The organism is Nonomuraea rhodomycinica (assembly GCF_013363995.1).
In the GTDB taxonomy this organism is placed as follows: Bacteria; Actinomycetota; Actinomycetes; order Streptosporangiales; family Streptosporangiaceae; genus Nonomuraea; species Nonomuraea rhodomycinica.
In genome coordinates this window covers 912,282-1,027,100 of record NZ_JABWGO010000002.1, presented here as the reverse complement: position 1 = coordinate 1,027,100, position 114,819 = coordinate 912,282, and the positions used below count along the sequence as shown (strand labels likewise).

Sequence of the window (114,819 nt, the reverse complement as noted above, 5' to 3'; positions counted from 1 at the left end):
CACCCGCGACTACCACGTGGACCCGGGCGCGCACTTCTCGGCGAGCCCCGACTACGTGGACAGCTGGCCGCACCACTGCGTCGCGGGCACTCCGGGCGCCGACTTCCACCCGGCGCTGGACGTGGCGGCGGTCGAGGAGGTGTTCAGCAAGGGCGCCCGCACGGCCGCCTACAGCGGCTTCGAGGGCGCCTCGGGCGACGGGGTCGGCCTGGCCGCGTGGCTGGCCGAGCACGGGGTGCGGGAGGTGGAGGTGGCCGGCATCGCCACCGACCACTGCGTGCGCGCCACGGCCCTGGACGCGGTCGAGCACGGGCTGGCCGTACGGGTGCTGCTGGACCTGACGGCGGGGGTGGCCCGCGGCACGACGGACGCGGCGCTGGCGGAGATGGAGGCCGCGGGCGTCGTCCTCCTCGGCGCGCCGATCGTCCGCTGACGACGCGGACGATCCTGAGAACGCCGACCCTGAGCCGTACACGATCCGCCATGGATCGTTCAGGGGATCGTCAAGCCGGAGCGTCGGCGCCGGGGGCGAAGTAACACGGAGAGTCACGTGTCTCGTCCCCGGTGTGAGGTCGCTTCATGCTCGTCATCTCTCTCGGACTGGCCTGGCTGGTCCTGGGCCCGTTCAGCCTGTGGGTGCTCGTCTCCGGCCGGGTGTGGGCCCGGGCCGGCGCCGTCATGACGCTGACCATGCTGGAGGTGGCGACCATCGCCACGAACGCCGTCCGCGTCCCCGATCCGCACGGCGTGCCCGTGGCGGCGTCACCGGAGACGCGGGCGGAGTGCGCGGCGCGCGAGCCCGTGCCCCAGGCCGGCCGGGTGGACGGACGGCGCGGCGGGCTGGTCCTGTCGTGGCCGGCGGCGGCCGGGGAGTGCCCGGCCGCCGACGTGGTGCTGCGCGCCGACGGGCGCCGGCTCACGGTGTGGCTGCGCGAGAGGCCCGCGAACGGCTCCCCCACCGCCGCCGCGCTCCCTGGCGTTCCAGGAGGAGGCGCCGGGGATGACGGCGAGCCGGGCGGGGGCGCGACGACGGTGCCCGTGCGGGTCGAGCAGGGGCGGGCGTCGCTGCGGGTGCCGCTCGCGGGCGCGGCCGGCGGCCACGCCCGGTCCGCCGGAGCCGCACGCCGCCGGCACGCCGGCCGTTACGTGCTGATCGACGGCAGGACCGGCCACCGCATCCCGGCCCAGGCCGCCCCCGGCGCGGACCACCACCGCGCCACCTGACCGAGCCCCGCCGCGGCCGGTACGGCTAGCAGGCGGTGACCGGGTCGAGGCGGTCGGCTGTCGAGCGGAGCGCGACGGCCAGCCGCCGCCTGACCCGGGCCCCGCCCCGGGAAGCCTTGACCGGGGCGTCCGGCAGAGCCTCGTGGAGCGAGTCCCGGTAGCCCATCGCGGTCTGGTGCGCGAGGACCTGCATGGCATCCATCCTGCCTCCTTAATCAATTAAGACCTTAATTGATTAAGAACGGCGTCGCAAGGAGCTCCGCTACGGTGGGGGAATGGCCAAGGTCACGCTGCAGACGATCGCCGACAGGCTGGGCGTGTCACGGGCCACGGTCTCCTACGCGTTCTCACGGCCCGACCAGGTCAGCGCGGAGCTGCGGCGGCGCGTCATGGAGGTGGCCGACGAGCTCGGCTACGCGGGCCCCAATCCCACCGCGCGGTCCCTGCGGCTCGGCCGGGCCGGGGCGCTCGGGCTGCTCTTCAGCGAGACCCTGGCCTACGCCTTCGCCGACCCCTACGCCGTCGGCTTCTTCCAGGGGCTGGCCACCGCCGCCGAGGACGCGGGCGTCGGGCTGCTCATCCTGCCCCTCCCGCACGGCGACAAGCGGACCGAGCCGGTGCGCAACGCCGTGGTGGACGCGTTCTGCGTCGTCTCACTGCCCGACGGCCACCCCGCGCTGGACGAGGTGCTGGGCAGGAAGCTGCCCGTGGTGGTGGTGGACGAGCCGTACGTGCCCGGCCATCCCTTCCTCGGCATCGACGAGCCGGCCGCCGGGGCGCTGGCCGCCCGGCACGTCCTGGAGCTGGGGCACCGGCGCCTCGGCGTCGCCATGGTCGGGCTGCACGACGACGGCCACATCGGCTGGTCCGACGTGGCCCGGCAGCGGGCGGCGACCTTCGAGGCCATGCGCGGCCGGCGCGCGGGCTACCAGGCGGCGGCCGAGGAGGCGGGCGTCGACTGGGCCCGCGTGCCGTTCTACGAGCTGAGCCGCAACTCCCGCGAGGCGGGCCGGCAGGCGGGTCACGCCCTGCTCGCCAGGCACCCCAGGCCGACGGCCATCCTCACCAACACCGACGTCCTGGCCCTGGGCGTCCTCGACGCCGCCGCCGACCTCGGGCTCGACGTCCCGGGTGAGCTGTCGGTGGTGGGATTCTCCGACAGCGCCGCCCAGGACGCCGGGCTCACGACGATCAGGCAGGCCAAGCAGGAGATCGGCGCGGAGGCGGGCCGCCTGCTGCTCGCGGGGCCGCCCGCGCGGCCCGGACGCGTGCTGTTCCCGCACGAGCTGATCGTGCGCGCCTCGACCGCTCCCCCGCCCCCGGAGCAGCGCTGACGCCTTCGCTCCGCCATCACCCGGAGCAGCGCTGACGCCTTCGCTCCGCCATCACCCGGAGCAGCGCTGACGCCTTCCCGTCGGGGCGCCGGCCGGGCTCCCCGCGGCGGGGAGCCGGCCGTCGCCCGGTGGTCAGCGGCGCTGGGTGGCCCAGTGGCGGATCTTGTCGATGCGTTCCTGGATCTGCTCGGCCGTCGCCTGGGCGATCGGCGGGCCCCCGCAGGCGCGCCGCAGCTCCGAGTGGATGACGCCGTGAGGCTGGCCCGTGCGGTGGTTCCAGGCGCCCACGAGGCCGTTGAGCTCGCGTCGCAGCTCGGCGATCCGCTCGTGCGCCGAGAGCGCCGGCGCCTCCTCCTTCGGCTGCCGCCGCTTGGCCGCCTGCTGCTCGGACTGCCGCTTGCGCAGCAGCGTGGCGACCTGGTCGGGCTCCAGCAGCCCCGGCAGGCCGAGGAAGTCCTCCTCCTCGGCGGAGCCCACCGCCGCGCCCGTGCCGAACTCGCCGCCGTCGAACAGCACCCTGTCGAACGTCGCCGACGTCTCCATCGTCTCGAACGGCAGCTCGTCGCCGAGGACGTCGGGGTTGTCCTTCTTGCGGTTGGCCTGCTCCAGCAGGCTGTCGTCCAGGCCGTCCTCGGGTGGGCGGCGGTTGAGGACGTGGTCGCGCTCCACCTCCATCTCGTTGGCCAGCCCCATGAGGGTCGGCACCGAGGGGAGGAAGACCGAGGCGGTCTCGCCGCGCTTGCGGGCACGCACGAAACGCCCGACGGCCTGGGCGAAGAACAGCGGGGTCGAGGTCGAGGTGGCGTAGACGCCGACGCACAGGCGCGGGATGTCGACGCCCTCCGACACCATGCGGACCGCCACCAGCCAGCGGTCCTGCGAGGCGGCGAACGCCTTGATCTTCTTGGACGCGCCCGGGTCGTCGGAGAGCACGACCGTCGCGCCCTCGCCGGTGATGTTGCGCAGGTGGCGGGCGTAGGCGCGGGCCGTCTCGTGGTCGGTCGCGATGACCAGGCCGCCGGCGTCGGGCACGCCGCGGCGCACCTCGGTGAGCCGCCGGTCGGCGGCCTGCATGACCTGCCGGATCCAGTCGCCCTTGGGGTCGAGCGCGGCGCGCCACGCCTGGGAGAGCTGGTCCTTGGTGAGCGGGGTGCCGAGCGTGGCGGCGATCTCGTCGCCGGCCCGGGTGCGCCACTTCATCTCGCCGGAGTACGCGAGGAAGATCACGGGACGGACGACGCCGTCGTCGAGGGCCGGGCCGTAGCCGTAGGAGTAGTCGGCGACGCTGCGCTTGAGGCCCTCGGCGTCCTCCTCGTAGGAGACGAACGGGATGGGGTTGTCGTCGGAGCGGAACGGCGTGCCGGTGAGCTGGAGCCGCCGGGTGGCCGGCTCGAACGCCTCACGGATGCCGTCGCCCCACGACTTGGCGTCGCCGGCGTGGTGGACCTCGTCGAAGATGACCAGCGTCTTGCGCGCCTCGGTGCGCGCCCGGTGCAGGGCCGGGTGCATGGCGACCTGGGCGTAGGTGACCGCGACGCCGATGTAGTCGCGGGAGGTGGTGCCCTGGCTGTTCTTGAACTCGGGGTCGATGCCGATGCCGACCCGGGCCGCGGCGTCGGCCCACTGCCGCTTGAGGTGCTCGGTGGGGGTGACGATGGTGATCGCCCGGACCACTCCCCGCTCCAGCAGCTCGCTGGCGATCCGCAGGGCGTAGGTGGTCTTGCCCGCGCCCGGGGTCGCCACGGTGAGGAAGTCGCGTGGCTCACGCCTGTTGTAGAGGTCGAACGCCTGCTCCTGCCACGCGCGGAGCTTGGGGGCGGTGCCCCAGGCGGCCCGGTCGGGATAGGAGGGGGAAAGATGGGACGCGGCGAAGGTGCTCACCGCATCACCTCTGGGGTTCGTGTGCTTCGCTCTCTCACAGTGACCCAAGGGTAATCGGGGACACCGACAAGACGTGCCGTGCATCGCGGATCCTGGCCAAGGTCGTCCTTGCGTGCTATTGGGCGTCAGATGGCTTATCGCACGCTCGCCAGCAGCGCGTCCAGCGCCTGTCTGCGCGCGGGGTCCTCGGGCTGGAGCACCCCGAGGACGAGGACGGGGGCGCCGTCGCGGGTGAGCAGGATCACTCTCAGGTACGCGGGCCGGTTGACGACGTCCTGGTACTCGGCGCGCAGGGCCCGGGTGTGCCCGCCGGAGAGGCCCTTGTCCTCGACCACGCCGACCCTGTCGCCCTTGAGGAGCAGCCTGGAGTACAGCTCGGCGGCCTGCGCGGTGGCCTTCTTGGCGTCGCCCACGGGGGCGGTCAGCGGCCTGGCCATGACGACCGCGCCGGCGCCGTCGCGGGCGACCGAGGTGAACCCGGTCACGGGCGGCACCGTCCCCGCGTGCCAGCCGTCGGGCAGCGGGATGACCACCTTGGAGCGGGAGTCGGCCAGGCGGGCCGGGGACCCGGGGTCGTCCGACCGCCGCAGGACCGCGGCGCCGAGGAGGGCGACCGCGGCGACGGTGGCCAGCAGCGCGAGCGCCGTGCCGGCCCGCCGCCAGAGCTGGCTTCCCGCCCGGGCGGGGAGTCCGGGGGCGGTGGGGGCGCCGTACATGCGGGCGGAGGGCGGGAGGGAGTCCCACGAGGGGCGGGAGCCCCGCCGGCCGCCTCCCCGACCGCGGCCGGGGTCGTCGTCGGGGTCACCGCGCTCGTCCGGGTCGTCGAGGTCGCCGGGGTCGTCGCCTTGGCCGCCCCATCGGGACCGGTTGTCGCGATCGTCGAGGTCGTCCTCCGGGTCGCCCCAGCCGGGCCGGTCGTCCCGGGCGTCGAGGTCGTCGGGGGGCTCCGCGTCGTCCGGGTCGTCGGGGTCCTCGCGGCGGGGGCGGCCGGTGAGCCAGCGGGCCAGTCCGCTCCTGGCCGTGTCCTGGGGCGTGCCGGCCCCGGGGCGGGCGGCGCGCGGGCCCCAGGGGCGGGGGGCGTCGTCGTCCTCGCCGGGCGCCCGCTTGCGCCGGAAGACGGGGGCCCACGATCCGTGCTCCAGGTCCGGGTCGTCGTCCTCGGGACCCCAGAACTCCTCGTCCGGGTCCTCCTCCCAGCCTCCCCGCGCGGGGGCGGACCGGAAGGCCGTACCTGAGACGGGCCGAGGAGCCACGCCGGAGGCGGACCCGGACACCGCGCCGGAGGCGGACCCGGACACCGCACCGGAGGCGGGCCGGGACGCCGCGCCAGCGGCCGACCCGGGCGACGTGCCAGAGACCGACCGGGACGCCGCGCCAGAGGCCCACCTGGGCGCCGTGCCGGAGGCCGACCTGGGCGCCGTGTCCGGAGAAGGCCGGGGCGCGTCAGGAGCGGGCGGGGGCGGCGGGTCGGGAGGCGGGTCCGGGACGGCGGCCATGGGGCGGCGGGGCGCCTCAGGGCCGCGTCCGCGCCCCGCTCCCCCGGCACCCCCTCCGGTGCCGTGCGCGCCCCTCACCGGCGGGTAGGGCGGCTCCCCGGCGCGTCCCCGGGCCGGCGCGGCCCGCGATTCCTCGGAGTCCGGAGAGTCCCGGGGAGGGGTGCGGCGGTGCCTCGCCCCGGTGCTCGGGGGCCAGACCAGGTGGTCGTCCTCCATGACACCTCCTCGCCGCTGTCCTATCACTCCTCGCGCCCGCGGTCCGGCGAACCGTTGCCGCTGTGACAGGTGGGGTGGAATGTGCCTTCCACCGAGGCGGACTCCCCTCACTCCCGGGTGAGGAAGACGGCCGGGGGCGAAGGCGGGCAAGGGCGGGCGAGGGCGGTGGAGTGAAGCGGGAGGGCGGTGGAGTGGAGCGGGCCGGAGGCCGGGGTCGCGGGTGGACGGGTCAGCGGACGCGGGGCGCGAGGAGGGTGGTGCCGAGGGCGAGGGCGCCCATGACGCAGCAGATGACCACGTACCCGCGCGCGATCTCCGCCGGGCTGTGCCCGATCACGTTGATCAGCGCGCCGCCGATCCCGAGCGACAGCGCGGACCCGAGCATGTCCGTCACCGACAGGGCCGCGCTGTTGGCGCCCTGCTCGCTGACCGGCGACTGCTTGAGCGCCGTGACGCTGACCGTGGTCATCCCCAGGCCCATGCCGAATCCCGCGATCACCCACGCCGGCACCGCGATCCACCCGGTGACGCCCGGCAGGACCGCGAGCAGCGCCAGCAGCACCCCGGTCATGACGCAGCCCGCGCCGAGCCGCAGCCGCCGGTACGGCTCGGCGGTGCGGCGGCTCTGCAGGAACGACCCGGCCGACCAGCCGAGGGCGCCGGTGGTCAGCGCGATGCCCGCGGTCGTGGGGTCGAAGCCCTTGACGGACTGCAGGGCGAGCGGGATGAACGCGTTCACGCCGAAGAAGGGCGCCGAGAACATGCCCCGCATCATGATCGTCGTGGGCAGTCCGCGGCCGAAGCGCAGCGCCGCGGGCGGCAGCAGGCGGCTCAGCCCGTACCCGAGGAGGGCGAGGCCCGCGACGACCGCGACCGCGCTGGGCAGGGGCGTCACGTGCAGCCGGTCCACCCCGTACAGCAGCACGCCGGCCCCGCCCGCGGCGGAGGTGGCGGCGAGGGTCATCGGCAGCGGGCGCGAGCGCGGCCCCTCCGAGCGGACGGTCTCCTCCTCCGCGGGTCGCCGGCGCAGCGCGGGGACCAGCATGGCCAGGGCGGGCACGACGAGCGGGACGATGCCGTAGAACACCCACCGCCAGCCCCAGGTGCTCGCCACGAAGCCGGCCACGGCCGGGCCGACCATGGCGGGCACCACCCAGGCGGCCGACACCGCGGCGAAGACCTTGGGCCGCATCGCCGCCGGGTAGACGCGGGCGATCATCACGTACAGGGCGACGACCGTGGAGCCCGCGCCGAGCCCCTGCACGGCCCGCGCCACCAGGAACAGGACCTTGGTGCCGGCGGCCCCGGCCAGCGCCATGCCCGCCACGAACAGCACCAGGCCGAGCAGGAACGGCGCCGTGTAGCCGCGCCGGTCGGACCACAGGCCGGACACCACGTTGGCGAACAGGCTGGCGATGAGGAAGGCCGAGAAGCTCAGCCCGTACAGGTCGAGCGCCTGGAGCTGCCGGGAGACCTCCGGCATGACGACGCCGACCGACATCCCCTCGAAGGCGACGAGCGTGACCACGAGCAGGATGCCGATGCTCGGAGCCCGGTAGGCGGCCCCCAGCATGCCGGTGTTCTGAGCGGAGTCGTATGGAGTGTCGAGCGCCTTCGGTCCTGTCACCGGGACATCTTAAGTGTGGCGCCCCAGCGCGGCGAGCCGGCCTTCCTCCCCCGCCCTCGGCGCCGCCTGGGTGGCCGGCGGGTCCCGGTAGACGACCCACATCTCGCGCATCCGCGCCGCCTGACCGGCGGTGAACTCCCACATGCAGGCGTCCCTGCCGTAGTCCATGAAGTTGTGGACGGGGTCGGGCCGCCCGTCGGTGCCGCAGGTGTCCTTGGACTCGGGGCATCCCTCGGTCGGGCTGCCCTCGGGCGGCGTGTCGTCGATGCCGTCGCCGGGGTTCTGGCAGCCGTTCTCGAAGGTGTGGAACAGGCCGAGCCAGTGGCCGATCTCATGGACGGCGGTGTAGCCGCGGTCGTAGCCGGCGAAGGAGCCGCCGGGCAGCGTGCGCCAGTCGACGACCACGCCGTCGATCTGCGGGTTGTCCTTGTACCAGTACGGATAGGTGGAGAAGCCGAGCACCTGCCGGTCGAGCTGGGCGATGTAGAGGTTGAGCGTCTCGGGGCCGCCCTTGCGCAGCGCCTGCTTCATGGCCGACTCGTTGGTGGTGGGGTCGGCGAACCACTTGGCGTTGCGCACGAGCCGGGCCCCCGCCAGGCGGAAGGTGACCCCGGTGTCGACGCCGCCGAACTTGCCGGCGTAGGCGTCCCTGAGCGCGGCGAACTGCGCCTTGACGGCGGAGGTGGCGGCGCGGGTGACGCCGTCGGTGAGGACGTGGACCCACACGGGCACGACGACGCGCTCGGGCGCCCTGCCGCCGGCCAGGCCCTTGCCCAGTTCGGCGAGGACCCGGCCGACGTCCTGCGGCTGCGGTTGGCGCGGCTCGGGGCCGCGGTCACGGACCCGCGCGGCAGCCGCCACGGGAGCGCACGCGGATGTCGTGCCGGCGACGGCCGCGGCCCCCGGCCCCTCGGCGGGCCGGGACGCGGCTTCGCCGCGGGGCGGCGGCGCGAGCCCGGTCGTCAGCAGGCATGCCAAAGAGACGGCGGTCGCGCGCCGGGCCATGCAATCCCCCGTTACCGATCGAGTTGGTCAGATCACCGACCGTAACGCGACCGCGAGTGATCACATGGGAGCAACACTCACTGGTTCTTGTCGTCGCCCTGGCCGCCGCCCGGCGGGAGACCGTCGTAGATCTCCTTGCACTCGGGGCACACCGGGTACTTCTTCGGGTCGCGGCTGGGCACCCAGACCTTGCCGCACAGGGCGCGGATCGGCGTGCCGGTCACCATGCTCTCGGTGATCTTGTGCTTGTCCGCGTAGTGCGAGAACCGCTCGTGGTCACCGTCGCCGTGCGACGTCCTCGGCGTCGTTTCCTGCTCGGGGAGGATCTTCGTGCTCACCCCACCGAGTCTATGCCCCGTCGCCCCTGCCCCGGGCAGCCGTACGGCCCCCGCCCAGGGAGGGCGGGGGCCGTACGGACGGAACCGGGAGAGCGTCAGCCCATGTGGACCGGGGCGCTCTGGTCGGACTTGCGGCCCGCCTTGACGAGCAGCGTGAGGGCCGCCGTGAGCAGCATGACGCCGGTGCTCACGAGGAACGCCAGGTGCATGCCGTCCATGAACGCGTTGTGCACGGCCGGGCCGACCGCCTTCACGATCTGCTCGGGCGTGCCGGCCGGGAGCCCGCCGAACGCGGCGGCCTTCTCCAGCAGCGAGAGCTGCGCCGCCGGGATCTGCTGGGCCGCCGGGCCGAGGTAGCCGGGCAGCTTGTCGGCGATCTCGCCCGCCATGACCGCGCCCAGGATGGCGGTGCCGAGCGCGCCGCCGACCTGCATGGCCGACTGCTGCATGCCGCCCGCGACGCCGCTGAGCTCCACCGGGGCGTTGCCCACGATGATCTCCGTGGCGCCGACGAAGACCGGCGACAGGCCGAACGCGAGCAGCACGAACGGGACGGCGCTCTCGATGAACGAGGCGTCGATGCTGAGCTGCGACATGAGGAACATCGAGCCGGCGGTGATGACCAGGCCGATCGCCATGGTGAGCTTGGCGCCGAGCTTGCCGATCAGCATGCCGGCCAGCGGCGAGGCCACGATCATGCCGGCGCTCATCGGCAGCATGCGCAGGCCGGCCTCCAGCGGGGTGAGGCCGTGGACGCCCTGGAAGAAGAAGCCCAGGAAGAACATCGCGCCGAACATGGCGAACGCGACCATCATCATGAGCACGGTGCCGATCGAGACCGACAGGTTGCGGAACAGGGAGAGCGGGATCAGCGGCTGGCGGGCCCTGCTCTGCCAGAAGACGAACGCGGCGATCAGCACGGCGAAGCCGGCGAGGAAGCCGATGGTCTTGCCGTCGCCCCAGCCCCACTCGGGCGCCTTGATGACCGACCAGACCAGGGCGAACATCGCGCCGGACAGCAGCACCACGCCGAGCCAGTCGATGCGGGCCAGCGTCTGCGCGCGGTTCTCCTTGATGAGCAGCACGCCCATCACCAGCGCCACGATGCCGACCGGGGCGTTGATGAAGAACACCGACTCCCAGCTCACCTTCTCGACCAGCAGGCCGCCCACGATCGGGCCGGCGGCGCTGGACAGGCCGATAATGGCGCCCCAGGCGCCCATGGCCTGGTTGAGCTTCTCACCGGGGAAGGCGCCGCGCAGCAGCGCCAGCGCGTTCGGCTGGAGCAGCGCGCCGAACAGGCCCTGCAGCACGCGCAGGCCGATCAGGGCGCCCACGGGCGACAGGCCGGGGATGACGTCGGCCAGCTCCTGGCTGAGGCCGATGCCGATCGACGAGAGCGCGAACCCGGCCACGCCGATGAGGAACACCCGCTTGTGGCCGAACAGGTCACCCAGCTTGCCGGCGGTGATCAGGAAGACGGCCAGGGCCAGCAGGTAGCCGCTGGTGACCCACTGCAGGTCGGACAGCGAGGCGCCGAGCTCACGCCCGATGACCGGGTTGGCGATGCCGACCACGGTGCCGTCGAGCATCACCATGATGACGCCGAGGCTCACCGCGAGCAGCACGAGCCACGGATTGCCCCCCGCTCGCCCGGCCCCGGACTCCGAGGCCGGCGGCGCGTCTACCGCCTTCACATGCGCCATGAAACCCCCTCAACACATGCCTCACACCTGAGGCAAAGATCTCTCAAGACTCAGGTAATCTATGTCAGTCGCTGAAAGAGTTCAAACCATTTAGAAAAGTCAGAGAGCGACTTCTGTCACAGTGTGACACGATGATGTCGAGGGAGTGACGCCCATGGGTCTACGGGAACGCAAGAAGGAGAAGACGCGCCTGGCGATCCTTGACGCCGCGCTCGATCTGTTCCTCGAACAAGGGTACGACTCCACCACCGTGGAGCAGATAGCGGGGTCCGTCGACATCTCGCCGCGGACCTTCTTCCGCTACTTCACCAGCAAGGACAGTCTCGTCCTGTGGTTCCACGACCACGGTGAGGAGATCATCACGGAGACCCTGCGTTCCCGCCCGCCCGGCGAGCCCCCGTTCACCTCGATGGTCCACGGGCTGCGCGCCGTGCTGAGCGACATGCAGGACTCGACCCCGCAGGACGCGGAGCGGTTCCTCAAACTGCGCCGGCTGCTGGACGACCACCCCCACCTGGTGGGCCTGTCGGTGGCCAGGGGCGCCGAGACCGAGCGCCGCCTGGCCGCGGCGGTGGCCGAACGCCGGGGCGTCGATCCGGCCGACGACCGGATGTCGCACCTGGTCGTGGCCATCGCCATGTCGGCGCTGCGGGTCGGGTTCGAGTGCCCGAAGAGGGAACGGCCCGACCTGGGCGAGGTCCTGGGGCAGATGGAGGAGACGATCGTGCTCGTGGAGGGCATGCTGCGGCCCGGCTGGGACCTGCGGGGCACGCGGGAGCCGTCGGACCGGGGGGAGGCCCTGGACGCCTAGGGCGTCAGTTCATGGTCGGGTCCTCCGGGCAGTTGGCCACGAACGCCAGCTCGCCCCGCTGGCGCCGCAGCACGTGCCGCCACAGCGAGCGCGGGTCGGTGTGGAAGGTGTCGCCCGCCTCCGAGTCGACCACGTACCAGGCCCCCTCGGCGATCTCGCTCTCCAGCTGACCCGCCGTCCACCCGGCGTACCCGGCGAAGATCCGCATCTGCGAGATCTCGCCCTGGAGGATCTCGGGCGGCGCGTCCAGGTCGACGGTGCCGAGCCGGGAGACGGACGGCGTGCCCGCGTGGAGGCGGCGCCATCCCAGGGGCTCCTCGCCGCTGGGCACCGCGGCGAGCGCCAGCGCGCTGTCGGTCTGCACCGGGCCGCCCTCGAACAGCACCGGCGGGCCGGTCACCAGGGGGTCCCACACGGGCAGCACCTGGGTCACGGAGATCTCGCTGGGCCGGTTGAGCACCACGCCGAGGGTGCCCCCCTCGGAGTCGTGCTCGAGGATCAGCACGACGCTACGCCGGAAGTTCGGGTCATCGAGAAGCGGCGTCGCCACCAACAGACCGCCGACGTAGATCGCTTCCGCCATACCTCCATCATGAAGGGTCAGCCGCGCATCTCGCTCCCCTGGTCCGCCGTTGTTACGTTTTGCGCGCGTACGGACCTGGATCTTCCCTCTTCGCCCGAGGGAGCGACGGCCGGCGGGTCCGCCCGGACGAAGGCGCCGGCCCGCGCGGCGGCGAGCGCCTGGAGAGCGGACCTGGCGGCCACGTCGTCGTCCACCGGCTCCTTCGTGACGAGCAGCCGGTAGTACAGCGGGGCGGACACCGCCCGGACGACCTCGGCCGCGTCCGTGCCCTCGGGCAGCTCGCCGCGCTCGACCGCGCGCTCCACGGAGCGGGCCCACTCGGCGACGCGCCGGCCGTAGAAGGCGCGCAGGGCGGTGGCGGCCTCCTCGTCGCACGTGGCGGCGGCGATGACCGCCTGGAACGTCGCCCCGAGCCGCCGGTCGGTGACGGCCCCGAGGACCGAGGCCGCGTTCGCGCGCAGGTCGGCCTCCACCGAGCCCGTGTCGGCGTGCGGCGAGGACTGCTCGGCCAGCTCCGTCATGAGGTCGGCCACCAGGCCCGCCGGGCTCCCCCAGCGCCGGTAGACCGTGGTCTTGCCCACGCCGGCCCGGGCGGCCACCTGGTCCATGGCCAGCCCGTGGAAGCCCCGCTCCACCAGCTCGTCCTGGGTCGCCGCGAGCACGGCCTCGCGCACCCGCGCCGTCCGGCCGCCGGGCCGCTGCATCCCCGCCAAACGGGACTCCTGTTCCATTAACGCGCCTTCCTGTGTTACCGTCGCTTCCATCTTAACGGAACTATCGACCCATTAAGGGGGCGACATGACCGCGCTCACCGAACGCGCACCCGCCGCGGCGCGCATGACCGGACGCCAGCGCCTGATCCTCGTGCTGCTGCTGGGCTCGCAGTTCATGCTGGCCGTGGACTTCTCCATCCTGAACGTCGCGCTGCCCGTCATCGGCGCGGGCCTCGGGTTCGCGCTGGCCGACCTGCAGTGGGTGGCGACCGCGTTCGCGCTGGCCGCGGCCGGCTTCACGTTGCTGGCCGGCCGGATCGCCGACCTGTACGGCCGGCGCAGGCTGTTCCTGGCCGGGATGGCGCTGCTCGGACTGTCCTCGCTGGCCGGCGGGCTGGCGAGCTCGCCCGGCATGCTGCTGGCCGCCAGGGTCGCCCAAGGGCTGGCCACGGCCGTGGTCACCCCGGCCGGTCTGTCCCTGCTGACCACGTCCTTCCCTGAGGGGCCGCTGCGCTCGCGGGCCCTCGGCCTGAACGGCGCGCTCATGTCGGCCGGCTTCACCTCGGGCGCCGTGCTCGGCGGGCTGCTGACGGACCTGCTGAGCTGGCGCTGGGCCTTCCTGATCAACGTGCCGGTCGCGCTGGCCGTCCTCGTCACGGCGCCGGCGCTGCTGGCGGAGAGCCGGCCGGAGGGACGGCCCGCGATGGACGTGCCCGGGGCCGTCACCGTGACGGCCGGCCTGCTGGCCCTCGTGTTCGGGCTGACCCGCGCGGGCGAGCACGGCTTCGCCGACCCGCTGGCGCTCGGCTCGCTGGCCGCCGCCGCGGCGCTGCTCGTGGCCTTCTGGTTCGCCGAGCGGCGCGCCGCCTCCCCGCTGGTGCCGCCGGCCGTGCTGGCCCGGCCGAACGTCAGGTGGGGCAATCTGGCGGGCCTGGTGGCGTTCGCGACGGAGACGTCGCTGGTGTTCCTGCTGACGCTGTACCTGCAGAAGGTGCTGGGCTACTCGCCGCTGGCCACCGGGCTGGCCTTCGGGGTGCTCGGGCTCGGCACGGTGGCCGGCGGGCTCGTGGCGCCGCGCGTGCTGGCGCGCACGGGCACGCGCCGGGCGCTGGCGCTGGGCTTCGGCGTGCAGGCCGTGGCCACGGCGTCGCTGGCGCTGCTCGGGACCGGGCCTGGCTCGATCTGGCTGCTCCTGGCGGCCACCTTCGTCGGCGGCGTGGGCAACATGGTGGCCATCGTCGCCTTCATGGTCACGGCCACCTCGGGCCTGCCCGACGCCGAGCAGGGCCTGGCCACGGGCATCGCCACCATGACGCAGCAGGTGGGCATCACGATGGGCATCCCGGTGATGAGCGCCGTCGCCACGGCGGCGATGGGGGCGGGATCGGTGCTGCACGGCGTCGTGGTGGCCGTCGTGGTCAACGCCGCCCTGGCGCTCGTGGCGACCGCGATCCGCCCGAACCGCTGAAGCGCCCGCCCCGGTCGGCACGGCCGAGGCGACACGGAAGGCATGGTCGAGGGGGCGCCGTGACGGCGCCCCGCCGCCATCCGGTCAGCGGCCGTCTCCCTGGAGGCCCCCAGCCACGAACGGCGACTGGGGGCTGCCGGGCTTTGCCGTAACGGAAGACTTATGCCTCGGTGAAGCCGCGCGCACGGCCTCCGGCCGACTCGCGGACCGCCGCCGCCACCGCAGCCGCCACGTCCGGGTGGAAGACGCTCGGGATGATGTAGTTGGGACCCAGCTCCTCCGGCGTGACGACGGCCGCCAGCGCCCCGGCGGCGGCCAGCAGCATCTGCATCGACACCTCCGTGGCCTGCGCGTCGAGCAGGCCACGGAAGACGCCCGGGAACGCCAGCACGTTGTTGATCTGGTTGGGGTAGTCGGAGCGGCCCGTCGCCACCACGGCCGCGTGCTCGCGGGCGTCGTCGGGCGAGACCTCGGGCTCCGGGTTGGCCAGCGCGAAGACCACCGCGTCGCGGGCCATCGTGGCGATGTCGTCGCCCGTGAGGATGCCCGGCGCCGACACGCCCACGAACACGTCGGCGTCCTTGACCGCGCCGCGCAGGTCACCGGCGTAGCCCTCGGCGTTGGTGTGCTCGGCGATCCACCGCAGCGACTCGTCGAGGTCGTCGCGGCCCTGGTGGACGGCGCCGAGGTAGTCGCAGACCACGACGTTGCGGGCGCCCGCCGCGAGCAGCAGTCGCAGCACGGCGTTGCCGGCCGCCCCCGCGCCCGCCATCGTGATCTTGACGTCCTCGATGGACTTGCCCACCACGCGCAGCGCGTTGGTGAGCGCGGCGAGCACGCAGATGGCCGTGCCGTGCTGGTCGTCGTGGAAGACCGGGATGTCCAGCAGCTCGCGCAGCCGCCGCTCCACCTCGAAGCAGCGCGGCGCGGAGATGTCCTCCAGGTTGATGCCGCCGAAGCCGGGGGCGATGAGCTGCACCGCCCGGACGATCTCGTCGACGTCCTGCGTGTCGAGGCAGATCGGCCAGGCGTCGATGCCGGCGAAGCGTTTGAACAGCGCCGCCTTGCCCTCCATGACCGGCAGGGCCGCCTCCGGGCCGATGTTGCCGAGGCCCAGCACCGCCGAGCCGTCGGTGACGACCGCGACCGTGTTGCGCTTGATGGTCAGCCGGCGCGCGTCCTCCTTGTTGCGGGCGATCGCCAGCGAGACCCGGGCCACGCCCGGCGTGTACGCCATGGACAGCTCGTCGCGGTTGCGCAGCGGCACCTTCGACACCATCTCGATCTTGCCGCCGAGGTGCATGAGGAAGGTCCGGTCGGAGACCTTGTGGATGACGACGCCCTCGACCGCCTCGAGCTGGTCGACGATGGCCTGGGCGTGGTCGGTGTCGCGCGCCGCGCAGGTGACGTCAATGCGCAGCTTCTCGTGGCCCGCGTTGGTGACGTCGAGGGCGGTGACCACGCCGCCTGCCGACTCTACGGCGTGGGTGAGCTGGCTGACGGCCTTGCCGCCTGCCGGCACCTCCAGCCGCACGGTGATGGAGTACGACACACTCGGGACGGTCGCCACGTCAATCGCTCCTTCGGGCCTGACCAAGAAGTTCTCCTATGGTAGGGGGAACCCGGTCAGGCCAGTGCCTCGGCCGCCGTCACGATGAGGTCCACGCACGCCGGCACCGGGATGCTCGTGCTGTCGATCACCAGGTGGTACAGGCCCGGATCGGCCGGATCCGCGCGGTAGAAGTGCCGCACGTACGCGGTGCGGGCGCGGTCGTTGCGCTCGATGAGCTTCTGCGCCTCGCGCTCGGGCATCTCGCTCAGCGTGGCCGTCTGGAGCACCCGCCGGCGCAGCGGCGCGTCGAGCCGCACGTGCAGCGCGCCGGGGTGGTCGGCGAGCACGATCGCCCCGGCCCGGCCCAGGAACACGCCGCCCTGGGCGCGGGCCGTCTCCACGAGCACCCGCTCGGTGCGCCGGACGAACTCCTCCGGCGCCAGCGGCATCGCTCCCGGCACGTACATGTCGACGCCGCCGAAGGTGACCGTGGGCAGCCGCATCGCCCCGGCCAGCAGCCTGGCCAGGCCGTGCGCGGCCCGGTCGTCGTGGGCCAGCGCCTCCTCCAGGGTGCAGCCGAGCTCCTCGGCCACGGCGCCGGGGATCGCGCGGTCGACGAACGGCACGCCGAGGCATTCGGCCACGGCCGGGCCGATGTGGCCGCCGGCCGTGCCGTACGTCGCCGAGATGGTGACGACCCGCACACCCCCAGGTTAGAACAGCGCGCTGGCCAGGGCCCTACGTGCTTTGGCCAGGGAAGGGTCCTCGGCCGGGAGCGTCTCGAACAGGCTCAGCAGGTGGCGCCGCGCCTTGTCGCGCTCGTCGCCGGAGGTGCGCTTGACCACCGCGACGACCCGCGCGAACGCCTCGTCCACCGAGCCCGACAGCATCTCCAGGTCGGCGGCGAGCAGGTGGGCGTCGATGTCGGCCGGGTCGGCCAGGCGCCGCTGCACGTCGGCCGGGTCGGCGTCGGCGGTGCGCTTGATCAGCCGCACGCCCGCCAGGCCCATCTTGGCGTCCTCGTCGGCGGGCACGCGGGCCAGCAGCCGCTCGTAGGCCGCCTCGGCCGCGTCGAGGTCGCCCTGCTCGATGGCCTGCTCGGCCGCCGCCAGGTCGGGGTCGGCCGGCGGCGCCTCCGGCGCCTGCGCCTCGCCGGCCGCGGGCGGCCTGGCGTCGGGGTTGGCCTGGTAGAACTGCTCGACCGCGCCCATCAGCTCGTCGAGCCAGCGGCGCACCTCCTGCTCGGGCAGCACCTGCTGGAAGCCGGTGACCGCCTGCCCCTGGAAGATGGCGAGCACGGTCGGCACCGCCTGCACTCGCAGCGCCTGGGCGATCTGCGGGCTGGCGTCGACGTTGACCTTGGCCAGCACGACCCGGCCGCCCAGGGAGCCGACCACCTTCTCCAGCACGGGGCTGAGCTGGGCGCTGCCGGGAGCCCGCGGCGACCACAGGTCGAGCACGACGGGCACGGTCATCGAGCGGTCGATGACGTCGGTCGTGAAGGTCTCCTCGGTCACGTCGACGATCGAGGCCGAGGACGCCGCCTGCGGGCCCGCCGCCTCACGCCGGGCCTGCGCCTCCAGAGCCTGCTTGCGCGCGCCCAGGTCCACCGCTCCGTAGAGCGACCCGGGCCGAGAGAAGTCCGCCATGCTCCTCATCTTGCCGCATGCCACGGCGCGGGTACGCCAGCGAGGGCCGCGCTCCGCCGTGGGCCGAATCCCCGGGTCCCCCGGGTCACCCGCCGAAGTCGCCCGCCGCCACCCTGAGCGTGCGGAGCTGGTCGAACATCGCGTGCAGCTCCTCCTCCCCGTACATCGCCAGGCCGAAGTCGGCCGCCATCAGGTCGGCCGTGGCGCGGCGCACGACGTCGCGGCCCTCGTCGGTGATCTCCGCCAGCACGCCGCGGCCGTCCTTGGGATTGCGCATCCGGCTGACCAGCCCGGATCTCTCCAGCCGGTCCACGGTGTTGGTGACGCTGGTGGGGTGCACCATCAGCCGCTCGCCGATCTTCCACAGCGGGAGCGAGCCCGTCCTGCTGAAGGTCAGCAGCACCAGCGCCTCGTACCTCGCGAAGGTCAGGTCGTACGGCTTCAGCAGCGAGTCAAGTTGCGACAGGAGGATCTGATGCGCTCGCATGATCGAGGTGACGGCGGCCATGGCGGATGAGGGCCCGAAGTGAACACGCCAGGTCTGCGCGGCGCGTTCGATGGGATCGAACGGCAGGTTGAGGGGCTTCGGCTGCGACACAGCGCTACGGTAGCGCGCCGCTCGTCCGCTTTCGTCTGGCTACTCTGAGCTATCGGCTTCACTGCTTGGCCAAGAATCCGGACGTCAATCATCACGCTCCGTTATGGTTCTCGCATCAAACGGTGACGCGGACCCCAAGTCCAACGGCGGTGGGGACCTGCCGGACTGCTGACGTCCGCGTTCGCCGACGGGGCACGGGGGGTGCTTGATGAACGTCAAGGGGAGATCGCGTGCGTGAGCACGCGGGCGTCACGCGCGAGGAGTTGAAACAGAGCGCGGCGGTCACCGTGGCCGTGCTCATGGCGCTCGGCCTGGCCGCGGCCTGGAGCGTCCTGATTCCCGGCGTGGACGCGTGGGAGAACATCGTGGCCGCGGTCATCGGCTCGCTGCGGCTGACCGGGCCCGTGGCGGCCGGGTTCGCCGCGTGGGTGGCGCTGCGCAAGCGCAGGACGCTGCGCGGCCGCACGCTCGGCGCGTGGCGGGCGCTCAAGGCGCCGCTGGCCATCGTGGTGGTGGTGCTCGGGTCGTTCGCCGCGACCGTGCTGGTGCTGGCCGTCAAGACGGTCCTCACCGAGCAGGCCGGGCCGGTCAGCCTGCCCGGGCTGGGCGTGGGCATGGCCGGCCTGGCGCTGTACTCGGTGATCGGGTGGGTCGCGGGCTGGTTCGCGCCTTTCGCGATCACGCCGCCGCTGGCCGGGCTGGGCTGCTACCTGCTGTTCAGCCGGCTCGCCGACGGCGGAGGCTGGGCCGACCGGCTCGCGCCGGGCGCCGGGCGGCCGTACGACCTGTTCCAGGGGATGGGCGGCGCGGCGTTCCTCGACCAGACGATCTGGCTGCTCGGCATCACCACGGCGCTGCTGCTCGGCTGGGCCGCGCTGGTGACCCGGCAGGCGGTGGTGCTGGCGTGCGCGCTGCTGGCCGTGCTCGCGGCCGGCACGGGGGTGGCGCGGCTGCTGGCCGCGCCCAAGCCGGCCGCCGCGCAGGACATCGCCTACGCCTGCCAGGAGTGGCCCATCACCGTCTGCCTCCACCCGGCCATGCGGGCCGGTCTGACCGAGCTGGGGACGGCCTTCACCAAGATCGCCTCCCGGCTGGCGGGCACCCCGGCGGCGTTCACCCGGGTGGAGCAGCGGCCGCTGGAGGACGAGCTGCGGCCGACGCCCGGCCTCGCGCCCATCCACGTGCGCGACCTGTCGGCGGGGTTCGCGGACGAGGCGTCGTACGAGTACGTCGAGTCGCTGGCGGCCAAGTGCCCCGGCACCCCGGCCGACGGCTACCGGGAGATCGTGATGGCGTGGCTGCGGGGCGAGCCGCTGCCCGGCGGCCCGCTGCCGGAGCACGAGTACGCGGCGGCGTGGTTCTCCGGGCTGAGCGAGCACCAGCGGCGCGAGTGGCTGCGCATGTTCTTCAGCGACTTCCAGTCGTGCCGGCTGTCGAGCACCCACTTCGGCGGCGGGCCGGGTGAGAGCGGGCGGCGCCGCTCGGGCACGGCCCGGGTGACCGCGACCGCGGGCTCGCCCCAGCAGGTGTACCCGGTCTATCCGGACGCGGGCGACGCGACCGTGACCGACTGGAGACCATAGATGTCACCAAAGGGCTGGCAAGGGTGATCGACGGCCGGGTAGTCACCACGGTATGACGACATCCCGTACGGCGCCCGCCGACGCATCACCGGGGCGGCGCCGCAGGTGGCGATACGTGGCCGGGCTGCTGGTGCTCGTGGCCCTGCTCGTGGTCGGCGGCCGGCTGGCCTGGACGTGGCTGGACCCGACCGGCGAGCGGACCATCGACCGCAGCCAGCCCGTCCTCCTGCAGTCCATCAAGGACCTCAGCCGCTTCGAGGCGGCGACCGGGACCTTCCAGGTCGTCGTCGACCTGGAGAAGGACGCCAACTTCCTGCCCGACGCGGTCAAGGGCACCCGCACGCTGTTCGTCGGCGCGGGCGGCGTGGACGCGTACGTGGACTTCTCGGGCCTGGCGGCCGACGCCGTGACCGTGTCGCCGGACCGCACCCAGGTGACGGTCCGGCTGCCGCGCGCCCAGCTGGAGAAGCCCAACCTGGACAACAGCCGCTCGTACGTCTTCGCCCAGCAGCGCGGGCTGCTCGACCGGGTGCAGGACTTCCTGTCGTCCTCGCCGGGCGACCAGAGGGAGGTGTACGTGCTGGCCGAGAAGAAGATCGCCGAGGCGGCGGCCGCCAGCGACCTGCGGGCCCGGGCCGACACCAACACCAAGGCCATGATGGAGGGGCTGCTGAAGTCGCTCGGCTTCACGAAGGTCGTGGTGAAGTACGGCGACGAGCCGTGACCTAGGTACCCCTCAGAGGCGGACGTCCGTGCCTAGGTAGGGGTTGGGGTCCTGGTTTAGGGCATCCGCCCGATGTGGGCGGGCGGGCCTTAGGACGAGCCTTGAGAGTGCAGGAACCAAGCACCTCACCAACCGGGAGCGATTCGGATGCACGCCGAACTCGAGTACCTCGTCATGCGGAACCGCGCCGAGGAGCTGCGCCGCGCCGCCGCCCGCCACCGCCTCACCCGCGAGGCGGCCGGCCGCCGTCGGTCGTTCGTCGCCAAGCTCTTCTCATGACGTTTCGTCACGGCACGGCCGGTTTTTGTTCTTCTGTCACGGCACGGCCAAGCCGGCCCCAGCCCCCGCACGGGGCTGAGGGCCTCCAGGGGGACGGCCTCTGACCGGACGGTGGCCGGCCGCCGTCACGGCGCCCCCTTGGCCGTGCCTTCCGTCAAAGCGTGGGCCGGGGCGCCGACCACGAAGGCCCTGACCGGGCCTTCCGTCAGGGCGTGAGCCGGACTCTCACGCCTCGTCCTGGCGCGGGACCCTGATGATCAGGGCGTCGCCCTGGCCGCCTCCGCCGCACAGGCCCGCGGCGCCCAGGCCGCCGCCGCGGCGGCGCAGCTCGTGGGCGAGGGTGAGCACGATGCGCGCGCCCGAGGCGCCGATCGGGTGGCCGAGCGCGATGCCGCCCCCGTTGACGTTGACCTTGTCCAGCGGCAGGCCCAGCTCCTTGGCCGACTGGTGGACCACGCTGGCGAACGCCTCGTTGATCTCGACCAGGTCGAGGTCGTCGACCGTGAGGTCCTGCTTGCGCAGGGCCTGCTTGATGGCGTTGGCCGGCTGCGACTGGAGCGAGGCGTCGGGCCCGGCCACGTTGCCGTGGCGGCCGATCTCCGCCAGCCACGGCAGGCCCAGCTCCTCGGCCTTGGCGCGGGACATGACGACGACCGCGCACGCGCCGTCGGAGATCTGCGAGGACGAGCCGGCCGTGATCGTGCCGTCGGCCGCGAAGGCCGGGCGCAGCTTGGCCAGCGTCTCCGCCGTGGTGTCGCCGCGCACGCCCTCGTCGTCCTTGACCACCAGCGGCTCGCCGCGCCGCTGCGGCACCTCCACCGGCACGATCTCGTCCTCGAAGACGCCGTTCTTGACGGCGGCGGCGGCGAGCTGGTGGGAGCGGGCCGACAGGGCGTCCTGCTCCTCGCGGCCGATGCCGAGGCGGGCGTTGTGCCGCTCGGTGGACTCGCCCATCGCGCACTGGTCGAACGCGCAGAACAGGCCGTCGTGGGCCATCGAGTCGACGATCCCGGCGCCGCCGTACTTGACGCCCTTGCGCAGGTCCGGCAGCAGGTGCGGCGCGTTGCTCATCGACTCCATGCCGCCCGCCACCACGATGTCGAACTCGCCCGCGCGGATGAGCTGGTCGGCCAGCGCGATGGCGTCGAGGCCGGACAGGCAGACCTTGTTGATGGTGATCGACGGGACGGTCATCGGGATGCCGGCCTTGACGGCGGCCTGGCGGGAGGGGATCTGGCCCGCGCCCGCCTGGAGCACCTGGCCCATGATGACGTACTCGACGTCCTCGGGCGCCACGCCGGCCCGCTCCAGCGCCGCCTTGATGGCGATGCCGCCGAGCTCCACGGCGGGAAGCCCGGACAGCGCCCCCAGCAGCCTGCCGATCGGGGTGCGCGCTCCGGCGACGATGACGGAACCAGACATGGCGATGGCCTCCTGTGCGGGCGAGGGGTTCTTTGACACCATACCCACGGGTAGACGCTCGACGGCTATGGAGGCTGACCACACATGTTCATGCGGATCGACCACATCGGGATCGCCTGTCACGACCTGGAGGAGAAGATCGCCTTCTTCTCGGAGACGTTCGAGCTGACCGTGGTGGCGCGGGAGGTCAACGAGGAGCAGGGCGTCAAGGAGGCCATGCTGCACATCGCCGACGGCGAGGGCGGCGGCTCCTACATCCAGTTGCTCGAACCGCTGTCCCCGGACTCGCCGGTGGGCAAGTTCCTCGCCCGGCGGGGCGAGGGTGTCCACCATGTGGCTTTCGGGGTTGCTGATGTCGCTGAGGCGATCGATAGAATTGGTGGAAAAGGCGTACGTGTCCTGGACGAGCGCCCGAGGCACGGGTCGATGGGCTCGCAGATCGCGTTTCTGCATCCGAAGGACGTGGGAGGAATGCTGACGGAGCTGGTCCAGGCGACCAGGTCGTAACAAACGCAAGAATCGCTCATATGTAACTAGTCGCGCAGAAAATTGGACGGGGCTTCAGACTCGGCACCGGCGGAGTACTCTGGCCTTCCACCGGACACGGAGCCTGCCGTGAGGCACAGGTTCCCGGCTCGGCTGCCCCCGAACCCCCCGTCCGGCCCGTGTAGCCGTCTCGACAACCCAGGATCGAGCCTCCATGCAGTCCGACATCGACGCCCAGCTCAACAACTTCTTCGAGGACGCCCCCGCACGCGAGTTCGACGTGGTCCTCCGTGGCTATGACCGCCACCAGGTCCACGATCACCTGAAGCAGCTCGACGGCGAGCTGCGCCAGGCCCGCGAGCAGGTCGTCGCCCTTCAGCGCGATCTGTCCGACTCCCAGCGCCAGCTCCAGGAGCAGGAGCGCCCGACCTACTCGGGTCTCGGCGCCCGCATCGAGCAGTTGCTCCGGCTGGCCGAGGAGCAGGCCACCGAGCTGGTCCAGGCAGCGCGATCCGAGGCCAACGAGATCAAGGCCGCCGCCAAGGTCGAGGCGGCCGACCTGCGGGCCGCCGCCGAGGCCGAGGCCGCCGAGAAGCGCGCGCAGGCCACCCGCGAGAGCGACGAGATGCGCACCACCGCGGAGCGGGACGCCGAGGACATCCGCTCGACCGCGCGCCGCGAGGCCGACGAGCTGACCAGCACCACCGAGCGCGAGGTCGCCAAGCTGCGGGCCACCGCCGACCACGAGGTGGCCGAGAAGCGGGCCGACGCCGAGCGCGAGATCGCCAAGCTGCGCACCACCACCGAGCGCGAGGTGGCCCAGCTGCGGGCCTCCACCAAGCGCGAGCGCGACGAGGTGCTGACGACCGCCAAGCGGCAGGCCGACGAGATGCGGGCGCAGGCGCAGCGGGTCCTGGAGGAGTCCGAGGCCAAGCGGGCCCAGGACGAGGCGGAGTTCGAGATCCAGCTGGCGTCCCGGCGCGAGGAGGCGGAGCGCCAGGAGGCGGAGCGCCACGCCACCGCGCAGGCCGCGACGCAGAAGCTGGTCGCCGAGGCCGAGCAGCGCGCCGCGACGGCCGAGTCGCGCGCCACCAAGGCCACCCAGCAGGCCGAGCAGACCCGCCGCGAGGCCGACCTGCACGCCAAGCAGCTCGTCGCCAACTCGCGCAAGAACGCCGACCAGATCGTGGCCGAGGCCAAGGCGAGCGCCGAGACCATCGTCACCGAGGCGAAGACCGAGGCCGAGCGCACCCGCACCGCCATGCAGCGCCAGGTCGACGAGCTCACCCGCCAGCGCGACAGCATCACCAGCCACCTGGCTCAGCTGCGCCAGCTGCTGGGCGGCGCCGCCCTGCCGGGCATGGACCCCGAGCCCGCGGTCACGGCCGCCCCGCCGAAGCCGGCGATCCCGGCGCCGGCCGCCGAGAAGCCGCTGACCCCGGCCCCGGCCGCCAAGCCGGAGACCAAGTCCGAGGACGACGCGGAGTGGTGGCAGGAGTAACCGATCGCTCGCACGCGGGTTGACTGACGGCACGGAGAGCCTGGCGACCATGGGGTCGCTAGGCTCTCTTTCTGTTGCCGGGCCCCCTTCGCGGCGCCGGCGCCTGGTCCGCCCCCGATCTCCAGGAGCCCCGCTTGTCCGCCGACGTCACCCGCGACACCCCTCATCAGGACTCCCCCGACGCCTCTCATCCCGACGCCTCTCGTCCCGACGCCCCCGACGCCCCGCCGCCCTCTGACGCCCCGCCGGGCGCGACACCGGAGGAGGACGCCGCACCGCATGCGGCGGCGGGGGACGCCGCACCGCACGCGACCTCGGGGGACGGCGCACCGCACGCGGCGGCGGGAGGCGTTCGTCAGGGACGGGCCGGGACGGCGGCGCACGGGCTGCCGGGGCGGCCGTTCGGGCGCGGGCCGTTCCTGTTCGGGCTGGTCGGCGGGCTCGGCGTGCTGACGGCGATCGCCATCGCGCAGATGGTCGTCGCGTCCCTCAGCGTGATCATCCTGGTCGTGGTGGCGATGTTCCTGGCCGTGGGGCTGAACCCGGCGGTCGAGGCGTTGCAGCGGGCCGGGCTGGCCCGGCGCGGGGCGATCTCGATCGTGTTCGCCGGCGTCATCGTGGGTTTCGTGCTGTTCGGGCTGGCCGTCGTGCCGCCGGTCAGCAAGGAGCTGACCGAGTTCGTCGCGGCCGTGCCCGGCTACGTCAAGGAGCTGAGCAACCACCCCACCCTGCGCAGCCTCGACGCCGACTACCAGATCCTGCCGAAGCTGGCCGGGTTCGTCACCGACAGGCTCGCGCCGTCACTGGCCAGCGGTGTCCTCGGGGCCGGCCTCGTGGTGCTCGACGGGCTGTTCACGACGGTGACGCTGCTCGTGCTCATGCTGTACTTCCTCGGCTCGCTGCACACGATCAAGGCGTACCTGCTGCGGCTCGTGCCGGCCTCGCGGCGGGAGCGGACGGCGGCGCTGTCGGAGCAGATCCTGGACGGCATCGGCGGCTACGTCGCCGGCAACGTGCTCATCTCGGTCATCGCGGGCGTCGTGGCGTGGATCTTCCTGTCGGTGCTCGGCGTGCGGTACGCGCTGGCGCTGGCGCTGGTGGTGGCGCTGACGGACCTGATCCCGCTCGTCGGCGCGACGATCGGGGCCGTGCTGGTCACCGGGGTGGCGCTGCTGCAGTCGCTGCCCCTGGGCATCGCGTGCGCCGTGTTCTTCGTCGTGTACCAGCAGATCGAGAACTACCTCATCTATCCCAGGGTGATGAAGCGCTCGGTGGACGTGACACCCGCGGTGACGGTGATCGCCGCGCTGGTCGGCGGCGCGCTGCTCGGGATCGTCGGCGCGCTGCTGGCCATCCCGGTCGCCGCCGCCATCGCGCTGATCATCCGGGAGATCGTGCTGCCTCGCCAAGCTCAGTCCTGAGGAACTCCGCGACCGCGGCGTTGAAGGCCTCCGGCTGCTCGACCGCGCTCAGGTGACCGGCCTTCGGGATGACCTCCAGCCGTCCCCCCGGTACGGCCCGCGCCATGGCCTCGGCCTCGGCGGGCGGCGCGAGCTGGTCCTCCTCGCCCACGATGACGAGCAGCGGCACCTTGAGGGCGGCCAGGGTGCCGGCGGAGTCGGGGCGGGCCGCCATGGCGCGCTGCGCCCAGGCCACCGCGCCCGGCGGCGCCGACTGGACGAGCCCCTTGACCCGGCCCACGACCATGGCCCGGCGCTCCTTGGTGGTCTGCCCGACCAGACCGGGCAGCACGTCGGTGACGAGCACGCCGCTGTCGCCGGACAGCACCGCGCGGGCGATGCGCTCGCGGTTGTCGCGGGCCTGCTGCGCGTCGGGGGCCGCCTTGGTGTCGGCGAGGATGACGCCGAGGACGCGGTCGGGGTGACGGCGGCAGAAGGCCATCGTCACGTACCCGCCCATCGACAGGCCGCCGATCACCGCGCGCTCGATGCCCTCGTGGTCGAGCATGGCGGCCACGTCGTCGGCCATCACGTCGACGGACGGCTCGTCCTCGCCCAGCCGTGACCCGCCGAAGCCGCGCAGGTCGGGGGTGATGACCCGGCACGTGGCGGCCAGCCCCTCGCGTTGCGCCAGCCACATGGCCGAGGAGAGGGGGAAGGCGTGGAGCAGTACGACCGGCAGGCCGCTTCCCGCTGATCTCGTGTAGAGCTGCACGATCACACGGTAGACCGGTTCCCTGAGACAATCACTTCACGTCGTATACCGATATACCCGGATATAGGCGTCCGGTTTTCCCCGCCTCACCCTCCACCCGTCTCTCCGCCTGCGCCTTCCCGCCGCGCCGGGCGGGCGGGATCGCGCGGGGTCAGCTCATGCCGATGGCCGTGGCGCCGCCGTCCACGAAGAGGACCTGGCCGGTCACGTACGCCGACGCGTCGCCGGCCAGGAACACCGCCGGGTGCGCCATCTCCTCCGGCGTGCCCCAGCGGCGCATCGGGACGCCCGCGACCGTGGCGCGGCTCGCCGTCTCGTCCTCCCACAGGTTGCGGTTGAGCTCGGTGGCCGTCCAGCCGGGGCACAGGGCGTTGACGCGGACGCCCGACTGCGCCCACTCCACCGCGAGGGTCCTGGTGAGCGCCACCAGGCCGGCCTTCGCCGCCGCGTACCCGGCGAGGAAGGGCGCCCCCAGCGCCGCCACCGACGCGATGTTGATCACTGAGCCGCTGCCCCGTTCGAGCAGGTGCGGGGCGATCGCGTGGCACACGACCATGGCCGAGTCGAGGTTGAGCCGCATGAGCTTGTCCCACCCGGACAGCCGCAGGTCCTTGAACTCCACCATGAAGTTCGAGCCGCCCGCGTTGTTGACGACGATGTCGACGTGCCCGAGGCCCTCGACGGCCTGCCGGACGGCGTCGGCGGCGGCGTCGCGGTCCGTGAGGTCGGCCGGGATCACCAGGGCCCGGCGCCCGCGCGCCTCGACCTCCTTGGCGACCTCGCCCAGGGAGTCGGCCGAGCGGGACACGAGCGCCACGTCGGCCCCCGCCTCGGCGTAGGCGAGCGCGATGGCCCGCCCGATTCCCTTCGACGCCCCCGTGACCAGAGCGTTCTTACCGGTGAGAGCAAACGCGTCCACAGTGCCTCCTCGCTAGAAACCGAACATGATTCTACGGACTGCGCGACGCCGGTGCGAGGGCGGCACCCATGGCCGGACATGACATCGGCGCGGGGCCACGTGGGCCCCGCGCCGGTCATCGATCAGGCGCTAGCGGTGGATCAGCCGAAACCACCGCCAAGCCAGGCGTCGAAGAAGTCGGCGAAGTCGTCGGCGAGCTTCCCGCCACGGAAGCCCAGCTCCACGCTCGCCCCCCTTCGCGTGCTGTTCTCCAGTTCGATCTTCTCCGGCTTGAAGATCTGCTTCTCACCCTGGCCGGAGCCGCCGCGCGGGAGGCCCGACGGCGGCCTCCCCTCCGGATACAGCCGGCCGTTGCCGTAGACCGTGTAGGACTGGGTCGGCTGTACGGTGCCGTCGTTCCGGTAGACCTGGCTCGGCCGTGGCTGTGCCGGCTGCCGCGACGCCTTGGGCGGTGACTGCCGCTGCGTCGCCCTGTGGCTGGTCGGACGGTGCGCCGGGCGCGAGCGCGCGTGCTGGATGCCTCTGGGCACGTAGCCGCTGCGACGGTGGTACCGGGCCCTCGCCGCCGTCCTCCGCTGCTGCGCCCTCTTCTCCCGGGCCGCCTTCTGCGCCGCCCTGCGGGCCGCCACCGCGGCCCGGCGCCTGGCCGCGGCCTCCTTGGCCCGCCTGGCGGCTTCCGCTGCCTTCTTCCTGGCCGCCGCCGCGGCCTTCTTCCTGGCCGTGTCCGCGGCCCGCTTCCTGGCCTCCTCCCTGGCCCGCTTCCTCGCGGCCTCCAAGGCCCGCTTCCTGGCCTCCTCCCTGGCCTTCTTCCTGGCGGCCTCCAGCGCCTTCTTCCTGGCGATCTCCCTGGCACGACGCAGCGCCGCCTGCCTCGCGGCGCGCATGGCGGCCTTCTTGGCGAGGTAGCGGGCCCCGAACCGGACGCCGACCGCGACCACGATCCAGACCCACTGCCCGTCGGGGTCCGTCATGGTGACGGGGCTGTTGTTGGCGTAGGCGTAGGCGTTGAGCTGCTGCGGATCCACGTCGTCGATGACCGGGTCCACCGACAGGAACCGGCCGAGCTTGGGATCGTACTCGCGGGCGCCGAGGTGGACGAGCCCGGTCGTCGCGTCCTTCGTGCCGCCGACGAACCCGCGCTGGCCCGGCCACCATGGCGGTGGCGAGCCCCGGTCCTCGCCGAACGGCGTCGTCCTCCGTACGGCCAGCTCGCCGTTGGAGGCGTTCACCGCGGCCTGCGCGGTGCCCTGGTGGTCGCCGGCCAGGAAGTAGACCTGGTCGTCCGGCGTGCGCACCGCGATGGGCTCGTCGTTGACGGTGTAGTAGCGGGTCTGCTCGACGACGTCCTTGGCGTAGTCGAAGCGCAGCTCCATGTCGTCGATGTAGAGCGTGGCGTCGGTCGGGGTCTTGCGGATCAGCCGCTCGCCGTCCGCGTCGTAGATGAACGACGTGGTCTTGCCGGCCTCCGTCACCGACTCCAGGTTGCCCTCGGCGTCCCAGACCAGGCTCTGGTCGGAGTTGCCGACCTTGCGCCTGGTGGTGTTGCCCGCGGTGTCGTACTCGAACAGGTCCGGCCCGACGCTCTGCAGGGCGTGCGGCTGCTTGCCGCCCGGCTGCGGGTAGGTGTAGTCACGGACGGTCTCACCGGCGCCGCCCCAGGCGTGCTTCGTCTCCTTGGTCCGGTTGCCGGTGGAGTCGTAGGCGTAGCTGACCGCGTACGGGGCCACACCGCCGATCTTGTCGGACTGCGGGCCGCCGGCGGCGCAGTCGTCGGTGGCCGTCCAGGCCGAGGTCAGGCGGCGCAGATGGTCGTAGGTGAAGCACTGCGTGTCCTGGCCGCTCGCCTTGTCGGCGATCTTGGTGATGTTGCCGACCGCGTCGTAGGTGTAGTTGATGTCGAGGTCGGTCTTGGCCGCGCCCTCCCGGTCCAGCCGCATGCTGGTCAGCCTGCGGGTGGCCTCGTCGTGGGTGTAGGTGAGCCAGGTCTTCTTGCCCGCGGCGCCCAGCTCGTACTGCAGGGTCTCGCCCAGCTTGGAGTAGCGGGCCGCCCCGACGTACGTCGACAGGCCGGTGACCTTGGTCGTCTGGCCGAGCTCGTCGTAGGTGTAGACGACCTGCTCCTCGGCCAGCCCGCCGACGCCGGGGAAGCTGACCGACTGGACCTTGTCGTCCGCCGTGTAGCGGGTGTTGAGCACGTACGAGCCGGCGAGCTTGCCCTCCCGCTCGGGGACGGTCACCGTCTCCCGGAGCGGACGGTACTCGGCGTCGATGGCGTTGATCTCCGCCTTGTACACCTGCCCGCCGGTGTACCGGATGCTGGCGTTCAGATGGCCCTTGGCCAGGGCGTCGTACTTCCACTCGGCCAGCAGCGGGCCGGTCGCGGAGCCCTCACGCAGCTCCTTCTGGCGCCCCAGCTCGTCGTAGCCGTACCACAGCGTCTTGCCACGGGAGTCGGTGGTGGTGACCACCTCGTCCGCGTCGTTGTACGTCATCGTCGTGACGCCCTTGTCGGGGTCCTCGGTCTTGATCTCCCGGCCGCGCATGTCGTAGTGGTGGCGCCACACGTTGCCCGCCGAGTCGGTCACCGTGGACAGCCGGCCGGCGGCGTCATAGGTGTACTTGGTGGACTCGTACTCGCCCGTCGGGGTCGCGCCCTTGTACTGGCGCAGCTCGATCAGGCGGTCCTCGGCGTCACCGATGCGGGTGGTGGCCGTGCCGCCCGGCGGCGGCGTCATGTGGACCCTGTCGCCCTCTTCCTTGACCGTGACCCGGTACTTCTCCACGCCCTTCGCCTTGAGGATCTGGGCGTTGACCTCGCCCACGCCGTCGAAGACCGACACGATCTGGTTGGGCACGTCGGTGTCCGCGACCGCGAGCAGGTCGGTGGAGGGGGCGCCGGTGGCGAAGTAGCCGGCGTTCGACTTGTACTCCTCGCCCTGGGAGTTGTAGAAGGTGTCGGTGATCGTGCGGCCGTCACGCAGGTCGGGGTCCTGCGTCTGGTCGTCCCTCGGCGCGGGCTCCTGGGTCTGGCGCTCGCGCATCAGGCCGTCGTACAGGTCGTGGCTGACGGTGTAGCCGCCGTCGGCGCGCAGGGTCTTCGTGGTGACGTAACTCGGGCCGTCGTCCCGCATGGAGTAGGAGTACTCGGTGCTGGGCGACTGGTTCGCCGCCTTGCTGCGATCGGCCTGCCAGACCTTGGTCAGCCGGCCGAGCGCGTCGTAGTCCATGTCGATGCGCCGGTTGTTCGCGTCGATCTGCGTGACCGGCTCGCCCCAGGCCGGTTCGAGCACGGTGCGCTCGACGTAGCCGAGCTGGTTGGTCTCGGAGACCTCGGTCGGGAGGGCGCCGGTGGCCGGGGTGTAGGCGGTCACGGACTTGGTGCCGACGGGGTCGGTCTCGCTGGTCTCGCGGCCGTAGACGTCGTACGTGTGAGCCCGGTCGGTGATCGTCGTGCCGTCACCGGAGACGACCTGCTGGACCGAGGTCACGTCGCCCTTGCTCGGGGGCTGGCCGTTGGCCTTGTTGTCGTACTGGACCTTCTCGTCCGAGATCACCTCGTCGGCGGCCAGCGTGGAGACGGCGGTGCCGCAGCTCGCCGCGACCTTCTGGATGCGGCTGGCGTAGTCGAGCATCCAGCTCGTGTCGTTGCGGGCGTAGGTGTAGCGGGTGCACTGGTCGTCGTCGGGCGTGGCCAGGTCGCCCTTCTCCTCCACCTGGGTGAGCAGGCCCTTGGTGTCGTACGTGCGCTCCTCACCGGTGCGCCGCCAGGTGCCGCCGGGCATCGCCTTACGGGTGACCATGGACTTGGCCTCGACGACGTGCGCGGCCTTGGTGACGCCGCCCTGCGTGGACTCCGCGGTCTTCACCGACCACGGCTCCTCGGTGCTGGCGCTGACGACGGCCCCGCCGTCGCCGTCGTACAGGATCTCCTCGCGTTCGAAGCCGGAGTACTGGTCGAGGTCGTCCAGCTTGACGCCCTCGGAGTCCGCGACCTGCGCGCTCCGCTTGGAGCCGTCGGCCTGCTTGTCACCGTGCATGCCGCGGAAGAAGCGGAACTCGGTGAGCGTGCGCTTGGCGTCCTGCCCGTCGCCCTCGCGCACCCGCACCCGGCCGAACCCGCGGAAGTCCGACCACGTGCGGTGCTCGGGCTTGACGAGGATGTTGTCGGCGTAGTGCCAGGCGGCGCCGTCCAGGTACTCGTAGGTGGTGATCACGTTCGGGGAGGCCGCGATGCGGTCCACCTCGATCATCTGGGACACCACGTACTTGTGGAACCAGTCGGTGACCTCGGCCTCGTTCAGCGGGGCCCAGCGCTGCGGGAAGCAGAGCTTGGTGTTCTTGTCGGCCGCCGGCAGCTCGCCGGCCTTGCATTCGGCGGGGGCGTAGTTGATCCGCAACTCGCCGCCGGTCCCGTTGTTCACGGCCTGGACGCGCCACTTGACCAGCGGGGCGCGGCCCTCGGTGGCGTCCACCCGGTTGGGCAGCTGGACGCCGACGAACGTGGTCCTGGGTGCCGTGATCGTGCCCCCCACGTGGCCGGTCTGCTGGACCGAGGCCAGCCACAGCGACGGGCTGAGGCCGTCACCCGTGGCGGGGAACTGGTGCGTCAGCGCCCAGGAGTCGACCGGGCAGTACTGGGCGCCGGAGCACTTGGCGGTGTCGGTGTTGAGGACCTGGGTGGTGACCTTGGTCAGCCGCTTGCGGGTGAAGAACGTCGGGGACAGGCGGTCGACGCACTTCACTCCCGCGTCGCAGATCTGGTCGAACGGCACGTCCGGCCAGGAAGCGGCGGTCTCCTTCTTGAGCTGGTCGGGGGCGCAGGTGACCGTGCCGCTGGGCAGGCAGCGCTCGGCCACCTCGAACACCACGCGGGCCGCCGGGGCCTTGGTGAACAGCTCGCTCTGCAGGTAGCCGTAGTCGATGCGGGTGAGGTAGGCGCCACGGTCGTACACGGTCCCCAGCTCGGGCTTGCCGTTGCGGCCGTAGTAGTTCTTCTCCTGCGCGTACCAGTACGTGGTCGCGTTCCCGTGCGTGTCCACGGCGTAGTCGAGGTTCCAGCGGTAGGCCTGCTGGCACCAGGCGTTGGCCGGCGTGCTGCTGTAGCAGGGCTCGCCGCTGTTGTTGCCGAACACCGGCACCGTCTGCACCGACTTCGTCTCCGCCTTGCCGCTCACCCAGCCGGGCAGCCGGTTCAGGCCGAAGGTGTACTGGGAGCCGTCGGGCGTGGTGACCCGCCAGTACTCGCCGTTGTTGTCGCCGTTGGTGGCGCCGGTGAGGTATTCGATGCGGGTGCCGTCGTCGCGCTTGGGCCGCCACTGCTTGGTCGTGGCGTCCTTGACCAGCTCCACGGACGAGCTGCCGAGCGACATGACGGCGTTGTCCTGGTCCCAGCACAGGTCGCCGGTCTTCTTGCCGTCGATCATGCAGGACTTGTAGCGGCGCTCGACGTAGCCGCCGGGGTTGAGGTCGAAGCCCTCACCCGCCCATGACGCCTGGTTGTTGGTGGAGGCGGTGCGGCCGTCCACGCTCTGCGAGGAGTAGCCCAGCGAGATCTCCGGCTCCTCGCCGCCCAGCGCGGGCGGGGTGCGCATGTCGTAGCTCCAGGTGAAGTCGCCGGTCTGGGTGCCGACGCTCCAGTCCGCCGAGGGAGCCAGCGAGGTGGCGGAGTGGTCGCCCGACTGGCCGGAGGCGGCCGCCGTGACCGCGTACAGGCCGGCGGACTCCACTTCGGCGGTGACCGTGCCCGCCTTCGGGTCGTTCGCGCTCTTGACCGGCTGCGGCGCGGCGCAGCCGTCCGCACCGGTCAGGGCGCACTCCTCCAGCTTGACCACCCGCAGCCGGGCGCCGTAGTCGCCGCCGAAGGCGTAACGGAAGCCGGAGTAGTCGATCTGCAGCCGGGTCTTCTTCCCCGACAGGGTGGTGACGCCCTGACCCGGCGAGACCCGCATCGCCAGCCCCAGCAGCTTGCTGTCCAGCAGTTCGACGCTCACCGGGTCGGCCGCGGCGGCCTTGACGCCCTTCTGCGGGGCCAGCTTCACCGGGAAGCCCGCCGCCAGGGTGGCGGTCCCGCCCAGCTCCGCCTTCTGCGGCTTGGGCCAGGTCACGCCCGGCGGCGCCTTCCACGCCTGTTTCCCGGCGGGGTCGGCCAGCGGGGGCAGGACCGCGACCTTCCCGCCCTTGACCGGGGTCTCCTTCTGCACGGACGGGGCCGAGCGGGGCGCGGCGCTCGCGGGCGGGGCGGGCGCCAGCGGGGCGAGGACGACGACGGCCAGGACGGCGCCCAGCCGGCGCGGCCACGCCGACTCGCGGATCGCGCCCTGAAAACGATTCCAGTAGGACTCTGACAGATCTAACTCGGACGATGTGTCCATGAAACACCCAATCTGTAGGGGGGTATTGGGCGGCTTGTGGTGAGATCTGGGTGGTCGTGGAAGGTCCCGGGGGCCCCGGGCCGAGGCCCCCGGGAGGGTTCACTGCGCGGCGAGCTGGGCGATCTGCTCGGCGCTCAGGGGGCCGTCGTAGACGCGGACGTCGTCCACGGCCCCGGGCCAGTGACCGGTGTAGGCGCCGGCGGCCTTGGTCCGGCCCAGCTGGAGCGCGCCCACGGCGTTCCACGCGCTGACGTGGCTGGTGACCGTGCTCTCGACGAGCCGGCCGTTGACGTAGACGCTCAGCTCACCGCGCGCGGCGTCGTAGACGCCGGCCACGTGCGTCCACTCCAGCGGCACGGCGATCGCGTCGGAACGGGTGCGCACCAGGGCGGCGGTGTCGGTGTCGGCGGCCGCCATGCCCATGACCCACCGCCCCTGCTCCTTGTCGAAGCCGAGCTGGAACCCGGCGGCCCGGGTGCCCGGCTGGGAGACGGTGGTGGCGTCGCGGGTGGGCAGGTAGTCGAGCTGGGTCCAGGCGGCGACCGTGAACCCGGCCTTGGTGTTGACCACGGGCCCGGCGGTCTGGGCGTACCCGCCCACGCCGTCGAGCGCCAGCGCGCCGTCCAGCCAGCCCGCGGTCCAGGTGGCGCCGCCACCGAGCGTCGCCGTCGCGCCCCGGCCGGAGGAGTCGGCGGCGGTGGTGCCCGCGTCCTCGTCCAGCTTCCAGTGGCCCACCAGCGTGGCCGCGCTGTTGACCAGGTCGGCCACCTCCTCGCCGAACATGGCGCGCTCGTAGACGCGGACGTCGTCCACGTCGCCCGGCCAGAACTCGGCGGCGGCGCCGTTGACCTTGCCGCGGCCGACGGTGAACGGCCCCGTGGCGTTCCACGGCTGGGTGAAGGCGACGGTGGACTCCAGCCTGCCGTTGACGTAGAGCGAGAGCTGACCCGCCGCGGAGTCGTAGACGCCGGCCAGGTGGGTCCACTCGTTCAGCCTCGGAGCCGCGGCGGACAGCGCGCGGACCACCGGGGCGCCGTCGGCGTCCGCGTCCGCGCGGGCCAGCGCCCAGCGGTCCTCGGACTTCGCGTACTGGAGCGCGAAGCCGCCGGTCCGCGCGCCCTCCTGGGTGAGGAGGGTGGCGGTGGCGGCGTTGCCCGTCAGCCGGGCCCAGGCGGTGACGGTGAAGTTGCGGCTCGTGTCGGCGACGGGGCCGGAGGTCTGCGCGTACGCGTTGGCCAGGCGCAGTCCGCTGCCGGTCTTGCCGCTGGTCCACGTGGCGCCGTTCAGCGTCGCGGGGTGGGCGTTCGCGGCGTCGGCGGCCACGGTGCCCTGGCCCTCGTCCAGCGTCCAGTGGCCGCTCGGAGCCTTGCCCGCGTTGACGTTGAAGACGTACGTGCGGATCGGGCCGAGCTGGCCGGCGCGGTCCTTGCTGCGTACCGCCAGGACGTTGGGGCCGTCGTGGCGCGGAGTGAGCGCGATCGTGGCCCTGCCGTCCGCGCCGGGGGCGACCTCCGTCTTGGGCGTGGTGTCGAGCCCGTAGACGTAGGCGGCGACATCGGTGACGCCGTTGGGGTCGAAGGTGAACGTGCCCGCCAGGCCGAGCCCGTCGCTCCAGCCGTTCTCGGCGTACTGGGGCGAGGTCACGACCGGCTCCCTGCCGGGGGCGGTGGCGTCCACGGTGGCCTCGCACCAGGGGCTCCAGGCGCTGTTCGCCTTGCCGTCCTCCGCGCGGACGCGCCAGCGGATGAGCGCGCCGTCGGCGTACAGGGCCGCCGGGATCGTCGCGTAGTAGGCGCTGCCGGACGAGCCGGTGGCGGTGACGTACTCGCCGGTCTTCGTCCCGGCGGCGTTGTACCACTCGAAGCGGCCCTTGACCGAGTTGTCGGCGTCCTTCAGCTTGGCCCACAGCTTCGGCGTGGCGGTGCTGATGATCGGCCGCCCCTCACCGGAGACGCAGGCGCCTCCCGGGTCGGACCACACGTCGGCGGCCACGGGGTCGGACGGGATCGAGTTGTACTCGATGACGGCGACGGGGTTGTTCTTGAACTTCTTCCACGCGTACACGTCGGTCTCGCTGGTCGCCCGGAGCCCGACGGTCATGGTGCTCCACTTCTTGGCGGCGGCGTCGGCGGCCCAGGACGTGACGTCGAACTCCACGCCGCCGGGCAGGCAGGACGCGCCCCAGCCCTTGGCCACGTTCACCGTGGCCAGCAGCCGGGTCCACGACGGCTGGTTGTTCCAGGTGGTGCTCTTGCTGATCGCGCCCGTCCCCCAGGCCTCCACCTTGCGCGCGCTGCACGAGTACGACCACGTCTCGTACGTGCGCAGCGTCGCCTTGATGATCTGCTTGCCGTGGATGGTCGAGCCGGTGTTCATCTGGAAGAACGAGCGGTTCTTCTGCGACTCGACGTGGCCCACCCGGGCGACGTCGCTGGAGTTGAGGTAGTTGGAGTTGGGCCAGTTGCTCCAGACCGCCGTCCACGCGCCGCGCGCGGCCGAGAAGTACGGGTCCAGGTAGACGGGGAAGCGGGTCTTCGGGTCGGCCAGCATCTTCCTGTCCGGCTTCAGCCGGAGCTGCCGGCCCGCCAGCTCCACGCCCATCGTGGCCTGCCTGGCCTCCGGCGAGCGGCCTTCCTTGAGCGCCTGCGGGCTGGTGATGCCCTCGGAGTCCCACATCGTCGGCGTGGGCGCGATGAACAGCGTGCCGCCGGCGCTGTCGCGGGCCTCCAGGTTGCCCGCCTTGTCGGCCTTGACCGACAGACCTTCGGCGGCGAGCGGGTACGTCAGCTCGGTCAGGCCCGCCGCCGCCTGGCGCGACTTGACCACGAGGACGTGCGAGAAGCCGTCCACGTCGGCGGTGACCTGGAGGTCCACGCCCGGCATGACCTCGGCGTAGGTGGCGGTGTCGCCGTTCAGGGACGGCTTGGGCAGCGGGCCCGTCCAGCCGAGCTCCAGGGACTTGGCGCCGCGCGACAGGCGGGCCAGCGGGCCGGCGCCGCCGCCGGAGAACGTGAGCCCGGCCGCCGTGGCGACCGGCTCGACCTGGCCGTCGGGGCGCAGGCGCAGCGTGGTGTCCACGGGGACCCAGGCTCCGGCCTTGCGCACGCGCACCGGCCGGGCGTACTGCTCCAGGGTCAGCGTGCCGTCGGGCCTGGCCCAGACCTGGCGGGTCTCGGTGCGCAGCGCCTCGACCTCGACCTGCCTGCCGTCGCGGCGGGCGAGCGCCAGAGCGGCGTTCTCGGCGGGAGCGGCGTTCCCGGCCCGGTCGGCGCCGGGTCCGCCCGATTCGCGCGAGGCGGCGCCGCGGGACGGTTCGCGGAGGGCGTCGTCGGCGGCGCGGGCCGGTTGTTGTCGGACGCCGGCCGCCGCGGCGGGTTCGTCCAGAGGCGCCGCCGCGACCGCCCCTGCCACCATGACCACGACCAGCCCACGACCAACGCGCATCCGCCCTCGCAAGTGCGTGCCGAGGCGGGACGCCTCGCGGGTCAGGCCCGCGCGACGCCTCCACGATCTTCAGTTGCCGATCGGATTCTCATTCAGGACGGGCGTCCCGTCTAGATCTCCTGACAGATTTCATCAGAACGAAGTTCGAAGTGAAGAAAATTGCCAGAGCCTCGGCGCGGGGGTGCGATCAGAGATGGGTCGGCAGCGGGTACGCGGCCGGGTTGACCCGCTTGACGATCTCGTCCAGCACGATGCGGACGTACGGCTCGCCCACCCACAGGTGCTTGGCCCCCTCCACGCCGATGACCTCGGCCTGCGGCACCCGCGCGAACCGCTCCCGCGCCTCCTCCGGCCGCAGGTAGTCGTCGAACTCCGGCACCAGCACGGTCAGCGGCCGGCCGAAGCGCGCCCACGCGTCGAGGTCGTCGTCCGTGGCCCGGTGCAGCGGCGGCGACAGCAGGATCGCGCCCTCCACGAGCGGGTCGTGCGCCCACTTCAGCGCCAGCTCCGTGCCGAACGACCAGCCGATCACCCACACCCGGGGCAGGTCGTGGTACTCGGCGTACTCCAGGGCGGCGGCCACGTCGAAGCGCTCGCCCTCCCCGCCGTCGAAGGCCCCCTGCGACGTGCCGCGCTCCGACGACGTGCCGCGCGTGTTGAACCGCAGCACCGCCAGGCTCGCCAGCGCCGGCAGCCGGTTGGCGGCCTTCTTGTAGACATGGCTGTCCATGAAGCCGCCGTGGGTGGGCAGCGGGTGCAGCGTGACCAGCGTGGCCACCGGAGGGCGGTCGAGGGGCTGGGCCAGCTCCCCCACCAGGGTCAGGCCGTCGCCGGTGTGCAGCTCGATCGGCTCCCGCCGGGCCGGCAGCTCGGTGCCCGCGCGAATCTCCACCTTGGTCCCTTCGAGTGTTCGTGAGTACGGAGGTTGAGGGGGTCGGGGGCATTCAGTAACGGCTGCGGCCCGGACCGCGATCGAGCCGCTTGCGCCAGCACGCCGTGTGCCAGTGGCGCCGCTCCTCGTCGCCGCCGGGCCAGTTCGGCCAGGTCACCACGTGCGGCTTGCCGCCGGAGATCTCCTGGTCGCAGCCCGGGCAGCGGTAGCTCTTGGCGGAGGAGGAGCCCGTGAGGGCGCGCACCTTCCACTCGCCGTCGGGCCACTCCTCGACACGGTCCATGCCCCGGGGGAAGCCGGCAGGGCGGGGCGGGGGCTCCCTGCGGCGGGCGCGGCGCGGGCTCATCTCGTCCCGGCCGCCGCTCCGGGGAGGACCTCGGCTCCCACACTGTCGAACGCCATGCGTCCAGTTTTCCAGAGCCGATAAGGTGGACCGTCATGCGGTTGGTCATCGCGCGATGCAGCGTGGATTACATCGGACGGCTCACGGCGCACCTGCCGATGGCCCCCAGGCTCGTCCTCATCAAGGCGGACGGGAGCGTCTCCATCCATGCCGACGACCGCGCCTTCAAGCCCCTCAACTGGATGAACCCGCCGTGCAAGCTCAAGGAGGACGGCGGCACCTGGACCGTCACCCACGGCAAGACCGGCGAGAAGCTGGTCCTGACCATGGAGGAGATCCTCCACGACTCCAGCCACGAGCTGGGCGTCGACCCGGGCCTGATCAAGGACGGCGTCGAGGCGCACCTGCAGGAACTGCTGGCCGAGCACATCACGACGCTGGGCGACGGCTACTCCCTCATCCGCCGCGAGTACATGACGGCGATCGGCCCGGTCGACATCCTGTGCCGCGACGCGGGCGGCGCGACCGTCGCGGTCGAGATCAAGCGGCGCGGCGAGATCGACGGCGTCGAGCAGCTCACCCGCTACCTGGAGCTGCTCAACCGTGACCCGCTGCTGGCCCCGGTGCGCGGCGTGTTCGCCGCCCAGGAGATCAAGCCGCAGGCCCGAGTGCTGGCCGCCGACCGGGGCATCGACTGCGTCACCCTCGACTACGACGCGCTGCGCGGCATCGAGCCGGAGAACCCCACCCTCTTCTGAGGGCCCGCCCGTCGTGGTAAGCGGCGGCTTACCGGTCTATCGTGACGCCATGGCGACGCTGACGTTCGACTCCCTGAACCCGGCCACCGGCGCGGTCGTCGGCACCCATCCGAAGCAGGACGCCACGGCGGTCCGCGAGGCGGTGGGCCGGGCGGAGGAGGCGGCCGCGTGGTGGGCCGCGCTCGGCCCGGCCGGGCGCCGGCGGCGGCTGCTCGACTACAAGGCCGTGCTGGCCGGGCGGCTGCGCGAGCTGGCCGAGCTCGTCCACGAGGAGACGGGCAAGCCGGTCGGCGACGCCGCCCTGGAGCTGGTGCTGACGATCACGCATCTCGACTGGGCCGCGCGCAACGCCGACAAGGTGCTGCGCCGCCGCCGGGTCCGCACCGGCATGATCGGCGTCAACCTGGAGGCCACCCTCGAATACCTGCCGCTCGGCGTCGTCGGCGTGATCGGCCCGTGGAACTACCCGGTGTTCACGCCGATGGGCTCGATCGCGTACGCGCTGGCCGCGGGCAACGCCGTCGTCTTCAAGCCGTCCGAGCTGACCCCCGGCGTCGGCGTGCGGCTGGCCGAGCTGTTCGCGGAGTCGGTGCCCGAGCGGCCGGTGCTCCAGGCCGTGACCGGGCTGGGCGAGACGGGCGCGGCCCTCGCCGCCGACCCGCGGATCAAGAAGATCGCCTTCACCGGCTCGACGGCCACGGCCAAGCGGGTGATGGCGGCCTGCGCGGAGAACCTCACGCCGATCGTGGCCGAGTGCGGCGGCAAGGACGCCTTCATCGTGGACGCCGACGCGGACGTGCGGGCCGCCGCCGACGCCTGCCTGTGGGGCGCGCTGTCCAACGCCGGGCAGACCTGCGTGGGCGTGGAGCGGGTGTACGTGGTCGACGCGGTCTACGAACCGTTCATGCGGGAGCTGTCCGAGCGGGTGGCCTCGGTCAAGGCCGGGCGGGACTACGGGCCGATCACCATGCCGGGGCAGCTCGACATCATCAGGCGGCACATCGACGACGCCGTCAAGTCGGGTCGCGCCGTCACCGGCGGCCCCTCGTCGGTCCGGGCGCCGTACGTGGACCCGGTGATCGTCGAGGACGTGCCCGAGGACTCCCCCGCGGTGCGCGAGGAGACGTTCGGGCCGACCATCACCGTACGGCGCACCCGCGACGCCCGGGAGGCGCTGGAACTGGCCAACGCCTCCGCCTACGGCCTGGCCGGCACGGTGTTCTCGCGCAACACGCGCCGGGCCAGGGAGCTGGCCCGGCTCATGCGCAGCGGCATGACCGCGATCAACTCGGTGATCTCGTTCGCCGGGGTGCCCGCGCTGCCGTTCGGCGGGGTCGGCGACTCCGGCTTCGGCCGCATCCACGGCGCTGACGGGCTGCGGGAGTTCGCCCGGCCGAAGGCCGTCGCGCGGCAGCGATTCCCGCTGCCCGGCATGAACCTCACCTCGTTCACGCGCAGGCCGGACGAGCTTGAGCGGCTGATCAGGATTGTCACGTTCTTGCACGGCCGACGTAAGAGGTAATCTTCGCGCCCTTTCCCAAAGCGGATCATCCGTCCATAATTGTGTGCTCTGGGGGCCACGATCATGTTGGACGGGTGGAATGTGAACCGGTCTTACCGGGGAATGTCAGCCGAGCAAAGGCTGGCGGACAGACGCGAGCGGCTGATGACGGCCGCCTACACGCTATACGCGAAGCCGGGTTTCGCGGCGACGACCATCGAAAGGCTGTGCTCGGAGGCACGGATCTCCAACCGCGCGTTCTACGAATGTTTCGGAGGACGCGAGGAGCTGCTTCAGGCCCTGCACGAGAGGTGCGTCGAGGAAAGCCTCGCGCACGTCGCCAAGGCCCTGCAGGAGGCCCCGCACAGCCTGGAGGGCAAGGTCGAGGCGGGGATCCGCGCGTATATCGAATTCGCCACGGCCGACTGGCGGCGGGCCCGCATCATGCATCTCGAAGTGCGCAGGTCGGGGGATGTGCTGACGGCCTCCCGGCAGCGCGCGGTGGACGCGTTCGCCCGGCTGATCGAGGAGGCGGCGGCCGATTTCCCGGTGGCCGGACCGGTGAATCGGCGGCTCGTGGCGCTCGGCGCAATTGGAGCGCTACAAGAGTTGCTCATCGAATGGATCCTCGGCAGTCCGTCGCCGGACGTCGACGAACTCGTCGATGTGGCCGCGCACATCTTCCGCCGGGCCCTCACCGGCTGGTAAGCACGCCGATCACGGATCGTGCTTACCCGGCGATGCGACACCGGGATAAAAACCCCCACTAATCGCCTTTTTGGTTGTTCTTTTTCGGCGGAAGCGCACACGGATTCCGGACATGAAGAGAGCGGGCGACGGCTGATCGTCGCCCGCTCCGATATGTCGCGGCACGCGGCGGGTCCCCCACCCGCCGCTGCCCCGTCAGGCCACCGCGGCCTCCTGCGCCTCGACACGCAGGACCCGATTCAGCCGGGTCACCGCGAGAATGCGCATGATCCGCGGCGGCACCCCCCGGAGGACGAGGCGGCGCTGCCCAGCGGACGCGCGCCGATGCGTGCCCACGAGAACGCCCAGACCGGTGGCGTCGATCATCTCCAGCTCGGACAGGTCGAGGATCAGATCCCCTTCGCCGGAGTCCACCGCGTCGTGCAGCCGGGAGCGGATCCCGGCCGACGTTCCGGCGTCGAGCCGGGCGCCGATCTGCACCACCTGGGCTTTCGGATTGCCCCGGACTCGCATGCCACCTCCTCATTCACACCACGCGACCGCACGCGGTGCCTTCGTACCCTGTGGCAGGGCGTACGGGAGGGCCGAAAACTCCCTCCGATCTCTTCCCCCTACCCAGGAATCGGCAGTGACACGACCGCTTTGACGAGGAACTGCCCGTCTGTCCCATGACGGACGGTGACGTCGCCCCCGACGGCGGCCATCCGCTCCCGCATCCCGTCCAGGCCGTTGCCCGTGTCGCCGCCCCGCTCACCGGCCGGGTCGCGGGCCGGCGCGCCGTCGTTGCGCACCTCCAGCTCGGCCCGCTCGGCGGTGAAGCTCAGGGTGATCGCGCAGAACGTGGCCGCGCTGTGCTTGAGCACGTTCGTGACGGCCTCGCGCACGGCGTAGGCGAACACCGGCGCCACCTCCTCCGGCATCTCCCGGTACGGCAGGCGCAGCTCGCACCGGACGCCGGCCGCCTCCAGCACGCCGCGCACGCTGGCCAGCTCGGCCCCGAGGTCGAGCCGCCGGTAGCCGCGCACGGCCTCCCGCAGCTCGCGCAGGGCCGTCCGGGTCAGCCCGTTCACCGAGGTCATCTCGTCCCGGGCGGCCCGCGGGTCGCCCTCCGACAACCGCACGGCCAGCGCGGTCTTCACGGCGATGGCCGACAGCCGGTGCCCCACGAGGTCGTGCAGGTCGCGGGCGAAGCGCAGCCGCTCCTCCGCGACGGCCAGCCGGGCGTGCGCCTCCCTGCCCTCGTGGGCGCGCACGGCCAGCCGGTAGATCCACATCCAGAGCCGGTTCGACACGACCGTGGCCAGGCACATCAGCACGTACATGATGGCGTTCCCGGCGGTCACCGCGGCCAGCCACACGGGCCCCCGAGCGTCCGGCACGTCCATCAGGTGCCACCACCCGCTCATCGCGGCGGCGACGCTCAACGCGACGCCCAGCAGCGTCGTGCCCGCCCCCAGCGCGAACGCCCGCCGGCGCGGGACGCCGACGGCGGCGACGGCCAGCCAGACCACCAGCGCGAGCCCCGCCCCGAACGGCTGCGCCCCGCCCGTCGCCGCCACCACCACGGCCAGGACCCCGGTCGTCACGAACTGCCGCACGGGGTACCTCGACTCGATCACCGCGTTCACCAGGCGCGGGTAGAGCGCCGTGAACCCGGCGGCGGCGGCCACGGGCACGGCCTGCAGCTGCCACGGCAGAGCGCCCCGGCCGGCCTCGGCCAGGGCGCTCAGCGCCATCCCGCCCCACAGCAACCCGAGGAACGAGGTCAGCATCCACCAGCACAGGCGGCGCGCCCGCGCGATCTCCCCCACCCGCGTCCCGCTACTTCGCGCGCAGCACGTCACCGAGCCGCACCCGCGCCCCGGTGCGCAGGACGGCCCGCTCGTAGACCTTCGCCCCGAGCGAGAGCACGGCCACCACGGCCGCCGCCATGAGCGCGAACGCCAGCCCGACCTGCCACAGCGGCACCTCCGCGGCGGCCATGCGCACCGGCATGACCATCGAGGAGAACGGCGGGATCATCGACATCACGGTGGCCAGCGTGCCGGTCGGCTCGGAGGTCGCGTAGAAGGCGACGAAATAGGTGATCATGATGAGCATGGTCAGCGGCGACATCACGTTGCCGACCTCCTCCTGGCGGGAGACCAGCGAGGCGAGCGCCGCCGCGAGCGTCGCGAAGAACGCGTAGCCGAGGACGAACCAGACGACCACCCCGGCCACGATGCCCGGCATCCCCGGCGGGAAGTCGGTCGCCACCCCCGAACCGGCGGACGCCGCGACGCCCACCGCCAGGATCGCCACCAGGTTGACCAGCCCGAGCGCGCCCAGGCCGAGGATCTTGCCGCCGAGGAGCTGCCAGGGGCGGATCGAGGTGAGCAGGATCTCCACGATCCGGCTCCCCTTCTCCTCCACCACGCCCATCCCGACCATCGTCGCCTGGCTGATGAGCAGCATGAACAGCACGAGCACCAGCACCACGGCGATGCCCGTGCGGGCCGCCTGGTAGCGGGTGTCGGCGCCGACCGACTCCACGCGCAGCGGCTCGATCCGCACGCCGGAGGCGCCCAGCTTGATCTCACGGTTCGTGCTCTGCAGGAGCACGCCGAGCTCCTGGTCGATCTCGCCGTCGGTGAGCACCTTGGCGCCGCCGACGAGCACCGCGTCCACGTCGCCGTCCAGCAGCGCCTTCCTGGCCGTCCCCTCGTCCGGGAACGCCTTCCAGGTGAACTCCGTCTCGGGCGCCGCCGCCTCCAGCGGCAGCCGCTGGGAGTTCACGGTGCCCAGCGTGTACGAGTCGGGGCCGCCCATCAGTTTCGGCGCGAACGCCGCGGCGCCCACCAGCAGGGCAGTCACCAGCAGGCTGACGATGAACGCCTTGGTCCTGATCCGGGTGCTGATCTCCCGGCGGGCCACCAGTGCCAGCGCGTTCATGCCACGGCCTCCTTGAAGATCTCGGTGAGGGTCGGCTGCTCGACCCCGAAGTGCTCGACGTGCCCGGCCTTCATGGCCCGGCGCAGGATCTCCTGGTCGTCGCCGGCCGCGTCCACGAGCAGGACCTGCCGGCCGTCCTCGGCGGTCAGCTCGCCGGGCAGGCCGTCCGCCCAGCCGGGAGACGGGTCCCGCACCACGACGCGCAGCGTGCCGCCCTCCGCGGCCCGCAGGCCGGCCACCGTGCCGCTGGCCACCATCCGCCCGGAGGAGACGATGCCGACCGAGTCGCACAGCCGCTCGACGAGGTCGAGCTGGTGGCTGGAGAAGATCACCGGGACGCCGCCCCGGCAGCGCTCCTGCAGCGCCGTGGCCAGCGTGTCCACGGCCAGCGGGTCGAGCCCGGAGAACGGCTCGTCCAGGATGAGCACCTCGGGATCGTGCACGAGCGCCACCGCGAGCTGCACGCGCTGCTGGTTGCCCAGCGACAGGCCCTCCACGGCGTCACCGCGCCGCTCGCCCAGGCCCAGCCGCTCGATCAGCTCCGAGGTGGCCTGCGCGGCCCGCGCCCCGCTCAGGCCGTGCAGGCGGCCGAAGTACTCGATCTGCTCGGCCACGCGCATCTTCTGGTACAGGCCGCGCTCCTCCGGCATGTAGCCGAACCGGCGCCGCCCCTCGTACGTCAGCGGCCGGCCCTGCCAGCTCACCGAGCCGGAGTCGGCCTGGAGCACGCCCATGACGATCCGCATCGTCGTCGTCTTGCCGGCGCCGTTCGCGCCGACGAACCCGAACATCTCGCCCGGCCGCACGGCGAAGCCGATCCCATCCAGGGCGAGCTTGCCCTCCGGCGCGCCGGGGCCGCCCGCGAAGCGCTTGCGCAGCTCGCTGATCTCGAGCATCAGGTCCTCTCCTTCGTCATGAGGCAATGGTGGCCTCTGCGGCATTCGCCCTGGTAGTCGGAGAAATCATGGCTCCGGTATGCGCCCCGCGTCCCTTCCCGATGACATTTGTCATTACGCTGAGCCCATGACGCGCTCGGACAAGGACAAGCCGGTCGTCCTCTCCCGCATCTACACCCGCACCGGCGACGACGGCACCACGGCGCTCAACGACATGAGCCGCGTACCCAAGACCGACGCGCGGCTGGCCGCCTACGCCGACGTCGAGGAGGCCAACGCCCATCTCGGGGTGGCGCTCTCGCACGGCACGCTCCCCGCCGAGCTGGCGGAGGTCCTGGCGCGGGTGCAGAACGAGCTGTTCGACGTGGGGGCCGACCTGGCGACGCCGGTCGTGGCCGAGCCCGCGTTCCCGCCGCTGCGGGTCGAGCAGGCGTACGTCGACCGGCTGGAGGCGCTCTGCGACCGCTTCAACGCCGACCTCAAGCCGCTGCGCAGCTTCATCCTGCCCGGCGGCGACCCGGCGACGGCGGCGCTGCACGTGGCCCGGGTCACGGTGCGCCGCGCCGAGCGCACCACGTGGGCGGCGCTGGAGGCCCACGACGACATGAACCCGCTGACGGCCGCCTACCTGAACCGCCTGTCGGACCTGCTGTTCATCCTGTGCCGGGTCGCGCACGCGGGCGAGGAGATCCTCTGGAAGCCCGGCGCGACTCGCTAGGCGCCGTGGAGGCGGCTCACGCCACGTCGAGATACGCGCTCGGCGGAGCGGACTCCAGCCACGCGAGGAACCCGGTCAGGGCGTCGGCGCTCATCGCCAGCGAGATGTCCCCCGCCGAGCCGCCGCAGTCGATCGCGTACAGGCCGTTGTCCAGCTCGCGACGGGAGGAAACGACGAGGCCGCGCCTCGCGATCGCGTGGCGCGGCCTCAGTCGCAGACCTATGAGCGGGATCCAGTGGAGCTCCCCGTCGGCGTAGCGGGCTACACCGCTGCGCCAGCCGTGGTCGGCCACCCGGATCCGACAGGGGACGCTGCCCCGCGAGCGGGCCAGCATGAAGCCCCGCAGGGCCACCAGGGCGGCGAGCAGCAGCACGCAGATGAATACCGTCGCCACCACTGCCGCCCCCTAAGCCTTGGTTGTTCAGACCTCTTCGCCCGCGGCGCGCAGCCGGGCCCGGGCACGCTGGGCCTCGACCGCCGCGTCGGCGTCCTCCTGGTTGGCCTCGATCGAGGCCTGCGCCCGATCCAGCGCGTCCCGGGCGGCCGCGATGTCGACCTCGGAACCGAGCTCGGCCACCTCGGCGAGCACGGACACCTCGTCGTCGGCCACGGAGATGAACCCGCCGTGGACGGCCGCGACGAGTTCGCCCTCGCCCTCCCGCTTGACGCGCAGCACGCCGCCCTCGACGAGGACGCCGAGCACGGGTGCGTGTTGCGGCATAATACCGATCTCGCCGTCCACGGTCTTGGCAATCACCATGTCGGCCTCGCCCGACCAGATCTCACGCTCGGGTGAGACAACCCCTACGCGTAGCTTGGCCACTTGTGCAGGTTCCTTTCCGATCAGGTGGTGGCACGGCCTCGGCCGCACCACCACCGTATCTCCGGGCGGGCTGGGCCCGCCCCATGGCCGGGGCGACTAGCGCTCGAGTTCCTTCGCCTTGGCGATGGCCTGGTCGATGCCGCCGACCATGTAGAACGCCTGCTCGGGCAGGTGGTCGTACTCACCCGCGCACAGACCCTTGAACGAGGCGATGGTCTCGTCCAGCGGAACGGTCTCGCCCGGCTGGCCGGTGAAGGCCTCGGCCGCGTACATCGGGTGCGACAGGAAGCGCTCGATGCGCCGCGCCCGCTGGACGGTGACCTTGTCCTCCTCGGAGAGCTCGTCGATGCCGAGGATGGCGATAATGTCCTGCAGCTCGCGGAACTTCTGCAGGATCCGCTTGGTCTCCTGGGCCACCCGGTAGTGCTCCTCGCCCACGATCTGCGGGTCGAGGATCCGGGAGGTGGAGTCGAGCGGGTCCACCGCCGGGTAGATGCCCTTCTCCGAGATCGGCCGGGACAGCACGGTCTGCGCGTCGAGGTGCGCGAACGCGTTGTGCGGGGCCGGGTCGGTGATGTCGTCGGCGGGCACGTAGATCGCCTGCATGGAGGTGATCGAGTGACCGCGCGTCGAGGTGATGCGCTCCTGGAGGACACCCATCTCGTCGGCCAGCGTCGGCTGGTAACCCACGGCGGACGGCATACGGCCGAGCAGCGTGGAGACCTCGGAACCGGCCTGCGTGAAGCGGAAGATGTTGTCGATGAAGAGCAGCACGTCCTGCTTCTGGACGTCGCGGAAGTACTCGGCCATCGTCAGGGCCGACAGGGCGACCCGCAGACGGGTGCCCGGCGGCTCGTCCATCTGACCGAACACCAGCGCGGTGTCCTTGAGGACGTCGGCCTCCTCCATCTCCAGCCAGAGGTCGTTGCCCTCACGGGTGCGCTCACCCACGCCGGCGAAGCACGAGGTGCCACCGAAGTTGCGGGCGACGCGGCGGATCATCTCCTGGATCAGAACGGTCTTGCCGACGCCGGCGCCGCCGAACAGACCGATCTTCCCACCCTGCACGTACGGGGTGAGCAGGTCGATGACCTTGATGCCGGTGACGAGCAGCTCGGTGCGGGACTCGAGCTGGTCGAAGGCCGGCGACGGACGGTGGATGCCCCAGCGCTCGGTGATCTTGAGCGAGGAGGTGGGCACGTCGAGCGTCTCGCCCAGCGCGTTCCACACGTGGCCCTTGACGACGTCGCCGACCGGCACCGAGATCGGCGCGCCCGAGTCGGTGACCGCCTGGCCGCGGACCAGGCCGTCGGTGGGCTGCATGGAGATGGCCCGGACGAGGTTGTCGCCCAGGTGCTGGGCCACCTCGAGGGTCAGGGTCTTGGTCTCACCGCCGAGGGTCACCTCGACGTTGAGCGCGTTATAGATGTCGGGCATCGCGTCGACGGGGAACTCCACGTCGACCACGGCGCCGGTGACGCGGGCCACTCGGCCGGTGCCACCCGCGGCGCTCTCTACAGTCTCAACAGCCTCTGCAGTCATTTCACTCTTTCCCGGCTGCGGCGTCAGCCAGCGCGTTGGCGCCACCGACGATCTCGCTGATTTCCTGGGTGATCTCGGCCTGGCGAGCCTGGTTCATCTGCTGGGTCAGCACCCGCATCAGCTCGTTGGCGTTGTCGGTCGCCGACTTCATGGCGCGCCGCCGCGCGGCCTCCTCCGAGGCCGCGGACTGCAGCAGCGCCGTGAAGATACGGGACTCCACGTAGCGCGGCAGCAGCGACTCCAGCACGTCGCCCGCGGTCGGCTCGAACTCGAAGTACGGCGGGATCGTGGTGGACTCGGTCGCCTCGGTCTCCTCGACCTCCAGCGGCAGGATCCGCTTGACCACCACGTTCTGCGACAGCATCGAGACGAACTCGGTCGAGACGATGTGGATCTCGTCGATGCCGTTCTCGTCCTTGAAGGACTCGATCAGCATCGCGGCGATCTCCTTTGCGTCGGCGTAGGACGGCTTACGGGAGAAGCCGACCCAGCTGCCGCCCATGTCGCGGTTGCGGAAGCTGTGCCAGGTGACACCCTTGCGCCCGGTGACGAACGGCGTCACGGCCAGGCCGCGGCCCTCCAGCAGGCCGCGCAGGGCCTCGGCCTCGCGCAGCACGTTGGCGTTGAAGCCGCCGCAGAACCCACTGTCGCTGGTGACGATGAGGACGCCCGCCCTGGCGGGGTTGTCCTTCGCCACGGTCAGCGGATGGTCGACGCTCGCGGCGTTGCTGACGACGCCCGTGACGGCGCGCGTGATCTCGCGCTCGTACGGCAGCGCCGCCTGCATCCGCTGCTGCGCCCTCACGATCCGTGAAGAGGCGATGAGCTCCTGGGCGCGCGTGATCTTCGCGGTCGACCTGACCGAGTTGATCCGCCGCCGCAGCAGCCTTAGCTGGGCACCCATGTCCTACTTCTTCTCCGCCGGGCGGACGACCTTCTGGATCTTCTCCTGGCCGACCTCGTCGGCGCCGAGCGGCGCCACCGGCTCGTCCTTGACCAGCAGCTCGCCGGAGGAGGTGGTGAAGCCCTTCTTGAACTCCGTGATGGCGTCCTTGAGGGCGGTCACCGTGTCGTCCGACAGCTCCTTGGTCTCGCGGATGGCGTCGAGGATGCCCTTGTTCCCGCTCTGGAGGTAGTCGAGGAACTCGCCCTCGAAGCGGCGGATGTCCTCGACCGGGACGTCGTCCAGCTCACCGGTGGTGCCGCACCACACGGACACGACCTGCTTCTCGACGGGGAACGGCGAGTACTGCGGCTGCTTGAGCAGCTCGACGAGCCGCTGACCACGCTCCAGCTGGGCGCGGGAGGCGGCGTCGAGGTCGGAGGCGAACGCGGCGAACGCCTCCAGGTCGCGGAACTGCGACAGCGACAGCTTCAGCGTGCCCGCGACCTTGCGCATCGCCTTGATCTGCGCCGAGCCACCGACTCGGGAGACCGAGATACCGACGTTGATCGCCGGGCGGACGCCGGCGTTGAACAGGTCGGTCTCCAGGAAGCACTGGCCGTCGGTGATGGAGATGACGTTGGTCGGGATGAACGCCGAGACGTCGTTGCCCTTCGTCTCGATGATCGGCAGACCGGTCATCGAGCCGCCGCCCATGTCGGCGGAGAGCTTGGCGCAGCGCTCCAGCAGACGGGAGTGGAGGTAGAACACGTCGCCCGGGAAGGCCTCGCGGCCCGGCGGGCGGCGCAGCAGCAGGGAGACGGCGCGGTAGGCGTCGGCCTGCTTGGTCAGGTCGTCGAAGACGATCAGGACGTGCTTGCCCTGGTACATCCAGTGCTGGCCGATGGCCGAGCCGGTGTAGGGGGCCAAGTACTTGAAGCCGGCCGGGTCGGAGGCCGGGGAGGCGACGATGGTGGTGTACTCCATCGCGCCCGCCTCCTCCAGGCGGGCCTTGACCTGCGCGATCGTCGAGCCCTTCTGGCCGACGGCGACGTAGACGCAGCGGACCTGCTTCTCCGGGTCGCCGGTCGCCCAGTTCTCGCGCTGGTTGAGGATGGTGTCCACGGCCACGGCGGTCTTGCCGGTGCCGCGGTCGCCGATGATCAGCTGACGCTGACCGCGGCCGATCGGCGTCATGGAGTCGATCGCCTTGATGCCGGTCTGCAGCGGCTGCTTGACCGGCTGCCGCTGGACGACGGACGGGGCCTGGAGCTCGAGGGCGCGCACGCTCTCGCTCTCGATGGCGCCCTTGCCGTCGAGCGGGTTGCCCAGGGGGTCGACCACGCGGCCGAGGAAGCCGTCGCCGACCGGCACGGACAGGACCTCGCCCGTCCGGCGGACCGTCTGGCCCTCCTCGATCCTGCTGAAGTCGCCCAGGATGACGACACCGATCTCACGGGTGTCGAGGTTGAGGGCCAGACCGCGCGTGCCGTCCTCGAACTCCAGCAGCTCGTTCGCCATCGCCGAGGGAAGGCCGGAGACATGGGCGATGCCGTCGCCACAGTCGACGACGGTCCCGATCTCCTCGCGCGCGGCGCCTTCCGGTTCGTACGCCTGGACGAAGCGCTCAAGCGCGTCCCGGATCTCGTCCGGCCGGATCGTAAGCTCCGCCATCTCTACTCTGTCTCCCTCTTCGCCTAGCCGGCCAACCGGCGGCGGACTTCTTCGATTCGTCCCACAATGGTGGTGTCGATGATCTCGTCGCCGATGCGGACCGAGAAGCCACCGAGCACTCGCGGATCCACCTCGACGTTCAGGTGCACGTCACGGCCGTAGGAGGTGCGCAGCCACGTCGCCAGGCGGGCCTTCTGCTGGTCGGTCAGCTCGACGGCGCTGCGCACCACCGCGACGAAGCGCTGGCGCTGCTGCGCCACGAGCTGGCCGAACTCCTCCAGGCCTGCTTCCAGGCTACGTCCTCGCGGGTGTGTTGCCACCTGCGTGATGAGACGCACGCTGGCCGTCGCGGCCTTGCCGCTGAGCAGGTCGCTCAGCAGCCGGCGCTTGCCCTCCTCGGGGGCGTCGCCGGCGGCGAGCGCGCGGCGCAGGCCGGGGTTGGCGGCGACGACGCGGCCGAAGCGGAAGAGCTCGTCCTCCACCTCGTCGATCGTGCCCTGGCTCTCGGCCTCCGCGGCGGCGGCGACGACGCCGAGCCGCTCGAGGACGTCGGCGAGGTCACCCGCGCGCGACCACCGGGCCGACGCGGCGGCCTCGGTGGTGGCGAGCGCGGCCTCGCCGACCTTGCCCGCGAGCAGGGCCCGCACGGTGCCCGCCTTGGCCTCGGCCCGCCGTGACGGGTCGGACAGGGCGCGGCGCAGGCCGTGCTCGCGGTCGAGCAGATCGGCGATCGCGAACAGCTCGTCGGAGAGCGTGCCGAGGTCGGCGCTGCCGGCGACCGCGTTGAAGCGCTCCTCGACCTCTGCCAGCGAGCTTCTGCTCAGGCCTCGCATTAGCGCACCGCCTGCGCGCTTGAGCTCTCGAGCTCGTCAAGGAAACGGTCGACGGTGCGGCGCTGCCGGGCCTCGTCCTCGAGGGACTCGCCGACGATGCGGCCGGCCAGGTCGATGGACAGGCGGCCGATCTCGGCGCGCAGCTGGGCGAACGCCTGCTGACGGTCGGCCTCGATCTGGGCGTGCGCGGCCTCGATGAGGCGGCGGGCCTCGGCCTGCGCCTCCTCGCGGAGCTCGGCCTTGATCTGGGCGGCCTGCTCGCGAGCCTCCTCGCGGAGCCGGGCCGCCTCCTGCCGGGCCTCGGCCAGCTGGTCGCGGTACTGCTGCTGCAGCGCCTGCGCCTCGGCCTGGGCCGCTTCCGCCCGCTTGATGCCGCCCTCGATGAGGTCGGTCCGCTCGGCCAGCGTCTTCTGGATCCGGGGGACGAGAATTCTGCCGACGACGAACAGGACGACCAGGAAGGCGAAGCCGCCGATGACCATCTCAGCCACGGTGGGCAGGATGATGCTGGCGCCCGCTTCCTCTGCCGCTAGCAGTTTCATGAATAGTGCCTTCCGGTCAGAGGGCTATCGACGATCAGCCCTGGAACGCGAAGGCCAGCGCGACACCGATCAGCGCCAGCGCTTCGGCGAAGACGAAGCCCAGGATCATGTTCTGGCGGATGAGACCGTAGGCCTCGGGCTGGCGGGCGATGGCCTGCACACCCTGGCCGAAGATGATGCCGATGCCGACACCGGGGCCGATCGCCGCGAGACCGTAGCCGATCGAACCGAGGTCGCCGGTCACCTGAGCGAGAACGCCACTCATGCTCGTGTTTCCTTTTCTTATCGACCGGTGGGTCTTCCACCGGCGGTTCCGTCTTGGGAGGGTGAAGGACAGGTCTAGTGCTCGGGGTGCAGCGCGCCGCCGATGAACATGGCGGTCAGCAGTGCGAAGACGTAGGCCTGCAGGGCCTGGATGAACAGCTCGAACGCCGTCAGCAGGATCGTCATGATGACGCCGATCAGGCCCAGCGGTGCTCCGAGCGGCGTGAGCGTCGCGAACAGGAAGTGCCAGCCGACGTCGGAGAACAGCGCCACGATCAGGTGTCCGGCCATCATCGTGGCGAAGAGTCGCACGGCGTGGGTGATGTGGCGCAGGAAGAAGTGGGACAGGAACTCGATCGGCGCGACCAGCACGTAGACCCACTTGGGCAGGCCGGGCGGGAACATGACGTTCTTGAACAGGCCGACCGGCCCCTGGCGCTTGACGCCGAGGTACTGGGTGAGCACCCACACCATGATCGCCAGGATCGCCGGATATCCGATGATGGACATCACGGGGAACTGGATGAAGATGATGGACCCGAACAGGTTCATGATCCATACGAAGAAGAACAGGGTGAACAGCAACGGCATCCACCGGTCGCTGTCCTTGGTGCCGAGGAACGGCCTGGCGACCTGTTCCCTGACGAATGTGTAGGCGAGTTCGCCGACGTTCTGCATGCCGCGCGGCACGACTTGGGGCCGGCTGAACGCCGCGAAGGCGAACACGATGACCAGGAGCGAGCCCAGCATCATCAACGCGGCGGGCTTGTTGAACCAGGCGGGGCCGGAGGCCAGGATGGGCGGCCAATCGAACAGACCGAGGCCCGGGGCCTTGAACTCCTCTGATGCGAGAAGCGGCAGCGCGGCGCTCACTCGGCGGTCCCTTCGTCACGGTGGATCGGGGTCTCTTCCGCACGCGCGCCCCCGGGCGGAGGCAGGCGGGAAAGAGAGACTTGACAGGTGGGGTGGAGGCGACGAGCGCGCGGTCCTCGACCTGCGCAGCCCTGCCCTCCGACGTTCGTATAGTGCACGCGACAATAGCAGTCGCGGCTGTGACTAGTCATATCAGGTGACCAGCGGGCCATCTCGACGCCTTCGAGGCCCGGCCGGCGAGCGACGCGGTCCGGGAGCGGTTTCATACCCGCTCGTCCTCTGCCCGTTTCCCGGCCGCACCCGACGGTTCCGGGTCCACGTAGAGGATACGCAGCTTCATGAACGCCCTGGCCTCGCCGATCGTCCAGGCGATCGTCCCGAGGATGACGGTGAGGCTGAAGGCTCGGGGGCTCCAGGCGGTGACGCCCTCGGCGCTCTTCAGCACGATGATCAGGATGGCGATCTTGGCGAGGAACGTGCCCATCGCGGTGGCCATCATCACGGTCGGCGAGATCCGTGAGGCGTAGGCGACACCGACCAGTCCCACGGCGAAGAAGACCATGACGAGCGCGAGGCCGATGAGGGAGCCGAGCATCCCGGGCACGCCGGAGACGATGAGGGAAACCACGATGGCGACCAGTCCGAGCGCCGCCGTGGGGAGTGCGGCGGCCTTGAACAGCCGAAGGTCGGTGGCCTGCATCGGAGCTCCATAACCGAGTTGTCAAGAGGACGTAGTGATTCCGGGAGGGTCCGGCCTGGCGTTCCTCCCACTCGTGAAAGATATCACAAGCTCTCACTGCATCGCTTTTACCTCCCGTTTCGAGTTGACGATCATGGTCGCGGCGCCCGCGCGGCGGGCGGCGGGCACATCCGGCGCGGATCATGTTCCCCGCGGGAAACCTATTTCCTTTCGCGAGCCAGCTCCAAAAAAGAATTATTTGCCCTTCTTGCCGGGGCTAAATGCCGATGCAATAGTTCAGAGCGTTACAACACGGCATTTCGCAGAGAAAGGAAGGGATCGTCATGCAGAATCAGCACCTCGCGGACTTCGGTGCCGACTTCGAGCTGTTCGCCCGCGAGCTCTCCGGCGACGAACTCGACGCCGGCCGTTCGTACGGCAGCACGCTGAGCACCGGGTTCACTTTCTCCACCGGCACGTGCAGCAGCGCGAGCTCCGTCTCCACGGCCGGCTCGAGCGCCAGCGGCTGATTTCCGTACGGCTGACCACGTCTGATTCATGAGCAAGGGAGGTCCCAGGATCCATGGCGCGCCACGACGGCTCGCTCCGACGGGCCGACGACGCCTCCTTGGCCTGGGACCTCCCGGTCTCCCTGGCGTCGGGAATAGAAGTCTGCGCGGAAGACGAAAACGGCGTCCTGCTGTTCGACAGTGATTCGGGGAAATATTTCCAACTCGGCCGGAGTTCGCGGCTGCTGATTCCGCGGCTGCGCGAGAGCGTGTCGCCGCACGAGCTCTCGCAGGACATCTCCGACCGCTTCCAGGTGCCATTGACGAGGGCCGAGGAAACGGTGTCGCGGTTCTTGTCGGAGCTTCGCGGCCTCGGGGTGCTCAACGTCGAGCCGGTGCGGGCCGAGCGCCGCGGCCGCCTCGCCCGCGCGCTGGCGGACATCCCCATGCCGCGGCTGGTCCTGCTGCGCGACACCTCCGCGCCGCGGGCGCCCCGGCCACGCGCGCCGCTGCGTCCGCTGACGAGGAACGCGCTCCTCACCGTCCTCGCGCTGGTGGTCACCCTGTCGATCACCATGGCCGCGCTGGCGGTCACGCACCGGACCGGCACGGCGCCGCTCGGCCTGGCCGCGGCGCTGCTCCCGCTCATCCTCGTCGCGCACCTGGCGATCCACGAACTCGGCCACTACCTCGCCTGCCGCCACTACGGCGTCGTCGTGCGCGAGGTCGGCGTCGCCTTCTTCTTCGGGATCCTGCCCCGGCCCTACGTCGACCGCTCCCACGCCTACCGGCTGCCCGGACGGGCGTCGCTGCTGGCGATCACCATGGCCGGCCCCGTCGTGGACGTGGTCAACAGCGGCATCGCGGGGGCGATCGCCCTCACGGCGGACGATCCCGGGGTCCGCGCCCTCGCCGCCGCGGTGGCCAACGCGCTGCTGCTGGCCCTGCTGCACAATCTCAATCCCTTCATGCCCAGCGACGGGCTCCACGCGCTCGAGGCGGCCACCGGCCACCACGCGTTCCGCCGCAGGGCGATCACCTATCTGCTCACCCGGGACCGCAGGAACGTGGCCGGGCCCTGGCTGCGCCGGCTCTACGTGTGCTACGGCGTCCTGGCCCTCGGCTATCTGGGGGTGCTCGTCCTGCTGGTGGGCCGTCTCTTCACCGCTGTCGGAGGCTAGGGATGCAGGTCAGCGAACAGGCCACGATCGCGCCCTTCGTCCTGGTACGCCTGTCGGGCACCGCGGCGAGCACCCTGCTGGAGTTCCGCGCCGACGGCGCGCTGTCCGCGCTCGACGAGGCTGACGCGCTCACGCGCCGGCTCGACGCGCTCGCCGGGCGGCTCAGCGAGGAGCTGTACGCCCTGATCCCGGCGCTGCCCGACGAGGACCGGCGGGTGGCGATCAGGCTGCGCCGGGACATCCACAACGGCCGCCCGCCCCGCCCGGCGGGCGCCGCGCTGGAGCGCGTCGTCGCGCGCCTCGGCCCCGGCTTCGCCGCGTGGCGGGAGCTGCGGGAGCGGTCGGCGGCCGCGGCGGCGCGCTACGAGACGACGCTCGAGTCCGAGCTGGCCGCCTCGTACGCGGTGCTCGCCAAGCAGGCCGGCGACGGCGCCCTGGCCCGGGCGCTGTCGGTGGCGGCGCCGGAGATCCTGGCGGCGGCGGCGCGCCCCGACGCCGTGCACGGCGGATCGAAGCAGGGCCGCAGGCTCGCGCGGACGTTGTTCAACTACTTGGTCAGGGCGGCCGTCAAGACGAGCCCGCTGGGCTGGCTGAGCCCCGTGGCGGTGTGCTCCATCGGGGAGGGCGCGCCGCCGGGCGACGCCGAGTCCGGCTCCTACCGGGCGGTCGCCTCGCTTCCGCACCCGCTCTACTTCCGGCTGCTCCAGCGGCTCCAGGCCCGCGAGGACGCCGGACGCGGCGCGCGCTTCCATCCTCCCGCCCGCATCGGCGACGACCGCCTCGTCCGCTCCAGCTACTTCCACACCCGGACCAACGGCTTCTTCTGGCGCGAGGACGTCCTGACCGGCGCGGCCGAGCACGCCCACGAAGTGACGCTGCCGGGCGGCGGAACCCCGGGGTCGGCCGTGCTGGCCCGCCTGCGCGAGGACGACCCCGCCGCGCCGTGGACCCGCGTGGCCCGGCTGACCGACGCGGGCCTGATCCGCGGGGAGTCGGCGTGGCCCACGGGCGCCTACGACGCGCACGATGCCGTCGCCGGCCTGGCGCCCCACGGGACGCCGTTCGCGGAGGGACTGTCGGCCATCGGCGAGGACCTGCGGCGGCTGCCGGACGCGGAGCCGCGCGAGCGCGCGGCGATCGCCCGCCGGCTCGCCGGGCGGGCTCGCGACCTCGACGAGGCCACCGCGACGGCCACCTCACCCCGGGTGCCCGAGCTGTCCGTGCGCGAGGACGTGGTCCGCGCCCAGCCCCTGCCCCCGCTGCCCGAGTGGGTCGGCGAGGCGCTGTCCGTGTACGGCCGCCGGCTGGCCTCCGTCCTGCAGGTGCTGCCGCAGTACGCGGCGTCCCTGCGCTTCTGGCGGCAGCACGTGGCGCCCGGGCACGACTGGCTGCCGCTGCCCGCCTTCCTCGCGCGCTACCTGGCCACACCGGGCCCGCACCTGCTCGACAACCTCGACGTCAGGCTGCTCGACGAGCCGCCGGTGGACGTCCGCCCGGGGCCCTCCACGCTCCTGCCCGCCTTCTCCGTCCTGTTCCAGGCGGCCACGCTGGAGGACGGCGAACGCGTGATCGTGGTCAACCAGATCATGGACGGCGTCGGCGGCATCGCGGCCCGCTTCAGGGCGCTGTTCGAGCCGGACGTGCTCACCGGGCCGCTCGACGCGTGGCTGGCCCACCTGACGCCCTCCGGCTCGCGCCCGCTCGAACTGACGGTGGCCACGGACTGGAACCCCATCCAGGCGCGCTGCGCGGGCCGCGCGCGGCCGCTCGACCTCGGCGGCGGCCTGGCGCCCAAGGGCGGGTTCGTGTCGCTGGAGCAGTTGCGCGTCCGGCTGGACCAGGCCACCGGAACGCTCGTCGTCGAGGACGCGACCGGCCCGGTCGTCCCCTTCTACTCGGGCCTGGTCCCGCGTCGCATGCTGAAGGGAGTGGCCAACGTCCTGTCCACCATCGCCAGCCCGTGGTTCTGCGCCGCCCCCGAGGCGGGCGGGACGAGCGCCACGATGCTGCGCCTGGAGGGGATCGACCGCGTGGTGCACCGCCCGCGCGAACGCCTCGGGCCGGTGCTGGTCCGCCGGGCCCACTGGGCCGTGCCCGCCGCGGAGCTCCTGGCGGCGATCAGGAGGCCGACCATGGCCGGGACCTTCGCCGCCTACCGGAGCTGGGCGGCCGAGCACGGCCTGCCCGACCAGGTCTTCGTCCGCAGGGGCGGCGCCGTGCCCGACCTGTACGCCAAGGGCCGCAAGCCCCTGTGGCTGTCCGCCTCCGTCCCGCTGTCCCTGTCCGCGCTCCTGGATTCGCTGACCGAGGAGGACATCCTGGTGATGGAGGAGGCCCTGCCGGCCGCCGGCCGCGACTCCGTCCTGATCGACGGCTCGCCGCGGATGACGGAGTACGTCGCCCACCTCAGCTGGGGTGCGCGCGGATGACGACCTCCTGGCTGTACTGCGCGATCTACCCGGGCGCCTTCGAGCGGCTGGACCAGGTGGTCCGCGAGCTCGTGCCGCCCGCCCGCGACCTGGTGGACGACGGCGGGGGACGCTGGTTCTTCCTGCGGTTCATGGACAGTGGCGGGCCGCACGTCAGGTTGCGGGTCCACGGCGCGTACCCGCTGCTGGACCGCGTCTACGAGCAGCTGACCGGCGGCTTCCCCGCCTTCCTCGACGCGGCGCGCGCCACGGGCGGCCGGACCTACGCCCGGCTGCCGGGGTCGCCGGTGCTCGACTACTGGGAGGGCGTCGACGTACGGCTCTACGAGCCGGAGCTCCGCCGCTACGGCGGGAGCGCCGGCGTGCGCGTGGCCGAGGAGCAGTTCATGCTCTCCAGCGCGATCGCCGTCCGGGCCATGGAGACGGACCTCTCGCCCGAGCAGCGCTCGGCGCTGGCCACGCTGGCGATGACCAGCGCCGTGCGGCACACCGTTCCCGGCATGGACCGGGCCTTCTGGTCGAAGTACCTCTGGTACTGGACCGGGCGGGACGAGGACGGTTCGCCGGCGAGGCGCGCCGCCGCGATCGAGGCCGCGGAGCGGCTCGCCCCCGCGCTGACGTCCGCCGCGCTGCCCGAACGCGAGCGGCGGGCCGCCGAGGAGTTCGGCGCGGCGGTCGGCGCGACGGCCCGCCGGGCGGCCGGGCGCGGGGTCCCGCTCACGCCCTGGCAGTGGGTCTTCCATCTGGTGCACCTGCACAACAACCGGCTGGGGGTGCCGCCGGGCGAGGAAGCCGTTCTCGCCGCCGTGCTCGGCGGCGCCCATGAGGAGGAGACACATGATCGGTCAGCGACCGCGCGATGAGGCGGCCGCCTTCCAGGCGCTCGGCCCGCTCATCGACGGACGGGCCGGGCTCGTCAACATCGTCACCCGGATCCCGCGGATGACGGGGCGCCATCGCTTCCCCATCTACACCGCGTCCATGGGGAATCCCGCCTCGCTGCTGCCGGGCCGCGTCGACGCGCCTCTCCCCCTCACCTGGGCGGGCATGGACGGCGCCGGCACGGGGCTGACCGACGACCCGGCGCGGCTGACGGCCGCGGTGGAGGCGGTCGAACGCTACTCCAGCTGCGTATGGGACAACGAGCAGTTCATCTGGGACACCGGCCGCAACCTGGGCCGGGAGGCGCTTGACCTGGACACCGTCCCGAGGTGCTCGGCCGAGGAACTGGCGCACCCCGCCTGCCCCCTCGTCGCGCCGGACCCCGCGGCGCCGATGCGCTGGGTGCGCGGCGTGAACCTGATGGACGGCCGGCCGTGCTGGGTCCCCGCCGTGATGGTCTACCTCCACATCCCCTTCGTCAGCCGGGCCGAGCGCTTCTGGCTGCCCATCTCCACGGGGACCGCGGCGCACTTCGACTACGACGAGGCGCTGCTGTCGGCGGCGCTCGAATGCGTCGAACGCGACAGCCTCACCCTCACCTGGCTCCAGCGGCTGCCCCTGCCGCGGATCGAGCTGGACGTCACCACCCCGGAGCTGGATCGCGCCACAGCCATGGCCGAGCGCGCCGGCCTGCGGACGTGGCATTTCGACGCCACCACCGACCTCGGCATCCCGACCGTCTACAGCGTGGACGTCGACCCGCAGTCGACCAGGGTGCACACGTACGTGATGTGCGCGACCGACCTCGACCCCAGGCGGGCCGTCGCGAAGGTCATGCGGGAGTCGTCGTCGGGCCGGCTGTCCATGCAGTACCAGAAGCCGCACGACAAGCCGCTGGACGAGTTCGGCGCCGTCTTCGACGGAGCGGTGCACATGGCGGTCGCCGAGCGGCGCCACGCCTTCGACTTCCTGCTCGGCTCGCCCGGACGGCGCACGCTGTCGAGCATGGCGCCCGACGTGCCGGACTCCGCGCGCGAACGGCTGGCATGGGTGCTGGGCAGGCTCGCGGAGCGCGGCTGCACGGCCTACGCGGTGGACGTCACCTCCGACGAGGCCAGGTCCGTGGGCCTGCGGGTGGTGCGGGTCCTCGTCCCCGAGCTCATGCCGCTCAGCTTCCTCCACCGGGCCAGATACCTGGGCACCCCGCGCCTGTACGCGGCGCCGGAACGCATGGGGCACGGCCCGCGCTCGGAGTCCGACATCAACCCGTGGCCGCAGCCATTCGCCTAAGGAGAGGCAGATGACCTCGACTCACGTCATCGCCGTCGGGCCGTTCGCGGCCGACGTCGCGACGTCGCTCACCCGGCGGGAAGGGGTGGACGCCTCGCCCTCGCTCTTCGCGCAGGGCGTGCACGTGGACACCAGCCTGCTGCGCCCGGCCGGCGCGTACGTCCTCGTGACGTCCCGGCACGATCCGCACCTGCTCGTCAGGGTCGGCGACATCGTCGCGTCCTGGGGAGCGGCGCTGGTTCCCGTCGTCCACGAGACCCGCAGGCTCCGCTGCGGCCCGATCCTGCTGCCGGGCGGCACGGGAGCGTGCGCCGCCTGCTTCGAGGCGCGTTCGGTGCAGAACTGGAGCATCGGCGAGTCGTTCCAGGGCCTGTACGACTTCTACCGGCGCGACGCGGCGGGCCCCGAGGGGCATCTGTCGTCCCATACGCTGCTGGCCGCCGGGCTCGCCCAGTGGGGGCTGAGCGCCGTGCGCGCGGGCGAGTCGGCCCACGGCGCGTACCGCACGGTGAGCCTGGTCAAGCCCCAGGTCACCGAAGGAAGAACCACCGGTGTGCACGGTTGCGCCCGCTGCTACCCCCGGGCGGGGGCCGGGGCGAGGCGTGACGCGTCATGGCGGGAGCTGTCGGACCATCTCGCCCGTGCGGGCGCCCCAGCCGAGGAGGACGCGTGAACACCGAGAGCCCCATGGACGCGCGGCGCATCTCCGCCGCCATGGCCAAGGACCCGCAGCTCTCCCTGCCCGAGCGGCTCAAGGTCGTCGACGGCCTGGTGTTCGCCGACGTGGGCGACGGCGGGCTGCTGGTGGAGGGCACGCCGACGCCCCAGCTGTTCGGCGGCCGCCATGTCCCGTTCACCCGGCGGCTGCTCCAGGCGCTGGACGGCGAACGTACGCATGCCGAGGTCGCCGCCCATCTCGGCCTGCCGGACTCGCGGACGGTCGAGACCGCTCTGGCCCTGCTGTACTCCTGCGGGGTGCTGGAGTGCGGCGGCGACCCCGACGGCGCGGACCTGCTGCGGCAGACCTCCGTGCCGAGGCGTGTGGTGACCTATCTCAGCAGGAATGTGAGCTCCACCAGGAACCGGCCGTCCGGCGTGCGGGCGGCGCTCGGCCTGGCCGCCACGCCGGCGCTGGTGCTCGGCCGGCCGTCGGCGCTGCGCTCGGCGCTGGCCGGCGCGCTGACCGCCGACGGCGTCGCCTCGGTGACCGAGCGGGACCTCGACGAGGCCGGCGAGCTGCCACCCTCCTCGATCGCCGTCGTCATCGACGACGGCACCATGGATCTGGACGGCCTGGTGCCCTTCGACGACCGGGTGCGCGCGGGCTCCGGCCGATGGTTCCTCGTCTCGCTCACCGGTTCGGGGGCGGCGCGGATCAGCCCGGTCTTCGAGAACGGCTGGTCCGGCTGCCTGCACTGCTACCGGGCACAGCAGAGCCTGCCCAGGACCCGGGCCGCCGTCGAGCTCCCGCCCTGGCACGGCGACTTCCTGGCCGGCCTCCTCGGCAACCAGGTGTGCCGGCTCGCCGGCGGCGTCCAGGAGCTCTATGGCGAGTCGGCCGTGACCGTGGTCGACTTCGAGGCGTGGACGTGCGAGGAGGAGATGTTCGTCCAGCTGCCCGGCTGCTCGATGTGCCTGCCGGGAACCAAGCCGCTGGAGGAGGACGATCTCGCCGTGGTGGCCTTCGAGCAGGAGGTCACCCAGCCGCCCCGGCGTTACATCGCCAGCAGCACGCACCAGAAGCACTACAGCATGGCCAACGTGGAGCTGGCGTTCCTCGACCGGGTCCGCGACTGGCCGACGGCCGAGTCCGCCGACCCGGACCTGCTGGCCCTGCTGCACCACGCGTTCGGCGTGCGGGAGGTGCTGTCCGGCTCGCCGGCCAGCCCGCCGGCGCGCCGACGCTGGGCGCCCACGGGGGGCAACCTCGGCTCCCCCACCGCGTTCGTGCTGCCGGCGGCGGGCAACGGACTCGACCTCGACCCGGTCGTGCACGTGTACGACGGCGTCACCAACGCGCTGCTGCGCGGCCTCACCGGCGTGGGCGCCGAACAGATCGGCGAGGTGGTGAACCTGCCCGGGGCGCCGCTGGACGCCCTGGTCGTCCTGACCGGCGACGCCTTCAAACTCATGGAGAAGTACCACAACTTCGGCTACAAGATCGTGAACGCGGACGCGGGGGTCGCGACCTGGCAGCTCGCCCGCCTCGCCCAGGGCATGGGGGTCACGGTCACGGCCGCCGACACCTGGGACGACGGCCTGCTGGCCGACCTGCTCGACGTCGACCCCCAGCAGACCCCGATCACCGCGGTGCTCGCGCTCGGCCGCGGTGAGCGCGACGCCGCCGCCCTGGAGGCGGCGCGGCGGGCGGCCGCCGCGACGGGCCTCGGCGGCCGGACCGAGTCGTCCGGTGACGCGCCGCGCACACGCGCGGGCGCTCCCTTCCGGGTACGCGAGATCGTCGAAGAGCTCATCGGACGCTCGCACGCGCCGGGGCACGGCGGGACCCGCCTCACCGAGGACCCGGCCGGCACGAGCGGGCCCGGCATCGCCGTGCCGCCGGCGGGCCCGGCCGTGATGGAGCCGATGGAGTTCCTGAACCGGCGCCAGTCCACCAGGTTCTTCGGGGCGGACGGCATCTCCCAGGAGGCCATGGCGGGCGTGCTGCGCGCGCCGGCCGCCGCCCGGCGGGCGCTCGCGACCGGGCCGCTGGTGCCCGGGATCCGGCTGCTGGCCGCCGTCTACGCGGTCGAGGGGCTGGCGCCCGGCCTCTACGAGGTGCGTCCCGACGGCGGCGCGCTCCACCCGCTCGCGCCGTTGCCGCCCGCCCGGGAGTGGCTGCTGCAGGACGAGTTCGCCGACGGAGCGCTGATCACCGTGGTCACGTGCGACCTCCCCCAGGTGGCCCGGGGCGGAAGCCACGCGCACCGGTTGGTGCTGCACCAGGCCGGGGTGGCCGCCCACAGCATGTGGCTGGCCGCGGGAGAGCTCGGCCTGGTCGGGTCCATCTTCGGCGGGCTGGTGCCGTGGGGCGTCCCGCTGCCCGAGTTCCGTCCCGGGGGCAGGCACAGCCCTCTCCTCGGCTTCGCCTGCGGGACCCCTCTCGGCGACGCCGCCGGGAAATGGGGGATGGCGGGCGGCTGACAGCCGTGCTCCCGGACCGCCGGCGCGTGCCGCAGTGCGGACGTACCGTCCGCCGCGGCACGCGCCCGCCCGTGATCCGACGGGGTCAGCTCATGAGGTGTTGCCGACGCGCGAGATGGCGCGCAGAGCGGCCGTGTGCCGGTTGAACGCCTCCAGCCCCGCGGGCGTGAGGGACAGCCAGGTGCGGGGCCGCTTCCCCACGAAACCCTTGCGGACTTCGACGTAGCCGGCCGTCTCCAAATAGGCCACGTTCTTCGACAATGTCGCGGCATTGACGGCCAGTCGATGACAGATCTGCTGGAATGCGCACTCGCCCTCCGTCGAGAGTACGGCCACCAGCGAAAAACGGATAGGTGGATGGATTGCGGCGTCGAGCTCCAGACGCGGATGCTTGCGCGGCATCGATCCCAGGATCCCTTCTGCCTCAGAATACCGAAAAGGTGAGTCCTGCCCGGACGACCGGCGTGCCCCCGCCGGAACCGGCGGGGGCACGCCAGACGAATGCGTCGTTCAGTCGCAGACCACGTCCACCCATTTCCAGCCGAACCTGAACGGCACCCTGTAGTGGTCGATGTACTGGCCGCCCCGCACCTCGGAGCCCTGCCACACCCCCGCCCAAGGCGCCTGGTCCGGGCAGTACGGCCCCTCCTGCCGCGCGGACGCTTGCGCGGCGCCGGCCCCCAAGGACAGGACAGTCGCCAACGAGAGACCCAGAACCGCCGAACGCATTAATGTACGCATGCCGGATCCTTTCCGTCGAGTAGCGAGCGGCCGGCGCTGCGGACACGCCCGATGCGCCTCGCGGGAATTCCCCCCGGTGACCCACCATTCCAAAACACCGAACGTTCTTGGCCGGCTTTCGCATATCCCCTGTTGTGCCTCCGAGTCTGTCAAAGCCAGCGCACAGCGTCCATACACACAAAGTGATCAGTCAATTACCTCGCAGCCGTCCCTGCCATTAGGGCCCCGCCGACTGGGGAATTCCACATTTCTTACAGAATCATTAAGCCCGGGCGCGAAGCCTTCCGCCCGGGCATGCCGAGGGCGTCCGCCACCCCGACCGACCGGGCGGAGGAGAGCCGCGAGGACCGCGTCGCGCGACTCCGCGCATGGATCGGGAACCGCCGGCCACCACACCGGCGCCTTCGGTCCTTCGGTCCTTCGGTCTTTCGGCCTGTCGGCCTGTCGGGCTTTCGGTCGCCCTTGGTCGCCTTCGGCCGCTGGAAAGGGCTTACGGGCCGCCTCAGGGATGCCGGGGGGCGGTGGGGATGATGCGCCTGCCCTCCGCGTTCGCGCGATCCCGCGGCTCCTGCACCGGCCGCATCGCGGGCTGGGCATGGGAACCGGGCTCGGGCAGGATCGGCGGCATGGGGCCGGTGGGCGGCCCGTCGTCGTCGGACGGCTGGCTGCCGCGCCGCCCCCGCCAGCGGGGCGCGGCCATCAGCACGAGGACGCCGACCGCGAGCAGGATCACGACGGGGAACATGAGGACCGGCACACCGATCGTGGACATCGCGACCAGGCCGAACGCGAACAGGAACGCCCAGGCGTACATGATCAGCACCGAGCGGCGGTGCGAGTGGCCGATGTCCATCAGCCGGTGGTGCAGGTGGCCGCGGTCGGGCGCGAACGGCGACATGCCGTAGGACGTGCGCCGCACGACCGCGGTGATCAGGTCGATGAGCGGCAGCACCAGCACCGCCGCCGGGACCAGCAGCGGGAGGAGCACGCCGAAGCGGTTGATGCCCTCGATGACGGACGGGTCGACCGGCGTGACGGTGACGATCGAGGAGGCGAGGACCAGGCCGATGAGCATCGCGCCGGTGTCGCCCATGAAGATCTTCGCCGGATGGAAGTTGTGCGGCAGGAAGCCGAGGCAGGTGCCGATGAGGATGGCGGCGATGCCGGCCGTGGTGGTGATGTTGTCGCCGCTGATGCTCTTCGACAGGAAGATGGAGTAGGCCCAGGTGGCCATGGCGGCGATGCACACGATGCCCGCGGCCAGGCCGTCGAGGCCGTCGACGAAGTTGACCGCGTTGATCGTGACGACCACCACCATGATGGTGATGATCGTGCTCAGGGTGTAGTCGAGGCTGGTGGAGCCGCCCCAGTCCTTGGGCAGCGGGATGTAGACGAGCCGCAGGTCGAAGTAGACGAGGACACCCGCGGCGGCGATCTGGCCGGCCAGCTTGATGAAGGGGTCCATGCCCCACCAGTCGTCCAGGAAGCCCGTGACGGTGATGAGGCCGCCCGCGATGATCAGGGCCATCACCGGACGGCCCTCGGCCTCGTTGAGCGCCTGACCGGTATGGGCCAGCTCGCTGGCCACCAGCAGCCCCGCGACCAGCCCGCCGTACATCGCCAGACCCCCCAGCCGGGGGGTCGGCGTGGTGTGCACGTCCCGCTCCCGGATCTCCGGAGCGGCCCCGATGCGGATGGCGAAGCGGCGCACCAGCGGGACGAGGAGGTACGTCACCGCAGCCGCTATGAGCGCCATGAACAGGTATTCGCGCACGATCCTAGTTTCGCGGATGCGCCGGACCGCTGTGACCGGAAAACGACACAGACCGGCTTAATATTCGCTGAGATATGGCGGATGGATGGTCAGGGGCGCCGATGCGCGCTCGCGAACCCGCCCCACGGGCCCGGGACGCCGCACCACCTCGGCCACCGCCGCGCCGCTCCCCTTCGGGCTCCTCCGGCTCCGCCGGGCGTGCTTACGGCGGGCCGGCGCGCACCGCCCGGAGTCACGGCCGTAGGCTCCGGAGCCTACGGGACGGCGTCGCCGTCGAGCGTGCTCCCCCGCCGTGCCGGCCCCCGTCGGCCTTCGTCGGCCGTCGTCGGCTCGTCGGCCGTCATCAGGCTTCGCCGGGCTTCGTCAGGAGAAGGCGTGGGGCGCGCCCGCCGAACTGGGGATCCAGCGGGGCGTGTCGGCGGCCTCGTCGCTGATCGAGGTGAGCACCGCCTGGCGGTACTGGGCGAGCCTGGAGCGCCACTCGGCGATGTCCTCGACGTACCTGGACCCCACGGGGGCGTCCCACGTCTGCGGGCTTCTGGCGAGCGTGTAGGCCTTGTCGAGGGCCTTGGTGAGCTCCTCCAGGAGGGGGTGGACGGTCTGCCAGGCGGTCACGAGGCGCTGGTACTCCGGGTTGAACTCCCAGGCCCTGGGCTGGACGTCCAGCGGGTTGGTGCCGCCCGTCACGGGCGGGGTCTCGCCGGGGCGCATCGGCTGGGGGGCGGGCGGGTCGGCGAATGCCATCAGACGCTCCTGTACCGGGTGCCGGGGCCGTCGTGGTGACCGCCGTGGTGGCCGTCGTGCTGACCGTCGTGCTGACCGTCGTGGTGGCCTTGGTGATGCGTCGGGGACGTCGGGTGCGTCGTCGTCCCGTCGTGGCCGCTCCGGAGGTCGGTGGCGGGCTGGTCGCCGGTGGCGGTGAGGCGGTCGGCGTCCGGGCCGCCGTCCGGGAGTCCGGGCCGGTCGGCTGTGGCGACCTGGTCTGGTGTGGTGGTGCTGTGGTCCGGTGTGGGGATCTGGTCGAGGAGGGCGCGTAGGTCGCCGAGGTCGAGAGGCCCCGCGGAGGCGGACACGACCTGAGGCGCGCCGCTCGGGGTGAGCGGTTGACCCGTGGTGCCGGAGGTGCCCGCGGCCCCCGAGCTACCGGATGACGCGGGGGCCGTGGGGTCGATGACCACCGGGGCGCCCTGACCTGGCGTGGTGTCACGGTCGGGGGTGGTGTCACGCACGATTCCGTTGTCGCGGGGTTGCGTGGCGTCGCCGCGGTCGGGGGCGGTGTCGCCACGTCCTGGAGTGGTGTCGCGGTCGGGGATGGTGTCCCGGTCGGGGATGGTGTCGCGGTCGGGGGCGGTGCGGTCGGGTGTCGTGTCGCGGTCGGGTGTCGTGTCGCGGTCGGGTGTCGTGCCGTCCGCGTCTCGTGGTGTGGTGGTGTCCGCGCAGCCCGTGTCGGTGCCGGTGCCGTCCACCTGACCAGGTGTGGTGCCCGTCGTACGGTCCGTTCCCGTGCCGTCCGCGTGGCCGGGGGTCGTGTCGATCGGCTGGGCCGGATGGGCGCCGCTCCCAGGCGTCGCGTCGATGGGGTGAACGGGGTGGGCGCCACCGATCGGCGTCGCGTCGGCGGGCGCCGTGCCGATCGGATGCACCGGATGGGCACCGCCGATCGCCGGGTCGCCCGAAGGCACCGTACCGATCGGGTGTACCGGGTGAACACCGCTGACGGACCCGCCGTCGGCGGGGGCGGCGCCGATGGGGGTGGCCGGGGTCGCGGGCTGGGCGTCGCCTGCGGGGGTGGGCATCTCGATGGGCTGGACCTTGTCGAGATTGTCGAGGATGTTGCTGATCTGCGTGGCCGTGGGCGGGTCGATGGGCACCTGGAGGACCTTCACACCGTCCACGACCACCACGCGCGGCTTCTGCGGGTCGAGGTCGTCCGGATGGTCCTTGGCGGGGGTGTCGACGCGGTCGTCCGGGGAGGCGGGGTCCGTCGGGGAGGCGGGGTCCGCCGGGGTCGCGGGATCGGCCGGGGTGGCGGGAGTCGCCGGGTCCGCCGGGGTCGTCGGATCCGCGGGAGTGATGGGGTCGGCGCGGTCGCCTATGGGGTCGGGGGCGCCGATGGGGTCCGCGGGGGTGAGGCCGGACGAGTCGGCGCCGGACTCGGCGCCGCGATCGCGCCTGCTGCCCAGATCGTCGTCCTTCGGCTCGTCCTGAGTGCCCGTGTCGTCGCCAGTCCCCGTGCCGTCCCCGGTGTCGGTGTCGCCGCGAGTGCCGGCGTCGTCCCGGGTGCCGGCGTCGTCCCGGGTGCCGACGTCGTCACGTGCCCCTGTGTCGTCGCCTGTGCGGGTGTCACCGCCAACGCGGGAGTCGTCACGAGTACAGGTGTCGTCCCGGGTGCCGGTGTCATCGCGGGAGCCTGTGTCGTCACCTACGCGGGAGTCATCACGTGCCCCCGTGTCGTCGCCCGTGCGGGTGTCACCACCCACGCGGGTGTCGTCACGGGTGCCCCTGTCGTCACCTGTACGCGTGTCACCGCCAGTGCGGGTGTCGTCGCCGTCCTTGCAGGACCCACCGTCGTCCCGGCCGTCGTCCCTCGCGGGTCTGTCCTGGTCGCCGGTCCTGGCGTCGTCCCGGCCGTCGTCCCTGGCGGGTCTGTCCTGGTCGCCGGTCCTGGCGTCGTCGCGACCGTCCTCCCGAGCGGGCTTCCGATCGTCGTCGGGCTTGGCGTCCGGCTTGGTGGGCTTGTGTTCGTCGTCAGGCTTGGCGTCCGGCTTGGTGGGCTTGTGTTCGTCGGACTTCTTGGCGTCCTGCCCCTTCTTGTCGTCCTCGGCCTTCCTCGGCTCGTCGCCCTTCCGCGGCTCGTCGTCCTTCTTGGGCTCGTCGTCCTTCTTGGGCTCGTCGGGCTTCTTGTGGTCGTCCGTCTTCTTGTGGTCGTCGCCGGTCCTGGCCTCGTCGCGGCCGTCATCCCGGGTGGGTTTGTGCTCGTCGGCCTTCTTGGGGGTGTCGTCCTTGGCGTCGGCGCCCACCGAGGGGCCGTGGTCGCGGGGCTCGGCGGCGCGTTTCTCCAGCAGCCCGAGCCGTACCCGGACGTCCTTCACCATGGTGTCCGCGGCGTCGGCGACCTGGCTGGGCCGGTGCGCGGCGCGCGTCGGCAGACCGGCCCTGGTCATCACCTGGGCGACCCGCGCCTCGGCGGCGCGCAGCTGGGCGGACGCGCGCCCGACCTCGGCCAGCAGGTCACGGACCAGCTCAGGGTCCATGCCGTCGAACTTGCCCATGGGCTGCTCCCGGACGTCGTGGCCGCTCCGGAAGTCACCGTAGGCGCAGGCGGGCCGCGACCGCAGCCGGGATAAGCAGACGGTATACGTCAGTCGTCGATACGTCAGTCGTCGGTGGCGACGTACCCGATGATGCCGCGCAGCTTCTCCACGGGGATCGCCCCGCGCCTCAGCAGCCGCGGCACCGCGGTGGTGAGGTCGAGGATGGTGGAGGGCGTGTTGTCGGTGGTCTTGCCGCCGTCGAGGTAGACGGAGACGGAGTCGCCGAGCTGCGCCTCGGCCTCGGCGGCGGTGACGGCGGCGGGCGCGCCCGAGCGGTTGGCGCTGGAGACGGCCATCGGCCCGGTCTCCTTGAGCAGGTCGAGCGCCACCGGGTGGAGCGGCATGCGGATCGCGACCGTGCCCTTGGTGTCGCCGAGGTCCCACGACAGGGCCCGGTTGGCCTTGCAGACGATGGTGAGCGGCCCCGGCCAGAAGGCGTCGATGAGGTCCTGCCCGTACGGCCCCAGGTCCTCGACGAGCGCACCGGCGGCGCGGACGGTGCCGACGAGGACGGGCGGCGGCATGTCGCGGCCCCGCCCCTTGGCCTCCAGCAGCGCCGTGACGGCCGCCGGCGTGAACGCGTCGGCGCCGATGCCGTAGACGGTGTCGGTCGGAAGCACCACCAGGTCGCCGCGGCGCACCGCGGCGGCGGCCTCGGTCAGGCCCTCGGCGCGCTGTTCGAGGTCCGTGCAGTCAAAGGTTGTTGCCACGGCGTGCATCCTAGTCAGCTAGTCGGTCGGGCTAGTCAGGTTCGTCCTGGCCGAGCCGCGCGGTGACGAAGCGGTCCCTGCGGGTCAGGTCCTGGCGCAGGCGGACGTCGCGCCAGCCGTGATCCTCGGGGAACGTCAGGTAGACGGCGCTGCCCTGCTCGTCGGCGTGCTCGACGGCCACCCAGCCGCCGGGGCGCAGCAGCCTCCGGGCCGTGCGCTCGACGGCACGCACCTCGCCGAGGCCGTCGTCGCCGGTGCCGTACAGCGCCCGCGAGGGGTCGTAGTCGCGCACCTCGGGGTCGCGCGGGACCGCGCCGGGCGGGATGTAGGGCGGGTTGGAGATGACCAGGTCGACCTTGCCGTTGAGCTCGGGAAGCGCCTCGGCGAGGTCCTCCGGGTGCAGGTGGACGCGGCCCTGGCCGTGCTCGGTGATGTTGCGCTTGGCCCAGCCGTACGCGTCGGGATCGACCTCGACCGCGTGGACCTCGCTCAGCGCGACCTCCTGGGCGATCGACAGCGCGATCGCTCCGGAGCCGGTGCCGAGGTCGACGACCAGGGGCGCGGCGACGTCCATGGCGCGCAGCGTGTCGATCGCCCAGCCGGCCATGACCTCGGTCTCGGGCCGCGGCACGAACACGCCGGGCCCCACCTTGAGCTCCAGGTAGCGGAAGTAGGCGTGGCCGGTGATGTGCTGCAGCGGCTCACGTGCCTCGCGGCGGGCGATGCCCTCCCAGAACAGGGCGTCGAAGTCGGCGTCCTTGACCGTGTGCAGCTCGCTCCTGCGCACGCCGTGAACGAATGCCGCGATCTCCTCCGCGTCGGTGCGCGGCGAGGGCACACCTGCCTCGGCCAGCCGGGCGGTGGCGAGCGCGATTTCGTCCAGCAGAAATGTCATGAGTGTTGTGCGAGCTTCTCCGCCATCTCGGCGTCGATGAGTGCCTGGGTGACGGCGTTGAGCTCGCCGTCGAGGACCTGGTCGAGGTTATACGCCTTGAAGCCGACGCGGTGGTCGGAGATGCGGTTCTCGGGGAAGTTGTAGGTGCGGATGCGCTCGGAGCGGTCGACGGTGCGGACCTGCGACTTGCGCTCGGCCTGCGCCGCGGCGTCGGCCTCCTCCTGGGCGATGGCCAGCAGCCGGGCGCGCAGGATGCGCAGCGCCGACTCCTTGTTCTGGAGCTGGCTCTTCTCGTTCTGGCAGGAGACCACCACGCCGGTGGGCAGGTGGGTGATGCGGACGGCGGAGTCGGTGGTGTTGACGCTCTGGCCGCCGGGGCCGCTGGAGCGGTAGACGTCGATCCGCAGGTCGTTGGGGTCGATGTGGACGTCGACCTCCTCGGCCTCCGGGTAGACGAGCACGCCCGCGGCGCTGGTGTGGATGCGGCCCTGCGACTCGGTGACGGGAACCCGCTGCACGCGGTGGACGCCGCCCTCGTACTTGAGCCTGGACCACACGCCTTCGTCGCCCTTGGCCCGGATGCCGACCGTGACGTCCTTGTAGCCGCCGAGGTCGGAGGGCTGGGTGTCGATGATCTCGGTCTTCCAGCCGAGCCGCTCGGCGTAGCGGAGGTACATGCGCAGCAGGTCGCCGGCGAACAGCGCGGACTCCTCGCCCCCCTCGCCCGCCTTGATCTCCATGATGATGTCCTTGTCATCGTTGGGATCGCGCGGGATCAGCAGGTGCTTGAGGCGCTCCTCCAGCTGGGGGATGCGCTCCTCCAGCTCGGCGGCCTCGGCCGCGAACGTCTCGTCCTCGCTGGCGAGCTCCTTGGCCGTGCCCAGGTCGTCGCGCGCCGACTCCAGCTCGCGGTAGGTGGCGACGATGGGCGTGAGCTGGGAGTAGCGCCTGCCGAGGGTGCGGGCCTGGTGCTGGTCGGCGTGCACGGCGGGGTCGGCGAGCCGCAGCTCCAGCTCGGAATACTCCTTGAGCAACTCGTCGAGGTTCACCGTGGGTCCTTCTGCTTGGGTTTTTCCGGCCGTTCACCAACAACGCCGACCCGGCCGCACCTCTTGTGTGCGTCCGGGCCGGCGTCGGTGAAGCTACTTGCCCGAGGCCTTCTTGCCGAAGCGCTTCTCGAAGCGGGCCACCCGGCCGCCGGTGTCGAGGATCTTCTGCTTGCCCGTGTAGAACGGGTGGCAGGCGGAGCACACGTCGGCGTGGATGACGCCGTTCTTCGCGGTGCTGCGCGTGGTGAAGGTGTTGCCGCAGGTGCAGGTCACCTGGGTCACGTTGTAGTCAGGGTGGATGTCGCGCTTCATTGCTGTCCTTTCGGGGTGCGGCCGCCGGGTCGCCTGATGACGCGTCGAGCGCGTCGGCGGGAGCCGGAACCGCTACGGGTCAGCTACCAGTGTGCCAGATCCTTCAACCAGCCCAGGCCACACGGCATTCCCCCCGTCCGTATGGCGAATCCTTATGACGGGGTCATGACCGGCGCACTAGGCTCCCCCCGCACAAACCATCACTTACGTCTCATAAGGATTGCGATCAGATGATCAAGGGGATGCGGCTGCTCATGGCGGCCGCTACGGGGGCTGCGCTTCTCCTCGGAGGTGTGCACCTCTCGGCCGCGAACGCGGCCACGGCCGGCCCGGACTTCTCCGGGGCGGCCTCGTCCGACGCGTTCATCCCGCTCGACAAGGACGTCGAGGTGACCGTGACGCTGCAGCTGAAGGACCCGGGGACCGTCAGCGCCGTCAACGGCACCATCACGCCGCCCGGCGGCTCCGAGCGGCCGGTGGGCTTCGACTTCCGGCCGTCCACGGCGGCGGAGACCGCCGTGACCGGCCGGTTCGGCATCGGCAAGGACGACCCCGCCGGCGACTGGCGGATGACCGTCAAGGTCACCCGCAACGGCGCCGTCCGGGACAACGCCTTCACGATCGGCGTCTCGGCCCGGCAGGGCATCCGCGACGCGTCGGTGCGGCCGGACCCGGTGCAGCTCGTCAAGGGCAAGGACGTCAAGGTCTCGGTGCGGGCGGGGGTCACCGACGCCACGTCCGTGTCGGCCAAGCTGATCAGCGACGAGAGCAACGAGGCGTTCGACCTGGGCGACCTCGCGCTCTACTCGGACGGCTCCTACCGCGGTGAGACGTACTTCGCCGACGACACCGCGCCCGGCTCCTGGACGCTGGAGGTGACGGCCACCCGCGGCGGCCAGGCCGTCAAGGGCGTCGCCTCGTTCACCGTGAAGGCCCCCGCCGGGGGCGCGTCCAAGAAGGCGCGGACCAGGGTGACGATCAGCGCCCCGGCCACGGCGGCCAAGGGCCGTCCGATCAAGGTCCAGGGCAAGGTCTACCGGGGCTCCAAGGCGTACCCGGGCAAGCGGCTGGAGGTGTACTTCAAGGCCAAGGGCGCCAAGACGTACAAGCTGCTGGGCTACGCCAAGAGCAACGCCTCGGGCAGGTACGTCAAGACGTACCCGGCCCGCAAGGACGGCTACTTCCGCGTCAAGGTGCCGGGCACGGCCACGGCCCGCAGCGCCCTGTCGCCGCAGGAGTTCGTGGACGTCCGGCCCTGAGGGCGTCCCGCCGGCGGGACACGGGCGGTGCCCGTGGACCGTCGGCGGGCGTCCGTCGTGACCGGCAGGCGGGACGCGCGCGTGACGGGACACGGTCCCTCGCGGCACGGGACCGCCCTGGGACGCGAAAGGGGCGGCCGGGAGGTCCCGGTCGCCCCTTTTCGTCGCGTGCGTCAGTCGCGGTCGTTGCTCACCGTGGTCTTCTGGACCTGCAGGAGGAACTCCGCGTTGGACTTGGTCTCCTTCATCTTCTCCAGGAGAAGCTCCAGAGCCTGCTGCATGTCCAGCGCGTGCAGGACGCGGCGGAGCTTCCAGACGATCTGGAGCTCCTCCTTGGCCATGAGGATCTCTTCCTTACGGGTGCCGGACGCGTCGACGTCCACCGCGGGGAAGATGCGCTTGTCGGCCAGGGAACGGTTGAGCTTGAGCTCCATGTTGCCCGTGCCCTTGAACTCCTCGAAGATGACCTCGTCCATCTTGGACCCGGTCTCGACCAGGGCCGTGGCGAGGATCGTCAGCGAGCCGCCGTTCTCGATGTTGCGGGCGGCGCCGAAGAAGCGCTTGGGCGGGTAGAGCGCCGTGGAGTCGACACCACCGGACAGGATGCGGCCCGAGGCCGGCGCCGCGAGGTTGTAGGCGCGGCCCAGACGGGTGATCGAGTCGAGCAGGACGACCACGTCGTGGCCCAGCTCCACCAGACGCTTGGCCCGCTCGATGGCGAGCTCGGCGACCGTGGTGTGGTCCTCGGCGGGACGGTCGAAGGTCGAGTGGATGACCTCGCCCTTGACCGACCGCTGCATGTCGGTGACCTCTTCGGGCCGCTCGTCCACGAGCACGACCATGAGGTGGCACTCGGGGTTGTTGCGGGTGATCGCGTTGGCGATCGACTGCAGCACCATCGTCTTGCCGGCCTTGGGCGGCGAGACGATGAGGCCGCGCTGGCCCTTGCCGATCGGGGAGACGAGGTCGATGATCCTCGTGGTGAGGATGTTCGGCTCGGTCTCCAGCCGCAGGCGCTCCTGCGGGTAGAGCGGCGTCAGCTTGTTGAAGTCGGGCCGGTTGCGGGCCTGCTCCGGGTCCATGCCGTTGACGGTGTCGAGGCGGACCAGGGCGTTGAACTTCTCGCGGCGCTCGCCCTCGCGCGGCTGCCGGACGGCGCCGGTGATGACGTCGCCCTTGCGCAGGCCGTTGCGGCGGATCTGCGCGATCGAGACGTAGACGTCGTTGCTGCCGGGCAGGTAGCCGCTGGTGCGCACGAACGCGTAGTTGTCGAGGATGTCGAGGATGCCGGCGATCGGGATCAGGACGTCGTCCTCGCCGATCGTGGGCTCGCCGCCCTCGAAGCGGTCGCGGCCACGGCCGCGGTTGCGCTCCCTGAACCGGCCGCGACGACCGCGCCCGCCGCGCTCGTCGTCGTCGCCACCGCGCTGGTCACGGTCACGCTGGTCGCCACGGTCACGCTGGTCGGCGCGGTCGCCACGGTCGCCGCGCTGGTCGCGGCCACCGGCGTCGGCGGCGCGCTGGTCACGGCCGTCGCGACCGTCACGGCCGTCACGGACGTTGTCGCGACCGCCGTCACGGCCGCCGTCGCGGCTGCCGTCACGGCCGCCCTCACCGCGGTCGCCGCGGTCACCGGCGGAGCGGTCGTTGCCGGTGCGCTCGCCACGCTCGCGGCGCTCGCCGCGGCTGCGCCGCTCGCGGCGGCTCTCGCCGCGGTCGCCGCGCGGGTCGCCCTGCGCCGTGTCACCGGACTGCGCGGGCTGCTCGACGGCCGGCTCGGCCACGACGGCCGGAGCGGCGGCGGCCACCGGCTCGGCCGGGGCGGCGGCGGGCTCGGCGGCCTGCGGCGCGGGGTCGTCGGCGGGCTTGACGCGGGAACGTTCCCTGCGGGCCCGGGTGGGGCGCTCAGCCGCGGGAGCCGCTTCCGTCACGGCGGGTGCCTCGGCCACGGGAGCGGGCGCGCTCGCGCCCTCCGCGGAGCCGCCCTGCTTCTCCTGGATGGCCGCGATGAGCTGGCTCTTCCGCATGCGTCCGGTGCCGCTGATGCCCAGCTCGGCGGCCATCTTCTGCAGCTCGGGCAGCACCTTCGCGGACAGGCCGGTGCCGGAGCGACGCGCGCGAGGCTTCGCGGCACGGGAGGGGGTGTCGCCGGACGCCGGCTGCGCAGGCGAGCCTGATGCGTCGGAGAGGAGTTCGGTGGTGTCGCTCAACTAAAAGGTCCTTCCCAGGGGTCGGGCGCCGGTTTCGTTCTGCCGGGCGTCCCGGAGGTGCTTGCGATCCGGAGCAACAGACCGGGTCGGGGTGCACGTTGCGATCTTCGGCCGCCGCTGGGGACGGTCGCCACTCATCGGGAGAGGCTCGTCCAGGCAGCCACAGGCCGGTGGCGCGTGGAAGACACCCCCCAGATTGCTGTCGCCAGCCAGATGTCGAGGTGATTCGAACGCGCAGATCCCCGTCGTCGCCGCCTCGCGTCGGGCCAACCGGGTGTGGGCCAACCGGAGGCGACGGGTTCCGGGGAGACAGCCGCGCTGCCCACGCCTCGCGACGTGAAGCATGATGCAGCGATGTGTGGCTGACAAGCACGCACCCAACAGAGGGGCATCTGGTGCGGCTATCAGCCTAACATCACCAGCGCACACGGCTATTCCCTGGAGGTCTAAAGAGGCATCAGCGTGTCTCGGGAAACTGAACGTTCGCACCGACCTGGTCGACGTCCATTTGCTGGATGTGCCAGTCATTACCCACTTCGGGCGCGATCAAATCCTGCGAATCCGGTGTCGAAAACGCAAGGACCGTGGGACCCGCGCCGGAGACGACGGCGGGCACGCCCGCCGCACGCAGCCGTTCTACCAGGTCCGCGCTCCGAGGCATGGCAGGCGCGCGATAGTGCTGGTGGAGCCGGTCTTCCGTCGCCGCCATGAGCAGCTCCCGATCGGGGCGCTGAGTCAGCGCGGCGATCAGCAACGCGGCTCTGCCGGCGTTGAAGGAGGCGTCCTTGTGGGGCACGTCCTTCGGAAGCAGCCCCCGCGCCTTCTCCGTGGCCAGCCGTGTCGCCGGGACGAGCACGACGGGACGCACCCGCGGGTCGAGGGCCAGCTTCACCATACGCGGTGCGCCGGACTGCTCCATCCAGGCCACGGTGAGGCCGCCCGCGAGGCACGGGGCCACGTTGTCGGGGTGCCCCTCCATCTCGGTGGCCAGCGCGAACACCTCGTCGTCGCCGAACGCGGCGGCCGCGTCGGGCGAGGCGAGCGCGCGGGCGGCGAGGATGCCGGCGCAGATCGCCGCCGACGACGAGCCGAGGCCGCGGGCGTGCGGGATGCGGTTGAGGCAGTTCACCCGGATGCCGGCCGGCTGCGCGACCCCCATGCGGTCGAACGCGCGCCGCATGGTGCTGACGATCAGATGGCCCTCGCCGAGGTCCACCTCGCCCGCGCCCTCGCCGCGCACCGTCACCTCGACGCCGGGCCCGGCGGTCAGCTCCGCCTCCACCTCGTCGTGCAGGCCGACGGCGAGGCCGAGCGCGTCGAAGCCGGGGCCCAGGTTGGCCGACGTGGCCGGCACGCGGATCAGCACGCTACCCATCCGTTCAGGTCTTCCTCTCCACACGCCGCGATCGCGGGCCGGGGTTCCGGCTCGTCCGTGTTGTGACGCGGGTTCCGTGTTGTGACGCGGGTCAGGCCAGGCCGAGGGCCGCGGCCGCCGCGTGGACGTCGATGGGCACCGTGACCGGCGCCGGGGCGCCGGAGATGGCCCAGTCGGGGTCCTTCAGGCCGTTGCCCGTGACCGTGCAGACGATCCGCTGCCCCGGCTCGACGAGGCCCGCGGCGTGCGCCTGGAGCAGACCGGCGACGCTGGCCGCCGAGGCCAGTTCGACGAACACGCCCTCCTCCTGGGCCAGCAGCTTGTACGCGGCGGCGATCTGCCGGTCGGTGACCGACTCGATGGCGCCGCCGGACTCGTCGCGGGCGGCGGTGGCCAGGTCCCACGAGGCGGGGTTGCCGATGCGGATGGCGGTGGCGATCGTGTGCGGGTGGGCGACGGGCGCGCCGGTCACGATCGGCGCGGCGCCGCTCGCCTGGAAGCCGAACATCCGCGGCGCCTTCGACGCCACGCCGTCGGCGAGGTACTCCTTGTAGCCCATCCAGTACGCGGAGATGTTGCCGGCGTTGCCCACCGGGATGCAGTGGATGTCGGGCGCGTCGCCGAGCGTGTCGACGATCTCGAACGCGGCCGTCTTCTGGCCCTGGAGCCGGAACGGGTTGACCGAGTTGACCAGCGCGATGGGGTAGCTGGAGGACAGCTTGCGGGTCATCTCCAGGCAGTCGTCGAACGACCCCTCGACCTGGAGCAGGGTGGCGCCGTGGACGAGGGCCTGGGCCAGCTTGCCCATGGCGATCTTGCCGCGGGGCACGAGCACGGCGCAGGTGAGCCCGGCGCGCACGGCGTAGGCGGCGGCCGAGGCCGAGGTGTTGCCGGTGGAGGCGCAGATGACCGCCTTGGCGCCCTCCTCGACGGCCTTGCTGATGGCCATGGTCATGCCACGGTCCTTGAAGCTGCCGGTCGGGTTGGCGCCCTCGACCTTGAGGTAGACGTCACAGCCGGTGAGGGCCGAGACGCGGTGCGCGGGCACCAGGGGCGTGCCGCCCTCCAGAAGCGTGACGACCGGCGTCTTCGTGGTGACCGGAAGACGCTCTCGGTACTCCTCGATGAGGCCACGCCACGACCTGCTCATGATGACTCCCTGCCTGCGGTGTTGCGCCCGAGTGTACGGGGTGCCGGGGTGCGCCGCCGACCGCCGTCCACAGGCCGGACCGGTCCCGAGGCGGTGGCGACGGGTGTCCCGCATTACAGGAAATTCTCAGCATCTCCCGATAAAGTCTCGGCCAGGGGGTCACCAACATGAACGCGCGTCCTGCCATGACGCAGAACGACTTTTCTCCTTTGCAGCAGCCGGAGCTCGGCGCCTGGACACCTGCCCTGTCCGTGAGCGTGGTGATTCCCGCGCACGGCGGGCCGCACCTGGACCTGACGCTCGCGGCGCTCGCCGCGCAGACGTACCCGGGCCACCTCATGGAGGTGCTGGTCGTGGACGACGGCAGCGAGCCGCCGATCCGCCTGCCGGAGATCCGCCCGGACAACACCCGCCTGGTCCCCGTGGAGACCGGCTGGGGCATCGCCAACGCGGTCAACACCGGGGCCAACGCCGCCGACGGCGAGATCATCCAGCGGCTCGACGCCGACATGGTGCCGTGCCGCGAGCACATCGAGGCGATGGCCCGCTGGCACCACCTCACCGACTACCTGGTCACGATCGGGATGAAGCGGTTCGTCGAGGTGCCGCCGCTCACCCCGGACGAGGTCTTCCGGGCGCGTGACCTGGGAGAGCTGTTCGACCTGGACAAGGCGGTGGCCAGCTCCACGGAGGCGACGATCGCCAAGACCGACGGGCTGCGCAAGAGCCGCAACCCGTACCACGTGTGCACCGGGCCGACGGTCGCCATGCCGCGCGAGGTCTTCCACGCCGTGGGCGGACTCGACCCCACCGTGCTGCGCGGCGAGGACACCGAGTTCGCCTACCGGCTGGCCATGCACGGCGTGGTGTTCGTCCCCGACATGGAGGCGCGGGCCGTCCACCTGGGGCTGCCCGCCCAGCACCGCGACCGCGAGCGTGCCGTCCGGGCCGTCGGGCCGTACCTCGCGCACCGCGTCCCACTCCGCCGCGACCTGCGCAAGGACCGCGGGCGGCGGTGGCTGGTGCCGTACGTCGAGATCGTGCTGGACGTGACGGACACCTCCGAGGCCGTCGTCCGGCAGGCCGTGTCCGCCGCGCTGGACGGCAAGCTCCACGACGTGGTGGTGACGCTGGTCGGGCCGTGGTCGCTGCTGCGCGAGGGACGGCGGTCGGTGCTCGGCGACCCGTGCTTCGAGCTGCGGCTGATGCGTGACCTGTTCTCCCACGACGACCGGATCAGGCTGATCGACGAGGCCGCGCCCACGCCCGCCCCGGCGCCGTTCCGCTACCGGGGGCCGGTGGACGTGCCGCTGCACCGCGCGACGCTGGAGCGCATGGTCGAGGACGTGCAGAAGGACCTCACGGGCGTGCTCGTCGTGGACCTGCCCGACGGGCGCTCGGCGCGGCTCGAACGCACCTCCGCGCTCGGCCGGGCGCTGCTGCTGACCGAGCCGGGCGGCGACCTGGACGAGGTCATCGCGACCACCCACGGCGTGCGGCACGTGGCGCCGGACCGCTACTGGCCGCCGGCCGCTCCCCCGTCCTCCGCCGCTCCCGGCGCGCCGGCCTCGGGCTCCGCCACGTCGGCCTCGGGGTCCGGCGCCTCAGGGGCCGGGGCCTCGGAGTCCGGGGGCGCGGGATCTGGGGGCGCGGAGGAGGCCCGGGTCGCCAAGCCGGCGGCGTCGGCCAAGGCCGCGCCGGCCGCGGTTCACGCGCCGGCCTCGGCGGAGGGTGAGCGGTCTCTGCTCGGCCGCCTCAAGTCCGCCCTCCGCTCGGGCTGACGTCCTCTCGGGGGACGCGGGTGAGGTGAGAGGGCGGTCTGCCCAGGGGCGCGCGTGAGTGCTTCGGGTCGGCCGTCCGCGCAGCCTGACGCCCTTTCGCCCGCGCGTCGCGCCGCTCCCCCGGGCGTCCTTTCCGAGCGTGCCGCGCCCGGGCAGGAGGCTCGGCGGCAGGCCCGAGCGGGCAGGACCGAAGCGGTTGAGGACGCACGCCCGAAGAATCGGGCGCGCGGAGGAACGCTGGAGCGCCGTACGCCCAAGGCGCAGGGATCAGGTGCGCGGGCGTTTGCCCAGGGCGCGTTTGACCGTGATGGACAGCAGCGCGCGCATGCCCTGCTGGGCGCGGTTGGCGGCGGCGAGCTGACGGCGCAGGCCGCTGAGCTCGCGGCGCAGCTCGACCGTGTTCTTGCGCCACCGGCCGGCCTCGTCGCGCCACTTGCCCACCTGGCCGCGCAGCCGTTCGACCTCCTTGGTCAGCCGCGCGATCTCCGCCTGCGCCTCGGCACGGGCCCGCAGGGCGCTGCGGCGGCCGGTGAAGGCCGTGGGCTCGGTGGTGAAGGCGTACGTCTCCCCCTCGACCCACGTCACGCCCGCCACCTCGTCCACCACGTCGTCGAGGTCCTCGCCGGGCCGTGCGACGACGCGGGCGCGGGCGAAGGCGGCGGTGCGTTCGAGCCGGGCCGCCACCACCCCGTGGGGCGACTCCTCCAGCAGCACGCTGACCAGGCCCAGGCCCTCGTCGCGGCACAGGTCGAGCAGCCGGGCGAGGCTGTCCTCCCCCGGCGACCAGCCCGGCGGCAGGCGCAGCACGTACGGCACGGCCGGGTCCGCCTCGGCCGCCTCGGCCAGCCGTACCCGGCCCTCGTGCCGGTAGTGGCCGTGGACGAGCACCAGGTCGAGCTCCGGATCGGTGAGCGGGGCGCGGCGCTCGCGCTCCAGCGACTCCCACGGCCCGGTGACGACGACCGACAGGTCGGCCACCGTGCCGGCGAGCAGCGCGTCCACCGTGGCGCGCACGCTCTCGTACCCGGCCGTGCCGTCGACCACGGCGGTGACGTACGGCACCTTCCACTGGCGGCCCGGATGCGAGCGCAACCACCGGTAGGAGGGGATCCGGTCGGCCACGAACGCGTGGCTGACCCGGTCGATGCTCGCCTTGTCGCGCATGCGCATGGTCGGCCCGAGGTGGTAGGCGCGGGCCCGCGGCTCGGGCACGAACACCGCACCGGCCTGGGCCAGCCGGTAGCCCATCTCGGTGTCCTGGCCGAGGACGAGGTCGTCGTCCATCGGCCCGGCCGCCTCGATCAGCCGGGCCGCGACCGAGGTGGCGCCGCCGACGTGCAGGCTGAAGGGCCGCTGCGGGTTGTCCGTCAGGCCGTCGGTGCGCTCGACGAGGTCGACGATCCAGCCGTGCGGTTCGGCCGGCTCGAACGCCTCCTCCAGGTCGTCGGGCAGCTCGGCGGGCACGGCCGCGCCGGTGAAGCGGATGTAGCCGGTCACCACGAGGTAGGGCGCGGCGTGGTGCCAGCGCATGTGGGCCTCGACGGCGTCCGGCATCAGCAGCACGTCGGAGTCGAGCCAGTGCACGACGTCGCCGCCCGCCTCGGCCAGCCCGGCGTTGCGGGCCGCGGCCCGGCCGGGGGCGTCGCAGGTGATCAGGCGGGTGCCGGGCGGCCGGACGGCCGGCAGGCGCAGCGGGGGCGCGCTGCCGTTGTCGACGACCACGACCTCCGTGAGCTCGGCCGGGTAGGTCTGCCGGGCGAGCGCGGCCAGCGCCAGGTCCAGCTTGTCCTGGTTGTCGTACGCGGGGACGATCACGCTGACGCGCAGGCTGGGCGTGAAGTCCTCGGCCGGCCGCAGGACGCGGTAGTCGTTGCCACGGACCCGCACGCCGGTTCCGTCCTGGCTCATGCCGCCTCCACCCGCGCGTCCGTCTCGTGCTCCATGAGCAGGCTCGGCCGGAAACCGCGCCACTGGCTGGTGGCCACCTTGAGGAAGTGGGCGAGCGGGAGCTGCCAGGTGTGCGCCCCGCTGAGCCCGCGCCGGAGCACGTAGCCGAGGCCGTGGGTGCGGTAGACGCGGGCGCCGGCCTCGGTGGCGGCCTTCAGGAAGTCGCGGTCGACGGCCCGAGGCTGCGCGGGGAACCCGCCGATGCGCCGGAAGTCCTCGCGGGAGACCAGGATCGTGCCGCCGGCCACGTGGTCGGACCACACCTCGCTGCGGTACGCGGCGCCGCTGGCGAACGCGCTGCGCCGGATCGTGGCCCGCAGCGGCTCCAGGTAGAAGAACTCGCCGGAGGTGCCGGTCACGTCGGCGCCGGAGTAGGTCAGGGCCATGACGAGGTCGGCGAGGTGGTCGGGGCCGTACCAGTCGTCGTCGTCCCACTTGGCCAGGTAGCGGCCGCCCGCCAGCGCCGCCGCCTCGTTGAGCACCGTGCCGAACGGCACCTCGGCGGGCATCTCCTTCCAGGCGACGGGCAGCGGGAGGTCCTCGACCGCCCGGCGCACGCTCTCGTACGGCACCCCGTGCAGTCCCAGGACCACCTCGACCTCGGCCCCGCGCTGGCGGGCGATCTGGGCGAGCGCGCCGGGCACCAGCTCGGGCCGCTTGGTGGCCATGACCACGCTGACCGACGGTGTCCCGGCGGGGCGGTGGGCCAGGCGGCGCAGCCGCACGCTGTGCTCCTCGCGCCGCAGGTCGGCCAGGCAGCGGACCGTGCCGTCGGGCTCGTGGGCGAGCCAGGAGCGGTCGGTGAGCAGGGCCGCGAGGTCGGCGGGCACCCAGGCGGGGGCGCCGGCGGCGGTGAGCGGGACCCCGGCGGCGGCCAGCCTCAGGACGTCGTCGAGCGGGACCGGGCCGTCGGGCCAGTCGATCTCCAGGCCGCGCAGCGGGCGCAGGGCGGCGATGTCGGGCGGCTGCGTGCGTGTCGAGGCCGGCGGCGCCTCTGAGGTCTCGGGGCGCGGCCCGTCGGTCGCCCACCCGGCGCCGCTCCAGCGGAGCCGGGCGAGCCCCTGATCCGGCGTGCGCGTGAATCCGCAGGGGGTGACGGACATGCGTGCGGTGCTCCTCGGCCGGGGGGACTCAGATCGGCGCCTACCTTACGCCCGTTTGACTGACACCAAGGCCGGTGGCTCATGGGCGGCCGAGTGATCTCCCAGCTTGGAAAGGATCTTTCTCAGATTGTCTCCAGGAACTTATGGCAACGTAGTGCTGAATGTTGATTAAGGTGTCAATAAATCCTGACGCCTGATATGTCCATGTCGACGAAAGGTTTGCGCGGATGCTCTCGCCTCGCCGTCTGGCAGCGGCCGCCGCGGTCCTCGGAGTCCTGGCCGTCGCCGCCCTCGTGCTGCTCGTCCTCGGCGGGCTCGTGACCGTGGGCGCCGCGGCGGCGACGGGGGCGTTCCTGATCGCGCTGTCCGCCCTCGCCCTTCTCGTGGTCCTCGTGCGCCGCCTCGACGGCAAGGCACAACGCATCGACCTGCGGGTCAAGAGGCACGAGAGCGAGCTGGCCAAGACCCTCACCGCCCTCAGGCGCGTCGAGACGCGGCTCGACCGGCTGAGCGCCGCGGTGGAGCAGGCGTCCGCACGGCGCGAGGAGGACCTGTCCGCGATCCTGGCCTCGCTCGGCGAGGACCGCGTGAACGCCATGGTGCGCGCCCGCGAGGTCGAGGAGCTGCGCGAGGAGGTCCGCGCGCTGGCCAAGGGACCGGTATGAACAAGCCCGCCGGTACGAACAAGACGGCCGATGCGAGCCACACCGCCGGTACGAGCCGGGCGGCACGTGTCCCCCGCGTCAGGCACAACGACTACGGCATCCTGGAGCCCCCGGCCCTCGGGACGTGGCGGCCGGAGCTGACCGTCTCGGTGGTGATCCCGGCCCACGGCCGCCAGGAGGACCTGGAGCGCACCGTGGCGTCCCTGGCCGCGCAGACGTACCCCGCCGAGCTGGTCGAGGTGGTCGTCGCCGACGACGGCAGCGAACCGCCCCTCGACGTGCCGGGCGCCCGCGTGGTGCGGGTCACCGACGGCTGGGGCCGGGGCGCGGCGCGGGAGACCGGCCGGCTCGCCGCCACCGGCGACGTGGTCCACTGGCTCGACGCGGACATGGTCCTCGCGCCCGCGCACCTCGAGGCGCACATGCGCTGGCACCACCTCATCGACCACGCCGTGGTGATCGGCGACACCCGGTTCGTGGACGCGCCGGGCGAGGAGGGCGTCCAGTCGGAGTACACGCGCGAGACCCTGGAGTCGACGCGCATGCTGAAGGACGCCGGCGCCGGGGCGTACCTGCTGCACACGGGCGCCTCCAGCTCCGTGCGCGCCGACCTGCTGCGCGCCGCGGGCGGCGTGGACGCCGGGCTGAACATGGCCGAGGACACCGAGCTCGGCTACCGGCTCGCCCAGGCGGGCGCGGTGTTCATCCCCGACCCGGAGGCCCGCGCGGAGCACGTCGGCCCGTCCACGGTCATGCGGCGCGAGAAGGACGTGCACCGGCACAACTGGTCCTACCTGGGCGACCTGGTGCCCGAGCTGCGCTGGCTGCGGGCGCACCCGCACCGCCACTGGCGCGTGCCGTACGTGCGGGTCGTCGTGCCGGCGACCACGTACGAGGAGACGCGCGGCGCGGTGGACGCGGTCCTGGCGGGCACGCCCGCCGACACCGCCGTCACGATCACCGGCCCGTGGGGGGAGCTCACGGACGGGCGGCGCGACTGCCTGGACGAGCCCCTGCTGGACGCCCGCCTCCTCACCCACCTCTACCGGTACGAGCCGCGCGTCCGCTTCGCCGAGGACGAGCCGCTCTCCGCGGCTCCCACGCCGTTCCTGCTGCGGCTGCCGGCCGGCTGGGCGCCCGGCGCCGACACGCTGTCCCGGCTCGTCCGGCTGGCGGACGCCGACCTGCTCGGCCTGGTCTGCGTGGCCCTGGCGGAGTCGCCGCGGGGCGTGGTCGCGGCACGGCTGGAACGCACGGCGGCCTTCGCCCGGGCGGCCCGCCTCAACGGCGCGGACGACGACCTGGTGGACGAGATGTTCGGGTCGCTGTGGGTGAGCGGGGCCGAGTACGGGTTCGTCCCCGTCGCCGAGGCGGAGTCGCCGGCCGGTGACGCCGCCAGGTGGCGGGCCGTCGCCGCCGAACGGCTGGCGGCGGTCAAGAGCCTGAAGGCCGAGGTCGAACGGCTGTCGGCCGAGGTGGAGCGCCTGTCGGCCGAGGCCGGCGCCGAGTCCGGTGAGCAGGGGCGGCTGACCTCGCTCATCAGGCACCTGAGGAGCGCGGGATGATCGCGGAGTTGCTGGCGGAGATGCCGGGGGCCCGGGTCTTCCTCGCGGGGATCACCGCCGCCGACCTGCCCCGCTCCCCGTCCGGGGCTCGGTCCGGGAGCCCCTCCGGGGACGGCTCGACCGGCGTGACCGAGCCCGTGGACCTCGACCGGGACCTGCTGGAGCCCCTGTCCGCCGCCGAGCAGGCCGTGGAGGTGCTGGTGCTCGCCCGCACGCCCGCCGACCTGCGGCGCGCCGCCACCCTGCACAAGCTGCTGCCGGAGACGCGCCGCGTGGTCGTCGCCGTCCTGGACACCCCGCCCGCGCATCCGGCGCCGGTGCCCACGCCGACGCCCGCGCACCGCTGGCGCTCGCTGTCGGACCTGCGGGTCCACCGGCCCAAGGACAGGGTGTGGGTGGTGGACGCGCACTTCTCGGCGCCCACGCCCGCCGGCCGTACCGTGGCCGCGACCTCCCGCGCGTTCGCCGGGCACCGGCTCGACGTGATCGGCGCGCCCGCCGCGGCCATCGCGGGCGTCGGCGCCGCCGACTGGCGGCCCGGCGACCCCAACGCCACCCCCGCCGAGATCGCCGGCCCCGTGCCGGAGCGGGTCGGCGCCCCCGGCGGCGACGTCGTCCTGCGCACCTCCGAGACCGCGCCCGCCGCGCCGCCCGGGGACGGCTCGCGCGGCTGGGCCGGCGACGAGCGGCCCGTCGAGCGGCCCATGGCGGGGGCCGCCACCTGGGAACGGCTCGGCCGTCCGGGCGGCGCCGCGCTGCCCCTCGCCGACCCCGACGTGCTCGCCGAGCCGTCGATGATCCCGCCCGTCGACGAACGCCTGGTCAACCCGCAGGGCTTCGTCACCACCCCCGCACGCGGCGTGGCCTCGCTGGAGGAGCGCGACGGCCGCTGGGCGGTGGTGCTCGACGGCAAGGCGGTGACGACGTTCGCCGAGTCGGGCGGCGTCACGGACGCCGACGTGGCCAGGCTCCGGCAGGTCCGCGGCGTCGAGGTGGACTGGCGGCGCGCCCACAGCGGGCCGCTCGCCGCCGTGCGGGTGCTGGCGGGGCTCGCCGCGGCCGGCGTCCCGCTGGTCGCCGAGTCGGTGCCGCGCTGGGCGGGCGGCCTCGGCGACGACCTCGTCGCCCTGCTGACGAGCCGTCCCGACCTCTCCGACGACCTGCGGCGCGAGGAGTACAGCGTCCGGCTGCGCCGCCGGGCCCTGCGCACGCACGGCGTCGCGGCCCGCTGGGAGCAGCTCGGCGCGCCGGCGCCGACGCCGCCGCTCACGTCCGTGCTGCTCGCGACCCGCCGCGCCGACATGGTGGGCTTCGCGCTCCGGCAGGCCGCCCGGCAGCGCGGCGCGCCGCTCGAAGTGGTGCTGGCCCTGCACGGCGTGCCGCGCGGCCATCCCGACGTGGCCGCGGCGATCGCCGCCCACGACGGGCCGCTGACCGTGTACGAGGCCGACGGGCGGGAGATCTTCGGCGAGGTGCTCAACCACGCCGCCGCCCGCGCGTCCGGCTCGTTCCTGCTCAAGATGGACGACGACGACTGGTACGGCCCGGACTTCCTGTCGGACCTGCTGCTCGCCCACTCCTACTCGGGGGCGCAGGTGGTGGGGACCGTGCCGGAGTTCGTCTATCTGGCCTCGATCGACGTGACCGTGCACCGCAGCCAGGTGACCGAGCAGATCACCAGCTTCGTCGCGGGCGGCACGATCCTGGTGGAGCGGTCGGCGTTCCAGGCCGTGGGCGGGTTCCGGCCGCTGCGCCGGTCGGTGGACACGCAGTTCCAGGAGGCGCTGCAGGCCGCGGGCGGGCAGATCTACCGCACCCACGGCCTCGGCTACGTCCTGCGCCGCGGGCCCGCGGCCAACCACACGTGGCAGGAGCCGATCGGCACGTTCCTGCAGCGCAACAAGAGGCAGTGGCGTGGCTTCCGCCCCAGCGCCCTCATGGAGCTCGACCGGAGCGCCGCATCATGACCCTCATGGAGCCCGACCGGAGCAGCACATCGTGACCCTCATCCCGCGCATCCGGCGGCAGGACTTCGGCGTGCTCACCCCGCCGCCCCTCGGCGGCTGGACGCCGGCCCTGACCGTCACCGTCGTCATCCCCGCCCACGACTGCCAGGGCACCCTCGACCTCACCCTCGCGGCGCTGTCGGCGCAGACGTACCCGGCCGAGCTGATGGACGTCGTCGTCGTGGACGACGGCAGCCCGGAGCCGCTGCGCCTGCCCGAGACCGTGCCCGACGGCACCAAGCTCATCTCCAGCCCGCCGGGAGGCTGGGGACGGGCCTGGGCGCTCCAGGCCGGCCTCGACGCCGCCTCCGGCGAGGTCGTGCTGGTGCTGGACGCCGACATGGTGCCCCACAGCACCCACGTGGAGGCCCAGCTCCGCTGGCACCACCTCGCCCCGTACCTGGTGGTGCTGGGCTGGATCGACTTCACCGACCCCGAGCGGCTGCCGCGGCCCGAGGAGGTCCGCGCGGCCCTGCTGGCCGGCGAGGAGCGGAGCCTGTTCCCGCTGGCGCCGGAGCGCCACGACTGGGCCGAGCAGATCATCCAGGACCACGACGGGCTGCGCACCGCGCCCAGCTCGCTGGCCACGCGCATCCACGTCGGGGCGACGGCCTCCTACCCCGCCGGGCTGCTGCGCTCCATCGGCGGGCTGGACACCTCGCTCGTGCTGGCGGAGGACACCGAGCTCGGCTACCGGCTCACGCAGGCGGGCGCGGTCTTCGTCCCGGACCCGCGGGCGCGGGCCTGGCACGTCGGGCTGCCCACGGCCATGCGCGACTTCGCCGCGCTCAAGCGCTACAACGACCCGTACGTCGCCGACCGGGTGCCGTACCGGCGCTACCTGCGCACCGACCCGGGCCGGCAGTGGCGGGTGCCGTACGTGGACGCGTACGTGCCGGCCGGGGCCTACGAGGACGTGCGGGCGAGCGTGGACGGGCTGCTCGGGGCGAGCCTGCCCGACATCCGGGTCACCGTCGAGGGACCGTGGACGTCCCTCGGCGAGGGGCGCCGCTCCCCGCTCCGCGACCCCGACCTGGACCTGCGGCTGATCCGGGCGCAGTTCGCCCACGACCCCCGGGTCCGCCTCGCCCCTCCCCCCGCCGATGCCGGGCCCGCTCAGGAGCCGGCACAGGGCTCGCCGCCGGTCGTGCCGCCGTTCCGGCTGCTCGTGCCGCCCGGCTGGGTGCCGTCGCCGGACGCCGTGGAGCGGCTGGTGGGGCGGCTGGAGGAGACCGACGGCGGCGTCCTGTGCCTGGCGCTGGACGAGACCGAGGACGGCGTGGTGGTCGCCCGACTGGAGCGGACCGCGGCCCTGTCGCGCGCCGCCCTGGTCGCCGGGCCCGGTGAGCACCTGGACGACGTCCTGGACGAGGTGTTCGGCCTGGAGTGGCTGGACGGCCGCGCGTGGGGCTTCGCGCGCCGCCCGGCGCTCTACCCGCCCCGCAGGCGCCCGGCGCCCGAGCACGTCGTCCAGCTCGCCCAGCGCGACAAGGAGATCCTCCTGCTGCGCAAGCGCGCGGCCGCGCTCCGGACCGAGCTGGCCGAGCAGCGCCGGCTGGCCGGCAAGGCGGCCAGGGACGCGGCGCGCTGGCGGCAGAAGGCCGAGGAGTGGCGGCGCAAGGCCGTGGCGCTGTCCCGCTCGCGGGAGCGCACGGTCCTGCGCCGGGCCGTGCGCCGCGTCCGCGGCCTCACCTCTCCCGCGGACACCTGATCCGCGGGCCCATTATCGGTGTGGGCCGGAGTCCTCAGGCAGCGGGTGCGGCCAGCCGGTGCAGCCGCTCGTTGATCTTGTAGTAGAGATCGCCGAAGCGGTCGGCGGTCAGCCCTTCCATTCCCGGGTCCGTCCGCAGCACGGTCATGGCCTTCGTCGCCCTGTCGATCCTGAAGAGCTGGTCGCCGAGCGTGCCGTACACGTGGCCCGGGTCCTGGGGCACGGTCAGCAGCACGCCGTCACGCCAGGCCAGGCTCGGCTTGTTCGCGTAGTCGGGCTCCGGGAACAGCCGTTTCGCCGTGATCGCGTCGGGCCGCGCCGGGTCGAGGGTGATCAGCGAGCCGCCCGCCAGACCCCAGAGCTCGCCGTCCACCTCCGCGAGCGCGGTGACGGCCGTGGGCGCCGTCAGCGGGAGCGGATGCGTGCGCACCGCGCCCGTGGCCGGGTCGTAGGAGAACAGCGTGGCCGAGGCTCCCGGCGCGTACACCGGATCGACGCCCAGGGCGCCGCGCGTGGAGGTGCCGCCGAACACCTTGCCCCCCGCGTAGGCCAGCGAGACGACGGACTGGTCCCGCACCACGCAGAGGGTCCGCCCGCCCGCGCCCTCCTTCCAGACGGTGAGGGCGCCGCTGCGCTTGCCGTACTTCGGGACCGTGCCCATGTAGACGGTGCCGTCGGGGCCGCCGGCCAGCGCGTACGGCCGGTCCTGGGGCGGCGGCCCCTCGCCCGGCTCGCAGTCGTCGGCCTTGTCGCCCGCCTCGCCGCCGGTGTACCGGAGCGTGGGCGGCCAGCCGCCCGCGGGATCGTGGCTGTAGAGCCGGGCGGACGGGTAGACGCCGATGTAGAGCCGCCCCTGGTGCGCCAGCAGGCTGTCGGTCTGGTGGAGCCCGGCGAGCGTGCCGGTGTCCGGCCGGTCGTCGTCGCCGTCGCCGCGCAGCGGGTCGTAGACGCCGGTGCCGCCCGTCAGGTAGCCGCCGGTGTAGATCCGGCCGTCGGGCCCGGCGCCGAGCGCGTTGATCGCGGCGGGCAGCACGGGGGTCCCGGCGACGACCCGGCTGCTCCAGGCGCCGCTCGCGGGGTCGTACTTGAAGATCCGCGTGCCGTCGGAGGCCGCGCCGAGGCCGACCAGCGTGCCACCGTCCCAGGTGTAGCCGGTGACGTCGAGCGCGGGCCGGACGGAGGTCGCCTGGACGGTCCGGCTCTCCACGTCGTACGAGTGGAGCAGGCCGTCGCGGACGAACCAGACCCGCCCGTCGCGGGCCGGCGAGTGGTGCAGGTCCACGTCGCCGATCGCCGCGTCGGTGGTGGCGGTGTACGAGCCGTCGGCCTGGCGGGCGACCCGCAGGACGAGCAGGGTGCGGTCGATCCAGGCGAACAGCCTGCCGCCGGTCCAGGTGAGCCCGCCCACCATCGAGTTGTGCGCGTAGGCGGCCGGGAGGAGGTTGTCGGTCCGCCCCGTGACGTTGTCGTACCTGACCAGGCCGGCGTTCGTGCCGGTGCCCAGGTAGGTGGCGTTCGCGTCCGGGTCGTGGGCGAGGCTGCGCACGTACTGGGCGCCCGCCACGATCGGCACCGTCCCGATGGTGGTGAAGGCTCCGTCGTCGTACTTGAAGTAACGGCCGTCGTTGTACGTGCCCCCGTACACCTTGCCGCCCGCTCCGGGTTCCAGGTCCCAGATGAACGAGTACCCGCCCTCGGCCCGCCCGAGGTCGGTGACCGCGGCCTCGCCGGGGACGTACCGGTAGAGCTTGGAGTTGGGGTAGGTGCCCAGGTAGATCCTGCCGTCGGTGGCCGTGGCCGCGGCCCAGCCGCCGACGGTCGGCGTCGCGGCGGAGTCCGGAATGGTGATCTTCCTGGTCACGCGCTCGGTGGCCACGTCGACCACGGCGAGCTGCGGGTTGGCGTCGGCGGTGCCGGTGTAGAGGGCGTACGCGCTGCCGCCCGCGAACGTGGTGGCGTTGGGGACGCTGCTCTCGATCTGGACGCCGAGGTCGGTGACGTCCTTGGTGATCAGCACCTCGTCCCAGTAGGCGGTGCCCACGTCGGCCACGCCCGAGTAGATGAGCGCCGAGACGGTGGCGGTGCCGGCGGGCGCGACGCCCTCGGCGGTGACGTGCTTCCACTGTCGGCCGGTCGCGGACCCGTTCGCGCCGCTGGAGCTCGCGAGCAGCTTGCCGGAGGCGTCCCGGAACCGCAGGTACAGGTAGGCGGTGCCGCTGTCGGCCCAGACCTGGGCGTGGAGGGTGTACCGGGTCCCCGCCGTGGCGGGCAGACCGGGCATGCTCTCGCGGCCGTAGGCGGCGCCGGGGTCACCGTCGGTGACGCGCGCGGCGGTGCGCCCGTCCCAGGTCACGGGATCGACGCCGCCCGGGGTGTGGGAGCCGCTCCAGCCGGTCAGGCCGGCGTCGAAGCCGCCGTTGACGATCCGCAGATCCGAGGCGGATGCCGGGGCGGACGGCGTCGCGAGCAGGGCGGCGAGGAGCGCGGCCGCCGCGGTGACGGCCAGGGCGCGTCCGACGCGCCCGCATGGAACCCGCCTCGCCAAGGGTCCCTCCACGGAGATCTGCACGGCACCACCTCCAGAGGTGTTCGTTGGTGCACAATTACGGCCCCGACCGTAACTCCGTGATCAGGATTGGTCAATGGCGTGATCACCCGTTCACCGTGAACGGACGAGCGGCCGGAGAGCGGACACGCTCCGGCGAGGCGGGGGAGGCAAACGAATTGTCGGTGGCTCATGGCACGCTGAGCCGATGCCCATGAAGATCTCAGGCTTCGATGAGCACACGGTCCGGGTGAACGGTCTCGACCTTCATGTCGCCTCTGGCGGAGAGGGGCCGCCGCTGCTGTTGCTGCACGGCTTCCCCCAGACCCATCTGGCCTGGCGGCACGTCGCTCCGGCGTTGGCCGGCCGCTTCCGCGTCATCTGCCCGGACCTGCCCGGCTACGGGGCCAGCGCCAAGCCGGAGGGCGGCCACGAGCAGTACGCCAAGCGGGTCACCGCGGCGACCATGGTGGCGCTGATGCGACAGCTCGGCCACGAGCGGTTCGGCCTGGTCGGCCATGACCGCGGGGCGCTGGTCGCCTTCCGCGCCGCGTTGGACCATCCCGACGACGTCGATCACCTCGGCGTGATCGACGTCATTCCCACCGTCGACATGTGGGAGTCGCTGGCCGGCGTGGGCGGCGTCTTCGGTTTCCATCTGTACTTCCTCGCCCAGCTCGACGACCTGCCCGAACGGATGATCGGCGCCGACCCCGACACGTTCTTCGGGCACTTCCTCGACACCTGGGCCGAGGCCGGCACGTTCGACGCCGAGGTCCGGGAGGCGTACCTGGCCGCCACGCGCGACCCGGCGACGATCCACGCCATCTGCCAGGACTACCGGGCCAGCGCCTTCGCCGACGCGGCCCACGACGACGAGGACCGGCGGGCCGGCCGGCGCGTCAAGGTTCCCACCCTGGCGATCTGGCAGGACCCCGGCGATCTGGTGCTGCCGTTCGACCCGTCGGCGGTGTGGCACGGCTGGGCGAGCGACGTCCGCACGCTGACGCTTCCCGGCGGGCACTTCCTGCCGGAGACCCAGCCCGACGCCGTCACCGCGGCGATCAGCTCCTTGATCGGCTGACCTCCCGGAGCGACCACGACGCACATATGTATGCGTTTCGAGTGGCACGCGAGCGTGAACGACGGCGACCTGGAGCGGTCGGCGCGGGCGGTCAGCGACAGCCTGATGGCCGTGGAGGAGGACGCCACCTGGCCCGGGAGCAAGGCCCCGACGCGTTCGTCCGGCACTGGGCACGCCGGCCGCCGGTCGGCGACCCCATGGTCGCCGGCCACGGCCGGCTCGTGCTCGTCACCGAGGCCGTTCACTCGCTGACGCGGCGAGGGGTCGCGGCGACCGTCAATGCCGTCGCCCACGGGATGGGCATCGACCACCGTTCCCACGGGTTGGACGCGTGACCGACGCCCTCACGGCACCGGCGTCCACCGGCGACGGTCGGTCAGCAACCGTCGATCGAGCGGTCAGCAGCCGTCGATGGAGCAGGCGAGGCCGCGCCCCAGGAGGTCCGCCTCCTTCGCCTCGGCGCCGTCGATGGCCTCGCGCAGCGCGTCGGCCTTCGGCATGCCCTCGATCCTGACGTCTCCCACCAGCAGCGTGGGGACGACGGCGATCCGGTACGCCGCCGCCTCGGCGAGCGCGGCGGCGTGCGCCTCCGCGTAGCTCCCCTGTTCCAGGGCGGCGCGGAAGTCGGCGGCGGGGAGCGCGAGCTCGGCCGCGAGCCGTTCCAGGACGTCGAGGTCGCCGATGTCGGCGCCGTCCTCGAAGAAGGCGCGCAGCAGGCGGTCGTTGTAGGCGTCGGCCAGGCCGCGCTCCTTGGCGAACTGGTATCCCTCGAAGGCCAGACGGGTGTACGGCTGCGGTGACACGTCGGGCAGCCGGATCTCCACGCCCATCCTCCTGGCCATGGGATACACCACCCGCGACCACACGCCGCGCAGGTAGTCGCCTTCGGGGCGGAGCGTGGGTGTGGGCTCCGGCCGCAGCTCGAAGGGCATCCACTCCACGGTGACGTCGCGTCCGGCGACCGCCTCGGCGATCGGCTGCCTGGCCAGCAGGCAGAACGGGCAGACGTAGTCGGACCAGATCTTGATCTGTACGGTCATGAGGACTCCTGTCGGCGGGCGAGCCAGGCGCGGAACGGCTCGTGCGCGTTCTCGACGGGCAGGTGCAGAGGAGACAGCCGCCACTGCTCGACGGGGACGGCGAACACGTCGTAGGAGGAGACGTAGTCGAATCCGGCGGCGGCGGCCGCGTTCCGGTCGGCGGCGAAGACGATCCGGCCGATGCCCGACCACAGTGCGGTGACGTAGCACAGCGGGCAGGGCTCGCCCGAGGCGATCAGGGTCGTCCCCGCGAGGGCGTGGGGTCCGTGCCTGCGTGCGGCGTCGCGCAGGGCGACGATCTCGGCGTGGGCGGTGGGGTCCCGGTGGGCCCTGACCCGGTTGACGCCGGATCCGAGCACGGTTCCCGCGCCGTCCACGACGAGTCCGGAGAACGGGATCCCGCCGGACTCCACCTCGGCGAGAGCCAGGGCGACGGCCCGGTCGAGGCGGTCGGTCAGCCAGGCGGGTCGGTCGACGTTCGGCATCGTGGCTCAGAACCCCGCGGCGACCTTGAGGAGCACCACGCCACCGATGATCGCGGCGAACGAGGCGAGCTTGGCGGCGGTGATCTTCTCCTTGTAGATGAGGGCGCCGAGGACCACGGTGCCGATGGACCCGATGCCGGTCCAGATGGTGTAGCCGACGCCGACGTCCAGCGTCTTCAGCGCCAGGCCGAGGGTGAAGATGCCGCCGGCGGCCGACAGCAGGGTGAAGACCGAGGGCCACAGCCGGGTGAAACCCTGGGTGGCGTTGGTCCCGAGCGCGAAGCCGATCTCGAAGACGATCGCGATGGAGAGATAGATCCAGGCCATGATGACGTTCCTTCGGCAGTAGGCGGGTGAGGGTCAGGAGGCGGACGGCTCGGCGGCGGACAGGCGGTCGGCGAGCTTGAGCCCCAGGACGCCGCCGATGATCAGGACGAAGGCCACGGCCTTCCACACGGTGAGCTCCTCGCCGAAGACGACCGAGCCGAGCAGCACGGTGCCGACCGAGCCGATGCCGGTCCAGACGGTGTAGCCGACGCCGACGTCCAGCGTCTTCAGCGCCTGGCTCAGGAAGAAGATCCCGCCGGCCGCCGCCGCGGCGGTGAGCAGGGACGGCCCCAACCGGGTGAAGCCCTCGGTGGCGTTGGTGGCCAGGGCGAAGACGACTTCGAAGACGGCCGCGACGAGCAGATGAATCCAAGCCATGCCAGAGCTCCTTTATTTGCATGTATATGCAAGCAGTTTGGTGACGGACAGAAGCTTGCATGTACATGTATCCTCTTGTCAATCCGGCATCCAGCACGGGCCGGGACCGCCACAGGAGGAGGCCCTCATGGGTTCGACAGCTTCCGCCCCGACCTCGCTCGCCGCACCGTCGGCCGTCTCCAGCGCGTGGAACCACGTCCTGCTGCTGCACTCCCGCGTGGAGAACATCCTCGCCACCACCCTCCAGCGGCGGCACGGCATCGGCCTGTCGGAGTACCGCGCGCTCGGCCATCTGGCCGCCTCCCCCACCGGTGAGCTGCGCATGCAGGAGCTGGCCGACAAGCTCGGGCTCAACCAGAGCTCGGTCACCCGCCTGGTGGCCCGGCTGAACGCGGCTGACTACACGTACCGGGACCTGTGCCCGGACGACAAGCGCGGCGTCTACACCGTCATCACCGAGGCGGGCAGAGCACGGCATGCCGAGGCGAGTCTCACCTACGAGGCGACGCTCGCGGACGCACTGGAGGAGGCGGGTCAGGCGGACCCACGGCTGACCACGGCGCTCGCGGCCCTGGGATGGCCCGGCAAGTGACCTGCGGCGGCACAGTGCGGGCGCGCGGCCGGCGCCACTCGCCCGTAGGCCCAGGTCCCGGCCGGCCGGGACGGGACCTAGACCGATCGGCGCAGCGACGGCAGGGCTTTGTGCCGATGCCGGCGCCGCCGAGGTTCCCTAGGCTCTGGCTGTGACTTCCACCCCTGTTGAACAGACCCGCCGGATCGGCTCGTCGCCGGCCGGTCGCATCAGCGTCCGCCCGCGCCGGGCCGTCGCCCGCGACCTCGGCCCGGACGCACCGGCTCTCCGAGGCCGCGGCATCGCGTACGAGGCCATCGCGTACGAGGGCATCGCGTACGAGGGCATCGCGCATGAGGAGGCCGGACAGTGAGGGCGGGCACCGCGGTCGTGCTCGGACCCGGCGGACCGGTCGGCACGGCGTGGCTGGCCGGGCTGGCGGCGGGACTCCGGCGGGAGGGCGTGGACCTGGGGGCGGCCGACCTGATCGTGGGGACGTCGGCCGGCGCCATCGTGGGGGCGATCCTGGCCGGTGGAGGAGACCTCGAACGGCTCGCCGCGCTTCCCGCGCCGACCGGCCCCGGAGCCGGCACTCGGCCCGACCCGCAGAGACTCGCGGAGGTGTTCGCGACACTCGGCGACAGCGGGCTCGCACGCACCGAGGCCCTGCGGCGCGTCGGCCGGCTGGCGCTCACCGCCTCGACCGGCGACGAGGGCGCCGCCATCGCCCGCATGCGGTCCCTGGTCGGCGCGGCGGAATGGCCGGAGCGACCGCTCCTGATCCCGGCGGTGGACGCCGAGACGGGCGAGGCGGTGGTCTGGGACCGGCACGGCTCCGCGTCGCTGCCCGAGGCCGTGGCGGCCAGCACCGCGTTCCCCGCGACCGCGCCGCCGATCACCGTCGACGGGCGGCGTTACATCGACGGCGCGCTCAGGAACGGCGCCAACCTCGATCTGGCCGCCGACGCGCGCGTGCTGATCGTGGCTGAGCCGATGGCGCACCTGCACCCCGCGAACGGGGTGGCGGCCGGCGAGGGAGGAACGGTCGTACGGCTGGCGCCGGACGCCGCGGCGATCGAGGCGTTCGGCCCGGACCTGAGCGACCGTACCGCCTGGGGACCCGCGTACCAGGCGGGCGTCAGGCAGGCTCCGGACGCCGCCGAGGCCCTGAGGAAGCACATCGTGTGACCGGACCCGTCCGGGCCCGCGGATGGCGGGCATCGTCCCGGCCGGGACCGCGCGAGGCCGCGTCCGGGGCATTACCGTGGAGGGCAGAGAGGGGAGTACCCCGCCAACAGCATCGTCGTCAGCACGGCGAGCCCCCAGGGCGCGCCCGGTGATGCGACCCTGATCGTTCCCGAGCGCGAGCTCGGTGGTGCTCGGGGTGGGAGAGACCTCCGGCTTATCGGCACGCCTGCCGTAAGCCGGAGGTCTCCTCTGTGCCGACGACAGAGGAGACGCCCGGCTGAGGCAGGCCGACGCGAAGGGCTCTCCTCTCCGATGCACCGGGCCGCCTCGCGAGCCGGGCGTGTGCCGCGTTCAGCTCGTCATCCGCGGCCGCGCGTCCCGGGTGGCGCGAGGCCGTCGAAGACGATGACGAGCATCCGGTCGCGCACCTCCTCCGCGAGGTGAGCCTGTGCCGAGGCCCGTGAGGTGGCGACGAGCAAGGCGTACACCTCGGGCAGATCGACGTCGGCCCGGACGGCGCCGGCGCGTTGGGCGTGCCGCAGCAGGACGCCGACCGCCCGGCGCAGTCCGGCTGACGCCTGAGCGGCGTCGCCGCCGTCGCCGCCGGCTTCGAGCAGGGCCTCGCCTATGGCGATCTTGCCGGCCGCGTCGGCGACGAGGTGGCGGAAGAAGTCGAAGAACGCCGCACCCGGGTCCGCGGCGTCGCCCAGCGTTTCGGCCTGCTCGCGCAGGCGGTGGAACCGCTGCGCGAGCACGGCCTCCAGCAGCGCCGCCTTGGTGGGGAAATGACGGAAGACCGTGGCGATGCCGACGTTGGCCAGGCGGGCCACGTCCTCGGTGGAGGCGGACGGCCCGCCCTTGCCGAAGACCTCCTCGGCGACGGTCAGGATCCGCTCGCGGTTGGTGCGCGCGTCAGCGCGTCGCGGCTGCCGGCCGCCCGTCTCTCGGTTACCTGGGGTGCTCATCGCGCTTTCACTCGTGGGTCGCTATCCGAAGTCACGACTCCGTATAATCGGAGTCCGCACTTCGGATAGTACGTCGACACCGCCGCGCGCCGACGCGGACGACAGGAGAGTGCCATGACCCACGTCCTCAGCCCCCGAGAGGTCTTCCTCGCGCTCGTGAACGGTGTCGCGGAGGGCCGTTGGAACGAACTGCCCGAGCTGTACGCGGAACAGACCCATGTCGTGCACCCGTTCCACCCGCTTCGCGCCGCCGCGCTCCGCACCCGCGACGAGCTGCGCGAGCACTTCAGGCCGACCGACGCCGGCCCCCGGCTGCGGCGCCGGGCCACCAACATCACGATCCACGAGACGACCGACCCCGAGGTCATCGTCGCCGAGTTCGAGTACCAGGGCACCGTCGAGGAGACCGGGGAGCCCTTCACGCTGCCCGGCATCTTCGTGCTCCGGGTGCGCGACGGCGAGATCGTCAGCTCCCGTGACTACTTCGACCACGTCACCTCCGCCCGGGTTCGCGGGCAGTTCGACGCGCTGGTCACGGCCGTGCGGGAGGGCGGCGCCGCCGCCCCGGCCTAGCCGACGACGGGGGCGGCCCCTGCCGCCGTCGGTCCCGCGGGCCGGCAGCCCACGCGGCGGTACCTGCCGGGGGCCATGCCGTACTCACGCTTGAAGGCGTTGGCGAAGGCGAACTCCGAGCCGTAGCCGACCGCGGCGGCGACCTCGCTCAGCGCGGCGTCGGAGTCGCGCAGCATGCGCGCGGCCGTGCCCAGCCGCCACCAGGTCAGATAGGTCAGCGGCGGCTGCCCGACCAACTGGGTGAACCGGCGCGAGAACGCCGCGCGGGACAGCCCGCCGCGGCGGCCCAGCGACTCCACCGTCCACGGGTGGGCCGGGTCGCGGTGGATGCCGTCGAGCGCGGCGCTGACGGCCGGGTCGGCCAGCGCGGCGGCCCAGCCGCCGGCCGCGCAGTGCTCCGCCGAGACGTCGAACCAGGCACGCAGGATGTACAGCAGCAGCATGTCCAGCAGCGCCGACACCACCATGTCGGCGCCCGGCCGCGGGGCCTCGATCTCCTTGCCGAGCAGCTCCACGGCGGCGCGCAGCTCGGCGTTGCGCCCCAGCCGGGCGGGCAGGTGGATCATCTCGGGCAGCCCGCTGAGCAGGGGATGGGCTCGGCCGGGGTCGAGCCGGTAACCGCCGCAGAGCATCACGGTGACAGGCCCCACGCCCTCGATGGAGGCCGAGGAGAACAGCTCGGCGTCGGCATGGGGATCACAGTCGGGTGCCGCGATGGGGGTGGTGGGCGAGTCGGCCAGCGCGTAGCCGTGCCCGTGGGGGAAGAACAGCACGTCGCCCGGCCCGACCGGGATCGGCTCCCCCTCCGACGGGATCGCCCAGCACGAGCCCTGCAGCACCACCTGGAATCCCGCCGAGCCGGGCACCGACGGGAACCGCTGCCCCCACGACGCCGGCCACTCGACCCGCGCCGAGCGCGGCACGCCCATGCGCATGAAGGCGATCACGTCACTCAGCACGTCCACGCTCGGAGTCTAACCCGAGAGACGATCGCGTATGAATAGCAGGACAGCAGCGCATTGAACGCCTCACCTCAGGCTCCTACGTTTGACGGCATGACAAGAGTCCTGGTGAGCGGGGCGACCGGCACGATCGGCCGCCCTCTGGTGAACGCACTCGCGGACGCGGGCGCCGACGTGCGCACGGTGACGAGGGAGCTGACCGACCCGGTCAGGCTGGCGGCGGCCCTCGACGGTGTCGACGCGATGTTCCTGCTGTGGCCGTTCGCCTCGGCCGAGGGCGCCCGCGAGGTGCTGGAACTGGTCGGAGCGAGGCGGGTGGTCTACCTGTCCTCGGCCGCCGCCCGCCCGCACGAGGTGGAGATCGAGCGCCTGATCGCGGGTACGGCCCGGGAGTGGACGGTGCTGCGCCCGCACGCGTTCGCGGCCAACACCTTGCGCTGGGCCGATCAGGTCCGCACGGGCGTCGTGCGGCAGCCGTACGGTGACACGGTCCTCTCCCCCGTCCACGAGCGGGACGTCGCAGCTGTCGCGGTGCGCGCGCTGCTCGACGGAGGGCACCACGGCGCGGTCCACACGCTGACCGGACCCCGGCCACTGACCCGGCGGGAGCAGGCGCGGGTGATCGGCGCCGCGATCGGCCGCCCGGTGCGCTGGGAGGAGGAGCCTGTGGAAGAGGCCAGGTCACGGCTGCTCGGGCTGGGATGGCCCGAGCCGGCCGTGGACGGGATGCTGCGCGGTCTGGCGGAGCCCGGCCCGGCGACCGGGACCGTGGAGGAGGTCACCGGAGCGCCCGCGCGCACGTTCGAGACGTGGGCGAGCGAGCACGCCGCCGACTTCCTCGGCACCATGCGGGCCGCCCGCATCCACGAGTACGGCGACGCCTCGGTGATCTCGCTGGACGAGGTGCCGGTGCCGAGGCCCGGCCCGGACGAGGTGCTCATCAGGGTGGCCGCGACGTCGTTCAACCCGTCGGAGGTCGGGCTGCGGATGGGCCTGCTGCGGGACGTGCTCGGGGTCACGCTGCCGCACACCCTCGGCTGGGACGTCGCGGGCACCGTGGTCACCGGGGCGGGTGAGTTCGCCCCGGGCGACCGGGTGATCGGGCTCGTCGACGGGGCGGCGGCCGAGTACGCGGTCGCGAAGGCGAGCATGCTGGCCAGGGCGCCGGAGCGGATCCCGCTGGCGGACGCGGCCGCCGTGCCGGTGGCGGGGCTCACCGCGTGGCAGGCGATGTTCGAGCACGCCCGCATCCGCCGGGGCAGCCGGGTACTGATCAACGGGGCCGGCGGCGGCGTCGGGCTGTTCGCCGTGCAACTGGCCAAGCACGCGGGCGCGTACGTGGTGGCGACCGCCGGCCCGCGCAGCGCCGCCGCCGTGCGGGCGCGGGGCGCCGACGAGATCGTGGACTACACCACCACTCCCCTGCCGGGCGGCAACGACGTGCTGATCAACCTGGTGGCCGGCGTGCCGGCCTCGGTGGCGGAGCTGGCCGAGGAGTTCGTCTCGATCACCCAGCCGATCGAGCATCCGCGTGCCGTCCGGTTCGTGGCCCGCAACGACCCGGGCCAGCTCGCCGAGCTCGTGGCGCTGATCGACAAGGGTGTGGTGGACGTCGAGGCGGACGCCCGCCCGCTGGAGTCCCTGGCAGACCTGCACCGCGCCGCCGAGCGCGGCGCCCTCCGCGGAAAGGTCGTCCTGACGGTGGAACACTGATCAGGACGGGGATCGTCGCCGGGCACAGGGGCGGGCGGTGCGCTATGTCGCCGCCGGTGCCGAGAGGCGGGCGGTGAGGTCGGCGGCACCGGCTCCGCTCAGCTGTGGCAGCGCGGCGAGGCGGCCGGCGCACACCAGCAGGAGCGCGCTCATCGGAGCCCGGACCTCCGGCCCCTCGCCGGCGGACCAGGACACGTCGGTGGCGGTCAGCCGGAACCCGGCCAGCTTCCGGGCCGAGGGAAGCGGCGGCGGCCAGCGCATGGACAGCATTCGGCCGGCCGCGACGGCCGCGGCCTCCGGCGGCATGTCGTGGCGGCGGCCGAGGGGGACGGCTATGTCCTGTCCGTGGACGAGGACGTCGGTCAGCGTCTCCAGGTGGGTGACGCCGATGTTGTGGCGTCGTGAACCGACCATGCCGCGGATCTCGCCGATGATCTGATCGGTCGACCGGGCCGCGGCGCGAGCGCAGGCCATGTGGTGGATGGTCCGGTCGAGGCTGCCGCGCCACCCGGCCATGACGCCGATCATGTCGGCGAGGCCGAGCTGCTGCAGCGTCAGGTGCGCCGCGACGTCGCGGACGGTCCAGCCCGGGCACAGCGACGGCCGGCGCCACTCGTCGTCCGACAGGTCCTCCAGCAGGCCGGCCAGGCTCGTCCGCTGCGCGTCGATGACCTGCCAGACCCGGTCGCGGTCCATGCCGGCCGGGACGCTCGGCCGTCTGCCGCTCATGTCGCCACCTCCGTGGTGTGCGGGCGCACGACGCTCGTGACGAGCGCCACGAGTTGTTCGGACGGATCGAACTCCGGATCAGGAACGGCCAGCTGGTGCAGGACGAGTCCGGTCCAGTAGTTCATGATCAGAGGCGCGTGGCGCGCGGGATCGCCGGAGCCGGCGCCGCGCAGCCAGTTCATGAACCAGGCGTTGACCCGCGCCCCGGTGTCCAGCAACTGCGCCCTGAGCGACGGGCGGATGCCGGCCTCGACCAGGATGGCGTACCTGGCCAGGGTCAGCGTCCGGTTGGGGCCGGCGGCGTCCTGGGCGAAGACGGCGAGCGCCTGGGCCAGCTCCCGCGGCGTGGTGGGACACACCTTGACCGCGATGTCCTCCCAGTTGGCGCGCTCACGGACGGCGAACCGCCGCACCACGGCGTCGAGGAGGAGATCGCGGGTGCGGAAGTGGTTGGAGGTCGAACCGGCCGGGAGCCCCGCGGCGGCGTCGACGGCGCGATGGGTCAGCCCGTGGATGCCGCGCTCGCCGAGTACGGAGATCGCGGCGTCGAGAAGGTCGTCGCGTCTGTTCGCCACACATCCAGACTACGATGGTAGTGCCTATCACTACAATAGTTGTCATCAATACAACGATCGTAGTCCCGCTGGATCGCCACGCGCCGCGACCCCGGCGGCGTAAGGTCTCGGGTGTGGACACCACAGCCCCGGCACCCCGCGTCCTCGTGATCGGCCTCGACCCGTATCGCGTCCCCGGGTCCTGGGACCCGAAGCCGGTGGCCGACGCGATCGAGGTCGGCATCGCCCGGTTCGCCGAGCACGGCGTCGGCGTCGAGACCTGCCTGTTCGGCCTCGACGGCAGCGACGACGTGGAGACGACCGTCACCCGTGCCCTGCGCGCGCGGCCCTGGGAATGCGTCGTCATCGGCGGCGGCGTGCGGAAAGCCGACGATCAGGTTGAGCTGTTCGAGCAGGTCGTCAACCTGGTCCGACGGCACGCTCCCGGCGCGGCGATCGCGTTCAACAGCACCCCGACGGACACCTTCGACGCCGCCGCCCGCTGGATCGACACTCCCGGACCGACGAGCACCGGCTGACCAGCGCGGCACCTGACCGGACGTCCGGCTTCAAGCCGGCGGTGTCAAACCTTGGGCACATCACTGGAGGAGACGGCCCCGAGATGTTCACGGGCCTCTCTCACCTTCGGCACATTCCGCCATGGAGCCGTCCCGCGCATGATTTCCTGAACCGCTGACTCACTCGCCATGCGATCAGCAGCGAGCCCCGCGTCGGCGGCCCCCCATCGCCGTCGACACGCGTTCGGCTCGTCCTGTGGCCGGGAAGCGGCAACTTCCGGGATCCCGAATCAGAGATCCGGACCGGCAAGCGGTCGGTGGAGAAGTACGGCGACAAGTGGGAGATCATGCCACTGTACGTCGGCGTCGCGGCTTGGCGGAGGCACCACCTGGCCTCCGGCGAACACCAGGAGGGTGGGCGCTGCTCGGTCGTCGGGTTCCATTGCGCCGACCTGGACGAAAGGCCCACCAGGCAGGTCCATGTCGGGGAGGCCCTTGCCACTGAAGGCTCCTGTGAGCGGCTCCGGTTCAGCAGATCAGTCGGGGGCTGACAACGACTGTTCATAGACAGTGCGAGGGCGACGCTCGGGGGTGCAGGGGGCCGGGAGGCCCCTTGCCAAGGGGGTGTGGGGGAGCTGGGCTCCCCCACTGTCACAGCCCGAGCCCGGTCGCGCGAAGCGCGGTCTCTTGCGAGGACCTTGCCTTTCGAGAGCCGGTCCTACTTTCGAGAGCCGGTCCTAGTCGTCGCCCTCGACGCGCATCACGCTGGCCACCGCGCGGACGATGTCCAGGTCGCGCAGCGCCTTCATCGTGGCCGTCAGGGCAGCGTCCGTCGCCCGGTGGGTGACGATGACGAGCTGGGCGTCGTCGCCGTGGCCCTCCTGGCGTACGGTCTGGATGGAGACGTCGTGGGCCGCGAACAGCTCCGCGACGCGCGCCAGCACGCCCGGCTTGTCGGCGACGTCCAGGGCCACGTGGCAGCGGGTGACCGTGTCGCCCATCGGGTGGACGCTGAGCGAGGCGTAGGTGGACTCCTCCGGCCCGCGCGTGCCGGCCAGGCGGTTGCGGGCCACGGCCACCAGGTCGCCGAGCACGGCGGAGGCCGTCGGCGCGCCACCCGCGCCCTTGCCGTAGAACATGAGCTGGCCGGCGGACTCCGCCTCCACGAACACCGCGTTGTACGCCTCGCGCACCCCCGCCAGCGGGTGGGTCCGCGGGATCATCGCCGGGTGGACGCGCACGCCGACGGAGCGGCCGTCGTCGGAGCGGGCGCAGATGGCCAGCAGCTTGATGACGTAGCCCATGGCCTTGGCCGAGGCGACGTCGGTGGCGGTGATCTCGGTGATGCCCTCGCGGTGCACGTCGGCGGCCGTGACGCGGCTGTGGAAGGCGAGCCCGGCCAGGATGGCGGCCTTGGCGGCGGCGTCGAAGCCCTCGACGTCGGCCGTGGGGTCGGCCTCGGCGTAGCCGAGCGTCTGGGCCTCCTCCAGGGCGTCGGTGAAGGACGCGCCCGTGGAGTCCATCTTGTCGAGGATGTAGTTGGTGGTGCCGTTGACGATGCCGAGCACGCGCCGCACCCGGTCGCCGGCCAGCGACTCGCGCAGCGGGCGCAGCAGCGGGATGGCGCCGGCGACGCTGGCCTCGAAGTACAGGTCGCCGTTGCCGGCGCGGGCCGCCTCGTGCAGGGTGGCGCCGTCCTCGGCGAGCAGCGCCTTGTTGGCGGTGACCACGGACTTGCCGCGGTTGAGCGCCGCCACGATGAGCGAGCGGGCCGGCTCGATGCCGCCGATCACCTCGACGACGATGTCGATGTCGTCGCGGGTGACCAGCGCCTCGGCGTCGGTGGTGAGCAGCTCGGGGGCGACGTCGACGTCGCGCTTGCGGCCCAGGCGGCGCACGGCGACCCCGGCCAGCTCCAGCGGGGCGCCGACGCGGGCGGCCAGGTCGCCGTCCTGCTCGTGCAGCAGGCGGATGACCTGGGAGCCGACGACGCCGCAGCCCAGCAGAGCGACTTTCAGCGGTTTCACCGCTGCTCCCTCGGCTTTCACAGCTGCCCCCTCAACAGGTCGTCCTCGGTCTCGCCCCGCACGATCACGCGGGCCGCGCCGTCGGCGACGGCGACCACGGCGGGCCTGGGCAGGTAGTTGTAGTTGCTGGCCAGCGAGCGGCAGTAGGCGCCGGTCGCGGCGACGGCCAGCAGGTCGCCCGGCGCGAGGTCGGACGGCAGGAAGCAGTCGCGGACGACGATGTCACCGCTCTCGCAGTGCTTGCCGACGACGCGGCTGAGCATGGGTTCGGCCGTGCTGGCGCGGCTGGCGAGGGTGACCGTGTACTCGGCGCCGTACAGGGCGGTGCGGACGTTGTCGCTCATGCCGCCGTCGATGCTGACGTACGTGCGCAGGCCCTCGACGTCCTTGACGGTGCCGACCTCGTAGAGGGTGACGCCGCCGGGGCCGACGATGGCGCGGCCCGGCTCGACCGTGAGGCGGGGCACGGGCAGGCCGGCGTCCTCGCACACCTTGGTGACGATCTCGCGCAGGCCGTCGGCGATCTCCTTGACGTCGGGGGCCTCGTCGTCCTCGACGTACGCGATGCCGTAGCCGCCGCCGAGGTCGAGCTCGGGCAGGACCACGCCGTGCTCGTCCTTGATCTGCACGAGCAGGCCGGCCAGGCGGCGGGCGGCCACCTCGAACCCGGCCGTGTCGACGATCTGCGAACCGATGTGCGAGTGCAGGCCGACGAGCTCCAGGGACGGCAGCGCGAGGATGCGGCGCACGGCCTCGGCGGCGGCGCCGGCGTTCAGCGACAGGCCGAACTTCTGGTCGTCGTGGGCCGTGGCGATGAACTCGTGGGTGTGGGCCTCGACGCCCGTGGTGACGCGGATCATCACCTTGGGCCGCTTGCCGTGCTGCTCGGCCAGGTATCCGAGCCGGGCGATCTCCTCGAAGGAGTCGACCACGATGCGGCCGACGCCCACCTCCAGGGCGCGGGTCAGCTCGGCGACGGACTTGTTGTTGCCGTGCATCGTGATGCGCTCGGGCGGGAAGTCCACGCTGAGCGCCACGGCCAGCTCGCCGCCGCTGGCCACGTCGAGGCCGAGGCCCTCGTCGTGCAGCCAGCGGACGATCTCCCTGCACAGGAACGCCTTGCCGGCGTAGTGGACGTCGGAGCCGGCGAACGCGGTGACGTAGTCGCGCATGCGCGCGCGCACGTCGTGCTCGTCCAGGACGAACAGCGGCGTGCCGTGCTCGCGGGCGAGGTCGCGGACGTCGACATGACCGATCGTGAGCGTGCCGTCGGTCCGCCCGGACGTTCGCGGCCAGATCGCGGGGTTGATCCGGTTGAGGTCGGCGGGCGGGAGCGGCGGGCGCTCGTGCGGCAGCATCTCGGCGTGCCGGTCCCCTGCGGGATGGGCGAATCGACTCACCCGATCGAGGCTATCGGAACAGTCCAGCCCCCAGGACCCGCTGACCACGTATCGAGACGCGATCACCCCCCAGAAGGGAAAATTTTACGATTTTTCGTTGCTTGGCCGAATATCTTGTAATCGCGGTGGAATGACGGACCCTGTCACAGGCGGTCCGGACCCGGCAGGACGCCCTCCACCGCCCGCGCCAGCCGCACGCGCGCCGTGTGCAGCGGCGACGGCTCCTCGTCGCCCACCGGCAGGGCCGGCGCCAGCTCGTACGCGTCGTGGTAGGCCATCGCCAGCCGCACCGCGTACGCCGTCCACGCGCTCCTCGCCCCCTCGCCCCGGGCCGGCCGCCCGGGCGGCTCGGGGTCCTTGGCCAGCCGGCCGGGCAGCTCGGCGAGGACCCGCAGCACCGCCCGGTCACGCGGATCGGCCAGCAGCTCCGGCCGGAAGCCCGCCTCCGGCACCCCGAGGTCGCGCGCCCGGCGGCGCACCGCCACGGCCCGCGCGTGGCCGTAACGCACGGCGAAGCCGGGGTTGTCCCAGGTGCGCGGGAAGTCGGGCCACGGGTCGGGCAGGGACAGCGGCCCGACCGTCTCGACCAGCCGCCCGGGCACCTCGACGACGATGCGCAGGAACCCGTTCGGCCGCTCCTCCACGGCCGCCACCCCTTCGACGGCGCGCACCCGCGCGGCCAGCCCGGCGGCGGGCACGCCCAGCCTGCGGGCGGCGGCCGACAGGTAGGCGGCCTCGCGCTCCCAGGAGCCCTCGGGGGCCGGCGCCTCCCCGAGCACCTCGGCGAGCCGCTGCTCAGGCGTCATGTCCCAAGCCTAGGAACGGGGCGGCTCAGATGAGCGCGTGCGGCTCGGCCGAGCCGTACTCGACCAGGTGGGCGGCGCCCAGCAGCCAGCGGTCCTCGTCGCGCACCCGGACGTACCCGAACCGGTCGGCCGAGAAGACCTTGACCCCGTCGGCCCGGCACTGCCGCATGAGCACGTCGTCCCAGCCGTCCGTGAGATCGGCGAAGCCGAGCTGGCGCAGGGTGTTGCGGCGGGCCAGCAGCGTGGCGCCGGCCACCTCCGGCAGGTAGGTGTACTCGGCCTCGGGCTGCTTGAGCAGCGTGGCCTGCGGCTTGCGCAGGTGGGTGTAGTAGGCGGCCTTGCCGACGATGTCGGCCGTGCTGAACAGGAACGCGCGGCGCAGGTCGGCGAGGTAGTGGGTGCCGTAGACGTCGCGCGGGTCCATGACGCCCACGAGGTCGGCCTCGCACAGGTCGAGGCCGCGCCCGAGCATGGCCCCCGCCGACAGCGACGGGTCGAGGTGGCGGAAGACGACCTCGACGTCGGGCACGACGTCGGCGGCGCGCTGCTCGGCCTCGGGCGGTCCGAACACGATGAGCTGCGCCGGCCGCACCGACTGCCGGGCCACCTGGGCGAGCGCGTGCTCCATCAGGAAGCGGTCGAGGATCGGCAGCAGCAGCGAGACCTCCAGGGTGGCCCGGGCGCTGGGCAGGCCGATCCGCTCCAGCAGGTCGTCGATCCGCTCGGTCATGGTGCCGCCGTCGTAGGCGCGGCGCAGGGCGACGTGGGCGCGGCGGGTGTCGGCCTCGTCGCCGATGGGGGTGCCGCAGGCGGCGATCTCCGCCAGCCGCCACGGCGGGGTGCCGGGCGGGCAGTCCACGGCGGCGGGCCAGCGGTAGGAGGTGAGCACGTCGGGGTAGGCCAGGTGGCCGGGCAGGAGCTGCTCCAGGGTGAGCACCCGGTCGATGCGCCCGCCGGACAGCGGGATGGGGTTGTGCACCCGCGGCTGGACGCCGAAGGACAGGCGGGGCCAGCCGGTGGCGGGGTCGGCGCTGAAGCGGTGCTCGAACAGCGCGGCGGCGGCCCGGTACGGGGCCACGTCGCCGCCCGTGTGCCAGAACACCGTGCGGATGCCCCGCTCGGCGCACCAGCCGAGCAGCGCCCGCAGGCCCTCGCCGGGCTCGCCGGTGATCTCCTCCGCCCACGGGCCGCCCTTGACCGACTCGACGACGAGCAGGTGCGGCACCTCCTGCGGGAGGACGCGGGCGAAGTCGCGCGGGGTGAAGCCGGTCGTCTGCCGCCACTCGTAGCGCAGCAGCGCCTCCGCGTGCGGGTCGGCGATCACCGCGGCGGTGAGGTGGGGGCGGGTGTTGGGCCCGGTCGGTATCCGGTACGGCTTGAGCTTGAAGGAGTGGCCGCCGAGCGTGCGGGTGGAGGTGGTGGCCTGGTAGGCGGCGCCGGGCCGCTCGTCCTTGGCCCGCTGGACGGCGACCGGCCGGCGCTTGGGCGCGGTGGGCCGCTTGACCGGCTTGGCCGCGCCCTTGAGGCCCTTGGCCAGCAGGACGGGGTTGCTCCTGCCGCTCTTAATGGCGTCGCCGAGGCGGTTCCAGCGGGCGACCTTGATGGAGGAGAGCTTCCAGTTGGCCACCTCGGCCTGGTAGCGCTGCTCGGCGAGCTCCTTGCGCAGCTTCTCGGCGGCGGCCCGCTCGTCGGCCAGCAGCTCCTCGGCCTCGGCCAGCCGGTCGGCCAGCGCCTTGACCTCCTCGGCGCTCCGCTCCGCCTCGGCCAGGCGGGCCTGGGCCGCGTCGAGCAGGCGGGCCAGCTCGGCCGCGTGCTCCGCCTGGGCGATCGCGTCACGCAGCGCGCGCCTCGTGCTCTCCAGCTCAGTGCTCACCAGACCTCCGTTTGCCAGCCGGGCAAAGGATACTCTTCTGCGGAAGCGTCTCGAAGGGATGAGATCCGGTGCAGTTCAACGTGCGGCCCTACGTCTGCGGCGCTCTCGGCCGGATCGACCCCGTCGTGCTGGGCAAGCTCACGGGGGCCGGGCCGCGGGTGCGGCCGGCCCTGCAGGCGGACGGGGCCGCGCTGTTCAGCTCGGCGCCACTGCCGCCGTACCACCGCGGAGAGGGCTCCTTCGCGTTCGCCTGGGGCGAGCGCAGGCCGTCCGGCGCGCCCGAGGGCGGCTGGATGGCGGTGGCGGAGACGTACGAGACGCCGGGCATGATCGGCGCGGGCGAGCGGGTCACACTGCACGCCGGGGCGCTGGGCCTGGTCGACGTCTACTACGTGCGGCTGGGCGAGGCCGTCTACTTCTCGTCGCTGATCCAGCCGCTGCTGGCGCTGGTGCCGGTGGAGATCGACTGGGAGGCGTGGGCGTCGATCATCCAGGTGACGTTCCCGCTGGGCGAGGCCACGCCGTTCGCGGGGGTCAGGCGGCTGCCCGGGTCGAGCGCGCTGGTCTGGGACCAGGGGCGGCTGGCCACGGAGCGGCGGCTGCCGCGCTGGCTGCGCGGCGAGCCGTACGAGACGTGGATCAGCGCCGGCGAGCTGCTGGAGATCCTGCACGAGGTCTACCGGGACTACGAGGGCCGCAGGCTGCTCGTGCCGGTCAGCGGCGGCTACGACTCGCGGCTGCTGTGCGCGGTGGCCGTGGCGCGCGGCGCCGACGTGGAGTCGTGGACGACCAGCCCGGACGACGGCACCGACACCGACATCGCGTTCGCCCGGGCGATCACGCGTGAGCTGCGCGTCCCGCACCGGGTGATCACGCAGGACGCCGCCTCCTATCCCGGCGACGCCCGCGAGGTGGCGCGCCGGCTGGAGTACCTGACGCCGCACCACGCCTGGTACGCGCCGTTCGCCAAGGAGGTCCACGGGGCCGGGCGGATGCTGATCGACGGGCTGGCGGGCGGCCCCCTGCTGAAGAACTTCATGGTCAGCGGCGCCGCGCTGGAGGCGACGTCGCAGGCCGAGCGCTCGGCCGCGGTGCTGCGCTCGCTGAGCCTGGGCGAGCCGTCGCGGCCGTTCCTGTCGCAGCGGGCGCACGAGTGGATCGAGGAGACGGTCCGGGAGCAGTTCGCCGCCGCCACCTCGATGCTCCACGGGCACCGGGCCGAGCTGCCGCTGTCGGTGCTGCACACGCGCACCGTGCGCGGCATCGCCCGCTCGGCGGTCAACCTGGTGGGGCCGGAGGCGTCGTTCGCGGCCCCGTTCATCCATCCCGACTTCTTCGACGCGGCGCTGTCGGTGGGCGTGTCCCGCAAGGACAAGGGCCGTTTCTACCGGGAGCTGCTGCACGCGGCCAACCCGCGCGTGGCGGCGCTGCCGTCCACGAACGTGGTCAAGCAGCCGCTGCGGCGGGTCCCGCTGCGTTCCACGGCCGCCCCCGCGCGGGCCTACGCGCACCAGATGCTGCAGACGGTCGCCGAGCGGGTGCCGGCGCTGCTGTCGGAGGAGCTGCACGAGGTGGTGTGGGGCGGCCCCGACGCGCTCACGCGCTTCGGCGGGTGGAACGACAGGTTCTGGGTGCGCGGCCTGGTGCTGCTGGGCCTCTGGCTGAACGACTTCGAGAACGATCTCGGCGAGCTGGCGCCGCCTTTCTAGTCGCCACCTTTCCTGATGAACGCCCGGTAACAGGACGATTACATCTCGATCTCCAGGGGTAGAACGAGATCACAGCACAACCGGGTTCCGGAAAGCCAAGGGGCTGGTAGTGTTCGGCCCGTAAGCGCCGCACAAGCGGGCACCGGATCACAAATCCGGGCCCGTCGAGGGCATGGGGTTCGCAGGGATGACGTCCCCAGGCGGCGCGGTCACCTATGACAACGCCGGGGAACCGGTGACTCCGTCCTGCCCACATCTCCTTCTGTGAGCGACACATGATCAACGCATCCCCATCGCCGGAGCCGATCGCCGAGACCTTCGTCTCGGAGGATCCTCTCTGGTACAAGCGGGCGGTGTTCTACGAGGTTCTCGTCCGGGGGTTCAAGGACTCCAACGGCGACGGCACAGGCGACCTGCGCGGTCTCGTCGAGAAGCTGGACTATCTCGAATGGCTCGGCGTGGACTGCCTGTGGCTGCTCCCGCTGTACGAGTCGCCGCTGCGCGACGGCGGCTACGACATCTCGGACTACATGAAGATCCTCCCCGACTTCGGGGACCTGGGTGACTTCGTGCAGCTCATCGAGTCGGCGCACGAGCGCGGCCTGCGCATCATCACCGACCTGGTGATGAACCACACAAGTGATCGGCACCCGTGGTTCCAGGCGTCCCGGCACGACCCCGAGGGTCCGTACGGCGACTTCTACGTCTGGTCCGACGAGCCGACCGGCTACCCCGACGCGCCGATCATCTTCATCGGGGCCGAGGAGTCCAACTGGACCTACGACCCGGTGCGCAAGCAGTACTACTGGCACCGCTTCTTCCACCACCAGCCGGACCTCAACTACGACAACCCGGCGGTGCAGGAGGCCATGCTGGAGGTGCTGAGGTTCTGGCTGGACCTCGGCATCGACGGCTTCCGCCTGGACGCCGTGCCGTACCTGTTCGAGCGCGAGGGCACCGCCTGCTCCGGCCTGCCGGAGACGCACGCGTACCTGAAGAAGGTCCGCGCCGAGGTCGATCGCCTCTACCCGGACCGGGTGCTGCTGGCCGAGGCCAACGGCTGGCCCGAGGACGTCGTCGAGTACTTCGGCGACCCCACCACGGGCGGCGACGAGTGCCACATGGCCTTCCACTTCCCGCTGATGCCGCGCATCTACATGGCGGTCAAGAAGCAGACGCGCGAGCCGATCTCCGAGATCATGTCGCGCACGCCGAAGCTGCCCGACAAGGCGCAGTGGGGCATCTTCCTCCGCAACCACGACGAGCTGACGCTCGAGACGGTGACGGAGGAGGAGCGCGACTACATGCACGCCGAGTACGCCAAGGACCCGCGCATGCGGGCCTACCTCGGCATCCGCCGCCGCCTCGCGCCGCTGCTCGACAACGACCGTGACCGCATCGAGCTGTTCACGGCGCTGCTGCTGAGCCTGCCGGGCTCGCCGGTCATGTACTACGGCGACGAGATCGGCATGGGCGACAACATCTGGCTGGAGGACCGCGACGCGGTCCGCACCCCGATGCAGTGGAGCCCCGACCGCAACGCCGGGTTCTCCACGGCCGACCCCGGCCGCCTCTACCTGCCCGCCGTCATGGACCCGATCTACGGCTACCAGGCGGTCAACGTCGAGGCCCAGCAGCGCAACCCCAGCTCGCTGCTGCACTTCACGCGCAGCATGCTGGAGATCCGCCGCGACCACCCGGTGTTCGGCACCGGCTCCTACACCGAGATGTGGTCGTCCAACACGTGCGTGCTCACGTTCGTCCGCGAGGAGGGCGAGGACGTGATGCTGTGCGTGAACAACCTGTCGAAGTTCCCCCAGCCGGTGGAGCTCGACCTGCGCCGCTTCGCCGGGCTGACGCCGGTGGAGGCGCGGGGCGGGGTGCCGTTCCCCGTGATCGGCGAGGCCCCGTACACGCTCACCCTGCCGGGCCACGGCTTCTACTGGTTCGCGCTGAAGTAACCGGCGCGGCGAGGAGGGGACAGGTGCCGGTCACCGCGAGGTGACCGGCACCTGCGCGCGTGCGGCCCGCCGGGCGGGGATGAGCGCCACCGCGAGCGAGGCCCCCACCGCCACGAGCACGGCCAGCGTCATCGTCAGCGCCGACGGGGTACGGCCGATGCCGGCCCCCACCCCGCTCGTGTGCCCCTGCAGGTCGATCAGGCCCGTCACCATCGACACCCCGGCCGCCGCGCCCACGGCCACGCCCACGACGACGAGCAGGCCGGTGCCCGTGACGAGCGTGGCCATGACCTGCCGGGGCGTCAGCCCCATGGCCTTGAGCACGGCCAGGTCGAAGGCGTGGTCGCGCAGGCCCAGAGCGCTGGCCGTGAGCAGGTTGGCCAGGCCGATGAGCGCCAGCACGACGATCAGGGCCACGATCACCACCCGGATCACCGAGAGCCGGTCGGCCGGGTTGACCACCCGCTGCACGTCGAGGCTCTCCCCCGACGCGGCCAGCAGCCGGGCCCGCACCTCGCCCGGGTCGGCGCCGGGGCGCAGCGCCAGCGCGTAGTACTCCGGCGGCACCGCGTCCTTGGCGGCCAGGCTGTCGAGCCCCACCGACAGCACCTCGCCGTCCAGGTCCGGCTCGACGGCGCGGCCGACGATGCGCACGATGAGCGGCGAGCCGCCCACGGTGAGCCGCACGCGGTCGCCGATCCGCACGCCCAGCAGGTCGAGCAGCCCCTGCCCGGCCAGGGCCTCGCCGGGTCTGGCGAACATGCGGCCCTCGACCACGGGGAACGGGTACGGCGTGGTGGTGCTGCCGAGCGCCCGCACGCGTACGGAGCGGGCCTCGCCGGGCGCCAGGGCGTTGACGTCGGTGCCCGGGTAGACGGCGCGCACCCCGGGGTCGCGGGCGGCGATGCGCGCGGCCTGCGCCGAGTCCAGCTTGCCGGGGCGGACGTACAGGGAGGCGTGCTGGCCGACCTGCTCGGGATGGCTGAGGAAGTTGTCGAGCGTGGACCACACGCCCAGCCCGATCGTGATCATCATCATCGGCACGGCCAGTCCGAACGCGGTCAGGAACGCGGGCAGCCGCCGGGTGAAGGCGTCGCGGGTGCCGAGGACCAGGGCCGGCGGCAGCCGGACGAGCAGGGCCAGGCGGGCCAGGCGCGACAGGTGGCCGCGCGGCGGGGCGGCCGGGACGTCCGGGATGGGCGGCGTGCGCCCGCCGCGCCAGGCGGGCAGCCCCACGGCGGCCAGCACGACGAGCGCGGTGCCGCCGACGATGGCCAGCACCGGCATGGGGGCGACGGAGGTGGTGCCGAGCACGGCGACGGTGCCCGCCCAGCCGGTCACGGCGCCGAGCGCGATGCCGAGCAGGGCGAGCGCCCCGTGCTCGGCGAGCAGCAGCAGCGTCACCTGGCCCCCGGTGAAGCCCATGGACTTGAGCGTGGCCAGGTCGCGCAGCTGGCCGAGCACCCGGCCGCCGGCCGCGTTGGCCAGGGCGAGCGCGGCGGCGACCATGCCGACCACGCCGAACAGCGCGAGCAGCGTGCCGAGCAGCCGGTTGTCGAGCTCCATGGCCGCCCGCACCTCGCGCCAGGTGTAGACACGCTGGAGCTGGTCCTCCAGCATGACGACGACGCGCTGCGAGACGATCTGCGCGGCCTCCTGGTCGGACAGGCGCAGCCCGGTCACCCACTCGCTGCGGCCGAGCATCGGCTCGATCCGGTCCAGCATGGGCGGCAGCACCCAGGCCAGGCCGGGCGTCCACTCGGGGTAGAAGCCCTGGTCGGCCGAGTCGGCGATGCCGCGCACGTACAGGGTGTGGCGCTCGCCGCTGAGCGCGATGACCGTGAACGACGAGCCGGGCCGCAGGCGCAGCGCGGTCGCGAACGAGCGCTCGACGACGGCGCCGTCGAGCTGGGACGCGTCGAGCCAGCGGCCCTCGGTGACGACGGGCCGGGCGACCTGCGGCGCCTGCGAGGGCAGCGCGCGCAGCCCCGCGGGCTCCTTCTTGCCGCCGAGCGCGACAGTGACGGGCGCCGAGCGGTAGGGCCCGGCGACGCTGGTGACGCCGTCGATGGCGCCGACCTCGTCCGGCGGGCGGTCCTTGGTGTAGAGCCACACGTGGGCGCCGTTGGTCTGGGCGAACAGGCTGCGCCACGGGTTGGTGCCGTCCTCCAGGAGGGTGACGGCGGCGATGAGGGCGGCCACGATGCCGGCCACGAGCAGCACGGTCAGGACCGCCTGCCCCTTCCTGGCCCGCAGGTCGGCCGCGATCCACCGCCTCCCGGCCCGCACGGTGCTCATGCCGGTGCTCATCACGCGCGCTTCCGGGTGCTCGGCGCGGGCTGCCAGGTGCTCATCGCAGGTCGATGACCTCGCCCGCGGTGCCGGTGCGCCGGCGCGTGATGCGGCCGTCGTCCACGATCTGGCCGTCGAACAGCGACACCAGG

Annotated in this window: 101 protein-coding genes (2 of these 101 running past the window's edge); 38 read left to right on the top strand and 63 right to left on the bottom strand. The window is 72.5% G+C overall.

Annotated elements, in window-relative coordinates:
- Positions 1-433, top strand: the 3' portion of a protein-coding gene (locus HT134_RS15625; protein ID WP_175601044.1) for a nicotinamidase. 137 nt of this gene lie to the left of the window's left edge; 433 of the gene's 570 nt are visible here — the last part of the coding sequence; its start codon lies off the left edge, out of view; its stop codon occupies positions 431-433.
- Between the two features lie 146 nt (positions 434-579).
- Complete coding sequence (locus tag HT134_RS15620) at positions 580-1,224, top strand: hypothetical protein (RefSeq protein ID WP_175601043.1); 645 nt, start codon at positions 580-582, stop codon at positions 1,222-1,224.
- Between the two features lie 25 nt (positions 1,225-1,249).
- Here the strand turns inward: HT134_RS15620 and HT134_RS15615 are convergent, their stop codons facing one another.
- Positions 1,250-1,426 (bottom strand): hypothetical protein, encoded by a 177-nt coding sequence (locus tag HT134_RS15615; RefSeq protein WP_175601042.1) that lies wholly within the window; start codon positions 1,424-1,426, stop codon positions 1,250-1,252.
- Between the two features lie 73 nt (positions 1,427-1,499).
- Here HT134_RS15615 and HT134_RS15610 point away from each other — a divergent pair, with 73 nt between their 5' ends.
- The gene (locus HT134_RS15610) at positions 1,500-2,558 is read left to right on the top strand and encodes a LacI family DNA-binding transcriptional regulator (protein ID WP_175601041.1); all 1,059 of its coding nucleotides are present in this window, start codon (positions 1,500-1,502) and stop codon (positions 2,556-2,558) included.
- A gap of 132 nt (positions 2,559-2,690) precedes the next feature.
- Here the strand turns inward: HT134_RS15610 and HT134_RS15605 are convergent, their stop codons facing one another.
- From HT134_RS15605 to HT134_RS15580, 6 genes are all read right to left on the bottom strand, one after another.
- Entirely contained in the window at positions 2,691-4,439 is a 1,749-nt protein-coding gene (locus HT134_RS15605) for a DEAD/DEAH box helicase (protein ID WP_175601040.1), read from the bottom strand.
- 134 nt (positions 4,440-4,573) lie between these two features.
- Positions 4,574-5,692 carry a hypothetical protein gene (locus tag HT134_RS15600; RefSeq protein ID WP_175601039.1) on the bottom strand — a complete coding sequence of 373 codons (1,119 nt, stop codon included), beginning with the start codon at positions 5,690-5,692 and terminating at the stop codon, positions 4,574-4,576.
- A 688-nt stretch (positions 5,693-6,380) separates the two neighbouring features.
- A complete protein-coding gene (locus tag HT134_RS15595; RefSeq protein ID WP_312888137.1) occupies positions 6,381-7,778 on the bottom strand; it encodes an MFS transporter in 1,398 nt (465 codons plus the stop codon).
- A gap of 9 nt (positions 7,779-7,787) precedes the next feature.
- Positions 7,788-8,783, bottom strand: coding sequence for a zinc metalloprotease (locus HT134_RS15590; protein ID WP_175601038.1), 996 nt, complete (start codon positions 8,781-8,783; stop codon positions 7,788-7,790).
- Positions 8,784-8,860: 77 nt separating this feature from the next.
- Positions 8,861-9,121: a DUF3039 domain-containing protein gene (locus HT134_RS15585; protein ID WP_175601037.1), complete on the bottom strand. Its 261-nt coding sequence runs from the start codon at positions 9,119-9,121 to the stop codon at positions 8,861-8,863.
- A 95-nt stretch (positions 9,122-9,216) separates the two neighbouring features.
- Complete coding sequence (locus tag HT134_RS15580; RefSeq protein WP_175601036.1) at positions 9,217-10,827, bottom strand: DHA2 family efflux MFS transporter permease subunit; 1,611 nt, start codon at positions 10,825-10,827, stop codon at positions 9,217-9,219.
- 154 nt (positions 10,828-10,981) lie between these two features.
- Here HT134_RS15580 and HT134_RS15575 point away from each other — a divergent pair, with 154 nt between their 5' ends.
- Complete coding sequence (locus HT134_RS15575; RefSeq protein WP_175601035.1) at positions 10,982-11,638, top strand: TetR/AcrR family transcriptional regulator; 657 nt, start codon at positions 10,982-10,984, stop codon at positions 11,636-11,638.
- Positions 11,639-11,642: 4 nt separating this feature from the next.
- On the opposite strand, the gene HT134_RS15570 is transcribed toward HT134_RS15575, so the two are convergent.
- Positions 11,643-12,221, bottom strand: a complete 579-nt coding sequence (locus HT134_RS15570) for a YqgE/AlgH family protein (RefSeq protein WP_175601034.1) — start codon at positions 12,219-12,221, stop codon at positions 11,643-11,645.
- Positions 12,222-12,238: 17 nt separating this feature from the next.
- The gene (locus HT134_RS15565; RefSeq protein ID WP_312888143.1) at positions 12,239-12,925 is read right to left on the bottom strand and encodes a TetR/AcrR family transcriptional regulator; all 687 of its coding nucleotides are present in this window, start codon (positions 12,923-12,925) and stop codon (positions 12,239-12,241) included.
- Between the two features lie 94 nt (positions 12,926-13,019).
- Here HT134_RS15565 and HT134_RS15560 point away from each other — a divergent pair, with 94 nt between their 5' ends.
- The gene (locus tag HT134_RS15560; protein WP_217707827.1) at positions 13,020-14,402 is read left to right on the top strand and encodes an MFS transporter; all 1,383 of its coding nucleotides are present in this window, start codon (positions 13,020-13,022) and stop codon (positions 14,400-14,402) included.
- Positions 14,403-14,562: 160 nt separating this feature from the next.
- Here the strand turns inward: HT134_RS15560 and HT134_RS15555 are convergent, their stop codons facing one another.
- The 4 genes from HT134_RS15555 to HT134_RS15540 form a co-directional block, all read right to left on the bottom strand.
- On the bottom strand, positions 14,563-15,972 hold the full coding sequence (locus tag HT134_RS15555) for an NAD-dependent malic enzyme (protein ID WP_175601032.1): 1,410 nt from the start codon (positions 15,970-15,972) through the stop codon (positions 14,563-14,565).
- 56 nt (positions 15,973-16,028) lie between these two features.
- Entirely contained in the window at positions 16,029-16,658 is a 630-nt protein-coding gene (locus HT134_RS15550; protein WP_175601031.1) for a cytidylate kinase-like family protein, read from the bottom strand.
- 9 nt (positions 16,659-16,667) lie between these two features.
- Positions 16,668-17,603 (bottom strand): tetratricopeptide repeat protein, encoded by a 936-nt coding sequence (locus HT134_RS15545; protein WP_175601030.1) that lies wholly within the window; start codon positions 17,601-17,603, stop codon positions 16,668-16,670.
- 85 nt (positions 17,604-17,688) lie between these two features.
- The gene (locus HT134_RS15540) at positions 17,689-18,201 is read right to left on the bottom strand and encodes a MarR family winged helix-turn-helix transcriptional regulator (RefSeq protein WP_175601029.1); all 513 of its coding nucleotides are present in this window, start codon (positions 18,199-18,201) and stop codon (positions 17,689-17,691) included.
- A gap of 230 nt (positions 18,202-18,431) precedes the next feature.
- Here HT134_RS15540 and HT134_RS15535 point away from each other — a divergent pair, with 230 nt between their 5' ends.
- The 3 genes from HT134_RS15535 (at position 18,432) to HT134_RS46975 (ending at position 20,787) form a co-directional block, all read left to right on the top strand.
- On the top strand, positions 18,432-19,784 hold the full coding sequence (locus tag HT134_RS15535) for a hypothetical protein (RefSeq protein WP_175601028.1): 1,353 nt from the start codon (positions 18,432-18,434) through the stop codon (positions 19,782-19,784).
- Between the two features lie 52 nt (positions 19,785-19,836).
- On the top strand, positions 19,837-20,508 hold the full coding sequence (locus tag HT134_RS15530) for a DUF4230 domain-containing protein (RefSeq protein WP_175601027.1): 672 nt from the start codon (positions 19,837-19,839) through the stop codon (positions 20,506-20,508).
- Positions 20,509-20,655: 147 nt separating this feature from the next.
- Positions 20,656-20,787 (top strand): hypothetical protein, encoded by a 132-nt coding sequence (locus tag HT134_RS46975; protein WP_281387489.1) that lies wholly within the window; start codon positions 20,656-20,658, stop codon positions 20,785-20,787.
- A 225-nt stretch (positions 20,788-21,012) separates the two neighbouring features.
- On the opposite strand, the gene HT134_RS15525 is transcribed toward HT134_RS46975, so the two are convergent.
- Entirely contained in the window at positions 21,013-22,209 is a 1,197-nt protein-coding gene (locus HT134_RS15525; protein WP_175601026.1) for an acetyl-CoA C-acetyltransferase, read from the bottom strand.
- An 84-nt stretch (positions 22,210-22,293) separates the two neighbouring features.
- On the opposite strand from HT134_RS15525, the gene mce reads away from it, so the two are divergent.
- The 3 genes from mce to HT134_RS15510 all read left to right on the top strand — a co-directional run bounded on the left by mce (position 22,294) and on the right by HT134_RS15510 (position 25,617).
- A complete protein-coding gene (mce, locus tag HT134_RS15520; protein WP_175601025.1) occupies positions 22,294-22,716 on the top strand; it encodes a methylmalonyl-CoA epimerase in 423 nt (140 codons plus the stop codon).
- A 193-nt stretch (positions 22,717-22,909) separates the two neighbouring features.
- Positions 22,910-24,196, top strand: coding sequence for a DivIVA domain-containing protein (locus HT134_RS15515; RefSeq protein ID WP_175601024.1), 1,287 nt, complete (start codon positions 22,910-22,912; stop codon positions 24,194-24,196).
- A gap of 134 nt (positions 24,197-24,330) precedes the next feature.
- Entirely contained in the window at positions 24,331-25,617 is a 1,287-nt protein-coding gene (locus tag HT134_RS15510) for an AI-2E family transporter (protein WP_246364396.1), read from the top strand.
- Here the strand turns inward: HT134_RS15510 and HT134_RS15505 are convergent.
- The 6 genes from HT134_RS15505 to HT134_RS15480 form a co-directional block, all read right to left on the bottom strand.
- The gene (locus HT134_RS15505; RefSeq protein WP_175601023.1) at positions 25,577-26,371 is read right to left on the bottom strand and encodes an alpha/beta fold hydrolase; all 795 of its coding nucleotides are present in this window, start codon (positions 26,369-26,371) and stop codon (positions 25,577-25,579) included. The genes HT134_RS15510 and HT134_RS15505 overlap by 41 nt on opposite strands.
- A gap of 151 nt (positions 26,372-26,522) precedes the next feature.
- Positions 26,523-27,290 carry an SDR family NAD(P)-dependent oxidoreductase gene (locus HT134_RS15500; protein ID WP_175601022.1) on the bottom strand — a complete coding sequence of 256 codons (768 nt, stop codon included), beginning with the start codon at positions 27,288-27,290 and terminating at the stop codon, positions 26,523-26,525.
- Between the two features lie 140 nt (positions 27,291-27,430).
- On the bottom strand, positions 27,431-33,661 hold the full coding sequence (locus HT134_RS15495) for an RHS repeat domain-containing protein (RefSeq protein ID WP_175601021.1): 6,231 nt from the start codon (positions 33,659-33,661) through the stop codon (positions 27,431-27,433).
- 99 nt (positions 33,662-33,760) lie between these two features.
- On the bottom strand, positions 33,761-37,105 hold the full coding sequence (locus HT134_RS46970; protein WP_281387488.1) for a LamG-like jellyroll fold domain-containing protein: 3,345 nt from the start codon (positions 37,103-37,105) through the stop codon (positions 33,761-33,763).
- A gap of 187 nt (positions 37,106-37,292) precedes the next feature.
- Positions 37,293-37,997, bottom strand: coding sequence for an alpha/beta hydrolase (locus HT134_RS15485; protein ID WP_175601020.1), 705 nt, complete (start codon positions 37,995-37,997; stop codon positions 37,293-37,295).
- A 52-nt stretch (positions 37,998-38,049) separates the two neighbouring features.
- The gene (locus HT134_RS15480; protein ID WP_312888136.1) at positions 38,050-38,280 is read right to left on the bottom strand and encodes an Rv1322 family protein; all 231 of its coding nucleotides are present in this window, start codon (positions 38,278-38,280) and stop codon (positions 38,050-38,052) included.
- A gap of 155 nt (positions 38,281-38,435) precedes the next feature.
- Here HT134_RS15480 and nucS point away from each other — a divergent pair, with 155 nt between their 5' ends.
- The 3 genes from nucS (at position 38,436) to HT134_RS15465 (ending at position 41,307) form a co-directional block, all read left to right on the top strand.
- The gene (gene nucS, locus HT134_RS15475) at positions 38,436-39,098 is read left to right on the top strand and encodes an endonuclease NucS (protein WP_175601018.1); all 663 of its coding nucleotides are present in this window, start codon (positions 38,436-38,438) and stop codon (positions 39,096-39,098) included.
- A 49-nt stretch (positions 39,099-39,147) separates the two neighbouring features.
- A complete protein-coding gene (locus HT134_RS15470; RefSeq protein ID WP_175601017.1) occupies positions 39,148-40,620 on the top strand; it encodes an aldehyde dehydrogenase family protein in 1,473 nt (490 codons plus the stop codon).
- Positions 40,621-40,764: 144 nt separating this feature from the next.
- The gene (locus HT134_RS15465) at positions 40,765-41,307 is read left to right on the top strand and encodes a TetR/AcrR family transcriptional regulator (protein ID WP_246364395.1); all 543 of its coding nucleotides are present in this window, start codon (positions 40,765-40,767) and stop codon (positions 41,305-41,307) included.
- A gap of 195 nt (positions 41,308-41,502) precedes the next feature.
- Here the strand turns inward: HT134_RS15465 and HT134_RS15460 are convergent, their stop codons facing one another.
- The 4 genes from HT134_RS15460 to HT134_RS15445 all read right to left on the bottom strand — a co-directional run bounded on the left by HT134_RS15460 (position 41,503) and on the right by HT134_RS15445 (position 45,134).
- A complete protein-coding gene (locus HT134_RS15460; protein WP_175601015.1) occupies positions 41,503-41,820 on the bottom strand; it encodes an STAS domain-containing protein in 318 nt (105 codons plus the stop codon).
- Between the two features lie 98 nt (positions 41,821-41,918).
- Complete coding sequence (locus tag HT134_RS47640; protein ID WP_175601014.1) at positions 41,919-43,118, bottom strand: sensor histidine kinase; 1,200 nt, start codon at positions 43,116-43,118, stop codon at positions 41,919-41,921.
- A gap of 10 nt (positions 43,119-43,128) precedes the next feature.
- Positions 43,129-44,238, bottom strand: coding sequence for an ABC transporter permease (locus HT134_RS15450; RefSeq protein WP_175601013.1), 1,110 nt, complete (start codon positions 44,236-44,238; stop codon positions 43,129-43,131).
- The gene (locus tag HT134_RS15445; RefSeq protein WP_175601012.1) at positions 44,235-45,134 is read right to left on the bottom strand and encodes an ABC transporter ATP-binding protein; all 900 of its coding nucleotides are present in this window, start codon (positions 45,132-45,134) and stop codon (positions 44,235-44,237) included. Before HT134_RS15445 ends, HT134_RS15450 begins: the two co-directional genes overlap by 4 nt.
- A gap of 127 nt (positions 45,135-45,261) precedes the next feature.
- Between HT134_RS15445 and HT134_RS15440 the strand changes: the two genes are divergently transcribed.
- Positions 45,262-45,852 (top strand): cob(I)yrinic acid a,c-diamide adenosyltransferase, encoded by a 591-nt coding sequence (locus HT134_RS15440; RefSeq protein ID WP_175601011.1) that lies wholly within the window; start codon positions 45,262-45,264, stop codon positions 45,850-45,852.
- A gap of 16 nt (positions 45,853-45,868) precedes the next feature.
- On the opposite strand, the gene HT134_RS15435 is transcribed toward HT134_RS15440, so the two are convergent.
- The 10 genes from HT134_RS15435 to HT134_RS15390 all read right to left on the bottom strand — a co-directional run bounded on the left by HT134_RS15435 (position 45,869) and on the right by HT134_RS15390 (position 53,986).
- Positions 45,869-46,246 (bottom strand): DUF2550 domain-containing protein, encoded by a 378-nt coding sequence (locus HT134_RS15435; RefSeq protein ID WP_312888135.1) that lies wholly within the window; start codon positions 46,244-46,246, stop codon positions 45,869-45,871.
- A 27-nt stretch (positions 46,247-46,273) separates the two neighbouring features.
- Positions 46,274-46,675 carry a F0F1 ATP synthase subunit epsilon gene (locus tag HT134_RS15430; protein ID WP_175601009.1) on the bottom strand — a complete coding sequence of 134 codons (402 nt, stop codon included), beginning with the start codon at positions 46,673-46,675 and terminating at the stop codon, positions 46,274-46,276.
- Between the two features lie 96 nt (positions 46,676-46,771).
- Positions 46,772-48,217, bottom strand: a complete 1,446-nt coding sequence (atpD, locus tag HT134_RS15425) for a F0F1 ATP synthase subunit beta (protein ID WP_175601008.1) — start codon at positions 48,215-48,217, stop codon at positions 46,772-46,774.
- Position 48,218: 1 nt separating this feature from the next.
- The gene (locus HT134_RS15420; protein ID WP_175601007.1) at positions 48,219-49,121 is read right to left on the bottom strand and encodes a F0F1 ATP synthase subunit gamma; all 903 of its coding nucleotides are present in this window, start codon (positions 49,119-49,121) and stop codon (positions 48,219-48,221) included.
- 3 nt (positions 49,122-49,124) lie between these two features.
- Complete coding sequence (gene atpA / locus HT134_RS15415) at positions 49,125-50,774, bottom strand: F0F1 ATP synthase subunit alpha (RefSeq protein WP_175601006.1); 1,650 nt, start codon at positions 50,772-50,774, stop codon at positions 49,125-49,127.
- A gap of 23 nt (positions 50,775-50,797) precedes the next feature.
- Positions 50,798-51,607 (bottom strand): F0F1 ATP synthase subunit delta, encoded by an 810-nt coding sequence (locus HT134_RS15410; protein WP_175601005.1) that lies wholly within the window; start codon positions 51,605-51,607, stop codon positions 50,798-50,800.
- Positions 51,607-52,149, bottom strand: a complete 543-nt coding sequence (locus tag HT134_RS15405; protein ID WP_175601004.1) for a F0F1 ATP synthase subunit B — start codon at positions 52,147-52,149, stop codon at positions 51,607-51,609. Before HT134_RS15405 ends, HT134_RS15410 begins: the two co-directional genes overlap by 1 nt.
- 34 nt (positions 52,150-52,183) lie before the next feature.
- Complete coding sequence (gene atpE, locus HT134_RS15400) at positions 52,184-52,414, bottom strand: ATP synthase F0 subunit C (RefSeq protein WP_175601003.1); 231 nt, start codon at positions 52,412-52,414, stop codon at positions 52,184-52,186.
- Positions 52,415-52,488: 74 nt separating this feature from the next.
- Positions 52,489-53,286 (bottom strand): F0F1 ATP synthase subunit A, encoded by a 798-nt coding sequence (atpB, locus tag HT134_RS15395; RefSeq protein WP_175601002.1) that lies wholly within the window; start codon positions 53,284-53,286, stop codon positions 52,489-52,491.
- A 262-nt stretch (positions 53,287-53,548) separates the two neighbouring features.
- Positions 53,549-53,986 carry a Cg1360 family ATP-synthase-associated protein gene (locus HT134_RS15390; RefSeq protein ID WP_175601001.1) on the bottom strand — a complete coding sequence of 146 codons (438 nt, stop codon included), beginning with the start codon at positions 53,984-53,986 and terminating at the stop codon, positions 53,549-53,551.
- Between the two features lie 323 nt (positions 53,987-54,309).
- Between HT134_RS15390 and HT134_RS15385 the strand changes: the two genes are divergently transcribed.
- Genes HT134_RS15385 through HT134_RS15355 form a run of 7 tightly spaced genes read left to right on the top strand, consistent with a single transcriptional unit; the run spans position 54,310 to position 63,400 of the window.
- A complete protein-coding gene (locus tag HT134_RS15385; RefSeq protein WP_175601000.1) occupies positions 54,310-54,495 on the top strand; it encodes a hypothetical protein in 186 nt (61 codons plus the stop codon).
- A 53-nt stretch (positions 54,496-54,548) separates the two neighbouring features.
- Positions 54,549-55,655, top strand: coding sequence for a PqqD family peptide modification chaperone (locus HT134_RS15380; RefSeq protein ID WP_175600999.1), 1,107 nt, complete (start codon positions 54,549-54,551; stop codon positions 55,653-55,655).
- A 2-nt stretch (positions 55,656-55,657) separates the two neighbouring features.
- Positions 55,658-58,084, top strand: a complete 2,427-nt coding sequence (locus tag HT134_RS15375; RefSeq protein ID WP_175600998.1) for a lantibiotic dehydratase — start codon at positions 55,658-55,660, stop codon at positions 58,082-58,084.
- Positions 58,081-58,947, top strand: a complete 867-nt coding sequence (locus HT134_RS15370) for a thiopeptide-type bacteriocin biosynthesis protein (protein WP_175600997.1) — start codon at positions 58,081-58,083, stop codon at positions 58,945-58,947. The genes HT134_RS15375 and HT134_RS15370 overlap by 4 nt, the downstream gene beginning before the upstream one ends.
- Complete coding sequence (locus HT134_RS15365; RefSeq protein WP_175600996.1) at positions 58,922-60,256, top strand: SagD/YcaO family ATP-dependent cyclodehydratase; 1,335 nt, start codon at positions 58,922-58,924, stop codon at positions 60,254-60,256. The genes HT134_RS15370 and HT134_RS15365 overlap by 26 nt, the downstream gene beginning before the upstream one ends.
- Before the next feature lie 10 nt (positions 60,257-60,266).
- Entirely contained in the window at positions 60,267-60,929 is a 663-nt protein-coding gene (locus HT134_RS15360) for a hypothetical protein (RefSeq protein ID WP_175600995.1), read from the top strand.
- Positions 60,926-63,400 (top strand): hypothetical protein, encoded by a 2,475-nt coding sequence (locus HT134_RS15355; RefSeq protein WP_175600994.1) that lies wholly within the window; start codon positions 60,926-60,928, stop codon positions 63,398-63,400. Before HT134_RS15360 ends, HT134_RS15355 begins: the two co-directional genes overlap by 4 nt.
- A 90-nt stretch (positions 63,401-63,490) precedes the next feature.
- Here HT134_RS15355 and HT134_RS15350 read toward each other — a convergent pair whose 3' ends face one another.
- The 9 genes from HT134_RS15350 to rpmE all read right to left on the bottom strand — a co-directional run bounded on the left by HT134_RS15350 (position 63,491) and on the right by rpmE (position 72,195).
- The gene (locus tag HT134_RS15350) at positions 63,491-63,802 is read right to left on the bottom strand and encodes a winged helix-turn-helix domain-containing protein (RefSeq protein WP_175600993.1); all 312 of its coding nucleotides are present in this window, start codon (positions 63,800-63,802) and stop codon (positions 63,491-63,493) included.
- Between the two features lie 108 nt (positions 63,803-63,910).
- Positions 63,911-64,102, bottom strand: coding sequence for a hypothetical protein (locus HT134_RS15345; RefSeq protein WP_175600992.1), 192 nt, complete (start codon positions 64,100-64,102; stop codon positions 63,911-63,913).
- 541 nt (positions 64,103-64,643) lie between these two features.
- Complete coding sequence (locus tag HT134_RS15340; protein ID WP_175600991.1) at positions 64,644-65,915, bottom strand: glycosyltransferase family 4 protein; 1,272 nt, start codon at positions 65,913-65,915, stop codon at positions 64,644-64,646.
- A gap of 363 nt (positions 65,916-66,278) precedes the next feature.
- Positions 66,279-66,659 carry a hypothetical protein gene (locus tag HT134_RS15335; RefSeq protein WP_175594066.1) on the bottom strand — a complete coding sequence of 127 codons (381 nt, stop codon included), beginning with the start codon at positions 66,657-66,659 and terminating at the stop codon, positions 66,279-66,281.
- Positions 66,659-69,187: a hypothetical protein gene (locus HT134_RS15330; RefSeq protein WP_175600990.1), complete on the bottom strand. Its 2,529-nt coding sequence runs from the start codon at positions 69,185-69,187 to the stop codon at positions 66,659-66,661. The genes HT134_RS15335 and HT134_RS15330 overlap by 1 nt, the downstream gene beginning before the upstream one ends.
- 104 nt (positions 69,188-69,291) lie before the next feature.
- Positions 69,292-69,948 carry an L-threonylcarbamoyladenylate synthase gene (locus HT134_RS15325; RefSeq protein WP_217707825.1) on the bottom strand — a complete coding sequence of 219 codons (657 nt, stop codon included), beginning with the start codon at positions 69,946-69,948 and terminating at the stop codon, positions 69,292-69,294.
- Positions 69,949-69,970: 22 nt separating this feature from the next.
- A complete protein-coding gene (gene prmC / locus HT134_RS15320; RefSeq protein WP_175600988.1) occupies positions 69,971-70,834 on the bottom strand; it encodes a peptide chain release factor N(5)-glutamine methyltransferase in 864 nt (287 codons plus the stop codon).
- The gene (gene prfA / locus HT134_RS15315; protein WP_175600987.1) at positions 70,831-71,883 is read right to left on the bottom strand and encodes a peptide chain release factor 1; all 1,053 of its coding nucleotides are present in this window, start codon (positions 71,881-71,883) and stop codon (positions 70,831-70,833) included. Before prfA ends, prmC begins: the two co-directional genes overlap by 4 nt.
- A 93-nt stretch (positions 71,884-71,976) precedes the next feature.
- On the bottom strand, positions 71,977-72,195 hold the full coding sequence (rpmE, locus tag HT134_RS15310; RefSeq protein ID WP_175600986.1) for a 50S ribosomal protein L31: 219 nt from the start codon (positions 72,193-72,195) through the stop codon (positions 71,977-71,979).
- 230 nt (positions 72,196-72,425) lie between these two features.
- Here rpmE and HT134_RS15305 point away from each other — a divergent pair, with 230 nt between their 5' ends.
- Positions 72,426-73,454, top strand: coding sequence for a hypothetical protein (locus HT134_RS15305; protein WP_175600985.1), 1,029 nt, complete (start codon positions 72,426-72,428; stop codon positions 73,452-73,454).
- Positions 73,455-73,627: 173 nt separating this feature from the next.
- On the opposite strand, the gene rho is transcribed toward HT134_RS15305, so the two are convergent.
- From rho to thrC, 3 genes are all read right to left on the bottom strand, one after another.
- Positions 73,628-75,664, bottom strand: a complete 2,037-nt coding sequence (rho, locus tag HT134_RS15300) for a transcription termination factor Rho (protein ID WP_175600984.1) — start codon at positions 75,662-75,664, stop codon at positions 73,628-73,630.
- 457 nt (positions 75,665-76,121) lie between these two features.
- Positions 76,122-77,039: a homoserine kinase gene (thrB, locus tag HT134_RS15295; protein WP_175600983.1), complete on the bottom strand. Its 918-nt coding sequence runs from the start codon at positions 77,037-77,039 to the stop codon at positions 76,122-76,124.
- A 91-nt stretch (positions 77,040-77,130) separates the two neighbouring features.
- A complete protein-coding gene (gene thrC, locus HT134_RS15290) occupies positions 77,131-78,189 on the bottom strand; it encodes a threonine synthase (protein ID WP_175600982.1) in 1,059 nt (352 codons plus the stop codon).
- A gap of 167 nt (positions 78,190-78,356) precedes the next feature.
- Here thrC and HT134_RS15285 point away from each other — a divergent pair, with 167 nt between their 5' ends.
- A complete protein-coding gene (locus HT134_RS15285; protein ID WP_246364394.1) occupies positions 78,357-79,970 on the top strand; it encodes a glycosyltransferase family 2 protein in 1,614 nt (537 codons plus the stop codon).
- A 267-nt stretch (positions 79,971-80,237) separates the two neighbouring features.
- Here the strand turns inward: HT134_RS15285 and HT134_RS15280 are convergent, their stop codons facing one another.
- Together HT134_RS15280 and HT134_RS15275 are read right to left on the bottom strand one after the other, a co-directional pair.
- The gene (locus HT134_RS15280) at positions 80,238-81,878 is read right to left on the bottom strand and encodes a glycosyltransferase family 2 protein (protein WP_175600981.1); all 1,641 of its coding nucleotides are present in this window, start codon (positions 81,876-81,878) and stop codon (positions 80,238-80,240) included.
- Positions 81,875-83,020: a glycosyltransferase family 2 protein gene (locus tag HT134_RS15275; RefSeq protein WP_175600980.1), complete on the bottom strand. Its 1,146-nt coding sequence runs from the start codon at positions 83,018-83,020 to the stop codon at positions 81,875-81,877. The genes HT134_RS15280 and HT134_RS15275 overlap by 4 nt, the downstream gene beginning before the upstream one ends.
- 227 nt (positions 83,021-83,247) lie before the next feature.
- Between HT134_RS15275 and HT134_RS15270 the strand changes: the two genes are divergently transcribed.
- The 4 genes from HT134_RS15270 to HT134_RS15255 are packed head-to-tail and all read left to right on the top strand — an operon-like array spanning position 83,248 to position 88,967.
- Positions 83,248-83,685: a hypothetical protein gene (locus tag HT134_RS15270; protein ID WP_175600979.1), complete on the top strand. Its 438-nt coding sequence runs from the start codon at positions 83,248-83,250 to the stop codon at positions 83,683-83,685.
- Positions 83,682-85,250: a glycosyltransferase family 2 protein gene (locus tag HT134_RS15265; protein ID WP_175600978.1), complete on the top strand. Its 1,569-nt coding sequence runs from the start codon at positions 83,682-83,684 to the stop codon at positions 85,248-85,250. The genes HT134_RS15270 and HT134_RS15265 overlap by 4 nt, the downstream gene beginning before the upstream one ends.
- Entirely contained in the window at positions 85,247-87,217 is a 1,971-nt protein-coding gene (locus HT134_RS15260) for a glycosyltransferase (RefSeq protein ID WP_175600977.1), read from the top strand. Before HT134_RS15265 ends, HT134_RS15260 begins: the two co-directional genes overlap by 4 nt.
- Positions 87,218-87,248: 31 nt before the next feature.
- Positions 87,249-88,967 (top strand): glycosyltransferase family 2 protein, encoded by a 1,719-nt coding sequence (locus HT134_RS15255; RefSeq protein ID WP_175600976.1) that lies wholly within the window; start codon positions 87,249-87,251, stop codon positions 88,965-88,967.
- 34 nt (positions 88,968-89,001) lie between these two features.
- Here HT134_RS15255 and HT134_RS15250 read toward each other — a convergent pair whose 3' ends face one another.
- Positions 89,002-91,512: a ligand-binding sensor domain-containing protein gene (locus HT134_RS15250; RefSeq protein WP_175600975.1), complete on the bottom strand. Its 2,511-nt coding sequence runs from the start codon at positions 91,510-91,512 to the stop codon at positions 89,002-89,004.
- A 208-nt stretch (positions 91,513-91,720) separates the two neighbouring features.
- Between HT134_RS15250 and HT134_RS15245 the strand changes: the two genes are divergently transcribed.
- Entirely contained in the window at positions 91,721-92,596 is an 876-nt protein-coding gene (locus HT134_RS15245; protein ID WP_175600974.1) for an alpha/beta fold hydrolase, read from the top strand.
- 41 nt (positions 92,597-92,637) lie between these two features.
- On the top strand, positions 92,638-92,931 hold the full coding sequence (locus HT134_RS15240) for a hypothetical protein (RefSeq protein ID WP_175600973.1): 294 nt from the start codon (positions 92,638-92,640) through the stop codon (positions 92,929-92,931).
- Between the two features lie 63 nt (positions 92,932-92,994).
- Here the strand turns inward: HT134_RS15240 and HT134_RS15235 are convergent, their stop codons facing one another.
- Genes HT134_RS15235 through HT134_RS15220 form a run of 4 tightly spaced genes read right to left on the bottom strand, consistent with a single transcriptional unit; the run spans position 92,995 to position 94,826 of the window.
- Positions 92,995-93,636, bottom strand: coding sequence for a DsbA family oxidoreductase (locus HT134_RS15235; RefSeq protein WP_175600972.1), 642 nt, complete (start codon positions 93,634-93,636; stop codon positions 92,995-92,997).
- Positions 93,633-94,121 carry a nucleoside deaminase gene (locus HT134_RS15230; protein ID WP_175600971.1) on the bottom strand — a complete coding sequence of 163 codons (489 nt, stop codon included), beginning with the start codon at positions 94,119-94,121 and terminating at the stop codon, positions 93,633-93,635. Before HT134_RS15230 ends, HT134_RS15235 begins: the two co-directional genes overlap by 4 nt.
- A gap of 6 nt (positions 94,122-94,127) precedes the next feature.
- Complete coding sequence (locus HT134_RS15225; RefSeq protein ID WP_175600970.1) at positions 94,128-94,448, bottom strand: DMT family transporter; 321 nt, start codon at positions 94,446-94,448, stop codon at positions 94,128-94,130.
- A 33-nt stretch (positions 94,449-94,481) separates the two neighbouring features.
- The gene (locus HT134_RS15220) at positions 94,482-94,826 is read right to left on the bottom strand and encodes a DMT family transporter (RefSeq protein ID WP_175600969.1); all 345 of its coding nucleotides are present in this window, start codon (positions 94,824-94,826) and stop codon (positions 94,482-94,484) included.
- 127 nt (positions 94,827-94,953) lie between these two features.
- Here HT134_RS15220 and HT134_RS15215 point away from each other — a divergent pair, with 127 nt between their 5' ends.
- From HT134_RS15215 to HT134_RS15205, 3 genes are all read left to right on the top strand, one after another.
- On the top strand, positions 94,954-95,418 hold the full coding sequence (locus tag HT134_RS15215; protein ID WP_175600968.1) for a MarR family winged helix-turn-helix transcriptional regulator: 465 nt from the start codon (positions 94,954-94,956) through the stop codon (positions 95,416-95,418).
- Between the two features lie 151 nt (positions 95,419-95,569).
- A complete protein-coding gene (locus HT134_RS15210) occupies positions 95,570-95,770 on the top strand; it encodes a hypothetical protein (RefSeq protein ID WP_175600967.1) in 201 nt (66 codons plus the stop codon).
- Complete coding sequence (locus tag HT134_RS15205) at positions 95,767-96,585, top strand: patatin-like phospholipase family protein (protein ID WP_175600966.1); 819 nt, start codon at positions 95,767-95,769, stop codon at positions 96,583-96,585. Before HT134_RS15210 ends, HT134_RS15205 begins: the two co-directional genes overlap by 4 nt.
- A gap of 359 nt (positions 96,586-96,944) precedes the next feature.
- On the opposite strand, the gene HT134_RS15200 is transcribed toward HT134_RS15205, so the two are convergent.
- Positions 96,945-97,550 carry a TetR/AcrR family transcriptional regulator gene (locus HT134_RS15200; protein WP_175600965.1) on the bottom strand — a complete coding sequence of 202 codons (606 nt, stop codon included), beginning with the start codon at positions 97,548-97,550 and terminating at the stop codon, positions 96,945-96,947.
- Between the two features lie 114 nt (positions 97,551-97,664).
- Between HT134_RS15200 and HT134_RS15195 the strand changes: the two genes are divergently transcribed.
- Positions 97,665-98,123: a nuclear transport factor 2 family protein gene (locus tag HT134_RS15195; protein ID WP_175600964.1), complete on the top strand. Its 459-nt coding sequence runs from the start codon at positions 97,665-97,667 to the stop codon at positions 98,121-98,123.
- Here HT134_RS15195 and HT134_RS15190 read toward each other — a convergent pair.
- The gene (locus HT134_RS15190) at positions 98,120-99,088 is read right to left on the bottom strand and encodes an AraC family transcriptional regulator (protein ID WP_175600963.1); all 969 of its coding nucleotides are present in this window, start codon (positions 99,086-99,088) and stop codon (positions 98,120-98,122) included. The genes HT134_RS15195 and HT134_RS15190 overlap by 4 nt on opposite strands.
- A 90-nt stretch (positions 99,089-99,178) precedes the next feature.
- Here HT134_RS15190 and HT134_RS45615 point away from each other — a divergent pair, with 90 nt between their 5' ends.
- Positions 99,179-100,798, top strand: a complete 1,620-nt coding sequence (locus tag HT134_RS45615) for an alcohol dehydrogenase catalytic domain-containing protein (protein ID WP_246364393.1) — start codon at positions 99,179-99,181, stop codon at positions 100,796-100,798.
- 42 nt (positions 100,799-100,840) lie between these two features.
- On the opposite strand, the gene HT134_RS15180 is transcribed toward HT134_RS45615, so the two are convergent.
- Positions 100,841-101,527, bottom strand: a complete 687-nt coding sequence (locus HT134_RS15180) for a maleylpyruvate isomerase family mycothiol-dependent enzyme (RefSeq protein ID WP_217707824.1) — start codon at positions 101,525-101,527, stop codon at positions 100,841-100,843.
- Positions 101,524-102,102 (bottom strand): TetR/AcrR family transcriptional regulator, encoded by a 579-nt coding sequence (locus HT134_RS47635; protein WP_175600962.1) that lies wholly within the window; start codon positions 102,100-102,102, stop codon positions 101,524-101,526. The genes HT134_RS15180 and HT134_RS47635 overlap by 4 nt, the downstream gene beginning before the upstream one ends.
- A 113-nt stretch (positions 102,103-102,215) precedes the next feature.
- Between HT134_RS47635 and HT134_RS15170 the strand changes: the two genes are divergently transcribed.
- A complete protein-coding gene (locus tag HT134_RS15170; protein WP_175600961.1) occupies positions 102,216-102,620 on the top strand; it encodes a hypothetical protein in 405 nt (134 codons plus the stop codon).
- Positions 102,621-103,336: 716 nt separating this feature from the next.
- On the opposite strand, the gene HT134_RS15165 is transcribed toward HT134_RS15170, so the two are convergent.
- The 4 genes from HT134_RS15165 to HT134_RS15150 form a co-directional block, all read right to left on the bottom strand.
- A complete protein-coding gene (locus HT134_RS15165; RefSeq protein ID WP_312888134.1) occupies positions 103,337-104,626 on the bottom strand; it encodes a homoserine dehydrogenase in 1,290 nt (429 codons plus the stop codon).
- 17 nt (positions 104,627-104,643) lie between these two features.
- Positions 104,644-106,026 (bottom strand): diaminopimelate decarboxylase, encoded by a 1,383-nt coding sequence (gene lysA, locus HT134_RS15160; RefSeq protein WP_175600960.1) that lies wholly within the window; start codon positions 106,024-106,026, stop codon positions 104,644-104,646.
- Positions 106,027-106,169: 143 nt separating this feature from the next.
- On the bottom strand, positions 106,170-106,832 hold the full coding sequence (locus tag HT134_RS15155; protein ID WP_175600959.1) for a DALR anticodon-binding domain-containing protein: 663 nt from the start codon (positions 106,830-106,832) through the stop codon (positions 106,170-106,172).
- Between the two features lie 25 nt (positions 106,833-106,857).
- A complete protein-coding gene (locus tag HT134_RS15150; protein WP_312888133.1) occupies positions 106,858-108,705 on the bottom strand; it encodes a hypothetical protein in 1,848 nt (615 codons plus the stop codon).
- 68 nt (positions 108,706-108,773) lie between these two features.
- Here HT134_RS15150 and HT134_RS15145 point away from each other — a divergent pair, with 68 nt between their 5' ends.
- Entirely contained in the window at positions 108,774-110,414 is a 1,641-nt protein-coding gene (locus HT134_RS15145) for an asparagine synthetase B family protein (RefSeq protein ID WP_175600958.1), read from the top strand.
- A gap of 275 nt (positions 110,415-110,689) precedes the next feature.
- A complete protein-coding gene (treS, locus tag HT134_RS15140; protein WP_175600957.1) occupies positions 110,690-112,375 on the top strand; it encodes a maltose alpha-D-glucosyltransferase in 1,686 nt (561 codons plus the stop codon).
- A 30-nt stretch (positions 112,376-112,405) separates the two neighbouring features.
- On the opposite strand, the gene HT134_RS15135 is transcribed toward treS, so the two are convergent.
- On the bottom strand, positions 112,406-114,673 hold the full coding sequence (locus HT134_RS15135) for an ABC transporter permease (RefSeq protein WP_175600956.1): 2,268 nt from the start codon (positions 114,671-114,673) through the stop codon (positions 112,406-112,408).
- Positions 114,674-114,725: 52 nt separating this feature from the next.
- Positions 114,726-114,819 carry the 3' end of an ABC transporter ATP-binding protein gene (locus tag HT134_RS15130; RefSeq protein WP_175600955.1) on the bottom strand. Its footprint extends 635 nt past the window's final position, so only the last 94 of its 729 coding nucleotides appear in the window; the start codon falls outside the window, past its right edge — the gene reads right to left on this strand; it ends in the stop codon at positions 114,726-114,728.

Coding starts and splice junctions, on each gene's coding strand:
- HT134_RS46970 (WP_281387488.1), bottom strand. CDS start 37,105: ATGCGCGTTGGTCGTGGGCTGGTCGTGGTCATGGTGGCAGGGGCGGTC.
- HT134_RS15215 (WP_175600968.1), top strand. CDS start 94,954: ATGGGTTCGACAGCTTCCGCCCCGACCTCGCTCGCCGCACCGTCGGCC.
- HT134_RS15480 (WP_312888136.1), bottom strand. CDS start 38,280: ATGGACCGTGTCGAGGAGTGGCCCGACGGCGAGTGGAAGGTGCGCGCC.
- HT134_RS15610 (WP_175601041.1), top strand. CDS start 1,500: ATGGCCAAGGTCACGCTGCAGACGATCGCCGACAGGCTGGGCGTGTCA.
- HT134_RS46975 (WP_281387489.1), top strand. CDS start 20,656: ATGCACGCCGAACTCGAGTACCTCGTCATGCGGAACCGCGCCGAGGAG.
- HT134_RS15445 (WP_175601012.1), bottom strand. CDS start 45,134: ATGCTCGAGATCAGCGAGCTGCGCAAGCGCTTCGCGGGCGGCCCCGGC.
- HT134_RS15260 (WP_175600977.1), top strand. CDS start 85,247: ATGATCGCGGAGTTGCTGGCGGAGATGCCGGGGGCCCGGGTCTTCCTC.
- HT134_RS15460 (WP_175601015.1), bottom strand. CDS start 41,820: ATGCGAGTCCGGGGCAATCCGAAAGCCCAGGTGGTGCAGATCGGCGCC.
- HT134_RS15390 (WP_175601001.1), bottom strand. CDS start 53,986: ATGCAGGCCACCGACCTTCGGCTGTTCAAGGCCGCCGCACTCCCCACG.
- HT134_RS15285 (WP_246364394.1), top strand. CDS start 78,357: ATGAACGCGCGTCCTGCCATGACGCAGAACGACTTTTCTCCTTTGCAG.
- thrC (WP_175600982.1), bottom strand. CDS start 78,189: ATGAGCAGGTCGTGGCGTGGCCTCATCGAGGAGTACCGAGAGCGTCTT.
- atpE (WP_175601003.1), bottom strand. CDS start 52,414: ATGAGTGGCGTTCTCGCTCAGGTGACCGGCGACCTCGGTTCGATCGGC.
- HT134_RS15560 (WP_217707827.1), top strand. CDS start 13,020: ATGACCGCGCTCACCGAACGCGCACCCGCCGCGGCGCGCATGACCGGA.
- HT134_RS15620 (WP_175601043.1), top strand. CDS start 580: ATGCTCGTCATCTCTCTCGGACTGGCCTGGCTGGTCCTGGGCCCGTTC.
- HT134_RS15465 (WP_246364395.1), top strand. CDS start 40,765: ATGACGGCCGCCTACACGCTATACGCGAAGCCGGGTTTCGCGGCGACG.
- HT134_RS15545 (WP_175601030.1), bottom strand. CDS start 17,603: ATGGCGGACTTCTCTCGGCCCGGGTCGCTCTACGGAGCGGTGGACCTG.
- HT134_RS15515 (WP_175601024.1), top strand. CDS start 22,910: ATGCAGTCCGACATCGACGCCCAGCTCAACAACTTCTTCGAGGACGCC.
- HT134_RS15330 (WP_175600990.1), bottom strand. CDS start 69,187: ATGGGCAAGTTCGACGGCATGGACCCTGAGCTGGTCCGTGACCTGCTG.
- HT134_RS45615 (WP_246364393.1), top strand. CDS start 99,179: ATGACAAGAGTCCTGGTGAGCGGGGCGACCGGCACGATCGGCCGCCCT.
- treS (WP_175600957.1), top strand. CDS start 110,690: ATGATCAACGCATCCCCATCGCCGGAGCCGATCGCCGAGACCTTCGTC.
- HT134_RS15335 (WP_175594066.1), bottom strand. CDS start 66,659: ATGGCATTCGCCGACCCGCCCGCCCCCCAGCCGATGCGCCCCGGCGAG.
- HT134_RS15495 (WP_175601021.1), bottom strand. CDS start 33,661: ATGGACACATCGTCCGAGTTAGATCTGTCAGAGTCCTACTGGAATCGT.
- HT134_RS15230 (WP_175600971.1), bottom strand. CDS start 94,121: ATGCCGAACGTCGACCGACCCGCCTGGCTGACCGACCGCCTCGACCGG.
- HT134_RS15375 (WP_175600998.1), top strand. CDS start 55,658: ATGCAGGTCAGCGAACAGGCCACGATCGCGCCCTTCGTCCTGGTACGC.
- HT134_RS15200 (WP_175600965.1), bottom strand. CDS start 97,550: ATGAGCACCCCAGGTAACCGAGAGACGGGCGGCCGGCAGCCGCGACGC.
- HT134_RS15180 (WP_217707824.1), bottom strand. CDS start 101,527: ATGAGCGGCAGACGGCCGAGCGTCCCGGCCGGCATGGACCGCGACCGG.
- HT134_RS15305 (WP_175600985.1), top strand. CDS start 72,426: ATGATCAAGGGGATGCGGCTGCTCATGGCGGCCGCTACGGGGGCTGCG.
- rpmE (WP_175600986.1), bottom strand. CDS start 72,195: ATGAAGCGCGACATCCACCCTGACTACAACGTGACCCAGGTGACCTGC.
- HT134_RS15380 (WP_175600999.1), top strand. CDS start 54,549: ATGGCGCGCCACGACGGCTCGCTCCGACGGGCCGACGACGCCTCCTTG.
- HT134_RS15220 (WP_175600969.1), bottom strand. CDS start 94,826: ATGGCTTGGATTCATCTGCTCGTCGCGGCCGTCTTCGAAGTCGTCTTC.
- HT134_RS15580 (WP_175601036.1), bottom strand. CDS start 10,827: ATGGCGCATGTGAAGGCGGTAGACGCGCCGCCGGCCTCGGAGTCCGGG.
- prmC (WP_175600988.1), bottom strand. CDS start 70,834: ATGACATTTCTGCTGGACGAAATCGCGCTCGCCACCGCCCGGCTGGCC.
- HT134_RS15570 (WP_175601034.1), bottom strand. CDS start 12,221: ATGGCGGAAGCGATCTACGTCGGCGGTCTGTTGGTGGCGACGCCGCTT.
- HT134_RS15440 (WP_175601011.1), top strand. CDS start 45,262: ATGACGCGCTCGGACAAGGACAAGCCGGTCGTCCTCTCCCGCATCTAC.
- HT134_RS15530 (WP_175601027.1), top strand. CDS start 19,837: ATGACGACATCCCGTACGGCGCCCGCCGACGCATCACCGGGGCGGCGC.
- thrB (WP_175600983.1), bottom strand. CDS start 77,039: ATGGGTAGCGTGCTGATCCGCGTGCCGGCCACGTCGGCCAACCTGGGC.
- HT134_RS15325 (WP_217707825.1), bottom strand. CDS start 69,948: ATGCACGCCGTGGCAACAACCTTTGACTGCACGGACCTCGAACAGCGC.
- nucS (WP_175601018.1), top strand. CDS start 38,436: ATGCGGTTGGTCATCGCGCGATGCAGCGTGGATTACATCGGACGGCTC.
- HT134_RS15195 (WP_175600964.1), top strand. CDS start 97,665: ATGACCCACGTCCTCAGCCCCCGAGAGGTCTTCCTCGCGCTCGTGAAC.
- HT134_RS15225 (WP_175600970.1), bottom strand. CDS start 94,448: ATGGCCTGGATCTATCTCTCCATCGCGATCGTCTTCGAGATCGGCTTC.
- atpD (WP_175601008.1), bottom strand. CDS start 48,217: ATGACTGCAGAGGCTGTTGAGACTGTAGAGAGCGCCGCGGGTGGCACC.
- HT134_RS15420 (WP_175601007.1), bottom strand. CDS start 49,121: ATGGGTGCCCAGCTAAGGCTGCTGCGGCGGCGGATCAACTCGGTCAGG.
- HT134_RS15470 (WP_175601017.1), top strand. CDS start 39,148: ATGGCGACGCTGACGTTCGACTCCCTGAACCCGGCCACCGGCGCGGTC.
- HT134_RS15565 (WP_312888143.1), bottom strand. CDS start 12,925: ATGCAGCGGCCCGGCGGCCGGACGGCGCGGGTGCGCGAGGCCGTGCTC.
- HT134_RS15615 (WP_175601042.1), bottom strand. CDS start 1,426: ATGGATGCCATGCAGGTCCTCGCGCACCAGACCGCGATGGGCTACCGG.
- HT134_RS15360 (WP_175600995.1), top strand. CDS start 60,267: ATGACCTCGACTCACGTCATCGCCGTCGGGCCGTTCGCGGCCGACGTC.
- atpA (WP_175601006.1), bottom strand. CDS start 50,774: ATGGCGGAGCTTACGATCCGGCCGGACGAGATCCGGGACGCGCTTGAG.
- HT134_RS15365 (WP_175600996.1), top strand. CDS start 58,922: ATGATCGGTCAGCGACCGCGCGATGAGGCGGCCGCCTTCCAGGCGCTC.
- HT134_RS15155 (WP_175600959.1), bottom strand. CDS start 106,832: ATGACGCCTGAGCAGCGGCTCGCCGAGGTGCTCGGGGAGGCGCCGGCC.
- HT134_RS15450 (WP_175601013.1), bottom strand. CDS start 44,238: ATGAACGCGCTGGCACTGGTGGCCCGCCGGGAGATCAGCACCCGGATC.
- HT134_RS15575 (WP_175601035.1), top strand. CDS start 10,982: ATGGGTCTACGGGAACGCAAGAAGGAGAAGACGCGCCTGGCGATCCTT.
- mce (WP_175601025.1), top strand. CDS start 22,294: ATGTTCATGCGGATCGACCACATCGGGATCGCCTGTCACGACCTGGAG.
- HT134_RS15370 (WP_175600997.1), top strand. CDS start 58,081: ATGACGACCTCCTGGCTGTACTGCGCGATCTACCCGGGCGCCTTCGAG.
- HT134_RS15135 (WP_175600956.1), bottom strand. CDS start 114,673: ATGAGCACCGTGCGGGCCGGGAGGCGGTGGATCGCGGCCGACCTGCGG.
- HT134_RS15245 (WP_175600974.1), top strand. CDS start 91,721: ATGCCCATGAAGATCTCAGGCTTCGATGAGCACACGGTCCGGGTGAAC.
- HT134_RS15525 (WP_175601026.1), bottom strand. CDS start 22,209: ATGTCTGGTTCCGTCATCGTCGCCGGAGCGCGCACCCCGATCGGCAGG.
- HT134_RS15270 (WP_175600979.1), top strand. CDS start 83,248: ATGCTCTCGCCTCGCCGTCTGGCAGCGGCCGCCGCGGTCCTCGGAGTC.
- HT134_RS15275 (WP_175600980.1), bottom strand. CDS start 83,020: ATGTCCGTCACCCCCTGCGGATTCACGCGCACGCCGGATCAGGGGCTC.
- HT134_RS15590 (WP_175601038.1), bottom strand. CDS start 8,783: ATGGCCCGGCGCGCGACCGCCGTCTCTTTGGCATGCCTGCTGACGACC.
- HT134_RS15280 (WP_175600981.1), bottom strand. CDS start 81,878: ATGAGCCAGGACGGAACCGGCGTGCGGGTCCGTGGCAACGACTACCGC.
- HT134_RS15410 (WP_175601005.1), bottom strand. CDS start 51,607: ATGCGAGGCCTGAGCAGAAGCTCGCTGGCAGAGGTCGAGGAGCGCTTC.
- HT134_RS15385 (WP_175601000.1), top strand. CDS start 54,310: ATGCAGAATCAGCACCTCGCGGACTTCGGTGCCGACTTCGAGCTGTTC.
- HT134_RS15350 (WP_175600993.1), bottom strand. CDS start 63,802: ATGCCGCGCAAGCATCCGCGTCTGGAGCTCGACGCCGCAATCCATCCA.
- HT134_RS15265 (WP_175600978.1), top strand. CDS start 83,682: ATGAACAAGCCCGCCGGTACGAACAAGACGGCCGATGCGAGCCACACC.
- HT134_RS15405 (WP_175601004.1), bottom strand. CDS start 52,149: ATGAAACTGCTAGCGGCAGAGGAAGCGGGCGCCAGCATCATCCTGCCC.
- HT134_RS15235 (WP_175600972.1), bottom strand. CDS start 93,636: ATGACCGTACAGATCAAGATCTGGTCCGACTACGTCTGCCCGTTCTGC.